This window comes from Janthinobacterium sp. PSPC1-1, from assembly GCF_049897625.1.
Classification (GTDB): Bacteria; Pseudomonadota; Gammaproteobacteria; order Burkholderiales; family Burkholderiaceae_D; genus Janthinobacterium; species Janthinobacterium tructae.
Genome location: NZ_JAFCWP010000004.1, coordinates 224,947 through 340,289 on the forward strand (window position 1 = coordinate 224,947; position 115,343 = coordinate 340,289).

Annotated in this window: 74 protein-coding genes and 1 pseudogene (1 of these 75 running past the window's edge); 42 read left to right on the forward strand and 33 right to left on the reverse strand. The window is 65.5% G+C overall.

Annotated elements, in window-relative coordinates; genetic code table 11:
- The 5 genes from ACP7EG_RS14975 to paoC all read left to right on the forward strand — a co-directional run.
- Nucleotides 1–4,038 carry the final stretch of a filamentous haemagglutinin family protein gene (locus tag ACP7EG_RS14975; protein WP_426088221.1) on the forward strand. 8,595 nt of this gene lie to the left of the window's left edge, so the window shows 4,038 of its 12,633 coding nt (coding positions 8,596–12,633); its start codon lies beyond the left edge, outside the window; its stop codon occupies nt 4,036–4,038.
- A complete protein-coding gene (locus ACP7EG_RS14980) occupies nt 4,035–4,754 on the forward strand; it encodes a sigma-70 family RNA polymerase sigma factor (RefSeq protein ID WP_426088222.1) in 720 nt (239 codons plus the stop codon). The genes ACP7EG_RS14975 and ACP7EG_RS14980 overlap by 4 nt, the downstream gene beginning before the upstream one ends.
- A 76-nt stretch (nt 4,755–4,830) precedes the next feature.
- Nucleotides 4,831–5,490, forward strand: coding sequence for an aldehyde dehydrogenase iron-sulfur subunit PaoA (gene paoA / locus ACP7EG_RS14985; RefSeq protein ID WP_426088223.1), 660 nt, complete (start codon nt 4,831–4,833; stop codon nt 5,488–5,490).
- The gene (locus ACP7EG_RS14990; RefSeq protein ID WP_426088224.1) at nt 5,487–6,446 is read left to right on the forward strand and encodes an FAD binding domain-containing protein; all 960 of its coding nucleotides are present in this window, start codon (nt 5,487–5,489) and stop codon (nt 6,444–6,446) included. Before paoA ends, ACP7EG_RS14990 begins: the two co-directional genes overlap by 4 nt.
- 4 nt (nt 6,447–6,450) lie before the next feature.
- On the forward strand, nt 6,451–8,670 hold the full coding sequence (gene paoC / locus ACP7EG_RS14995; RefSeq protein ID WP_426088225.1) for an aldehyde oxidoreductase molybdenum-binding subunit PaoC: 2,220 nt from the start codon (nt 6,451–6,453) through the stop codon (nt 8,668–8,670).
- A gap of 149 nt (nt 8,671–8,819) precedes the next feature.
- On the opposite strand, the gene ACP7EG_RS15000 is transcribed toward paoC, so the two are convergent.
- Both ACP7EG_RS15000 and ACP7EG_RS15005 read right to left on the reverse strand, forming a co-directional pair.
- Nucleotides 8,820–9,545: a Fic/DOC family protein gene (locus ACP7EG_RS15000; RefSeq protein WP_426088226.1), complete on the reverse strand. Its 726-nt coding sequence runs from the start codon at nt 9,543–9,545 to the stop codon at nt 8,820–8,822.
- Nucleotides 9,529–10,200, reverse strand: coding sequence for a hypothetical protein (locus tag ACP7EG_RS15005; protein ID WP_426088227.1), 672 nt, complete (start codon nt 10,198–10,200; stop codon nt 9,529–9,531). Before ACP7EG_RS15005 ends, ACP7EG_RS15000 begins: the two co-directional genes overlap by 17 nt.
- Nucleotides 10,201–10,933: 733 nt before the next feature.
- On the opposite strand from ACP7EG_RS15005, the gene ACP7EG_RS15010 reads away from it, so the two are divergent.
- The 4 genes from ACP7EG_RS15010 (at nt 10,934) to ACP7EG_RS15025 (ending at nt 17,256) form a co-directional block, all read left to right on the forward strand.
- A complete protein-coding gene (locus ACP7EG_RS15010; RefSeq protein WP_426088228.1) occupies nt 10,934–12,571 on the forward strand; it encodes a response regulator in 1,638 nt (545 codons plus the stop codon).
- Complete coding sequence (locus ACP7EG_RS15015; RefSeq protein WP_426088229.1) at nt 12,568–13,596, forward strand: ABC transporter substrate-binding protein; 1,029 nt, start codon at nt 12,568–12,570, stop codon at nt 13,594–13,596. Before ACP7EG_RS15010 ends, ACP7EG_RS15015 begins: the two co-directional genes overlap by 4 nt.
- A 10-nt stretch (nt 13,597–13,606) precedes the next feature.
- Nucleotides 13,607–16,120, forward strand: a complete 2,514-nt coding sequence (locus ACP7EG_RS15020) for an ATP-binding protein (RefSeq protein ID WP_426088230.1) — start codon at nt 13,607–13,609, stop codon at nt 16,118–16,120.
- A gap of 149 nt (nt 16,121–16,269) precedes the next feature.
- A complete protein-coding gene (locus ACP7EG_RS15025) occupies nt 16,270–17,256 on the forward strand; it encodes a magnesium and cobalt transport protein CorA (RefSeq protein ID WP_426088231.1) in 987 nt (328 codons plus the stop codon).
- A 9-nt stretch (nt 17,257–17,265) separates the two neighbouring features.
- Here the strand turns inward: ACP7EG_RS15025 and ACP7EG_RS15030 are convergent.
- Nucleotides 17,266–17,703, reverse strand: a pseudogene (locus ACP7EG_RS15030) (alpha/beta fold hydrolase).
- 320 nt (nt 17,704–18,023) lie between these two features.
- On the opposite strand from ACP7EG_RS15030, the gene ACP7EG_RS15035 reads away from it, so the two are divergent.
- From ACP7EG_RS15035 to ACP7EG_RS15060, 6 genes are all read left to right on the forward strand, one after another.
- Nucleotides 18,024–18,335, forward strand: a complete 312-nt coding sequence (locus ACP7EG_RS15035; RefSeq protein WP_426088232.1) for a hypothetical protein — start codon at nt 18,024–18,026, stop codon at nt 18,333–18,335.
- Nucleotides 18,336–18,605: 270 nt separating this feature from the next.
- Entirely contained in the window at nt 18,606–19,340 is a 735-nt protein-coding gene (locus ACP7EG_RS15040) for an STN domain-containing protein (RefSeq protein WP_426088233.1), read from the forward strand.
- Nucleotides 19,330–19,872 carry an RNA polymerase sigma factor gene (locus ACP7EG_RS15045; protein WP_071077582.1) on the forward strand — a complete coding sequence of 181 codons (543 nt, stop codon included), beginning with the start codon at nt 19,330–19,332 and terminating at the stop codon, nt 19,870–19,872. The genes ACP7EG_RS15040 and ACP7EG_RS15045 overlap by 11 nt, the downstream gene beginning before the upstream one ends.
- 14 nt (nt 19,873–19,886) lie before the next feature.
- Nucleotides 19,887–20,834, forward strand: a complete 948-nt coding sequence (locus tag ACP7EG_RS15050) for a FecR family protein (protein ID WP_426088234.1) — start codon at nt 19,887–19,889, stop codon at nt 20,832–20,834.
- Nucleotides 20,835–21,044: 210 nt separating this feature from the next.
- Nucleotides 21,045–33,842, forward strand: coding sequence for a filamentous haemagglutinin family protein (locus ACP7EG_RS15055; protein WP_426088235.1), 12,798 nt, complete (start codon nt 21,045–21,047; stop codon nt 33,840–33,842).
- On the forward strand, nt 33,842–34,444 hold the full coding sequence (locus ACP7EG_RS15060) for an RNA polymerase sigma factor (protein ID WP_426088498.1): 603 nt from the start codon (nt 33,842–33,844) through the stop codon (nt 34,442–34,444). Before ACP7EG_RS15055 ends, ACP7EG_RS15060 begins: the two co-directional genes overlap by 1 nt.
- A gap of 21 nt (nt 34,445–34,465) precedes the next feature.
- On the opposite strand, the gene ACP7EG_RS15065 is transcribed toward ACP7EG_RS15060, so the two are convergent.
- The gene (locus ACP7EG_RS15065; RefSeq protein ID WP_426088236.1) at nt 34,466–35,008 is read right to left on the reverse strand and encodes a cytochrome b; all 543 of its coding nucleotides are present in this window, start codon (nt 35,006–35,008) and stop codon (nt 34,466–34,468) included.
- A gap of 195 nt (nt 35,009–35,203) precedes the next feature.
- On the opposite strand from ACP7EG_RS15065, the gene ACP7EG_RS15070 reads away from it, so the two are divergent.
- The 3 genes from ACP7EG_RS15070 to ACP7EG_RS15080 are packed head-to-tail and all read left to right on the forward strand — an operon-like array spanning nt 35,204 to nt 38,002.
- Nucleotides 35,204–35,899: a response regulator gene (locus tag ACP7EG_RS15070; protein WP_426088499.1), complete on the forward strand. Its 696-nt coding sequence runs from the start codon at nt 35,204–35,206 to the stop codon at nt 35,897–35,899.
- Nucleotides 35,899–37,293, forward strand: coding sequence for an ATP-binding protein (locus tag ACP7EG_RS15075; protein WP_426088500.1), 1,395 nt, complete (start codon nt 35,899–35,901; stop codon nt 37,291–37,293). Before ACP7EG_RS15070 ends, ACP7EG_RS15075 begins: the two co-directional genes overlap by 1 nt.
- Before the next feature lie 10 nt (nt 37,294–37,303).
- On the forward strand, nt 37,304–38,002 hold the full coding sequence (locus ACP7EG_RS15080) for a VIT1/CCC1 transporter family protein (protein WP_071077573.1): 699 nt from the start codon (nt 37,304–37,306) through the stop codon (nt 38,000–38,002).
- Nucleotides 38,003–38,007: 5 nt separating this feature from the next.
- Here the strand turns inward: ACP7EG_RS15080 and ACP7EG_RS15085 are convergent, their stop codons facing one another.
- From ACP7EG_RS15085 to ACP7EG_RS15115, 7 genes are all read right to left on the reverse strand, one after another.
- The gene (locus tag ACP7EG_RS15085) at nt 38,008–38,853 is read right to left on the reverse strand and encodes a universal stress protein (protein ID WP_426088237.1); all 846 of its coding nucleotides are present in this window, start codon (nt 38,851–38,853) and stop codon (nt 38,008–38,010) included.
- A gap of 31 nt (nt 38,854–38,884) precedes the next feature.
- A complete protein-coding gene (locus ACP7EG_RS15090; RefSeq protein WP_426088238.1) occupies nt 38,885–40,702 on the reverse strand; it encodes a PHA/PHB synthase family protein in 1,818 nt (605 codons plus the stop codon).
- Nucleotides 40,703–40,764: 62 nt separating this feature from the next.
- Entirely contained in the window at nt 40,765–44,313 is a 3,549-nt protein-coding gene (locus tag ACP7EG_RS15095; protein WP_426088239.1) for a response regulator, read from the reverse strand.
- A complete protein-coding gene (locus ACP7EG_RS15100; protein WP_426088240.1) occupies nt 44,310–45,455 on the reverse strand; it encodes an FIST signal transduction protein in 1,146 nt (381 codons plus the stop codon). Before ACP7EG_RS15100 ends, ACP7EG_RS15095 begins: the two co-directional genes overlap by 4 nt.
- A 14-nt stretch (nt 45,456–45,469) precedes the next feature.
- Entirely contained in the window at nt 45,470–46,528 is a 1,059-nt protein-coding gene (locus tag ACP7EG_RS15105) for an HD domain-containing phosphohydrolase (protein WP_426088241.1), read from the reverse strand.
- A 51-nt stretch (nt 46,529–46,579) separates the two neighbouring features.
- A complete protein-coding gene (locus tag ACP7EG_RS15110; RefSeq protein WP_426088242.1) occupies nt 46,580–47,083 on the reverse strand; it encodes a chemotaxis protein CheW in 504 nt (167 codons plus the stop codon).
- 60 nt (nt 47,084–47,143) lie between these two features.
- On the reverse strand, nt 47,144–48,043 hold the full coding sequence (locus ACP7EG_RS15115) for a diguanylate cyclase (RefSeq protein ID WP_426088243.1): 900 nt from the start codon (nt 48,041–48,043) through the stop codon (nt 47,144–47,146).
- Between the two features lie 392 nt (nt 48,044–48,435).
- Here ACP7EG_RS15115 and ACP7EG_RS15120 point away from each other — a divergent pair, with 392 nt between their 5' ends.
- Nucleotides 48,436–48,699 carry a hypothetical protein gene (locus ACP7EG_RS15120; RefSeq protein WP_426088244.1) on the forward strand — a complete coding sequence of 88 codons (264 nt, stop codon included), beginning with the start codon at nt 48,436–48,438 and terminating at the stop codon, nt 48,697–48,699.
- Here ACP7EG_RS15120 and ACP7EG_RS15125 read toward each other — a convergent pair.
- Nucleotides 48,696–49,607, reverse strand: a complete 912-nt coding sequence (locus ACP7EG_RS15125; RefSeq protein ID WP_426088245.1) for a LysR substrate-binding domain-containing protein — start codon at nt 49,605–49,607, stop codon at nt 48,696–48,698. The two genes, ACP7EG_RS15120 and ACP7EG_RS15125, sit on opposite strands and share 4 nt — an antisense overlap.
- 123 nt (nt 49,608–49,730) lie before the next feature.
- On the opposite strand from ACP7EG_RS15125, the gene ACP7EG_RS15130 reads away from it, so the two are divergent.
- Together ACP7EG_RS15130 and ACP7EG_RS15135 are read left to right on the forward strand one after the other, a co-directional pair.
- Nucleotides 49,731–51,134, forward strand: coding sequence for an MFS transporter (locus ACP7EG_RS15130; protein ID WP_426088246.1), 1,404 nt, complete (start codon nt 49,731–49,733; stop codon nt 51,132–51,134).
- A complete protein-coding gene (locus tag ACP7EG_RS15135; protein WP_426088247.1) occupies nt 51,131–51,754 on the forward strand; it encodes a glutathione S-transferase family protein in 624 nt (207 codons plus the stop codon). The genes ACP7EG_RS15130 and ACP7EG_RS15135 overlap by 4 nt, the downstream gene beginning before the upstream one ends.
- Here ACP7EG_RS15135 and ACP7EG_RS15140 read toward each other — a convergent pair.
- The 8 genes from ACP7EG_RS15140 to ACP7EG_RS15175 all read right to left on the reverse strand — a co-directional run bounded on the left by ACP7EG_RS15140 (nt 51,751) and on the right by ACP7EG_RS15175 (nt 61,889).
- A complete protein-coding gene (locus ACP7EG_RS15140; RefSeq protein ID WP_426088248.1) occupies nt 51,751–53,037 on the reverse strand; it encodes a DUF445 domain-containing protein in 1,287 nt (428 codons plus the stop codon). The genes ACP7EG_RS15135 and ACP7EG_RS15140 overlap by 4 nt on opposite strands.
- Before the next feature lie 76 nt (nt 53,038–53,113).
- Entirely contained in the window at nt 53,114–54,511 is a 1,398-nt protein-coding gene (locus tag ACP7EG_RS15145) for an amino acid permease (protein ID WP_426088249.1), read from the reverse strand.
- A gap of 211 nt (nt 54,512–54,722) precedes the next feature.
- The gene (locus ACP7EG_RS15150; protein ID WP_426088250.1) at nt 54,723–56,510 is read right to left on the reverse strand and encodes an MFS transporter; all 1,788 of its coding nucleotides are present in this window, start codon (nt 56,508–56,510) and stop codon (nt 54,723–54,725) included.
- A gap of 50 nt (nt 56,511–56,560) precedes the next feature.
- The gene (locus ACP7EG_RS15155) at nt 56,561–57,655 is read right to left on the reverse strand and encodes an N-acetylglucosamine-6-phosphate deacetylase (RefSeq protein WP_426088251.1); all 1,095 of its coding nucleotides are present in this window, start codon (nt 57,653–57,655) and stop codon (nt 56,561–56,563) included.
- Nucleotides 57,656–57,658: 3 nt separating this feature from the next.
- Nucleotides 57,659–58,426: a DeoR family transcriptional regulator gene (locus ACP7EG_RS15160; protein ID WP_101481082.1), complete on the reverse strand. Its 768-nt coding sequence runs from the start codon at nt 58,424–58,426 to the stop codon at nt 57,659–57,661.
- Nucleotides 58,427–58,460: 34 nt separating this feature from the next.
- On the reverse strand, nt 58,461–59,804 hold the full coding sequence (locus tag ACP7EG_RS15165; RefSeq protein WP_426088501.1) for a D-tagatose-bisphosphate aldolase, class II, non-catalytic subunit: 1,344 nt from the start codon (nt 59,802–59,804) through the stop codon (nt 58,461–58,463).
- Nucleotides 59,804–60,766, reverse strand: a complete 963-nt coding sequence (locus ACP7EG_RS15170; RefSeq protein ID WP_426088252.1) for an ROK family protein — start codon at nt 60,764–60,766, stop codon at nt 59,804–59,806. The genes ACP7EG_RS15165 and ACP7EG_RS15170 overlap by 1 nt, the downstream gene beginning before the upstream one ends.
- A complete protein-coding gene (locus ACP7EG_RS15175) occupies nt 60,753–61,889 on the reverse strand; it encodes an SIS domain-containing protein (RefSeq protein WP_426088253.1) in 1,137 nt (378 codons plus the stop codon). Before ACP7EG_RS15175 ends, ACP7EG_RS15170 begins: the two co-directional genes overlap by 14 nt.
- A gap of 347 nt (nt 61,890–62,236) precedes the next feature.
- On the opposite strand from ACP7EG_RS15175, the gene ACP7EG_RS15180 reads away from it, so the two are divergent.
- The 5 genes from ACP7EG_RS15180 (at nt 62,237) to ACP7EG_RS15200 (ending at nt 74,979) form a co-directional block, all read left to right on the forward strand.
- On the forward strand, nt 62,237–65,587 hold the full coding sequence (locus ACP7EG_RS15180) for a TIM-barrel domain-containing protein (protein WP_426088254.1): 3,351 nt from the start codon (nt 62,237–62,239) through the stop codon (nt 65,585–65,587).
- A gap of 96 nt (nt 65,588–65,683) precedes the next feature.
- Nucleotides 65,684–68,644 carry a TonB-dependent receptor plug domain-containing protein gene (locus ACP7EG_RS15185; protein ID WP_426088255.1) on the forward strand — a complete coding sequence of 987 codons (2,961 nt, stop codon included), beginning with the start codon at nt 65,684–65,686 and terminating at the stop codon, nt 68,642–68,644.
- Between the two features lie 494 nt (nt 68,645–69,138).
- Complete coding sequence (locus tag ACP7EG_RS15190) at nt 69,139–72,183, forward strand: TonB-dependent receptor (protein WP_426088256.1); 3,045 nt, start codon at nt 69,139–69,141, stop codon at nt 72,181–72,183.
- 66 nt (nt 72,184–72,249) lie between these two features.
- Complete coding sequence (locus ACP7EG_RS15195) at nt 72,250–73,641, forward strand: Gfo/Idh/MocA family protein (protein WP_426088257.1); 1,392 nt, start codon at nt 72,250–72,252, stop codon at nt 73,639–73,641.
- Nucleotides 73,642–73,704: 63 nt separating this feature from the next.
- Nucleotides 73,705–74,979: a DUF3472 domain-containing protein gene (locus ACP7EG_RS15200; RefSeq protein ID WP_426088258.1), complete on the forward strand. Its 1,275-nt coding sequence runs from the start codon at nt 73,705–73,707 to the stop codon at nt 74,977–74,979.
- A gap of 10 nt (nt 74,980–74,989) precedes the next feature.
- On the opposite strand, the gene ACP7EG_RS15205 is transcribed toward ACP7EG_RS15200, so the two are convergent.
- Nucleotides 74,990–75,502, reverse strand: coding sequence for a hypothetical protein (locus ACP7EG_RS15205; RefSeq protein WP_426088259.1), 513 nt, complete (start codon nt 75,500–75,502; stop codon nt 74,990–74,992).
- A gap of 146 nt (nt 75,503–75,648) precedes the next feature.
- Here ACP7EG_RS15205 and ACP7EG_RS15210 point away from each other — a divergent pair, with 146 nt between their 5' ends.
- The 3 genes from ACP7EG_RS15210 to ACP7EG_RS15220 all read left to right on the forward strand — a co-directional run bounded on the left by ACP7EG_RS15210 (nt 75,649) and on the right by ACP7EG_RS15220 (nt 79,683).
- Nucleotides 75,649–76,161, forward strand: a complete 513-nt coding sequence (locus tag ACP7EG_RS15210) for a sigma-70 family RNA polymerase sigma factor (RefSeq protein ID WP_426088260.1) — start codon at nt 75,649–75,651, stop codon at nt 76,159–76,161.
- Entirely contained in the window at nt 76,134–77,135 is a 1,002-nt protein-coding gene (locus ACP7EG_RS15215) for a FecR domain-containing protein (protein ID WP_426088261.1), read from the forward strand. The genes ACP7EG_RS15210 and ACP7EG_RS15215 overlap by 28 nt, the downstream gene beginning before the upstream one ends.
- A gap of 85 nt (nt 77,136–77,220) precedes the next feature.
- Nucleotides 77,221–79,683: a TonB-dependent siderophore receptor gene (locus ACP7EG_RS15220; RefSeq protein ID WP_426088262.1), complete on the forward strand. Its 2,463-nt coding sequence runs from the start codon at nt 77,221–77,223 to the stop codon at nt 79,681–79,683.
- 4 nt (nt 79,684–79,687) lie between these two features.
- On the opposite strand, the gene ACP7EG_RS15225 is transcribed toward ACP7EG_RS15220, so the two are convergent.
- Nucleotides 79,688–80,065, reverse strand: coding sequence for a SirB2 family protein (locus tag ACP7EG_RS15225; protein WP_426088263.1), 378 nt, complete (start codon nt 80,063–80,065; stop codon nt 79,688–79,690).
- 387 nt (nt 80,066–80,452) lie between these two features.
- Between ACP7EG_RS15225 and ACP7EG_RS15230 the strand changes: the two genes are divergently transcribed.
- Genes ACP7EG_RS15230 through ACP7EG_RS15240 form a run of 3 tightly spaced genes read left to right on the forward strand, consistent with a single transcriptional unit; the run spans nt 80,453 to nt 83,840 of the window.
- Entirely contained in the window at nt 80,453–81,697 is a 1,245-nt protein-coding gene (locus ACP7EG_RS15230) for an MFS transporter (protein ID WP_426088502.1), read from the forward strand.
- 8 nt (nt 81,698–81,705) lie between these two features.
- Nucleotides 81,706–83,091, forward strand: a complete 1,386-nt coding sequence (locus ACP7EG_RS15235; RefSeq protein ID WP_426088264.1) for a NarK family nitrate/nitrite MFS transporter — start codon at nt 81,706–81,708, stop codon at nt 83,089–83,091.
- 56 nt (nt 83,092–83,147) lie between these two features.
- On the forward strand, nt 83,148–83,840 hold the full coding sequence (locus ACP7EG_RS15240) for a carbonic anhydrase (RefSeq protein ID WP_071077551.1): 693 nt from the start codon (nt 83,148–83,150) through the stop codon (nt 83,838–83,840).
- 115 nt (nt 83,841–83,955) lie between these two features.
- Here ACP7EG_RS15240 and ACP7EG_RS15245 read toward each other — a convergent pair whose 3' ends face one another.
- A complete protein-coding gene (locus ACP7EG_RS15245; protein WP_071077550.1) occupies nt 83,956–84,327 on the reverse strand; it encodes a ribonucleotide reductase subunit alpha in 372 nt (123 codons plus the stop codon).
- A 243-nt stretch (nt 84,328–84,570) separates the two neighbouring features.
- Here ACP7EG_RS15245 and ACP7EG_RS15250 point away from each other — a divergent pair, with 243 nt between their 5' ends.
- The 9 genes from ACP7EG_RS15250 to ACP7EG_RS15290 all read left to right on the forward strand — a co-directional run bounded on the left by ACP7EG_RS15250 (nt 84,571) and on the right by ACP7EG_RS15290 (nt 97,028).
- The gene (locus ACP7EG_RS15250) at nt 84,571–88,269 is read left to right on the forward strand and encodes a nitrate reductase subunit alpha (RefSeq protein WP_426088265.1); all 3,699 of its coding nucleotides are present in this window, start codon (nt 84,571–84,573) and stop codon (nt 88,267–88,269) included.
- A gap of 1 nt (nt 88,270) precedes the next feature.
- A complete protein-coding gene (gene narH, locus ACP7EG_RS15255) occupies nt 88,271–89,821 on the forward strand; it encodes a nitrate reductase subunit beta (protein ID WP_034781611.1) in 1,551 nt (516 codons plus the stop codon).
- 21 nt (nt 89,822–89,842) lie between these two features.
- A complete protein-coding gene (gene narJ, locus ACP7EG_RS15260) occupies nt 89,843–90,487 on the forward strand; it encodes a nitrate reductase molybdenum cofactor assembly chaperone (protein WP_426088503.1) in 645 nt (214 codons plus the stop codon).
- Nucleotides 90,488–90,521: 34 nt separating this feature from the next.
- Entirely contained in the window at nt 90,522–91,208 is a 687-nt protein-coding gene (gene narI / locus ACP7EG_RS15265; RefSeq protein ID WP_071077546.1) for a respiratory nitrate reductase subunit gamma, read from the forward strand.
- A gap of 25 nt (nt 91,209–91,233) precedes the next feature.
- A complete protein-coding gene (locus tag ACP7EG_RS15270; RefSeq protein ID WP_426088266.1) occupies nt 91,234–91,980 on the forward strand; it encodes a peptidylprolyl isomerase in 747 nt (248 codons plus the stop codon).
- Between the two features lie 102 nt (nt 91,981–92,082).
- Nucleotides 92,083–93,069, forward strand: a complete 987-nt coding sequence (moaA, locus tag ACP7EG_RS15275) for a GTP 3',8-cyclase MoaA (RefSeq protein ID WP_096235240.1) — start codon at nt 92,083–92,085, stop codon at nt 93,067–93,069.
- 44 nt (nt 93,070–93,113) lie between these two features.
- Nucleotides 93,114–95,000, forward strand: coding sequence for a type IV pili methyl-accepting chemotaxis transducer N-terminal domain-containing protein (locus ACP7EG_RS15280; protein WP_426088267.1), 1,887 nt, complete (start codon nt 93,114–93,116; stop codon nt 94,998–95,000).
- 24 nt (nt 95,001–95,024) lie between these two features.
- Entirely contained in the window at nt 95,025–95,687 is a 663-nt protein-coding gene (locus ACP7EG_RS15285) for a response regulator (protein WP_099763987.1), read from the forward strand.
- A gap of 129 nt (nt 95,688–95,816) precedes the next feature.
- Nucleotides 95,817–97,028 (forward strand): NnrS family protein, encoded by a 1,212-nt coding sequence (locus ACP7EG_RS15290; RefSeq protein WP_426088268.1) that lies wholly within the window; start codon nt 95,817–95,819, stop codon nt 97,026–97,028.
- Between the two features lie 7 nt (nt 97,029–97,035).
- On the opposite strand, the gene ACP7EG_RS15295 is transcribed toward ACP7EG_RS15290, so the two are convergent.
- The 9 genes from ACP7EG_RS15295 to ACP7EG_RS15335 all read right to left on the reverse strand — a co-directional run bounded on the left by ACP7EG_RS15295 (nt 97,036) and on the right by ACP7EG_RS15335 (nt 108,824).
- Entirely contained in the window at nt 97,036–97,161 is a 126-nt protein-coding gene (locus ACP7EG_RS15295; protein WP_277922144.1) for a hypothetical protein, read from the reverse strand.
- A 49-nt stretch (nt 97,162–97,210) separates the two neighbouring features.
- On the reverse strand, nt 97,211–100,243 hold the full coding sequence (locus ACP7EG_RS15300; protein ID WP_426088269.1) for an ATP-binding protein: 3,033 nt from the start codon (nt 100,241–100,243) through the stop codon (nt 97,211–97,213).
- A gap of 48 nt (nt 100,244–100,291) precedes the next feature.
- Complete coding sequence (locus ACP7EG_RS15305) at nt 100,292–102,001, reverse strand: sensor histidine kinase (protein WP_426088270.1); 1,710 nt, start codon at nt 101,999–102,001, stop codon at nt 100,292–100,294.
- A gap of 168 nt (nt 102,002–102,169) precedes the next feature.
- On the reverse strand, nt 102,170–104,389 hold the full coding sequence (locus tag ACP7EG_RS15310) for an ATP-binding protein (RefSeq protein ID WP_426088271.1): 2,220 nt from the start codon (nt 104,387–104,389) through the stop codon (nt 102,170–102,172).
- The gene (locus ACP7EG_RS15315; protein ID WP_426088272.1) at nt 104,386–104,748 is read right to left on the reverse strand and encodes an Hpt domain-containing protein; all 363 of its coding nucleotides are present in this window, start codon (nt 104,746–104,748) and stop codon (nt 104,386–104,388) included. The genes ACP7EG_RS15310 and ACP7EG_RS15315 overlap by 4 nt, the downstream gene beginning before the upstream one ends.
- Before the next feature lie 34 nt (nt 104,749–104,782).
- On the reverse strand, nt 104,783–105,409 hold the full coding sequence (locus tag ACP7EG_RS15320) for a response regulator (RefSeq protein WP_071077537.1): 627 nt from the start codon (nt 105,407–105,409) through the stop codon (nt 104,783–104,785).
- Nucleotides 105,410–105,483: 74 nt separating this feature from the next.
- A complete protein-coding gene (locus ACP7EG_RS15325) occupies nt 105,484–106,398 on the reverse strand; it encodes an HDOD domain-containing protein (protein WP_426088273.1) in 915 nt (304 codons plus the stop codon).
- Complete coding sequence (locus ACP7EG_RS15330; protein ID WP_426088274.1) at nt 106,395–107,036, reverse strand: hypothetical protein; 642 nt, start codon at nt 107,034–107,036, stop codon at nt 106,395–106,397. The genes ACP7EG_RS15325 and ACP7EG_RS15330 overlap by 4 nt, the downstream gene beginning before the upstream one ends.
- 93 nt (nt 107,037–107,129) lie before the next feature.
- Nucleotides 107,130–108,824, reverse strand: coding sequence for a methyl-accepting chemotaxis protein (locus ACP7EG_RS15335; RefSeq protein ID WP_426088275.1), 1,695 nt, complete (start codon nt 108,822–108,824; stop codon nt 107,130–107,132).
- A gap of 314 nt (nt 108,825–109,138) precedes the next feature.
- Here ACP7EG_RS15335 and ACP7EG_RS15340 point away from each other — a divergent pair, with 314 nt between their 5' ends.
- Entirely contained in the window at nt 109,139–111,580 is a 2,442-nt protein-coding gene (locus ACP7EG_RS15340) for a membrane-bound PQQ-dependent dehydrogenase, glucose/quinate/shikimate family (protein ID WP_426088276.1), read from the forward strand.
- Between the two features lie 101 nt (nt 111,581–111,681).
- Here the strand turns inward: ACP7EG_RS15340 and ACP7EG_RS15345 are convergent, their stop codons facing one another.
- Nucleotides 111,682–115,161: a DUF748 domain-containing protein gene (locus ACP7EG_RS15345; protein ID WP_426088277.1), complete on the reverse strand. Its 3,480-nt coding sequence runs from the start codon at nt 115,159–115,161 to the stop codon at nt 111,682–111,684.
- Nucleotides 115,162–115,343: the final 182 nt, after the last annotated feature.

Consider the following 115,343-nt stretch of genomic DNA (forward strand, 5'->3'; position numbering starts at 1 on the left):
CATGCGGCCGGCAGCCTGCTGGCCACGGCGCAAACCTTGGACGCCGGCATGCGCCTTGACGCAGGCAGCGTGCTCAAGCAACCGGTGAAAGTGGGCGCCATGACCTGGCCCAAGGGCATGCCGCTGCCTGGCGTGGCGGGCGAACGTTCCAGCTTCATGCTCAACGGCAACCTGGCTCTGGCTGTGGGCTCATTGATCCCGTCCGGCACCGATGTCAAGCTGATGGCCAATGTGGCGTCCATCCAGCTGCGTCCGGAAGTGGCGGGCAGCCAGGGCAAGCTGTGGGCCATCGCGCCCATGCTGGCCGAAGGCTCGCAAGCGTGGGGCATGCGCCTGGTGGCCGGCGCCGACCTCGATGCGGCCGACACGCGCAGCGTGCGGGCGCATCCCGAGCATGGCACCCTGCGCCTGGCCGACAGCCATTACGGTATGTACGGGATCCTGATTCCGCCGAAGGGCGTGCAGTACTGGACCAAGGAAGCGCAGGAACTGGGCGAGCGGGAGAACATCCCCGGCATCGTGGCGGGCGAGCCCATCACCGAGGAATTCACCAGCCAGTTCGGCCAGACTGTCGAGGTGTTTTGCGCCAACGACGCGAGCCTGTGCGTGCTGAAGGTGGCCTACGTGTGGACCAAGGTCGGCGCGGAAGAGTTTGCCGACGAAAGCGTGAAGGCGGGCGACCTGCTCGACCCCGTGGCATTAGGCTGGCCAACTTTATGCGAGGAGAATCCCACCTGGTGCGGCACCTCCAGCCCCACGTTTGACTACAAGGCGAGCAGCCTGCGCTACAGCGTGCTGCGCACGGGCACGGGCGACCTGGACCTGGTCAGCGGCGGCGACTTGCGCATGGACAGCCTGTATGGCGTGTACACGGCCGGCATGTCGTCCACGGCGACATTGCCAGGCGACCCGTTCAACCAGGCACGGGCGCGCAATGCCGACGGCAAGGTATTGAACAATCCGGACGGCGAGCATGAACACCTGGTCGATGGCGGCACCGGCAGCATCTACCGCGCCTGGTACCCCGACCAGGGCGGCAACCTGCTGCTGAAGGTCGACGGTGACCTGAGCGGTTCGCTATTGGGCCGCAGTGCCGCGACCAATTTGCGCCCCGTCACTGCGGACGCGGGCTACGACAGCACGGCCGTGGGCAACTGGCTGTGGCGCCAGGGCAGCGTTGGTCTCGCCGTCGGCGGCCTGGCACAGCCGGTGGCCTGGTGGGTCAATTTCGGCACCTATGTGGGCCGCAGCACCCTGGCCGACGACGTCCTGGGCTTTACGGGTTTCGGTACCCTGGGTGGCGGCAATCTGCGCGCCGACGTGGCGGGCGACGCCGGCGCGCTGGCGTTGGCGCAGGGCAGCAGCTATGACGGCAATATCAATACCCGTTCGCAGGGCTTGCTGCTGGCCGTGGGCAGCACGGGCCGCGTGAATGCCGATGGCAGCATGCTGTTGACGGGTGGTGGCGACCTGGACCTGCGCGTGGGCGGCGCCATCAACCCGGCAGGCATGCCGTATGCTGGTCACATGAATGGCGCCCTGGTCGACTTGCGCGGCCACGCGGAAACGTCGGCCGCACAGCTGGGCAGTTTGGTGTTGCAATACGGTACACAAAGTATCGATCACGCGCCGAAAGAAACACGCGCCTACGATGCCTTTACGGCCACGCGCGCCACGCCGCAGGGCGGCATGACCCTGGTGCCGGGCGACGCCACGTTCAGCGTGGCGACCCTGGGCGACCAGGTGCTGCAAGATGTGGCCGATCCCGGCCGCGTACTGATGGTCAACCCGACATCGGCGCTTGCGCCATCTGGCGAACTGGGTATCGGCAACAGCTGGTTCAGCCTGTGGACGCCGCACACGGCGCTCGACCTGTTCTCCGCCGGCGGTAATCTGACGCCATTGACGGCGCCGATCGGCACGGAAACCGACTTCGCCACTATCTACCCATCCATCGTGCGCGTTGCCGCAGCGCATGGCAGCCTGTACTACGGCAAGACGATTGTGGACAGCAATGCTGCCAACAGCTATGCCGCACCATTGCTGCTGGCGCCTTCGCCGAATGCACAACTGCAGTGGCTGGCCGGTGATTCCATCTATGCTGGCGGTTTTACCATCGGCCAGTCCGGCGCGGCAGCGGACAGCATGGCGACGCCGTTCAAGCCCGCCTACCTCGCCCTGACCCCGAATTCGTGGTCGACCGGTCCGCTGGCCAGCAATCTGTCCAGCACGGGGGTGCCGGCGAGGGCAGATGTATACCAGCTGTTCGCCTTCGGTCCCGATTCGGCCGCCGGCCCTGACAACAGCGGCACGCAGGCGGCCCGCATCTATGCCGTCAAGGGCGATTTGCTCGGCGTCAACGTCGGTCGCATCGTCGAGTTCTACGACGCCAAGCATGCAGGCATCACCTGGTATGAGGGTGCGCAACCGGTCTGGATGAAGGCGGGGCGCGACATCGTCAGCAGCGGCACGGCGCTGCTGGAGGGCGTGGGCGGCAGCGAGAGCGGCATGATGTTCAACAACAGCAGCAATCTGTTCGTGCATAACAATGCGCATGACGTATCGGTAGTCTCGGCCGGGCGCGATATTCTGGGCAGTTCCTTCAACGTGGCCGGCCCCGGCACGCTCGATATCAGCGCCGGACGCAACATATTGATGCAGGACAAGGGCAGCGTCGTCAGCCTCGGCCCCATTGTGCAGGGCGACAAGCGTCCGGGTGCCGGCATTGCCATGCAGGCGGGCGTTGGCGCGGCCGGCCTCGACTACCTGCGCTTCGTCACGCCCTATCTTGACCCGGCGAACGTGGCAAAGACGGGTGTGCCGCTGGCCGACCAGTCCGGCAAGGTGGTGAAATCGTACGAGGGCGAACTGGCCACCTGGCTAGTCGAACGCTACGGCTTCAAGGGCACGCCTGCCGAAGCGCTGGCCTTCTACCTGGCCTTGCCCGAGCCGCAGCAGCGCGTGTTTGCCCGCGATGTGTATTTCGCGGAACTGAAGGCGGGCGGGCGCGAGTACAACGACTGGGATAGCTCGCGTTATGGCAGCTTTTTGCGCAGCCGCAACGCCATCGCGGGCCTGGCGCCGGCCACCGACGCCAGCGGCAAGGCGATTTCCTATGCAGGCGACATCGTCATGTACCGCGGCACGTTTGGTCTCTACAACTCGGACTCGGGAAGAAACGACCGCATCGTTCCCCGCAGCGGCTACGTGCACACCAACTTCGGCGGCGACATCCAGCTGCTGACGCCGGGCGGCAAGCAGGTGTTCGGCATCGAGGGCGAGGCGCCGCCGTCGACTTCGGGCGTCATCACCAAGGGCGGCGGGAATATCAATCTGTTCTCGCATGGCAGCATCCTGCTGGGCCAGAGCCGCGTCATGACCACGTTTGGCGGCGATATCCTGGGCTGGTCGTCGCAGGGCGACATCAATGCAGGGCGTGGTTCGAAGTCGACCATCGTCTACACGCCGCCCAAGCGCGTGTATGACAACTGGGGCAATGTGACCTTGTCGTCCGACGTGCCGAGCACAGGCGCCGGCATCGCCACCCTGGCGCCGATCGCCGAAGTGCCGGCCGGCGACGTGGACTTGCTGGCCCCGCTGGGCACCATCGACGCGGGCGAGGCGGGCATCCGCGTCTCGGGTAACGTCAACCTGGCCGCACTGACGGTGATGAACGCGGCGAATATCCAGGTCAAGGGCGAAGCGAAGGGCATGCCGACGGTGGCGTCCGTCAACGTGGCTGCCATGACCAACGCCAGCGCGGCTGCCACGCAGGCCACGACAGCGGCGCAGGAGGTGGTGCAGCGCGAACGCGCCGCCACCCGTTCGGCGCAGCCATCGGTGTTTACGGTGCGCGTGCTGGGTTTTGGCAGCGACGCACCGCCCGACAGCGCGCAAGCCGCCCCGGCCGACGGCACGCGCCCCGAGGCGGCCGACTATAACCCGCGCAGCGCCGTGCGCGTGCTGGGCCTGGGCCCGCTGCCGGAATCGGCCACGCGCCAGTTGACGGCGCAAGAGCGCAGCAGGTTGTCGCCATGATGGCCCGCTTGGCCGAACCCTTGCCCTTGCGCATGGCCGGCGCCATGGGGCCTGCAGGCATGGCCCGGTACCGGCCCGCCATCCGGTCGCGTTTGCAGGCGGCCAACGACATGGCGGCGGTGCCAGGGCAGGGCGCCCAGCTGCAGGCGGTGTTGGAAAGCAATTACGCGGGCTTGCACCGGCGCCTGACGCGCCACCTGGGTTGCGCCGAACTGGCCAGCGACAGCCTGCACGACGCCTGGCTGCGCCTGCGCACACTGACGGCGGGGGATGGGGCGGCGCTGGCGCACAGCCCCGTGGCCTATGTGTTCCGCGTGGCCTGCAATGCGGCCACGGACAGCCTGCGCCGCAACCGCGGCTGGCTGTATGCGGGCGAAGGTGCTGGCGAGGACGACGCCGGCCTGGTCGATTTCCTGGCCGATACGGCGGCGGGGCCGGAACGCCTGGCCGAACTGCATGCCGATGTGCGCCGGCTGGCGCAGGCCGTCGCGCTGCTGCCGCGGCGCCACCAGCAAGTGCTCGAAGCGCTGCGCGTGGATGAGCTGACCCGCCAGGAGGTGGCCGAGCGGCATGACATGTCGCTGCGCAATGTCGATACGGCCTTGCGCCAGGCGCTCGACCATTGCGCGCGCCACACGGGCCATGCGGCGCTGGGCGGCGCCGGCACGGCCCGGCGCAGTCTGAGGCTGAACGTTCGTTCGCGTACAGACTCTTAGGAATCCGGCCTTCAGACTGCTGCTTCGGGCCTGCATGCGCCCACCCAGCCAGTCCACAGCCAGGAGGAAGCGCGAGATGACAGAGTGTAATCACATCAATGCCGGCCGCCGCGGCTTGCTGATCGCCGGCGCGCTGTCGGCCACGGTTGTGGCCGTGCCCGGTGTTGCGGGTGCGGCGGAAGCGGTGAATACGGCCACCCAGGCCAGTGTTTCTCCGCCGCCCGTCCTCATGAAAGTCAGCCTGGACGTCAATGGCCGGCGCCACAGCCTGGAACTCGATACGCGCACCACCTTGCTCGACGCCTTGCGCGAACACCTGCAACTGACGGGCACCAAAAAGGGCTGCGACCACGGCCAGTGCGGCGCCTGCACCGTCATGCTCGACGGCCAGCGCATCAATGCCTGCCTGACCCTGGCCGTGATGCATGACGGCGCCAAGGTCACCACCATCGAGGGACTGGGTACGCCCGAGAAACTGCACCCGATGCAGGCCGCCTTCATCGCGCATGACGGCTTTCAATGCGGCTACTGCACGCCGGGGCAAATTTGCTCGGCCGTCGCTGCGCTGGCAGAAATCCGCCAGGGCATCCCCAGCCACGTCAGCGCGGACTTGAACGCCCCCCCGCAGGCGACGCCGGAAGAACTGCGCGAACGCATGAGCGGCAATCTGTGCCGCTGCGGCGCGTATTCCAACATCATCGAGGCGATTTCCGAGGTGGCGGGGAGGCCGACATGAGAGTGTTCAGCTACCAGAAGGCGGCCACGCCGGCCGAAGCGGCGGCCGCAGCCTTGCACACGCCGGGTGCGCGCTTCATCGCCGGCGGCACGAATCTGCTCGATCTGATGAAACTGGAAATCGAAACGCCCGCGCATTTGATCGACGTGAATGGCCTCGCGCTGGATAAAGTGGAGACAACGGCAGACGGCGGCTTGCGCATCGGCGCCCTCGTGCGCAACACGGCGCTGGCCGCGCACGCCCTGGTGCGCCGCGATTACGGCGTATTGTCGCGCGCCTTGCTGGCGGGGGCTTCCGCGCAATTGCGCAACAAGGCGACGACGGCAGGCAATTTGCTGCAGCGCACGCGCTGTCCGTATTTTTATGATACGAACCAGGCGTGCAACAAGCGCGTGCCGGGCAGCGGCTGCCCGGCCATCGCCGGTTTCAGCCGGCCGCTGGCGATTTTGGGCGGCAGCGAGGCCTGCATCGCCACGCACCCCAGCGACATGGCCGTGGCCATGCGCGTGCTCGACGCCGCCATCGACACGGTGCGGGCCGACGGCAGCACGCGCAGCATCCCGATTGCCGCCTTTTACCGCTTGCCCGGCAACACGCCGCAGCTGGAAACGGTGCTGCAGCCGGGCGAACTGATCACCAGCGTGACCTTGCCCCCGCCCGTTGGCGGCACGCACGTCTACCGCAAGGTGCGCGACCGCGCTTCGTATGCGTTTGCGCTGGTGTCTGTAGCGGCCATCATCTTGCCCAATGGCACGGGCCGGCTGGCCCTGGGCGGCGTCGCGCCGCAGCCGTGGAGAATTGCTGCCGCCGAGCAGGCGATGCCGAATGGCGCGGCTGCCGTGAGCGAGCGCCTGCTGGCCGGTGCCCATTCCACCGCCGACAACGCATTCAAGCTGATCCTGGCGCAGCGCACGATAGCCGCCGTGCTGGCGCAAGCACCCGACCAGAAAGGCTAGCGCCATGAAATTTACGACACCTGCGACCACCAACCCCATCGACCAGCTGAAAGTCGTGGGCCGTCCCACGGACCGCATCGACGGCCCCCTGAAAACCACGGGCATGGCGCCGTACGCGTATGAACAGAACAAGGCCGCGCCGCATGCCGCCTACGGTTACGTCGTCGGCGCGGCGATTGCCAAAGGCCGAATCGCCTCGCTTGATACAAGCGCGGCGCGCCGGGCGCCGGGGGTGCTGGCCGTGGTGACGGCGCAATCGGCGGGCAAGCTGGGCAAGGGAAAAATGAATACGGCGCATCTGCTGGGGGGGCCGGACATTCAACATTATCACCAGGCCATCGCGCTGGTGGTGGCGGAAACCTTCGAGCAGGCGCGCTCGGCCGCGCAGTTGCTTGACGTCAAGTATGCCGAGCAGCAGGGCGTTTTCGACCTGGCCAAGGCAAAAAACTCGGCCACCAAGCCGAAGGATGGCAAGCCCGACAGCAAGACGGGCAATTTCGCCAGCGCCTATGCGAATGCTCCCGTGCGCCTGGACGCCAGCTACACGACGCCTGACCAGTCGCACGCCATGATGGAGCCGCACGCCTCGATTGCCGCCTGGGAGGGCGATACATTGACGCTGTGGACGGCGAACCAGATGGTGGACTGGGGCCGGGGCGACCTGGCCCGCACCCTTGGTATTGCGAAAGAGCAGGTGCGCATCGTCTCGCCGTATATTGGCGGCGGCTTCGGCGGCAAGCTGTTCGTGCGCGCGGAAGCGCTGCTGGCGGCCCTGGGCGCGCGTGCGGCGCAGCGACCCGTCAAGGTCGCGCTGACGCGGCCCCTGATGTTCAACAACACGACGCACCGGCCCGCCACCATCCAGCGCCTGCGCATCGGCGCCACGCGCGATGGCAAAATCACGGCCATCGGCCATGAGTCGTGGTCGGGCGACCTCAAAGGCGGGCAGCCGGAAACGGCCGTGATGCAGACGCGCCTGCTGTACGCGGGAGCAAACCGCATGACGGCCATGCGCCTGGCCGTGCTCGATTTGCCGGAAGGTAACTCCATGCGCGCGCCGGGCGAGGCACCGGGCTTGATGGCGCTGGAAATCGCCATGGACGAGCTGGCGGAAAAGCTGAACCTGGACCCCATCGTCTTGCGCATCCTGAACGACACGAAAGTGGACCCGGAAAAGCCCGGCCGGCCGTTTTCCCAGCGCCGCCTGATCGATTGCCTGCGCACGGGCGCCGTGGAATTTGGCTGGAAAGAGCGCCAAGCACAGCCAGGTACGCGGCGCGACGGCCGCTGGCTGGTAGGCATGGGCGTGGCGGCTGCCTTCCGCAACAACCTCGTCATGCAGTCCGCCGCCCGCGTGCGCCTCGATGGCAACGGCATCGTCACGGTGGAAACGGACATGACGGACATCGGCACGGGCAGCTACACGATCATTGCGCAGACGGCGGCGGAAATGCTGGGCGTGACCTTGAACCGTGTCGTCGTGCGCCTGGGCGACTCGGATTTTCCCGTCTCGGCCGGCTCGGGCGGGCAGTGGGGCGGCAATAGCTCGACGGCCGGCGTGTACGCAGCCTGCGTACGCCTGCGCCAGGCCGTGGCCGGCAAGCTGGGTTTCGATCAGAAGGAAGCGCGTTTTTCCGATGGGCAAGTGAGCCAGGGCGAACGCAGCGTGCCATTGGCGCAGGCGGCGGCGAACGGCGACATCGTCGCCGAAGATCATATGGAATATGGCGACCTGGACAAAAAATTCCAGCAATCGACGTTTGGCGCGCATTTCGTGGAGGTGGGCGTGGACGGCGACACGGGCGAAGTGCGCGTGCGCCGCATGCTGGCCGTGTGTGCGGCCGGCCGCATCCTGAACCCGAAGGCGGCGCGCAGCCAGGTGATCGGCGCCATGACCATGGGCGTGGGCGCGGCCCTGATGGAAGAACTGGTGGTCGACAAGCGCGCCGGTTTCTTCGTCAACCACGACCTGGCCGGCTACGAAGTGCCCGTGCACGCCGACATTCCGCACCAGGACGTCATTTTTCTCGACGAAACGGACCCCATGTCCTCGCCCATGAAAGCCAAAGGTGTGGGCGAACTGGGCATCTGCGGCGTGGCGGCGGCGATCGCCAATGCCGTCTACAACGCCACGGGCGTACGCGTGCGCGACTATCCGCTCACGCTCGACAAACTGCTGGCCACATTGCCGTTCATGGTCCCAGTCAAGCATTTGGCGCACTGAGTCCCGGCTTGATCCTTCCAACGCATGCACAGGCAAGAGTGCGTGTCGCTCTCATCGCTGCAACCGCAGAGTGCATCAAATGTCGCCACGATCTTTTCCTATGAGGCGAGCTTGCGTTGGTTCGGCTGACTTATGTATAACGACTTGGGCTAAGCCTTGATATCGTAGCCGCGCTTCCGCTCAAACTGCTGGTACTCGGCAACTACGTCGGGATCGTTAAAGGTGCCACCAATTTCGTCCTGACTTGTTCCGTCCAAGCCCTGGAGCGTCGCTGCGGTAGTAATCCACGCCTCACTGATTTGCGGTGGCCCTATAAACTGAAGCAGGTAGCGATCCAGAATGCCCTTGCCTGGAGAAGAAATCTCGTTTGTTAGAGCAAGCAAGTAGTCGTTTTTACGGGTACTTTCCCATGAGATAGAAAAACCAGCTCGCCGGCACAGTTCCGTATGCACAAGTAGCATAGTACGTCCATTGCCATCAAGAAATGGGTGGCCATATGCAAACGATCCCATCACCTCGCCTGGCCGCGCACTCATGGTCTTCTTGTCCTGGCCTAGTCGCAGGCCCTGGTCGACCGCCAGCACCGCGTCAACTGGATGAGAAAATATGGTCTCCCCCTTGTTGATGGCGCTTTCAGGTGCCGTTGTTTTCCGATCTTGGCCAGCCCAGGGGTAGAAGCCCTGGAACAAGATATGGTGAACCTTAAGAAAATTGCGGTACGTAAGGTTCTCTTGTCGTGCGAGGTAGGCTACCGCGTCCGGCAGATTGGCACGGAACAGATCGTGCTCGATCACCTTGACTATGCCGAGGTCCTTCTCGCCTTCGAAATTGCGCAGGTAACCTGCCGCATCGAAATCCTTAAACGGATCGAACACGGCGTATTTCGCGCTGATGACTGATGAGCAGCGTGGTCATTTCGCGGTCGCTTAACTTGTGAGCGCGCTTGAGTGCAACGAGCAGATCCCCCGTCCCGTCGGAGCGAACGTCGTCGCCCGCGAGGCGCGTCACCGTCTCAGCCCATTCGTCGCCAACGGTACGCGTATAGGAAATGTGGTGTTTGCGAGCCAGATGCTTCACAAACTGGCTGATTCCTTCTTTGGGGATGTGCAGTGGCGCAGTCAGGGAATGCGCAGACTTGTATGAGTGCGGTTGCACGTAAGTGACTAATGTACGACCGATCGACAGGCGCCGCTTGGTTCGGTGTGAACCGGTGTCAAGCTTCAAGACATGGGTGGCGGCAGCATCAGAAATGCTATTGTGCACGATACGTACGGTCACTCCCAGCTTGCTGAAAACCTCAAGCGCGAGGTTTTCAGCCGATGCTGCCAACGTTATTGCTCCGGTCTCAGCATCTTTGAACGACTTCGCGTAGATCCCGGCGCCAACGCGGACGATGACACCTTGCATCAGCAGCGCATTGAGCGACCTCGATACCTGAGACGCACTGCCAAGACCAGCCACGTCGCGCCGCAAGACGATGGAGCCCGGGTGGTGTCTGATGGACGAGATGATGCGACTTTGAATTTTCACGATATGTACCTGTTGAGTGGTATATGCACATTATAGCAAAGTCTGATTTTTTCATTTATAATCAATCGATTACAAAAATTTGGAGCCGTTCGTAGAGTACTGTACAGTTGAAGTACACCTCATGCGAGGCACTGCCATTGAGATGCTTTTCGCGTTTCACATGGGTTGATTCGGTACAGCTGAGACATCGTCGCCAGATTGTCCAGACCCCAACAAAACGATATCAGGGCCTCGGGCATTTGCCGTTAGCATAAGCTGGCGGCCGTGGAACGCGAGCCCGACCGTTTGCAAACGCGGGTCATTGCGATAGTAGCCTGTTTATCCGCTACCGTCTTCTCAGTACTTCTACGTTGATTTTTTCGTCTGCCGCCTCTTGCTCAGTCAGGATTGCGTGAGTAGCGGAGTAGGTCATGCTCACAAGTATCAATGCTGCGATTGACATAACGAAAATGCGCTTGTCAGGAATAGGGGATACGCAGGAGTGTACCCGGCCGGAAGGTCGAGGGAGTTGAGCCCGATCGCAACCACTGAGATTACAATCAAAAAGATGTGAAGTCCGAAGGCGATCCACATAGCCAGCGCTGGGCGGCCACTCATGCGGTGATACCGGCGGCCCTGGCGGGTGCGCGTGACAATTCGTGTATTTTCGGTAATTTGCAAGTGTTATGCTCGAAACGCATCTTGCAGGCCTGCCTCCGCTCCGCGAGGCGCAGGTGGGGCGCCGGGAGAATGCATGAACAGCTCATCAATGCCGCCGCGTATCCTCATCGTCGATGACGAGCTGGCGCACATGCGCGCGCTGTGCGACACCTTGCGGGGCCAGGCCTACGACACGACGGGGCTCGCTTCGGGTGAGGCGGCGCTGGCCCTGCTGGCCGTCGAATCGTTCGACCTGCTGCTGGTCGACCTGATGATGCCTGGCATGAACGGCATTGCCGTGGTGGAAGCGGCGCGGCAGATCGATCCGGACCTGGCCTGCATCATCATGACGGGCGAAGGCACGATCGCCTCGGCCGTGCAGGCCATGCAGGCGGGTGCGCTCGACTATGTGGTCAAGCCGTTCAAGGTGTCGGGCATCCTGCTGATACTGGCGCGCGCGCTGGAAACGCGCCAGCTGCGCATCGCCAATGCGCGCCTGGAACTGCTGCTGCGCCAGCATACGGACGAACTCGACGCCATGAACAAGGATTTGCAGCTGGCCCGCGAAGTGGCCGAGCGGGCGAATCAGGAAAAGACCACTTTCCTGTCCAGCATGAGTCACGAGCTGCGCACGCCGCTCAATGCCATCCTGGGCTTTTCGCAGATGCTGATGTCCGATTCCATCCCCTCGACGGCGCAGGAAAAGAAAATCTTTGCCTCGCACATCTTCGGCGCGGGCCGGCACCTGCTGACTTTGATCAACGATATCCTCGATATCGCCAAAATCGAGTCGGGCAATATGTCGCTGTCGATGGAGCCCGTGGACCTGGCCGGCATCTACCACGAATGCTGGCAAATGATGGAACCGCTGGCGCGCAAGCGCGGCATCACCCTGACGTTCGTGGAAGCGGTCGGCCTGCATGTGCTGGCCGACCGTACGCGCCTCAAGCAGGTACTGCTCAACTTGCTGTCGAATGCCGTCAAGTACAACCGGGAACAGGGCGAAATCCACGTCGATTGCCAGCCCGTCGATACGCGGCAGCTGCGCCTGTCCGTGCGCGACACGGGCGGCGGGCTGAGCGCCGCGCAGCTCGAAGCGCTGTTCCAGCCCTTCAACCGCCTGGGACGCGACGCGCGCGACGAAGAGGGCACGGGCCTGGGGCTGGTGGTCAGCAAGCGCCTGGCGGAAGCCATGCAGGCCAGGCTGGGCGTGGCCAGCACGCCCGGACGCGGCAGCACCTTCTGGCTCGATATCGCCAGTTGCCCGGCGCGCCAGCCGCAGCAGGAAAGTGTGCGCCTGTCCACCATTGCCCGGCCCGCAGAAACGATACGGCTGCCGGACCGCAAGACGCTGCTGTATGTGGAAGACAATCCCCTGAATCTGGCCCTGGTGGCGGGCCTGATCCATTTTCGCCCCGACCTCGACCTGCTGTCGGCCGGCGACGGGCAAACGGGCCTGGACCTGGCGCGCCGCCACCTGCCGCAGCTGATACTGATGGACAGCGACCTGCCCGACATCAGCGGCACGCAAGTCATGCAGCTGCTGCGCGCCGATGCCCGCACCGCGCATATACCCGTCATCGCCCTGACGGCCGTGGCCGGGCCGGGTGATATCCGCCAGGGGCTGGCGGCGGGCTTTTACCGCTACCTCACCAAGCCGCTCGACGTGCTGGCGTTTTCCGAGGCCATCAACAGCGCGCTGGAGTCTGCCACGGCGCAGCGCAGCGCATGAACGGCGCGGCGCCGGTGCGGCGGGCGATCTGGCTGGCGGCCATCGCGCTGTTGCTGGCGCTGGCCGCCGCTGCCATTTGGCGGCTCAATGCCCGTCCTGCAGCGCCGCCCGGCCCGGTGGAAGTGCTGCGCCTGGCCGTGAATGCGGAATACGTGGGCAGCTGCCCCGTGCTGGCCGCACGCGCACGCGGTTATTTCGCGCGCGAGGGTGTCGACGCGCGGCTGCAACCGTATTCGTCGGGCAAGGCGTCGCTGGAAGCCGTGCTGCAGGGCAGGGCCGACCTGGGTACCGTGTCCGATATTCCCGTGGTGCTGGCCAGCCTCAAAAACCAGTCCGTCGTCATCATCGCCAGCATCTTCGAAGCCGAGCGCGACCACGGCATCGTGGGGCGCCTGGACCGCGGCGTGTCCACGCCCGCCAGCCTGAAAGGCAAGCGCATCGGCGTGACCCTGGGCACCTCCGGCCATTTCACACTGGACGCTTTCCTGAACCGCCAGAAGCTGCTGCCTGCGGAGGTCACCTTGCGCAACTACGCGCCGGACCAGCTGGCCGCTGCGCTGGCGCGGGGCGAGGTCGACGCGGCGGCCGGCTGGGAACCCTTCCTGACAGGCATGACGCATGCCATCGCGGGCAAGGCGGCCATCTTCTATGGCGAGGACGTGTATGCGGGCCTGTTCAACGTGGCCGGCACGGGCGACTTTGTGCGCAGCCACCCGGCGACGATGCGCAAGGTGCTGCGCGCGCTGCTGGCCGGCGCGCGCTTTTGCCGCGACGAGCCCGATGCCGCGCGCGCCCTGTTTTCCACGGCGTCGGCCAGCGAGGCGGCGCGCCTGCAGGCAGCCTGGCACGGTTATCAGTTTGGCATCGTGCTCGACCAGGGCTTGCTGCTGGCGCTGGAAGACGAGGCGCGCTGGGCCATCAAGAACCGCCTGGCCGGGAACGGCGAGATGCCGAACTTCCTCGACGCCGTGTATCTGGACGGCCTGGAAGCCGTGGCGCCATCGGCCGTGACGGTCATTCATTGAGAAAGCCACCGTGAAAATCGTAACGCGCTTCAAGCTGGCCGAACTGTTTTGCGTGCTGCTGGTGGCCATCATCGTCGCCGTGCTGTTCTCCACCACCATGGCGATGCAGCGCGAACTGGCGAAGAACAAGGCCGCAGGCGATATCCTGCAAGCGGTCACGTCACTGCGCTACCTGTCGATCGAATATGCGCTGCACCATGGCGCGCGCACGCGGGCCCAGTGGCAGTTGCGCAGCGAATCGCTGGGCACGGGCCTGCTGGCCACGCCCGCCTTCAGCAGCGGCGAGGAGCGCGCGCTGCTGCGCAAATTGCAGGGCGACCTGGCCGGCGTGGGCGCCCTGTTCGAGCTGTTTGTGGCAAATCACCGCGAGCTGGGACAAGACCCGCAGCGGCGCGAGGTGCTGGGCGAACTGGAGTCGCGCCTGTCCGGCCAGATCATGGGCAGGGTGCAGGGCATGATCTCGGACGCGATGCGGCTGTCCGAATTGAGCCGGCAAGGCGTGCTCGAGGCGCAGCAGCGGGCCAACGTCGCCGTGATGCTGTTTGGCGGCATGATTATCGCCCTGGTGGCTGGCTTGATCTACTTCACCATGACCAGCGTCACGGGGCCGCTGGAAAAGCTGCGCCAGGGAACCCTGATCGTCGGCGCCGGCAAGCTCGATTTTGCGCTCGGCCTGCACACCAAGAATGAAATCGGCGACCTGGCGCGCGCCTTCGACGGCATGACGGAAAAGCTGCGCCGTACCACCGTCTCGCGCGACGAGTTGGCGCACACGAATGCCGCCCTGGAAACGCAGATCGCCGAACGCCAGTTGGCCGAGCGCAAGGTGCATGAGCAGCTCGAGCGCCTGAACCTGCTGCAGCAGATCACGCGCTCGATCGGCGAGCGGCAGGACTTGCGCAGCATCTTTCAGGTGGTGGTGCGCAGCCTGGAAGACCAGCTGCCCATCGATTTCAGCTGCATCTGCCTGTACGAGCCGTCGCAGCACGCGCTGCAGGTGACGTGCGTGGGCGTGCGCAGCGAGGCGCTGGCACTGTCGTTCATGATGGGCGAGCAGGCGCACATCCCCATCGACGAGAATGGCCTGTCGAGCTGCGTGCGCGGCAAGCTCGTGTATGAAGCCGACATCGCCGAGGTGGCGTTTCCGTTTCCACAGCGGCTGGCGCAAGGGGGGCTGCGCGCTCTCGTCATGGCGCCGCTGCTGGCTGAAAACACGGTTTTCGGCATCCTGATCGTGGCGCGCCGCGCCGCGCACAGCTTTACCAGCGGCGAATGCGAATTCCTCAGCCAGCTGAGCGAGCATGTGGCGCTGGCCGCCAACCAGGCGCAGCTCTACGGCGCGCTGCAGTGCGCGTATGACGATTTGCGCCAGACGCAGCAGTCGGTGATGCAGCAGGAACGCCTGCGCGCGCTGGGGCAGATGGCCAGCGGCATCGCGCACGACATCAATAACGCCATTTCCCCCGTGGCCCTGTACACAGAGTCCTTGCTGGAGACGGAAACCAATCTCAGTCCGCAGGGCCGGCATTATCTGGAAGTCATCGAGCGCGCCATCGACGACGTGGCCGCCACCGTGGCGCGCATGCGCGAATTCTACCGCCAGCGCGAACCGCAGCTGGCGCTGTCGCCCATCGACGCCAACCTGGTGGTGCAGCAGGTGCTGGACCTGACGCGCGCGCGCTGGAGCGACATGCCGCAGCAGCGCGGCATCGTCATCGTCCTGCGCACTCAGCTGGCGGACGCTCTGCCCATGCTGCCCGGCAGCGTGGGAGAAATCCGCGAAGCGCTGACCAACCTGGTCTTCAACGCCGTCGACGCCATGCCGGAAGGCGGCACCCTGAGCGTGCGCACCAGCTGCACCGGCGCAGCGGGAGAGGCGCGGCAGGTGCGTATCGAGGTGGGCGACACGGGCATCGGCATGGACGAGAACACGCGCCGCCGTTGCCTGGAACCATTTTTCACCACCAAGGGCGAGCGGGGCACGGGCCTGGGCCTGGCCATGGTGTACGGCATGATGGAGCGCCACGGCGCCAGCATCGATATCGTCACGGCGCCGGGGCAGGGCACGGCGGTGCGCCTGGATTTCCCCGCCTGCGCGGCGGGCGAGGGGGAGAGCGCGCCCGACGCGGCCCACGCCGTGCCGCCGCGCTTGCGCATCCTGGTGGTGGATGACGACCCGATGGTGCTAAAGTCCCTGCGCGACATCCTGGAAATCGATGGCCACGACGTGGTGTCCGCCGATGGCGGGCAGGCCGGCATCGACTGCTTCCAGGCCGCGCACGACCGGCACGAACACTTTGCGGTGGTCATCACGGACCTGGGCATGCCCCACGTGGACGGGCGCAAGGTGGCCAGCGCGGTGCGCCAGTGCTCGCCGGCCACGCCCATCATCATGCTCACGGGCTGGGGCCAGCGCCTGGCCGCCGACAGCGACTATCCCGAACACGTCGACTGCGTGCTGGGCAAGCCGCCCCGGCTGAAGGAGTTGCGGCGCGCCTTGAATGCGGTCATGTCGACGGGCTAGGCCGCCGAGGTCGTTCAATCCCGATTATCCTTGTTTCAAATTTTTGTCTTGGCGTACCCGCATGTCAATCCGTTCGCTCAGTTGGCATGTTTATCATGGTCTCCGCTATACTGGCCCCCCAATATTGCCGCCATTAGCCGAAAATCACCATGGATCTGAGTACCCACGCCGCCGTCGTCAACTGCGAAGCGTATCGCGATGGCAGGAAGATCGCCCATTTCGACATCGACAAGGTGGGCGACTTCCTCGGCGACCCCGATTGTTTCGTGTGGATAGGCCTGGCCGGTCCCGACAGCATCGCCATGCAGGCGCTGCAATCGGCGTTTGGCTTGCACGAGCTGGCCGTCGAGGATGCGCAGGGGGCGCACGAGCGTCCCAAGCTGGAAGAGTATGGCGACACCCTGTTCATGGTGATGCACACGGCTACCCTGGACGGCGGCGCCATCGTCTACGGCGAAACCCACGTCTTTCTCGGCCCCCGCTTCATCATCACGGTGCGCCATGGCGCCTCGGCCGGTTATGCAAAGTTGCGTGAGCGCAAGGAAAGCGTGCCCGAGAAACTGGCCAGTGGCCCTGGCTACGTGCTGTATTCCATCATCGACTTCATCGTCGACCAGTACCAGCCCTGCATCGACCATTTGCAGTCCCGCTTCCAGCACTACGAGCTGCAACTGTTCCAGCCCAGTCTCTCCGAAGACAAGCTGCAGGATTTCTACCAGCTCAAGACAGAACTGCTCAAGCTCGACGCGGCCGTCAACCCGCTGCACGACATCTGCACCCAGCTGATCCGTTTCCATGGCGACATCGTGCCCAAGGAAAACCGCATCTATTACCGCGACATTCTCGACCACGTCAAACGCGTCACGCACACGGCGGGGCAGATGCGCGAACTGGTCAATTCGGCCATGCAGGTGGCGCTGGGGCAAATCTCGATCCGCCAGAACGAGGTGGTCAAGCGCCTGGCCGCCTGGGCCGCCATCCTGGCCGTGCCCACCATGGTCTTCAGCCTGTACGGCATGAACTTCGAATTCATGCCGGAACTGAAGTGGCGCGGCAGCTATCCGGCCGTGATCGTCGTCATCATCGCCGGCTGCTACTGGCTGCACCGGCGCCTGAAGCGCGAGGGCTGGCTGTAGCCAGCCGGCTTACGCGCCAGCCTCTTCCAGGATCAGCGCCGCCACTTCAACGGGACGCGAGGCCAGCGAGGCGTGGCTGGCGTTGAGCGTGATGACTTTCTTCGCTTGCAGGCGCGCTGCCATGCGCTCCTGCGTGATGCTCCCCGCGCTTTCGCCCGCGTCGGGCGCGAAGGCGGCGATGTACACGAAGCCCGCCATATTTGGCGCATTGCCGGCCACGCTGATGACGGCGCCGCCGTAGGAGTGCCCCACCAGCAATACCGGGCCATGGACTTGCGCCACCATCTTGCGCGTGCGCTCGGCGTCGTCGGCCGGCGACGTCAATGGCAGTTCGAGGGCAGGGATGGCCGTGTGGTCCTGGCGCCGCAGTTCCAGGATGACGCGGCTTCAGTGGGCGGCGCCGCCCCAGAAATCGTGGACGAGGACGATGGTGGTCTGATTGTACATGCCGATACTCCTTGTGGCGGGGGCTGACCTTGCATGCCATGCCGCCTGTCAGCAGGCTGCGGCGCGGCGGCCGGCGGCATGCCGGTCCAGCCCTATTGTAGGCGCCTGCGGGCGTCGCCAGCGCCAGGCGCGGCTGCAATCATTCGAGAGATTTGGCGCGCAATTAGCTGCTACCATGGATTCGTCATACCGTTTGCGAGTTAGCTTATGCGGAAATGCCCGCAGCGGCGGCTCGTCCCTTGCCGAGTCGCGGCGCGGTCTCGCACAAGCGCTGATGCAAGCCGTGGGCCGGTTCATGGTTTACCTGTCGAGGAGCAGCAATGAAACGTCATTTCCTGAGCGCCCTGTTGGTATCGATGTCCTTCCTTGTGCTGGTGCAGGCGCCGGCCCTGGCCCAGGACAAGCCGGCGAAACCGGCCAGCGGCGAGACGGCCAAGCCCGAGGCCCCGGTCGCCGCGCCCAACGCGGCATGCGATGTCAACGCCACGGTTCAGCAGTGCTGCTCGGCGGCCAAGTGTGGCGGCGATGTGCTGAGCAATCGCGATGCGCATAACTGCAAGGTGAAAAGCTCGGGCAAGAGCTGGCATCCGGCTGCGCGAAACGGCCAGCCGGCCGCCTGCCAGCGCATGTAGTCAGGCGTTCAGGCACGGGACAGGGCGGCGATGGCGTTGACCACCGCCGCCTCGTACCCGACGCGTACTCGATGAAGAAGTCGCCGTGCTTGCCATTGTCGATGGCCGGGCGGCGCCTGCCCGGCAGCGCGGCCGAGCATGGGGTGAAAAATGGCGGAAGGCGGCGCCCGGTCCCGGCGTGTCACGATGGTGTCACTTTTGCCGTGTAGCCTGCTGCTGTCGATGGAGCATCCGTCGGCAACAGCCCCATTTCGAGAACAGGACGATAGCGTGATGACAGCAAGCCCGGCGTCGCTCAGTGTGCTGGCGCTGGCCGGATGCCTGCTGCTGGCCGGCTTCGCCGCGACAGGAACGGCGCACGCCGCGCCGTCGCTGTATGCGTTCCAGATTCCTGCCCAGCCGCTCGCCGATGCGCTCAGGGCGTATGGCCTGATCACGGGAATTTCCGTGCTGGCGCCCAGCGGCGCCTTGCGCCAGCGCTACAGCAGTGCCGTGCAAGGCAGCCTGCCGGCGCCGGAGGCGCTGCAGCGCCTGCTGTCGGGCACCGGCCTGCAGGCCCATTTTCCAGCGGCGAATGCCGCCATCATCCAGCTGCCTGCCGGCGATACCCCGGCCACGCCGCCACTCCCACCAGAAAGCGGTCGCATCGCCCTGGACGCCATCGATGCCGTGCATGCGGACGGTGCTGATTATGGCGCTTATGTCAGCGGCGTGCAGGCGCAATTGCTGCGCGTCCTGTGCCGCTCGGCCCTGACGCGCCCCGGCAGCTACCGTCTGGCGCTACGCTTGCGCATCGCCGCGTCGGGCAGCGTGGCGACGCTGAAACAGGCGGGCAGCACGGGACGCCCGCTGCGCGATGCCTTGATCTCGCGCAGCTTGCGTGCGCAGGTATTCGAGCCGCCGCCGCCGGCCATGCCGCAGCCGATCACCATTCTGCTGCGCCCGGATGACTCGGGCGGCGCCTGCCAGCCGGCGCCCGCGGAGGACCAGGCTGATGCCCGATAGCTTGCGCGCGCGCCTGCGCGGCGTGCTGGTGACGCGCTACGGCCAGCTGCGCCGCAAGCTTGAATACATCGTCGGCACCGGGGAGCGCGCGAGCGATGCCCTGCAGGAGACCTGGCTGCGCCTGGAGTCGATGCCCGGCAATACCGCCGTGCGCAATCCCGACGCCTACCTGCTGCAGATGGCGGTCAACGTCGCCACCGACCAGTATCGCCGCGAACACCGGAAATTGAACGATGCCGATATCGACGCCCTGTTCGACGTGGAAGATGAACTGGCCGATCCCGAGCGCATCGTCGCGGCGCGCAGCGAGATCATCGCCCTGGAAGCGGCGCTGCGCCAGCTTACGCCGCGCCAGCGCGAGATCCTGCTGGCGGCGCATATCGATGGCCAGCTCAATCGCGAGATCGCCGCGCGCCTGGATATTTCGCTGAGCCTGGTGGAAAAAGAGTTGCGGCACGCCCTGCGACATTGCCAGCAATACGTGGGCGCGCCGGCAGACATGGCCGCCCGTGGCGGCCCGCGCCGCTTCTGATACGATTCTTCATCATGACCCAACACAGCAACGACAGCGACGGCGATATCGAGGAACAGGCGAGGCAATGGCTGGTGCGCCTGCGCTCGGGCCGGGCGAGCGAGGCCGATGCGCAGGCATTCGGCCGCTGGCGCGCGCAAAGTTCCCGCCACGCCCGGGCGGCGCGGGAACTGGGGCAGCTGTGGCGCGGCCTGCGCATGGCGGCGCCCGCGGTGGCGCGCGAGCAGGCCATGCGCGCACCGTCGCGCGGCCGGCGCGCCTTCCTGGGCGGCGCGCTGGCCGCGGGCGTGGCGCTGCTGGCCTTGCGTCCGCCGCTGGCCCTGTGGCCGTCGGTGGGCGAACTGGCCGCCGACTATCGCACGGGCACGGGCGAGCAGCGCCAACTGGCGCTGGCCGGCGGCGCACAAGTGCGCATGAATACGCAGACACGCTTGAACCTGCGCGGCACGGATGACGCCGCGTTCATCGAATTGCTGGCCGGTGAAGCGCAGATCGTCACGGGTGGCCGTGAGGCGTGTGCCGTGCTGGCCGGCGGCGCGCGGCTGCAGGCGCGCGCCGCCAGTTTCAACGTGCGCTGCCTTGCGGATGGTGACGTGGAATTGAGCTGCCTGGAAGGCCGGGTCGAGGTCGACCACCCGCAGCGGCGCATCACCTTGTCCGCGTCGCAGCAGTTGCGCTACGGCCCGGCCGTGCTGCGCCTGGCCGCGCCGGCCGATTCCAATGCCGTGCTGGCCTGGCGCCGCGGCCTGCTGCTGTTCAATGACACGCCGCTGGCGCAGGTGGTCGAGGAGCTCAACCGATACCGGCCCGGCAGGATCTTCCTGCAAAGCGAAGAGCTGGGCATGCGCCGCGTCCAGGCGCAGTTTTCCATCGATAAGCTCGATGTCGCCCTGGCGCTGATCCGCGACCTGTACGGCGCCCGGCTCACCTACTTGCCTGGCAATCTGGTCTTGCTCAGCTAGGCCCTGTCACACGCGCGCATCAAGCCGGGCGTGGACCCACGGTATCTCGCCTTCCACTATGGGAACGCTGCCGGCGTTGCCTTCAATAGTGTTTCTGGAAAAAATAAATGCGGGTTAGGCGGGCAGCACGCGTCCCAGTCATGAGCAGCGCATTTTCAGCGCGCCTTCCCTGACCAACCAGCACGTTCATTTTTCCAGGAAATCATTGCCATGACCATGTTTCACACTGCCCGGCGCAAGACCATGACACAGACGCTGCGCGTGCCCGCGCCGCAAGCGGCCATGCGGCTTACGCCACTCGCGTATGCCGTGGCCGTGCTGCTGGCGGCGGGCGGTACGGTGCAGCAGGCGCAGGCGCAGCAGGCGTTCAGCGGCGCCTGGTTTGCCGGCAAGGGCGCGACGCAGGCGACAGCGGTGCAGACGGGGCGGCAGCCTGGCGGCGTGCCGCTGGCGGGACGGCCGGTGGCGCCCGGCGCGCAGACTGGCGAGCAGTTGCAGCGTTCGCTCAACAACCTGAATCTGGCCGCGCGCGCCATCGCTGCGCAGCAGGCGGCGCAGGCACAGGCGCGCCAGGCAGCGGCCGCTGCGCCCGGCGTGCCCGACGGCCTGGTGACTGGCGGCCTGAAGATCGATGCCAACAGCCTGACGGCTGGCTGGCTCAACGCCCAGGCGCCCGTGCAGACGGTGCAGGGAGGCAAGACGACGGTGCTGGTGCGGCAGACGGCCGACAAGGCCATCCTGAACTGGGAAACGTTGAATGTCGGCAAGGATACGACCTTGTCCTTCCAGCAGCAGAAGGACTGGGCGGTGCTGAACCGGGTCAATGATCCGCTAGCGCGTCCCAGCCAGATCCAGGGCCGCATCGAGGGTGACGGCACGGTGCTGCTGGTCAACCGCAACGGCATCGTCTTCCATGGCGCCAGCCAGGTCGATACGCGCAACCTGGTGGCTGCCGCCGCCGGCATCGGCGACGCGCAGTTCCGCGAGCGCGGCATTTACAGCAATGGCTGCGTGCCATCGATCAGCGATGCACTGGGCAAGGTCGAGGTGCTGCGCGGCGCGCGCCTCGCTACGCGCGCGCCCGCCAATTCCACCGAGGGGGGCGGTTATGTGCTGCTGGCGGGCGCCGAGGTGCATAACGGCGGCGAGATCCTGGCGCCGAAGGGACAGGCGCTGCTGGCCGCTGGTGACAGCTTCGTCATCCGCAAGGGCGTGGGCACGGATGGCAATGCGCTGTCCACCACGCGTGGCAACGAGGTCGTGCCCCGGTCCGGCGTGGCGGGGGCGACAGGCAAGGTCGCCAATTCGGGGCTGATCCAGGTGCGCGAAGGCGATGCGACCCTGGCTGGGCGCGAGGTGCGCCAGGATGGCGTGCTGCTGGCCAGCACCAGCGTCAATGCGCGCGGCACGCTGCACCTGCAGGCGCTGGGCGAGCAGGCCGCCGTGGTGTTGGGACAGGGCGCCACGACAGCCGTCCTGATCGAGGAAGAGGCGAGCAATACGGCGCTCGACAGCCAGCGCGACGGTTTGCGTGCCCCGGCCGTGGCCGGCGCCGCGTCCATGCTGCCGCTGGCGGACCGGCGTGACCAGTCGCGCATCGCCATCGACAGCGCCGGCACGGTGGATTTCCAGGGCGCGTCGCTGACGCTGGCCACGGGTGGGCAGATCAGCGTCAATGCGGCCGGCCGCAGCCTGGTGCGCGATGGCGCACAGATCGATGTGTCGGGCGCGGCGGGCGTGCGGCTGGCCATGGAAAGCAACAACGTCAAGGTCAATGTACAGGGCAACGAACAGCGCGACGCACCAGGCAACCGCGATGGCAAGGGGCTCAATAGCAGCGATATCTGGCTGGACAGGCGCAGCCTGGTGTTTGTTCCCAAGGGAACGAATGGCTATGACAGCGACCGCTGGTACACGGCGGGCGGCTTGCTGGAGGTGGGCGGCTACCTGGGCATGCAGGGACACACGGTGGGAGAATGGATGGCGCAGGGCGGCACGCTCAGTTTTGACGGCAAGGACGTCGTCACGCAGGCCGGCTCCAGCATCAACCTGTCGGGCGGCACCTTGCGGGTGGAAGGCGGCTCGATCCGCCAGACCTGGGTGAATGGGGCCGATGGCCGTCAGTACGAAGCCTCGCGCGCGCCCGGCGACCTGCTGTACACGGGCCTGTACCGGGGCTTTGAAGAGCTGCACGCGCGCTGGGGCGAGTCTGCCACGGCTTCCTACCGCAGTCCGCTGATCGCGCCGCTGCAGCGGCTGGAAAACGGCTATACGGTGGGGCGCGATGCGGGCCGGCTGGTGATCGGCACGCAGGCGGCCGTGCTGGAAGGGCTGATCGACGCCAGCGCCGTCCAGGGCCCGGGCCAGCAGCAGGCGGCGCAGGCCGGTGTCGATGGCTACCATCAGTCGCACAAGGCCGCCGCCACGCGCGGCCAGCTGATCGTCGGCCGCTCCGTGCCCATGTTCGAAAAGAGCACGGGCCTGACGCATGACAGCCTGGGCGCCGTCATGCGCGACGTGCAACTGGCCGGCGGCGCGGACGATATCGCCGCAGGCCTGGACCTGGGCACGCTGCTGCCAACCTCGCGCCAGGGGCGCCTGGTGCTCGATACGGCACGCCTGAACGGCTTCGAACTGGGCGCCCTGCGCATTGCCGCCACGGATACGATCGCCGTCAATGGCGCCGTGCGGGTGGCCGACGGCGGCAACGTGACCCTGTACGGCAGCGCTGTGGCGGTGAATGCCGACGTGACGGCGCACGCGGGCGGCATCCAGATCGGCAATATCCTGCGGCAGGCTGTCAACGGCCGCATCGAGGACAGCGTGCTGAAGGCGCCGCCCGGCGGCAAGGCCGGCGTGCAGGTGGCCGGCGGTGTGACGCTGGACGCGAGCGGCTTGTGGAGCCAGTCCCTGCAGGAGGAGGAATCATTGTCTGGCGCCAAGCTGGCCTACCGGCATGGCGGCAGTGTTTCCCTGCGCAGCAGCGGCGACGTGCTGCTGCGCCAGGACAGCCGCATCGACGTGCGCTCGGGTGTGGCGCAACTGGCTGGCGGTGTGGTACGCGGCGGCAAGGGCGGCAACGTGACGCTGGAAACGCGCATGCAGGGTAGCGAGCGCGCGGCCAGCCTGGGTTTCGACGGCGCGCTGCTGGGCCAGGGCATGGAGGGCGGTGGCACGCTGCAGGTGCGCGCGGCGAAGGTGATGATCGGCGCAGCGGCGCAGGCAGCGGCCGACACGCTGCAGCTCGACAGCGGTTTTTTTGACAAGGGTTTTTCCCGCTACGATATCGGCGGCAACGCCGGCTTGACGGTGGCCGACGGCGCGCAGGTCGCGGTGACGATGCCGCTGCTGCGCGTGGCCGGGCAGGAGGTGGAGGCGTGGCTGTCGCCGGTATACCGCGAAGACGCGAGGAAGGGCGTGCTGACGCAGCGCCTCGGCGCCAGCTTGCGGCTGCAGGCCGGTGTGGCGGAGGTCTCCGGCGGCGCGGACATGGCCAGCGTCCAGGCGCGTATCGGCATTGGCGCCACGCTGGAAGTCGATCCCGGCCAGTCGATCACGGTAGCTGGCATCGGCCAGCTGACGCTCGATGGCCGCCTGAACGCCTGGGGTGGCAAGATCGCACTGGAAGGCATGGCGGGCGATGTGCAGGCGGCCGAGGCGGCCAACGGCGCCGGGCACGGCCGCTCGATCTGGATCGGTGACGGGGCCGTGCTGGACGTGGCGGCGCGCGCCGCCACCGCCATCGATGCACGCGGCCAGCGCTATGGCCTGGTGCGCGACGGCGGCAGCATCGTGGTGGGTGGCACGCTCGACCAGGCCACGGGCAAGGCCGATGCGGCGCACCTGTTCGTGGCCGTGCGCGAAGGCGCGCTGCTTGACGCTTCCGGCACACAGGCGCAGCTCGACGTGGCGGGCCTGGGCGCCACGCAAGTGGCCAGCCGTGGCGGCAGCATCACGCTGGCGTCGAACAACGGCCTGTACCTTGACGGCCAGATGAAAGCCGGCGCGGGCGGCGCCGGCGCGGCCGGCGGCACGCTTGCTCTCGCACTGGAAACGCCGCAGTACCGCGATACTGCGGGCGCGCGCGTGCGCCAGGCGCGCGAGTTCATGCTGCGCCAGCAGCCGGCCGGCGACACGCTGGCCGGCACGCAGCCGGAACAGGCGGGCGCGCAGTTCGTGTATGGCCACGCGGCGCTGGCCGCCTCGCAGGTGGCCGCTGGCGGCTTCGGCAATCTGTGCATCCTCAGCAACGGCATGCTCGGCTTCGATGGCGACCTGTCCCTGTCGCTGGGCCAGAGCTTGCATCTGTACGCGCCCACCCTGGTACTGGCCGACGGCGCGGCGGCGGCCACGCGCGTGCTGCTGGCGGCGCCGTACATGCGCCTGGCCGGCATCGGCGCCATCGGCACGGGCGATGGCCAGATACGTCCCACTGTGACGGGTGGCGTGTCGACGCAGCCGGCCGCAGGCACCTTGCGCCTGGCAGCAGGGCAGTTGCTCGATGTGCGCGACGTGCTGACGACGGGTGCGCATGGCGGCAAGGAGCGCGCGCAAGGACTGCCGATGGTGCTCGACCGGCGTGCCTTCGACAGCGTGGAACTGGCCAGCCAGGGCGACTTGCGCTTCCTGGGCGCCACCGTCAGCGGCCAGAATACCGTCCTGAACACGCCGGCCGACCTGGCGCTGACGGCGGCGCGCATTTATCCGGCAACGGGCGCCAACGCCATCGTGCGGGCCGGCTACCTGGGCGGGGGCAGCGATTATGCGCAGCAGCGCCTGCTGCGCATAGGCCGCGCCGCCACGGATGGCGCAGCGCCGCCGCTGCCGCCATCTTCCGCCTTTGGCACGCTGACACTGGGCGCGGCCGCGATCGAGCAGGGCGGCGTGTTGCTGGCCCCGCTGGGCAGCCTCGTGCTGGGCGCCAGTACGGGCGCCAGCATGTCGGACACGCGTTCCTTGCGCTTCCTGCCGGGCAGCGTGACGTCGGTCAGCGGCGCCGGCCTGATGCTGCCGTATGGCGGCACGGCCGACGGCGTCAGCTGGCGCTACGATGGCCAGGATGTCAGCTTGCTGGGCGCGGGCGGCACCTATGGCACGACGGCCAATCTGAAGGTGGGACTGGCGATGAAGAGCCGCGCGGTTGACGTGCAGCCGGGCGCCGTGCTCGATCTGTCGGGCGGCGGCCAGTTGCTGGGCGCCGCCTTCGTGGCCGGCCGTGGCGGCTCCACCGATGCGCGCTACCATCCGCTGGTGCAGACGCGGGCCAACGGCGGCTTCATCCTGCCTGAATTGGCCAGCAATCCCGTGTACGCGATCGTGCCGGGCGCGCAGGCGCCGGTGGCCCCCGCCGATGGCGAGCGCGGTGCCAGTGTGCCCGTGCCGGGCCAGCAGGTGACGATAGGTGCCGGCGTGCCCGGTTTGCCGGCCGGCAGCTACACCTTGCTGCCATCGACCTACGCCTTGCTGCCGGGCGCCTTCCGGGTCGAGATCAATGGCCAGGCCGGCATCGCGCCGGCCGCGCCGAATGCCATGCGCAACGGTTCCTGGGCCGCCAGCGGCCGCCTGTCCGTGGCAGGCACGGGCATCGGCGACGCCCTGTCGCGACAGCTGATCGTGACGCCGGCCAGCGTGTTGCGCAGTTATTCGCAGTACCGGGAAACCAGCTATGCCGATTTCGTGCGCGCCGACGCGGCCAGGCTGGACGTGCCGCGCGCCATGCTGGAAGCGGATGCGCGGACCATGCTGGTCCAGTTGATGCCAGGCAATGGCGACGCCATCGATTTCCGTTTCCAGGGCCAGGCCCGCTTTCAGCCCGCCGACAAGGGACATGGCGGCACGCTGGCCTTCCCGATGGACGGCGGGCATCTGGAAGTGCTGGCGGCCACTGGCCAGGCCAGCGCCGACATGGGCACCGTATCGCTGCGCGCCGCTGACGTCAATGCCGTGGGCGCGGCGCGCCTGTCGCTGGGCAACTTGCCCGTGGTGCGCTACGGCCAGGGCGGCAACCTGCTCGACTTCTCCACTGGCGGGGCCGCCGGCGCCATCACCGTGCGTGACGGGGCGTCGCTGTCGGCAGCCGAAGTATTGCTCATCGCCAACTCAACAATGGCAAACCAGGGCGCCGGCATCAAGGTCGAGCAGGGGGCGGCCATCAGCACGCTGGGGCGCGGCAAGTCCGCCTTCGATGCCGACGACGGCTTCGTCTACCAGCCCGGCTACCGCGGCGTGCTGGCCGTTTCCAACGGGCGCCTGCAGATGCTGGCGCCGCAATACAATAGCGTGGGCACGCCGGCCAGCATCCGCATCGGCACTTGCGCGCAAGCCGCCTGCGCTGGCGCCACCTCGCTGTATTCGGAAGGCTCGATCGCTTTTGCCACCAGCAGTGCCTTCGAGCTCGGCGACGCCGTGCGCTACGGCACGCGCCACCTGACCCTGGCGGTCGGCGGCATCAACGTGGGCAGTGCGCAGGCGCTCGATGCGGCCGCCGCGCGCGGTGCCTTGCCGCCGGGGCTGACCTTGAACCAGGAGGTCCTGGACCGCCTCCTGCGCGGCGATGCCGGCATGGGCGCGCCGGCCTTGCAGACCTTGTCACTGACGGCCGCACAGTCGCTCAATTTCTACGGCGACACGACCCTGAGCACCATGGATGCCAGCGGCAAGTCGCTGCTGGACAAGCTATCGCTGACGACGCCGGCCATGTATGGCGGCGGCAAGGCGGGCGAGGCGGCGCGCATCGTCACCGATACCCTCGTCTGGAATGGCGGCACGGCCGGCCCGGCAGCGCTGCCCGGCGCCGTGCTGGCAGGCGGCGCCGGCACGGGCAGCGGCACGCTGGACGTGCGTGCGCGCCGCATCGAGTTCGGCTATGGCCCCGACACGCGCCCGGACCCGCTGGCCGATGCGCAGCGCCTGGTCCTGGGCTTCGCCGACGTCAGGCTCAATGCCAGCGAGCGCATCACGGCCAACCACAAGGGCAGCCTGGCCGTGCACCATTCGCAGGGCGCCTATGCGACGGGCAAGGGCTACGCCTACGCAGGCGGCGACCTGTACCTGAACACGCCGCTGCTGACGGGACAAGCCGGTTCCGTCAACCGCATCACGGCAGGCGGGGCGCTCAATATCGCGGGAGCGGGCGGCGCCAGGCCACCGGCGCTTGCAGGCAGCGACGCGCTGGGCGCGGAACTGCTGTTGGCGGGCAATAGCGTGACGCTCGATACGGCCGTGGTGTTGCCTAGCGGCAAACTGACCCTGGCCGCCACAGGCGACGTGCGCCTGCTCGACGGCGCGCAGCTGGACCTGGCAGGACGCAAGGTCAGCATCCACGATGCGGACAAATACAGCTGGGGCGGCGAGGTGATACTGACCAGCCGCAGCGGCAATATCGCGCAGGCCGCCGCCGCCGGCATCGATGTGTCGGCCCGCAACAACCAGGGCGGCAAGGTGCAAGCCATCGCCCTCGATGCGGCCGCAGGCAAGATCGACCTGCAGGGCCGGCTGCTGGGCGGCGCCAGCGGCCGCTATGACGCGGGTGGCACCGTCTTGCCCTACAAGGGCGGCGCCGTGGATATCCGGGCGCAGGATGTGGGCGATTTCGCGGCCCTGAACCGGCGCCTGAACGACGGCAAGGTCGACGGCGAACGCAGTTTCCAGATCAAGCGGGGCGATCTGACCATCGGCGACGAGATCAGGGCGGGCAGCGTCAATGTTTCGCTCGATAATGGCCGCCTGACGGTGGAGGGCACCATCGACGCCAGCGGCGAGCGCGTGGGCGCCATCCGCCTGGCGGGCAAGCATGGCGTGACGCTGGCCGGCACGGCCGTGCTCGACGCGCATGGCAGCACGCTGCGCGTCGACAGCTATGGCAAGATCATCGATGCGCCGAACCGGGCGTTGATCGAAATCAATGCGGGCGATGGCGTGCTGGCCCTGGACAGCGGCGCGCGGCTCGATTTGCGCCACGGCACGGCCGCCGCCAGCGGCGCGGGCAAGGGCCGGCATGACGGCAAGGCGCGCGGCACCTTGGACTTGCACGCGGCGCGCTTGGGCAGCGCCGGAGGCGCCAACGACGCCGATGCGGCCACGCACGGCGACATCGCCATCGCGGCCGGCGCAGGCTTGCGCATCGAAGGTGCGCGCGAGATCGCCGTGCACGGCACGGCGCGCTACAGCGATGCGCCACAAGGCGTGTTCAAGGATGCCAGTGGCCAGGTCGTGCCGGGCCCGGACGGCTTGCCGCAGGCGGACCTGGCGGCGGGTGGACGGCCGTACCAGTTCATCGACCAGGCTTACCTCGATAACAAGCATGGCGACAGCACGGACTTCATGGCGGCGGCGCTGGCCAACGCCAATTTGCTGGGAAATAAGCTGGCCGGCTTGCGCACGGCCGCATATGCCGAGGCGCTGCATGTGCGGCCCGGCGTGGAAATCGTCACGCAGGGCGACCTGGTGGTCAGCGGCGACATCGACCTGTCTGCGCACCGCTATGTGGGCCTGAATGTGAAGACGCCAAAAACCGCCGTGGCCGGCTCGGGCGAACCGGGCAGCCTGGTGTTGCGCGCAGGCGGCAATCTCGACATCTTTGGCAGCATCAACGACGGTTTCGCGCCGCCGCCCGCCACGCCGGACGACAAGGGCTGGGTGCTGACGCCGGGCCGCCAGGCCTACGGCGGCGACGTGGTGGTGCCGGGCCATGGCGTGGTGCTTTCCGAGGGAACATTGTTTCCTGCCGGCAAGGTCTTGAATTATGCCCTGCCCATCCAGCCGGCGACGCTGGCCGTGGGCACCGTGCTGCCGGTGGCGGCCAGCCTGGCGGCGGCGCTGGAAGTGCCGCTCGATACGGTGCTGCGCGCGGACGTGCGCGACAGCGCCGGCCGCCTGCTGCATGCGGCTGGCACGCTGGTTGCGGGCCAGCCGCTGCTACTGCCGAAAGGCACGCAGCTGGGCGCCGGTTCGCAATTGCCCGGGACGGCCGCGCTGGAAGGCCTGACCTGGCCGGCCGGCGTGCCCCTGCCCAGCCTGGCGCAGTTCGATAACTACCTCAAGCCGAACGGGGTCATGCTGGCCGCTGCGCTGGCCTTGCGCGTCGGCGCGCTGATCCCCGCCGATACCCGCGTCAAGCTGCCGGGCGGCGCCCTCAGCGTGCCGCTGCGCGCCATCACGGGCGGTGTGCAGGGCCGTAACTGGGCGGTGGCGCCCATGTTGCCCGAAGGCTCGCTGTCGTGGTCGATGCGGCTCGTGTCCGGCGCCGATACCAGCGCGGCTGACACGCGCAGCATCCGGCCCGTGCTGGCGGGCGACTTGCGGCTGGCCGACAGCCATTACGCGCTGTATGAAACATATGACCGGAAAATCATCCCGGGCACGCCGGCGCGGCCGGGCGGTGCCTGGTTCTGGAATGCGTTCGGGGGCGAGTTGGGGTACGAGCCAGGCACGCCCGTAGCGCCAGATCTTGAAGGCTGGTGCGACGAGGGCGCCTGCGACCGCTACAACTATGCCTGGAGCGACAGCGCCAGCCTGTTTGATCCCGCCTGGCTGCCCGGCAAGCCGGTGCCGCTGGATGTGGAAGGACAGTGCGATGCGGAGCTCTGCATCCCGCTGGGCAAGGCGATTCCCGGCACGCCGGACCGGGTGGAAATAGGCGCGCTGAAAAGCGTGACGCCCGCGACCCAGCATTTCAGCGTCCTGCGCACGGGGACGGGCGACCTGGACCTGATTGCGGCCGGCAACGTCAGTACCCTGTCGCCATATGGCATCTATACGGCGGGCACCTCTACCGCCAGCCTGGGCAATGCCGCCTATAATCAGGCGCGCGGACGCGCCGGCGATGGTGCGACGGTGCTGGGCAGCGGCGGCGCCGCGTATGAATCCCTGGTCGATGGCGGCGCGGCCAGCACCTATGCGGCCTGGTACCCTGACCATGGCGGCAATGTGCTGCTGCGCGCGGGCGGCAACCTGACGGGCGACATCGTCAGTGCGTTCGGCGTTGCGCGCCAGGAAGACTTGCGCAGGCAGGCAGCCAGCGCCAACGTGGGCAACTGGCTGTGGCGCCAGGGCACGGGCGGCACGGCCGGCGTCGACCCCATACCTGCCAGCTGGTGGATCAATTTTGGCACGTATATCAAGGAAGCCGGTGGCGCGAGCGTCTTGCAGCCCGACCAGCCGATCATCGACAAGCTGCCCATGCTGGTGGGCTTCACGGGCATGGGCACGCTGGGTGGCGGCAATCTGAGCGTCGATGTGGGCGGCCATGCGGGCATGCAGGCGCGGCGCGGCTCGGCCGATGGCGACCAGTCGCCGCGCAGCGAAGGACTGGTGCTGGCCGTGGCCGGCACGGGCCGGGTCGGCGCCGACGGCGGCATGCTGCTGACGGGCGGCGGCGACATGGACGTGCGCATCGGCGGCGACCTCAATCCCGGCCTGCAGGCCAGGGCGGCCGTCAACAACGGTTTTGGCATGCAACCGGGCGCGGCGACGGATTACCAGAACCAGAACCTGAACCTGAACGGCGTGCTGAGCAATCTGCGCGGCGCCCTGGCCCTGCAGACGGGCAGCCTGGGCGGCGTCGCCTTCAGTTATGGCGGCATGCCGCAGCAGCACGACAGCAAGGAGCAGCGCGCCTACGATCCCTACGGCGCCACGCTGGGCACGGCCACGGGTGGCGCGACGCTGATGCTGGGCGATGCGGCGGCGCGCGTGTCCACGCGGGGCGACCTGGTGCTGGCCGGCACGGGCGACCCGGGCCGCGTGAAGACGCCCCATTCGTCCGCGTTCAAGGCCAATGGCAAGGCTTATGCGCAGGGCGGTTATGGCTGGTTTTCGCTGTGGACGGAGGGCACGGCGATCGACCTGTTCTCCGCTGGCGGCAGCCTGGCGCCGAGCGTGCAGCTGGGCGACGTCAATTCGGGCAGGACACCGGCCGGCCAGGGCAACCATGCCGATTCGGACGGGCGTTTCCTGTTTCCTTCGCAGCTGGGGGCGGTGGCCGCCAACGGCAGCATTTTCCTGGGCAAGTCGGCGCTGGGCGGACAAGACTATTACGCGCCAGATTACTCCATGCTGCTGGCGCCATCGGCCAACGGCCGGCTCGACTTGCTGGCGGGCGATTCGCTGTATGCCAGCGGCTATGCCGTGAGCCGCTCGGGCGCCGCCGCATCGAGCCTGCCCACGCCCGTTCATCCCGCCTTCGCCGGCTATGCGCAGCCGGCCACCTACGTGGCGGGCAATGGCGGCGTTGACGGCATCGTGTCGTCACTGGCGCGCTTTCCCCTGTTCGCGTTTGGCAGCCCCAGCGCCGCGCCGCTCGGCGACGCCGCCGGCACGCCGTCGCGCCTGTACGCGGGCAAGGGCGATATCGTCGGCTTGCGCAGCGGCGAAATTCTGGCGTTTGCCAACGGCCAGCGGGCCGGACAGACGTGGTACGAGGGTGCCGCGCCCGTATGGATGAGGGCAGGGCGCGACATTGTCAACTCCGGCACGCAGCCGGGCCAGCCGACGGCGCTGCCGAACGCCATCACCAATACCCGCGAGAACGCGTATGGCAATGGCGTCAGCACGGGCAACCTGTTCGTGCATGCGCGCGCCACGGACGTGTCCATCGTCGCTGCCGGCCGCGACATCCTGCATAGCAGCTTCAACGTGGCCGGTCCCGGTACGCTGGAATTGACGGCGGGGCGCCATATCCGCATGGAAGAGCAGGGGGCGCTGGTCAGCCTGGGCGCCGTGGTGGCTGGCGACAAACGTCCCGGCGCCGGCATCGTGCTGCAGGCGGGGCTGGGCGAGGCCGGCGTGAATGGCGTCGATTTCGCCGCCTTCGCGCAGCGCTACCTGGACCCGGCCAATCTGGCCCAGGCTGGCGTGCCATTGGCACAACAGGCGGGCAAGGTCGCCAGGACCTATGCGCCGGAGCTGGCCGCCTGGCTGGCGGAGCGCGAGGGTTTCGCCGGCACGCCGCAACAGGCGCGCACGCGCTTTGACGCCTTGCCGCCCGAGCAGCAGCGTATCTTCGCGCGCCAGGTCTTCTTCGATGAATTGAAGGCGGGCGGGCGCGAATACAACGATGCGCAAGGTCCGCGTTTCGGCAGCTACCTGCGCGGCCGCAACGCCATCGCGGCGCTGTTCCCCGCGCAGGATGCGCACGGCGCGCGCATCGGCTACCAGGGCGATATCAGCCTGTATGGCCCGTCTGGCGTGAATACCCTGTTTGGCGGCGATATCAGCATGCTCGCGCCGGGCGGCAAGCAGGTCTTCGGCACGGAGGGCCAGGCGCCGCTCGCGGTGCCTGGCCTGGTGCCCGGCGTGCTCACGCAGGGTGCGGGCGATATCGCGCTGTACGCCCAGGACAGCATGCTGCTGGGCCAAAGCCGCATCATGACCACCTTCGGCGGCGCCATCCTGGGCTGGTCGGCGCTGGGCGACATCAATGCGGGGCGCGGTTCGAAGTCGACCATCGTCTATACGCCGCCCAAGCGCGTGTATGACCAATGGGGCAATGTGACGCTGGCGTCCGACGTGCCGAGCACGGGCGCCGGCATCGCCACGCTGGCGCCGATACCGGAAGTGCCGGCCGGCGATATCGACCTGATCGCCCCGCTGGGCACCATCGACGCGGGCGAGGCGGGCATCCGCGTGTCGGGCAATATCAACCTGGCGGCGCTGCAGGTGGTGAACGCGGCGAACATCCAGGTGCAGGGGAAATCGAGCGGCATGCCGGTGCTGGCCGCCGTGAATGTGGCCGCCCTGAGCAACGCCAGTGCGGCGGCGTCGCAGGCGACGGGCGCGGCGCAGGAAGTGTTGCAGCGCGAACGGGCGGCGGCGCGCGGCAACTTGCCATCGATCTTTTCCGTGCGCGTGCTGGGCTTTGGCGACGAGCCGGTCGAGGACGGCGACAAGCGCGGCAAGGCGGCCAGCTACCGGCCGGACAGCCCTGTCGCCATCCTGGGCCTCGGCGGCACGGGCGCCACTCAGCGCGCCCACCTGACGCGCCAGGAGCAGCAGGAGCTGGACCTGTGATGGCCAGCGTGGAAGCGTTGTCGCCGTGTCTGCAGGCGCACCTGGCTACGCACTACGCGCGCCTGCACCGGCGCCTGACGCGCTACCTGGGCTGCGCGGAGCTGGCCAGCGACAGCCTGCACGACGCCTGGCTGCGCCTGGCGGGCAAGCCGGCACCGCCCGCCAGCAGCATGGATGCCTACGTCTGCCGCGTGGCGTGCAACCTGGCCGTGGACCGGCTGCGCCAGGCGCGGCCCTGGCACTACGCGGACGGCGCCGAAGCGGTGCTGGAACAGTTGGCAGATGGCGCGGCGGGACCGGCCACGCTGGCCGAAGTGCGCTCCGAGCTGGCCGCCGTCGACCGGGCGGTGGCGTGCCTGCCGCGGCGCCACCGCCAGGTGCTGTTCGGCTTGCGCCTGGAGGACGCCACGCGCGACGAGGTGGCCGCGCGCCACGGCATCTCGCTGCGCAGCGTCGACACCCTGCTGCGGCAGGCGCTCGACCACTGCGCCGCGCAGACGGGGCAGACCGTCATCGGCGGCATCGGTACGGCGCGCCGGGCTTTGCGCACGGCGCGGGCTGGTTTCCAGCCGGGACCGCCATCGTTTGCTGTTGCCACATAAGCATCATGGCACGCCAGCCGCCTACAGCATGCGCTGGAAGACGCCGTCCTTGTCCAGCAGCAGATGCTTGAGGCCGGCAAGGGCGTGCAGGGCGATCAGGGCGGCCAGGGTCCAGGCGCCCAGTTCGTGCAGTTCGAAGCATTGTTCGGCCAGGGCGTGGTCGGGCGCGAACCAGCGCGGCAGGGCCAGGCCGAAGAAGGCCACGCCGCTCTTGCTCAGCAGCGCACCGGCCAGGCCCGCGGCCGGCACCAGCAGCATGCCCGCGTACAGCAAGCCATGCCCCAGGCGCGACAGGCGCGCTTGCCACGGCGCCACGGACGGCGGCAGGCTAGCCGGCCTGTGGCCCAGGCGCCAGGCGGCGCGCGCGGCGAGCAGCAGCAATAGCAGCAAGCCCAGCGATTTATGCAGATTGAAATACACCTCGCTGCCGGGATCGTCCTCGACCTCCATCATAGTCCAGCCCAGGGCCAGCATGACGGGGATCAGCACGGCCATCAGCCAGTGCAGCAGGCGCGCCGGTGCTGCATGGCGCCAGCCTTGCGTTTTCAAAGTGTGGGTGTGCATGGTGTTTCCTTGTCGTTGTGTTGCGTGGATGATGCGTCTGGCCGCCAGCGGTTAAGATAGGAAGCGGGCATGGGAGGCAGCCGGAAGTGGACGATGGATCGATGGTCGCCAGCAGATGTTAAGAAGTTCTTAATGTCCGGCGCCTACGCTGCCGGCATGAAATTCGGACAGGATAGCCAGACAGGACAGGCCACGATGCGTATATTGCTGACAGAAGACGATCCCCAGCTGGGGCGCGCCACGCAGATGGGGCTGGAGCAGGCCGGCTATGCGGTCGACTGGGTGCAGTCGGCTGAAAGCGCGCATATGGCCGTGCGCCTGCACCGCTATGGCTGTCTGTTGCTCGACCTGGCCCTGCCGGGCGAGGATGGCATGCAGGCGCTGGCGACCTTGCGCCGCGGCGGCTACGACGGGGCGATCCTGATCGTCACGGCGCGCGATCAGATCGTCGACCGGGTGACGGGCCTGGATGCGGGCGCGGACGACTTCATCGTCAAGCCCTTCGACCTCGATGAGCTGGCGGCGCGCATGCGCAGCGCCTGCCGCCGTGCGGCCGGGCGCACGCACGAAGAACTCGTGCACGGCGATATCGTCATCGATGTCGCCGCGCGCCAGGTGCGGCAGGCCGGCGTGGAGGTGCCCGTGACGGGCAAGGAGTTCAGCATCCTGCTGATGCTCGTCGAGCAGCGCGGGCGCATCCTGAGCCGCGTGCAGCTGGAAGAGGGCGTCTACAGCTGGGGCGAGGAAGTCGACAGCAACGCGCTGCAGGTGCATATCCACCATTTGCGGCGCAAACTGGGCAAGGCGCTGATCCGCACCGTGCATGCCATCGGCTACAGCATCGACAAGCCCGCTACGCCTGATACGCCCGATATGCAGGCGTGTCCGTGATGCCCGCCATCCCGGGTATCGCGGGCGCATGGTCGCTGCGGCGCACGCTGCTGGCCGTGCTGCTGGGACTGACGTTCATCTTGTGGGGCTTCAGCGCCGCCATCGTGTACCTGGAAGCGGGCCGCGAAAGCCAGGAACTGTTCGACCAGTCGCTGGCCGAGACGGGCCATTTGCTGCTCTCCCTGGCCGAGCACGAGGTGCAGGAGCATGGCGCGAGCACATCGCTGGTGATGCCGGTGGCGCAGAACCGCAACCACCGCCAGTATCTGCTGTTCCAGGTGTGGGATGCGCAGCAGCGCCTGCGATACAAGAACGCCGGCGCGCCGGACCAGGCGTTCGCCGCGCCGGCCGATGTCGGTTACAGCTGGCACGACAACGATGGCCGCCTGTGGCGCATCTACACGAGCTGGAATCACAACGCGCAGCTGCAGATCCAGGTGGCGGAGCCGGCCAGCCACCGCCAGGAAATCAGCAGCCGCTTCGCCCTGAAGCTGCTGGCCATCGGTTTGCCTATGGCGGCCCTGGCGGCGCTGGCCATCTGGTGGAGCATCAACCGCGTGTTTCGCGCCTTGCGCCGTAGCGCCGATGAAGTGGCGCAGCGCACGCCCGACGATCTCGCCAGTGTCAGCGTGACGGGCGCGCCGCTGGAAGTGCAGCCGCTGCTGCAGGCCATCAACCGCCTGTTCGTGCGCGTGCGCCAGACGCGCGAGCAGGAGCAGCGCTTCACGGCCGATGCCGCGCATGAATTGCGCACGCCGCTGGCGGCCATCAAGACCAACCTGCAGGTGCTGCAGCGCGCGCGCAGCGACGCCGAGCGCAAGGAATCCGTGATGGGCCTGGGGCTGAGCGTGGACCGCGCCACGCGCCTGGTGGGGCAGTTGCTGACCTTGTCCCGGCTCGACCCGCAGTCGCAGCCGCCACCCGACCTGCCCGTACTGGACCTGGCCGCCGTGCTGGCCGAACAGCTGCCCGCCTGGATGGCGCAGGCGCAGCGCCAGGATTTGCTGCTGCGGGCCGACCTGGCCACGGCGCCGTGCCGTTTGCAGCTGGACCATGTCCTGATCCTGGCGCGCAATCTGATGGACAATGCCATGCGCTACACCCCGGCCGGCGGCACGCTGGTGCTGGCCTGCCGTAGCGAGGCCGACGGCGTGCTGCTGCGCGTGAGCGATACGGGGCCCGGCATCGCCGAGCAGTTGCGCGAGCGCGTGTTCGAACGCTTTTTCCGCGCCGCCGGCGCGCACCAGCCAGGCAGTGGCCTGGGCTTGTCGATCGTGCGGCGCATCGCCGAAACGCATGGCGCCAGCGTGCAGCTGGCCGCCGGCCCCGATGGCGCTGGCCTGGTGGTGACGGTGCGCTTTCCCTTGCCCACCGACGCGCCCATGCATACATAAAGGAGCGAATATGCCATTGCGACACCGCGAGTTTCACCGGATGGACAACGTGGGCTGGCTGCGCGCCGCCGTGCTGGGCGCCAATGACGGCATCGTCTCGACGGCCAGCCTGGTGCTGGGCGTGGTGGCGGCCCATGCCACGCACGACAGCATCCTGGTGGCCGGCGTGGCGGGCCTGGTGGCGGGCGCCATGTCGATGGCCACGGGCGAATATGTCTCGGTGCAGTCGCAGGCCGATACGGAACAGGCGGCGCTGGAGCGCGAGGGCGGCGAGCTGCTCGACGATCCCAAGGGGGAGCTGCACGAGCTGACGCACATTTATGTGGCGCGCGGCCTGGAACCGGCGCTGGCTGCGCAAGTGGCCAGGGCGTTGACGGCGCACGATGCGATCGGCGCGCATGCGCGCGATGAACTGGGTATCACCGAGAGCATGCGCGCGCGCCCGCTGCAGGCGGCGCTGGCTTCGGCGCTCAGTTTTGCCGTCGGCGCGGCGTTGCCGCTGCTGGTGGTGTTGCTGGCGCCGCTGTCGATGCTGGCGCCGGCCATCGTCGTGGCGTCGCTGCTATCGCTGGCCTTGCTGGGTGGCCTGGCCGCCAGGGCCGGCGGCGCGCGCGTGGGCCGTGGCGTGCTGCGCGTGGTGTTCTGGAGCGCGCTGTCGATGGCGGCGGCATCGGGCATCGGGGCGCTGTTCGGCGCCCCGGCAGCCTGACGCTGTCAGTGCGACACCAGCACCGGCAAGGTCATGTCCTGCAACACCGTGCGCGTGACGCCGCCCAGCAGCGCTTCGCGCAGGCGCATGTGGCCGTAACAGCCCATCACGATCAGGTCGCACTGGCGCTGCGTCGCCATGGCCAGCAGGGCCGCGCCCACGTCCTGGCCGTGCGGCGTGTCGTGCTGCAGCACTTCGACGTTGACGCCGTGGCGCGCCAGGTACAGGGCCAGGTCGGCACCCGGCTGCTCGCCGTGCGCAGCCGGCTGGGCGTGCGAATTGACGACGGCCAGGGTCACCTGCCGCGCGCGTTGCAGCAGCGGCAGCGCATCGGTGATGGCGCGCAGCGCTTCGGCGCTGCCGTTCCAGGCCAGCAGCGGATGCTGCGCGGTATCCGATAGCGCGGCGGACGGCGCGTGCGGCACCATCAGCACGGGCCGGCCGCAATGCAGCATCAGGTATTCGGGCGTGCCGGCGATGACGCGCGAGGGCGTGTCCTGCGCGTCCGTCTGGCCGAGGATCAGCAAGTCGCAATAGCGCGCCTGCAGCAGCAGCGCGCCTTGCGCATCGTCGTCGACGAAGCGCGTTTCGTAGGTACCCAGGCCTTCTTCGCGGGCGATACGCTCGAATTCATGCAAGGCCTCGCTGGCCTGGCTGCGCAGCGCCTGCATCTGCGCCGGCGCAAATTGCAGCGCGTTGACGCCGCCGCCATAGGCATAGCGCGAGATGCCGCTCATGGCCGAACCGATCAGGTGCGCGCCTTCGGCGACGGCCAGGCGCACGGCCAAGCGGATGCGCTGGGCGCAGTGGCGGGAATTGTCTACGTGGACCAGCAGGGTAGTGTAGGGCATGGCGTTTTCCTCGGTTGTCGGAAGTCGGTTATCAAGTCTGCAGTACGTAGTTGCCCGGCGCGTCGCCCAGGTCCGGCCCCATGGCCGGCGGCGCCACCTGCGCGCCCGAGCGCTCTGCCAGCCAGGCTTGCCAGGCGGGCCACCAGGAACCGTCGTGGTGCGGCACGTCGCGCTGCCAGCTGTCCGCGTCGATGTAGGGCGCGTCGTGGAGGTGCGTGGCCAGCTGGTAGCTGCGGCGCGCCTGGCCCGGCGGCGAGACCACGCCCGCATTGTGGCCGCCCGAGGTGAGCAGAAAGGTGACGTCCGTGTCGGTCAGCAGCTGCAGTTTATACACGGAGCGCCATGGCGCCACGTGGTCCGTCAGGGTGCCGACGGCAAAGATGGGGGCATCGATGTCGGGCAGGGCGATGTGCCGCCCTGCCGTGCGGTAGCGGCCTTCGGCCAGGTCGTTGTGCAGGAACAGGCGGCGCAGGTATTCCGAATGCATGCGGCAGGGCATGCGCGTGGCGTCCGCATTCCAGGCCATCAGGTCGCTGTCCTGCTCATCGAGGCCGAGCAGGTAATGGCGCAGCCGGCGCGACCAGATCAGGTCGTTCGAACGCAGCAGCTGGAAGGCGCCCGCCATCTGCTTCGTGTCGAGATAACCCTGCTTCCACATGGCCGCTTCCAGGAAGCTCACCTGGCTGTCGTCGATGAAGAGCGACAGTTCGCCCGGTTCCTTGAAGTCCACCTGCGACGCCAGCATGGTGAGACTGGCCAGGCGCGCATCGCCGTCGCGCGCCATGCTGGCGGCGGCAATCGCCAGCAGGGTGCCGCCCAGGCAGTAGCCGGCTGCGTGCACCTGCGGCGCGCCCGTGATGCGGGCAACGGCGTCGAGCGCGTCCATCACGCCCAGCTGGCGGTAGTCTTCCAGCGACAGCTCGCGGTCTTCTTCGAGGGGATTTTTCCATGAAATCATGAACACCGTGTGGCCCTGCTGCACCAGGTAGCGCACCAGCGAATTGTGCGGCGACAGGTCGAGTATGTAGTATTTCATGATCCACGCCGGCACGAACAGCAGCGGCGTGGCATGCACGCTCGCTGTCGCCGGCGCATACTGCAGCAGCTCGATCAGGTCATTGCGGTAGACCACCTTGCCGGGCGTGACGGCCACGTTCTCGCCGGCCTTGTAGCTGCGCTGGTCGGGCGCATGCGCGCCCATGGCGGCGCGGCGCCAGTCGTCGGTCAGGTGCTGTGCGCCGTTCGCCAGGTTGGCGCCGCCGCTTGCCAGGGTTGCCTGCTGCACCACGGGATTGGTCAGCATGAAGTTCGACGGCGCCAGCATGTCGAGCCACTGGCGCACGGTGAACGTGACGACATCTTCGTGGTGCGGCGAGACGCCGCGCACGCCCGTGGTGGCGCGGTGCCACCACTGCTGCTGCAGCAAGAAGCCCTGGTAGGCCAGGTTGTACGGCCAGCGCTGCCACGCGGGGTCTTCGAAGCGCCGGTCCTGCGGCAGCGGCGCGATGCACGGCGGCGCACCGGCGCTGCCGCTCTGCGCCGACTGCAGCGCAGATTGCAGCGCGTACTGCTGCCAGCGAGCGATCTTCTTCCACGCTTCCTGCAGCAGGGTCAGCTGCTTCGATGGCGCCAGCGCCAGGTGGCTGAGCCAGTCGGCATAGGCGTTGCCCAGCGCGGCCGGCGAAATGCCGCCCGTGAACTTGCCCAGCCAGGCGTTCAGCAGCAGGTCCAGGGTGGCGCCTTCTGGCGCGCTCTCCGGATAGTCGGGCACCGGCACGCCTTGCCAGGCGCTGCCCTGGCGCTCATGTTCAACGTTTTGCTGCGCATTGCTCGCCTGCGTCTTGCTCATTCAGGACTCCTGTCATTTTTTTACAGGATAGCAAGAGCTTGTTCAAAAAATTATGATCTACATCAAGTTTGCCCGGATGCGTGCAGCGTCTGGCTTGTCGCCTGGATGGCCGCGCCCGTTTCCTGCAGGAACAGCCGCGACTGTTCCTCCAGCGCAGCGAGGCGCGCCAGCAAGGCCTCCTGCGGGGCCTGTGCCGCTTCGCGCTCGATGGCTGCGGCAATGGCGACGGCGGGGATGGCATGGAAGTTGGCCAGCAAGCCGGCCAGAGTATGTGCCTGCCGGCTCGCGGTGGGCCGGTCGCCCGCCTGCAGGGTTGCGCGCAAGGCGCTCAGCTGCTCCGGCAAGCCGGCCAGGAAGGAGGCGCCGATGATGGCGATCACGTCGGCGTCGGCGTTCGCCAGCGCAGCGCCGTAGTCGAAGCGTGGCGCGCTGCCGGTGGCCAGCACTGCCACTTGCGACGCCATGGCGGGCGGCAGCGGCAGCTTGCTGATTTGCAATACATGCTGCTCGATCAGGCTCTGGAAGGCGGCGGTGCGGAAAGGCTTGGACAGGTAATCGTCCATGCCGCCGGCGATGCAGCGTTCGCGGTCGCCTTCGAATGCGCTGGCCGTCATGGCGATGATGACGCTTTTCGGCATGCCTTGCGCTTCGCGCTGGCGTATCTGCGCGGTGGCGTCGAAGCCGCCCATTTCCGGCATCTGCAGGTCCATCAGGATCAGGTCGAAGTGGCTGGTGGCATGACGGTCGAGCGCCTCGTGGCCATTTGCCGCATGCGTGACCCGATGGCCCGCATTCGACAGCAGCACGGTGGCCAGTTCGCGGTTCATGGCGTTGTCCTCGACCAGCAGGATGTCCAGGCTGGGCGAGCCTTCGCGCACGCAATGGCGCGTCACCACGGGTGTTGCGCAGGGCATGCCGCGGCAGGTGCCCAGCACGCTCATGGTGATGGCCAGCAATTCCTCGGGGCTGGCCGGCTTGAGCAGGTAGCCGTCGATGCCCAGTTCGCGGCAGCGCGCCGCGTCGCCCAGGCTGCCGCTGGACGATAGCATGACGATGGGTACCTGGCTCCAGTGGGGCAGGGCGGCCAGCGCCGATGCCGTGTCGAAGCCATTCATGCCGGGCATGGCAAAGTCCATGATGATGCAGTCGGCCGGCAGGGCGCTGCGGCAGTGCTCCAGCGCCGCCTCGCCCGACTCGCAGGCGGTGACGCTGGCACCGCTGTGCTCGAAGATCTTGCGCAGGATGGTCAGGCTGCTGGAATTGTCGTCGACCAGCAGGATCGCCCGCGCCGCCAGCGAGGCGCCCGGCGGCGGCAGGCAAGGCTGATGCTCGCCGATGGGCAGGGCCAGCTCGACGCTGAAGCTGCTGCCCTTGCCCAGTTCGCTCGACAGGCTGATGCCGCCACCCATCATCGTTACCAGGCGGCGCGTGATCGACAGGCCCAGTCCCGTGCCGCCGAAGCGCCGCGTGGTCGAACCGTCTTCCTGCTGGAAGGCGTCGAAGACGGCCTCCTGCATGTCGGCGGCGATGCCGATACCGGTGTCGCGCACGCACAGCTGCAGCTGGGCCATGCCATCGCCGCTGGCGAGCAGCCGGGCACTGACAGTGACTTCGCCGCGCGGCGTGAACTTGATGGCGTTGCCCGCCAGGTTGGTGAGGATCTGGCGCAGCCGGCCAGGGTCGCCGAGCAAGGTGTGCGGCAGCGCGGGATCGATGTCGAGCACCAGTTCCAGGCCGCTGGCCTGGGCCCGCATGGCTAGTGCGCGCATGGTTTCCTGCATCAGCTGGCGCAGCTTGAAAGGGATGCTTTCCAGGGTCAGCATGCCCGCCTCGATCTTCGAGAAATCGAGGATATCGTTGATAATGCACAGCAGGGCGTCGGCCGAAGCCTTGACAATTTCCAGGTATTTGCGCTGGTGGACGTCAAGTTCGGAATCGAGCACCAGGTCCGTCATGCCCAGAATGCCGTTCATCGGCGTGCGGATCTCGTGGCTCATGTTGGCCAGGAATTCGCTCTTCGAGCGGCTGGCCGACTCGGCCACTTCCTTGGCCAGCAGCAGCGCCCGTTCAGCCGCCTTTTGGCTGGAAATGTCGACCAGGGTGCCGACCAGGCCGTGCAGGCTGCCGTCGGACTTCAGCAGGGCCGCCTTGCTGAACAGCACATCGACTTGCCGCGCGCCGACGCTCAGCCGCTCTTCATACGTCTGGTTGCCCCGGTCCTGCAGCAGCTCCAGGTCGCGCTGCAGCACTTGCTGCGCCTCCTGCTGCGGCAGGATGTCTGCCACCGTCTTGCCCAGGATGTCCGCTTGCGCGCGTTGGAAGAAGGCGCAATAGGCCCGGTTGGCGCGCAGGTAACGGCCCTGCACATCCTTCAGGTACAAAGGGATAGGAATGGTCTCGATCAGCGCGTCGACAAAGTTGAGGTTGTGCCGCAGCTCGTGCGCCGCCAGGCGCCGCTCGGTGATGTCGGTCAGGCTGCCGGTGATGCCGGCCAGCCGATCCTGCCCATCGCGCTCGGCGCGCGCGCACACATCGATCCAGCGTACGTTGCCGTCGTGGGTGACGTAGCGCGCTTCATGGCGCATGCTGTCCACCTGGCCACACAGCAGCTGGGACAGGCCGGCGGCGGCGCGCTCCCGGTCGCGTGCATCGATAAATTGCAGCACATTCTTGCCCAGGCTGTCGGCGGCGCCGAAGCCGGTGATGGTATGCCAGGCGGGGTTCAGGAAGGTCCAGGCGCCGTTCAAATCGGTGCGGAAGACCACTTCATTGAGGCTGTTGACGACGTTGCGGTATTCGCGCTCGCTTTTCGCGATGGTCTCGGCCATGCGTTTGCTGTCGCTGATTTCCGTGCGGATGGCGATGTACTGATAGGGCTCGCCGGCGGCATCGAGGAAGGGCACGATGGTGGCGTCGACCCAGTATTGCCCGCCATCCTTGGCGTGATTGCAGATTTCGCCATGCCAGACCTGGCCCGTGGTGATGGTTTGCCACATCTGCGCAAAGAAGGCGTCAGGATGCGTGTGCGAATTGATCAGGCGGTGCGTCTTGCCGATCAGCTCTTCGCGCGCGAACCCGCTGATGGCGCAGAACTTGTCGTTGACGTAAATGATGATGCCGGCCGTGTCGGTGATGCTGACAATGGCATGCTGGTCCATCGCAAAGCGCTGGTTCTGCAGTTCGATGCGGCGCAGTTCCTGCAGCGACACCAGCTCGGCGAGCAGCACGGAGAGGCCCTCGATATCGCCTTCCTGCGGCAAATGCAGCCCGGAATCGTCGTTGTCGAGCAGGCGCACGGCCGCTACGCGCAGCGATTGCAGGACGCGGTTGCGGCTGGCCAGTTCCGTGCGCAGCAGGTCATTGGTCATGCTCAGTTCTGTCGAACTCAGCTCCAGGCTGCGCGAGCGCAAGTCCAGGTCGCGTTCGGCCTGTTCGTAGGTGCTGTCGATGCGCAGCAGCAGGGCCGGCAGGCCGGCCAGGAAAACGGCCAGTTCGGGCGGGGTGCCCGCTTGCGCCCCCAATGCCTGGGCCTGTTCCAGCAAGGCGATGCAGGCGCTTTCCGAGTCGATATTGCAGACGCGGCTCAATTGGCGTGCCAGGGTGCGGTTCATGTTTCGCTCAGCACAGTCACGGTCATCGTCTGGTTATGCAGCTGGCATGCGCCATGCGGCTGCGTGATGCCGATTTCGCCGTTCGAGTAAAAACCGGCGATACAGGTGGCGCCGCTGCCCAGCACCTCGGCCACCGCCTCGACCTCTTCCTCGACCCGGTCGCCCATGACCAGCTTGCGCCCCACGCAGCTGACCAGCAGGGCCAGCTGGTCGCCCAGCGTATCGGCGTGGAGCTGGACACCGCGCGCGGCCATTTCGGCCCCGTCGACCAGCCGGTTGGTACTGGAATGCATCAGTTTCAGGTAGCCGTCGGCGAGGATGTCACCGGCCAGTGTCAGCGAACCCTGTTCTTCATCGACGGCGAGGATGGTGCGAAACACATTGCTTTTTTCATGCGCCGCCGTGAGCATTTCAAACGGGAACAGCAAGCCTGAGCCGGGCAGGTCGCGCGCATAGTCGCCCAGGTACAGTTTGTAGATGTCCAGCGCCCGCGCGCCATCGAGGCCATACAGCACGTTGTCGACGCAGCGCGTCACCTTGCGCGCGGGGCCGAACGCTTCCCAGCCCGCATGGCTGCCGTAGCCGAGGCGGATATGCTCGCCGTACAGGCCGACGGCGACGATGGTATTGTCGGCCGCGCCGCGCGGACCCAGGGTCCAGGTCTGGCGGAAGGCGCCGCCGTCGGCGGCCAGCCCGCCCGATATGGTGACGCCCGGCGACAAATTCGCCTGCAGGCCGGCAATCAGGGCGCTGCCATTGACGGCCACGCCCGTGCCCAGCATGAAGACCGCCGTCAGGCCGTCCTGCGGTAGCGCCTGCGCCATGCGCTCGCCCGTCTCGTGCGAGTCCGCCATGTCGCAGATGATGGCGTCGGCAATCGCCACCGTGGTGTGGGCAAAGCGGATGGCGGTGATGACGCAGCTGTCGTCGTAGACGCGCTTGCCGGCGATCTCGCCGGCCGTGGAGCAGCCGGCGGTCACGGCGCCGGGCAGTTGGCGGCGCAGCGCCGCCGTCAGTTCGGGGGTGGAAAAATAAGCGCAGGCGCCAAACACCAGCACCAGCTGCGGCTGCATGGCGGCCAGGGGCGCCAGTGCGGCATCGATGTCGGCACGGTTTTTCAGGATCAGTTGTTGCACGCGCATGGCAGGCTCCTCGCTTACAGTGGGTGGGCGTGGTGCCGGACGGGGTCGGGCAGGCTGTTACGGATATCGAGCACCTCGTCCCAGGCGCCCAGGAAGGCGTCGATACAGTCCGGGCAGAAATGGCTGCCTTTGTTCTGTTGCAGGAACAGGCGCGCCTGTTCCACGGGCCAGGCCGGCTTGTACGGGCGTTCCGACGTGAGCGCGTCGAAGACATCGGCCACGGCGACGATGCGCGCCGACAGCGGTATCTGTTCGCCCGCCAGGCCGCGCGGATAGCCGCTGCCGTCGTATTTTTCGTGGTGGCCGCAGGCGATTTCCTCGGCCAGGCGGATCAGCGGCGAATCGCTGCCGGCGAGGATCTTGCCGCCGATTTCCGCATGCTGACGCATGATGGCCATTTCCGCGGGGTCCAGCCGGCCCGGCTTGAGCAGGATATGGTCGGGCATGGCCAGCTTGCCCACGTCGTGCATGGGGGCAGCCTTGAGCAGCAGTTCCTGCCATTGCGCATCCATGCCCAGGTTCCTGGCGATCAGCGCCGAATAGCGCGCCATGCGCATGATGTGAGCGCCCGTTTCGGGGTCGCGGAATTCGGCCGCCCGCGCCAGGCGCGTGACCAGTTCCATCTCGCGCGCCGTGACGTTGGCGATGGCCTGACTCACTTCATGCTCGAGCAGCTTGGCGCGGTCGGCCAGCAAGGTTTGCGCCGTGCGCAGGGACAGCAGATTGCGCACGCGCAGGCTGAACTCGATGGTGTCGACGGGCTTGGTGAGAAACTCCGTGACACCGAGCGAAAAGGCCTGCTTGCGCACGGCGCGGTCGTTCTCGGTGGTGACCATGATGATGGGGATGTCGGCCATGCCCTGCATCTTGCGGAAGATGCTGAGAAATTCATTGCCTGACAGGCTGGGCATCCGGTAGTCGAGCAGGACCAGGTCCGGCACATGCGACTCGCACCAGGTCAACGCATCGATGGGGTCGTTCATGCAGACGGGCTCGATGCTGCTGGCCTTGCGCGCCAGGGTCGATAGCAGGCTCAGGTTGGTGTCGTTGTCATCGACGATCAGGATGCTCATGGTGTCTCCGGCGGATGGCGGTCAGGTAGCGGACGCGATGGCGATGCTGCCTCAGGCCGCCAGTTTGCCCGTGGCGAGCATGCCCAGGCCTGACAGCAGGCTGTCCATGTCGAGCACGATCAGCAGCCGTTCATCCAGGCTGCCGATGGCCGTGACATGGCCGGCCATCGCCGAGCCATGCAGCTGCGGCGGGGGCTTGATCTGTGCCGGTGCCAGCGGCACCACATCGGCCACGCGGTCGACCACGATGCCGGTGGCGCCATGCGCGAAGATGAGGATGATCACCACGGTCGAGGCGTCATACGCGGGCTCGGCCTGGCCCAGCGCGATGCGCAGGTCGATCAGCGGCACGATGCTGCCGCGCAGGTGGATGAAACCCTTGAGGAAGGCGGGCGCATTGGCCATACGGGTCACGGCGCCGTAGCCGCGGATTTCCTGCACCAGGCCGATGTCGATGGCGTATTCCTCATTGCCCAGGCCAAAGACCAGCAATTCCCGGGTGCCCGCTTGTGCCAGCTGGCTCGCTGCTGCGGCATGTGTCGTGGTGGTTTCCATGTGCTTGCTCCTGTCAGGTGATGCGTGATGCATGAAACTGCGAGGGTTACCGGCTGGTGCTCAAACCTGCTCGGTGCGGTTGCGGCCATTGCTCTTGGCCTGGTACAGCGCGGCGTCGGCTTGCATGAAACAGGCTTTCCAGTCGCCGTTGTTGGGCAGCGGCGCCAGGCCGATGCTGATCGTCGCCGTGATGGACGCGTGCTCGAAGTCGACGCACGTTGCGGCCACGGCAAGGCGGATGCGTTCGGCCACCTTGTACGCCATGGTCATGTCCGTATGCGGGAACAGCAAGCCGAATTCCTCGCCGCCCACGCGGGCGACGACATCGGATGCCCGTGCCTGGGACTGCAGCGCGGCCGCGATGGCTTGCAGCACGGCGTCGCCGGCGGCGTGGCCATGCTGGTCATTGACCTTCTTGAAGAAATCGATGTCGGCGATGCCGATGGTCATCGGACTGCCCGCGCGACTGGCCCGCGCGGCCGAACGTACGGCTTCGATCTCGAAGGCGCGGCGGTTCGGCAGGTGGGTCAGGGGGTCGCTCAGGGCGATGCGCTGCAACTGCTGCCAGCGGGCCGCATTCTGCTGTTCGATGGCGCGTTCGTGGCGCTGGTCGATGAAAAAGGCGCCCAGGTAGTTCTCATCGCCCAGCTTGCCCAGGTCCATGGCCTTGAGCACGATGGGCAGCATCGTGCCATCGCGGTGGCGTATGGCGAAATGGCGCTTGTGCCCGAGTACCGTGGACTTCTTTTCGCCGGCCAGATAGGCGCCGATCCGTGCGCCATGCTGCTTGCGCACCGAGTCGGGCAGCAGCGCCTCGATCTGCTGGCCCGACAGGCTGCCCGGGGCATAACCGCTCAGCGCATACATGGCGTCGTTCGCATAGTGGATGCGTGAACCCGCATCGATGATGACGGCGGCGTCGGCGGCGTCGAGCAGACGCAAGGCCAGGATTATGTTCATGTGCTTGTCCCCTACAAAGAAGGCAGAGATGTCGGGCGATCGACGCAAAGAGAGTTGCTGCATCGCCTTGATATTTCCTTGAAAATCATCATACATCAAATAAAAATGATTTCAACAAATATTATGATTTTCATGATTTTATTTGGCTTTTCAACACAAAAAAATTCAAGTCTTGACGGAAGGAGCAGCGTGTTGTAGGTCTTTTTACTTTCTTATAGGGCAAGTTTTCCGTCATGTCGCTTGTCTATTGATGGAAAAATTATTTTCTTTGTGGATTTATTTATTGTATTTGGTAAATTTATGCGGCAAAATAGAATGCATGCAGATCAGCACGCGTGTGGCGCGCCCGGCCTGACATGCAAGGCTGGTCACTGTGGATGGAGGAGACGGACATGCTTACGAAAATACCGGCAAGAGGCAGCGAAGCGGAGTACAAGGACCAGCCGCCGTCCGGCAGCGGGCGCCATCCGCAAGGGCCGGGCGCGGGCGTGTTCCGCTCACCCGCGCGGCGCCTGAAGGCGATTGCCTGCCTGGCCCTGTTATTGGCTGTGATACCGGCCGTGACCTGTATCGCCACGGGGCGCGCCGGCGTGCCGATGTTGTTCAGCACCGTGTGCGGCGTGGTGTCGTGCGCGGCCGGAGACGGGGCGCTTTAGCCGCCTGCGCCGGTGGCCTGCGCCTCCTCGCTGATCCATGCCATGAATGCCTGTACTGCAGGGCGCGTGGCCGCGTCGGGGCGCACCACCAGGTAATAGGCAAAGCGCGCGGGCCAGGGCAAGTCCAGCACTTGCACCAGCCGCCCGGCGGCGATTTCCTCCTGCGCGTACAGCTGCGGCACCAGGGCCAGGCCCTGGCCCGCCTCGGCTGCGCGGATCAACAGAAAATCATCTTCGAAGGCGGAGCCGCGCAGCGCCCGCGCCGCATCCGCGCTGCCGTCCGGCGCGCCATGCGCAGCCAGCCACAAGGGCCAGTCGGCGCGGTCCGTATCGTGCAGCAGCGGGTAGCGCAGGCAATCGGCCGGTGTGGCGATGGGCGGCTGGCCCGCCATCAGGGCGGGGCTGGCGACGGGCACCAGCACGGGCGCCATCAGGCGCGTCACCTGCAGGCCCGGATAGTCGCCCAGACCGTGGCGCAGCGCCACGTCGACCCGGTCGCGGCGCAGGTCCACCAGTGCGGATGTCGCTTCCACGCGCACCTCGATATGCGGATGGCGCTGATTGAAGCGGCCCAGCCGTGGCACCAGCCAGGCGGCGGCAAAAGTGGCCACCGTGCTGACGGTGAGCGTCTGGCGCCCACCCATGTCTTCCAGTGCCTGGCTGGCGCTGGCGATCTGCGCGAATGCGCCCAGCAGGGCGGGGTGGACCATGGCACCCGCTTCGGTCAGGCGCAAGCCCTGGCGTTCGCGCGTAAACAGGGGCATGCCGACCCGCTCTTCCAACAGGCGGATTTGCTGGCTGACGGCGCCCGACGTCACGTGCAGCGCGTCGGCGGCCGCCTTGATGCTGCCGCGCTGGCCCACTTCGACAAAGGCGCGCAGCGCCTGGAGCGGTAAAGGATGCTTCATCGATATAGTTTTTCTATAGTTGCGAGCGAAAAATCATCGTTTCAGTTTCGCTCTTAAAAAACGCATTATAGGGGCATGCGGCGTTGTTTTGACGTCGAGTAAAACTATATCGATAGGATCTCCATGTTACTTTCACATAGGCAACTTTGCCTGGTTTTGCTATGCACCACGCAATTCGTTGCCTTGCTCGATTTTTCCATCACCATGATTCCCTTGCCGCAAATCCAGCACAGCCTGGGCTTTACCCCCGGCGGCCTGCAATGGGTGATCAATGCGTATGGCGTGGCGATCGCCGGCTTCCTGCTGCTGGGCGGGCGTGCGGCCGACCTGTTTGGCCGCCGCCGCGTCTTTCTCATGGGCGTGGTCCTGTTTACGGCGGCTTCGCTGCTGGGTGGCTTTTCGCATAGCCCGGCCATGCTGGTGGCCACGCGCGCGCTGCAGGGCTTTGGCGCTGCCATGTTTTCGCCGGCCGCGTTTTCCCTGCTGCTGGCCGTGTTTCCCGAACCGGCCCAGCGCAACCGGGCGCTGGGCGCCTGGACGGCCGTGGCGGCCAGCGGCTTTGTCGCGGGCCTGATCCTGGGCGGCTTCATCACGGACCTGCTGGGCTGGCGCTGGGTGCTGTGGATCAATGTGCCCGTCGGCTTGCTGGTGCTGGCCCTGTCGCCAGCCTTGCCCCTGGGCCGGCCCGATGCCGATACCGCTGCGGCTGGCGGCACGCTCGACGTGTGGGGCGCGCTGCTGGTGGCGTCGGGCGTGGCGACGCTGGTGTTTGCCTTTGCCAATAGCGAGCATGTGGGACTGGCGCATCCGCTCACCTTTGCCCTGACCGGGCTGGCGCTGGCCTTGCTGGCGCTGTTCGTGTGGGTGGAGGGACGCGTTGCCGCGCCGCTGATGCCGCTGGTCGTGTTCCGGCGCCGCTCGACGGGCGGCGCGAATATCGTCTCCCTGCTGGCCAACACGGCCCTGGGCCCCACCTTTGTCGTGGTGGCGCTGGCCATGCAGGAAGTGCTGGCGTTCTCCGCCACGCGCACGGGACTGGGCTTGCTGCCGATGGCCGTCGCCTTTACCCTGGCCAGCGCTTGGGCCGGGCCGGCGCTGATCGCCCGCTGCGGCACCAAGCCCGTCATCGTCGGCGGCATGCTGTTGTTTATCGGCGGCCTGGCCCTGCTGGGCGCGTCGCTGGCCACGCTCGCCTCGTGGGGCGTAGCCATCCTGCCTGGCACCGTGCTGGCCGGCATCGGCTATGGCCTGGCGTTTCCCGCCTGGACCGTGGCCGGCATCGATGGCGTGCCGGAAGCGGACCATGGCCTGGCGGGCGGCATGCTGACCACCACCCAGGAAGTCGGATCGGCCGTTGGCCTGGCCGTGGGCGTGGCCGTCAGCATCGCCGTGCTGGCCGGTGGCGGAACGGCCGCACAAGGCTACAGCAGCGCCATCCTCGTTTCCGCCTGCCTGGTGGCGGCGGGCCTGGCCTGCGCCATTGCCATCCTGCCCGGCAAGGCCGCGCGCCAGGAGGCGGCGCCATGATGGAACTCTACACCGACAGCTCGCCCAACGGTTTCAAAGCCACGATTGCGCTGGCCGAACTGGGCTTGCCATACCGGCTGCGCCATGTGCACATCGAACGGGGAGAGCACCGGCAGCCCGCTTTCCTGGCCCTCAATCCGCACGGGCGCATTCCCGTGCTGGTCGACCACGACGCGGGCATCACCGTGTTCGAATCGGCCGCCATCCTGCTGTACCTGGCCGAGAAAACGGGACGACTGCTGCCGGCGCAGCCGCAGCAGCGCTGGGCTGCCATCACCTGGCTGCAATTTCACGCGGCCAGCATGGGGCCGATGCTGGGCCAGCGCGTGCATTTCGAGATTGCCGACGCCGGCGCAAACGTATCGGCCACGGCGCACTTCCGCCAGCTGTGCGACGCGGCCTTCGCCACAATGGAGGGCCGCCTGGCCGCGAACGCCTACCTGGCTGGCGACGATTATTCGATCGCCGACATCGCCAGCTTTGGCTGGCTGCATATTGCGCAGCTGGTCGGCTTTGATTTTTCCGCCTGGCCGCACGTGGGAGCCTGGTATGCCCGCGTGGCGGCCCGCCCGGCCGTGCAGCTCGGCATCACGCTTCCCGCGCCCGCCACAGGCGCTTAAAACGCCTGGCTGACGGCGTAAATCAGCAAGCCGGCCAGGCCGCCGACGATGGTGCCGTTGATGCGGATGAATTGCAGGTCGCGCCCGATGGCCAGTTCGATGCGCTCGCTCATTTCGTCCTTGCTCCACAGGTCCAGGCGGGCGGCGATGAAGGCGCCCACTTCGCCCCGGTAGCGGCGCACCAGCGACCCGCTGCCGGCGACGATGGCGTCGTTCAGCCATTCCAGCGCGCTCGTGTCTTCGGCCAGCACCTGGCCCGTGTTGCGCGCCAGGCTGGCGATGGCTTGCGCCAGCACGGGCGCGTCCGCATGCAGGTCGGCCAGCAGGCGCGTGCGGATGTTGTTCCAGACGTCGCCCAGCATGGCTTGCAGCGTGTCGCTGGCGACCAGTTGCAGCTGGTAGCGGCGCACCGTGTCCTGCCAGTGCGGATCGGCCTTCAGGTGCAAGGCGCTGTCGGCGATCCAGCCGGCGATGCGCTGGCGTAGCGGGTGTGCCGGCTCGACGCGCACGGCAAGGGCAAACTTTTGCAGCGAGGCGATCATGCGCGGCTCATACGCTTTCACGGCTTTTTTCACCAGCGCGTTCTCGATCTGGAAGGCGCCCAGCACGAAGTCGCCGATGGCGGCGTGGTGTGCTTCGTCGTCCAGGTAGGCGGCGCTGCGGTCGAGCAGAAAGTCCAGCAGTTCCTGCGGCTTGCCGTCGGCGATCAGCGCGTCGATGCAGTCGGCTGCCACCTCCGACAAATTCAGTTGGCCCAGGTAGCTGCTGGCCTGTTCGCGCAACAGGCGGCCCAGCTTGTCGTGATCGGCCATCGCCAGCAGCTGTTTCACCACGCCGGCGCTGGCCATGCCCAGCTGCTGCGCATGGGCAGGCTGGACCAGCCAGGTGCTCAGGCGCGCGGCAGGATCGGCTTGCACGATGCGTTCGGCGATGCCTTGCTCGGTAATGAAATGGTTTTCCACGAAGGCGCCCAGGCTGCGGCCGATGTCCGCCTTGCTGTTCGGGATGATGGCCGTATGCCACAGGGGAATACCCAGCGGGTGGCGGAACAGGGCGACGACGGCGAACCAGTCGGCAATCGCGCCCACCATGGCCGCTTCGGCGAACGCTTCCACATAGCCCCAGGCGGGATGGCCGCCCCGTTGCGAGCGGGCCACGGCGAATACCAGCGCGGCGAGCAGCAGCAGGCCGACGGCCAGCCACTGCATGTTGCGCAGGCGTGTGCGCTTGAGCTGGTCCGTGCTCTGGTCCAGCTGTGCGATGAGGTCGGGGGAAGGTTGCATGGATGGCGGCCTGCGTTGGTTGCGAGACCGCCATCTTAACTGCGGCAGCGACAGGATATGTCGCTGCGGGGACTTTTTACTGCGGTGGGTGCAGCAGCGAACGGCGGCGCGCGTAGCCGAAGTAGATGACCAGGCCGATCACCAGCCAGATGGTAAAGGCCATCCAGGTGACCCAGCTGAGGAAAGTCATCAGGCCCACGCACAGGATCACGGCCAGCGCCGGCACGTAGGGCACGCCGGGGCAGCGGAAGGCGCGCGGCAGGTCAGGGCGCTTCTTGCGCAGCACCACCACGGCAATCGACACCATGGTGAAGGCGGCCAGGGTACCGATGTTGATCAGCTCGGCGAGGATGTTGAGCGGGATCACGGCGGCGATCAGGCCGAAGACGATGCCCACCAGCCAGGTGGCGAAGAATGGCGTGTGGAAGCGCGGATGCACGGTCGACAGGCGCTTGGGCAGCAAGCCGTCGCGCGACATGGCGAAGATGATGCGCGTCTGGCCGAAGGCCATCACCAGGATCACGGTGGTCATGCCCAGGATGGCGCCCAGGTCGACGAAGCCGGCGATCCAGTTTTCACCCGCATATTGCAGGGCCAGCGAGACGGGATGGTCGACGCCGAGGAATTTTTGATACGGCACGATGCCCGTCATGATGGCCGAGACCACCACGTACAGCACGGCGCACACGGCCAGCGAGCCGATGATCCCGATCGGCAAGTCGCGCGACGGTTTCTTGACTTCCTCGGCGGCCGAGGTGACGGCGTCAAAGCCGATGAAGGCGAAGAAGACGAGCGCGGCGGCGCTCAGCATGCCGTGGTAGCCGAACGGCATGTAGGGCTGCCAGTTGGCCGGCTGCACGTGGCGCGCGCCGAAGATGATGAACAGCAGCACCACGCCCACCTTGATGGCTACCATGATGTTGTTCAGGCGCGCCGATTCGCGCACGCCCCAGCCCAGCATGGCCGTCAGCAGCAGCATGATGACCAGGGCCGGCAGGTTGATGAAGGTCGTCACGCCGGGCAGGGCACCCGGCGCGGCCGTCAGGGCCGTAGGCAGGGCGATGCCAAAGCCCGCCAGCAGCGACTGAAAGTAGCCGGACCAGCCGACAGAGACGGCGGCTGCGGCCAGGCCGTACTCGAGCAGCAAGTCCCAGCCTATCATCCAGGCGGCCAGCTCGCCCAAAGTGGCATAGCTGTAGGTGTAGATGGAGCCGGCCACCGGCACGGTGGAGGCGAATTCCGCATAGCACAGGGCGGCGAAGCAGCAGGCAACGGCGGCCACGACGAACGACAGCGACAGGGCGGGGCCGGCCGTCAGCGCGCCCGTGCCGGTGAGCACGAAAATGCCCGTGCCGACGATGGCGCCTATGCCCATGAGGACAAGGTCGAAGGGCCCCAGCACCTTGGCCAGTCCTCCCGGTTTCTTGCTGTGGGCGATCATGTCATCCAAATTCTTGGTTCTAAATAAGCTCACTGTGTCTCCTGGTGGTTTTTGTCATGGCGCCATTGCCGCCTCGTGAGTAGCACGACGCAGCCAGATTCTAGCCCACGCGCCCGTGATTCCAGAAGGAAAACTGTGCCGTGCCGTGCGCGCCAGCCCCGTAAACTTGTTCGGCAGGCAAAAAAACAGCCCCGGATGGTGGTCCGGAGCTGAAAAGGAGATTGCTACAAATGGTTACTTGGGTTTACTTTGAAAAGTGCGCTTCGATTTCTTCCAGAGTCTTGCCCTTCGTTTCCGGCAGCAGGAAGGCGGCGGCCAGGAAATACAGCACAGTGCAGCCGGCGCCGAAGAAGAACAAGGTCGAATAGCCGTGCAAGCCCACGGTCGGCAGGAAGATGGCGGCGATCACCGTCGAGACGAACTGGTTGACCAGCAGCGCGATGCTCATGCCGTTCGAGCGGATACGCGTCGGCATCAGTTCGGACAGGGCCAGCCACACGCACACGCCCGGTCCCACGGCAAAGCTGGAAACGAACACGCAGATGGCGATCGCCACCAGCCAGCCGTGCGAGGACGCGGGCACGGGGCCCAGGCTGGCCTTCTCGATGCGCAGTGGCGCCTCGCGCCCGGCGGCCGGGTCGGCGAACGGATTGAGGTGCAGCTTGCGGAAGAACACGCCGATCACGCTGTCGGCCTGCACGGCGTCGTCGCGCGCGATGGACACCTGGCGCAGCACGGGGTCATCGCTGCGCAGGCTTTTCACGTTGGTGAACGGGCCGTAGGCGTAGGCGATGGTCAGCTGCTGCGGCGTGCCGTCGGCGGCCGCGCCCAGCGCCGTCAAGGTGGGCGCATCGAGCTGCAGGGTCAGGCCATCGGCTTGTACCTGGGCAGCGATGGCGGGGCGCACGTCGGCCAGGTGCGCTTCGGCGCTGCGGAACAGCAGCCCGGCCGCCAGCAGCGAGACGACGATGCCGCCCGTGCCCAGCATCAGCAGGAATTTGCGGCCCTTGCGATCGACCAGCAGCACGGCCACCACCGTCATCACGGCATTCAGTACTTTCAATAACACGTCCGCCATGTTGGCCGAGGCGCCCGACAGGCCCGCCTGGTTCAAAATATTGACGACATACGCGAGGATGGAATTGATGCCCGTCGCCTGCGTGCAGGCGAGGATCAGGCAAGCGAGCAGGAAGGGCAGCACGTAGCGGCGGCTCAGCAGCGGATCCCTGGCCTTGCCGCTGATCTTGGCCGCGTTTTCCGGGGTGTCTTGCATCTCGCGCAGTTCGATGTCGGCGGCAGCGGGCAGGCGCGTGCGCAGCAGCGACTGGCGCGCCTGTTCGATGCGGCCCCGTTGCGCCAGCCAGCGCGGCGACTCGGCCAGCAGCAGGGCGCCGATGGTAAACACCAGGCCCGGCGTCAAACAGACCCAGAAGATGCTGCGCCAGGCGTGGTCCTTGGCCGTGAAGATGGCGGCGATGCGGCCCGCTTCCGGCAACGCTTGCGCCGCCTGCGTGGCCGTTTCCACCGTCTGCGCTTGCTGCAGGCCGATCAGGGCGGCGGCCACCAGGCCGATGGTCAGCAGCAGCTGGAACAGGGCGGCGCCCCGTCCGCGCTGCTGCGCGGGCAGGCATTCGGCCAGGTACAGGGGCACGACGACGCCGATCAAGCCGCCGCTGATGCCTTGCAGCAGGCGGCCCAGCAGCAGCGGCGTGTAGCCGTCGGCCAGGGCGATCAGCGGGATGCTGGCGCTGAACAGGGCGCCGGCCAGGAACATCACCCAGCGCCGGCCGAGGATATCGGCGAGGGCGCCGGCGAACAGCGAAGACAGGACGGAACCCAATAGCACGGCGGCGACGATAAAGCTCAGCTGCTGGGCCGTCAGTTTCCAGGCCACGGAGGCCGTCGATTCCAGGTAGGGCAGGGCGCCGGCGATGATGCCGATGTCTATGCCGTACAGCAATCCCCCCATGCCGGCAATAAATAGCAGGTAGCGCATGGCCCACACGGGGGCCTTGTGTGACGTGTCGTGCATGGTAACTCCGGGACGGGGTTGAGGTTGGGGGCTGGGTCTAGAGACTGAATCTAGCGGGTGGAAAGATCGATGGCCGTGCCTTCGACGAAGACGGACACTGGCTGTAATGTGGAATCGAGGACGACGATGTCGGCCCAGGCGCCAGGCGCCAGGCGGCCCCGTGCGGATTCGCCCAGGTAGTCGGCCGGGTACAGCGACAAGCGGTTCGAGGCGTCGGCCAGGTCCAGGCCCAGTTCGACGAAATTGCGCAGCGCCTGGTCCATGGTCAGCACGCTGCCGGCCAAGGAGCCCGTGGCCAGGCGCACGCAGCCCAGGCATTTGTAGACGCGCTGCGTGCCCAGGCCGTATTCGCCATCGGGCATGCCGGTGGCCGAGGTGGCGTCCGTCACGCCATACAGGCGCGGGATGGCGCGCAGGGCCGCGCGCAGGGCGCCCTTGGCCACGTGCTGCAGGTCGGGGATGATTTCCGCGTATTCGGCATGCGCCAGCGCCGCGCCCACCATGCCGGGGTCGTAATGGGTCATGCCCGTCATGCCGTTGTACAGGTGGGTAAAACCGGAGACGCCGGCCTTCAGGGCCGCCACGCCTTCGTCATACGTGCCGGCGCTGTGGCCGATCTGCACGCGGATGCCCATCGCCGCCAGTTGCGGGATCAGTTCCAGGTGGCCGGGGATTTCCGGCGCCATGGTGAGTACCTTGATGGGCGCGATGGCGTGGAAGCGCTGCACCAGCGCCAGGCTCGCTTGCACCACGTCGGGCGGCTGCGCGCCCAGGCGGTGCAGGTTCAAGAACGGGCCTTCCAGGTGCACGCCCAGCATGCGCGCGCCGTTGGCCGGACGCTCGGCGATGACGCCGGCCAGGCCTTGCAGGGCGCGCAGGATCGACGGTTCCTTCGCCGTCAGGGTGGTGCCCAGCAGGGCCGTGGTGCCGTGGCGCGCGTGCACCTGCGCCACGCTGGCGCCCGCGTTGCCGCCTTCCATGATGTCGACGCCGGCCGCGCCGTGCACGTGCAGGTCGATAAAGCCGGGCAAAATGGTCAGCGCGCTGTCGGCGGCAGGGTCTTCTTGTATCTGGACGATGCGCTGGTCAAAAGTGATGGTGCCCGTGATCCAGCCAGATGGGGTAAGGATTCTGCCGCTCAGCATGTGTTATTCCGCTATAAAAAGTTCGATGCCCAGCTTTTGCAGCCCTTCGCGGTACTCCTGGCTGATGCTGGCATCGGTGATGACGGTATCGACCCGGTCCAGCTGCACGATGCGGTGCAGGCTGACGCGGCCGAACTTCGAGGCGTCCGTGAGGACGATGATTTTCTTCGCCCGTTCCACCATCTTGTGGTTCAGGCTTGCTTCCGCTTCGTGGTGGGTGGTGACGCCAAACTGCAGGTCGAAGCCGTCCACGCCCAGAAACAGCTTGTCGAAGCTGTACGCTTGCAGACAGGTCTCGGCCTGGCTGCCCTGGATCGACAGCGATTGCTTGCGCAGCAGGCCGCCCGTCAGGATCAGGTCCACGCCGGGCGCATCGGCCAGTTCCCAGGCGATGTTGAGGCCATTCGTGGCCACCGTCACGCCGGTCGCGTCGCGCAAATGGCGCGCCAGCGAGATGGTGGTGGTGCCCGAGTCGATGATGATGTTATCGCCCGGCTCCACCAGCCGCGCCGCATAGGCGCCGATGCGCTCCTTTTGCTCGTGGTTGATGGCATCCTTCTGGCGTATCGTGTGCTCGGGTGGCGGCGTGCGCGTCAGGGTCGCGCCGCCGTGGCTGCGCGTGGCCATGCCTTGCGCTTCCAGCGCATTCAAGTCGCTGCGGATGGTGACCGCGGACACGCCGAGCTTTTCCACCAGATCGGTCACTTGCACCGAGCCCTGCTGGGTAAGCATTTGGAGGATGGATTCACGGCGTTGGCTGGTATTTCGCATGGTGGCGGGCTCAGTAAAAATGAAAATATCGAGCTTAACAGATTGCCGCTTCGGCAACGACGGGGACGGCCGTATTGCGGTTGCAGGCGCGCGCATATTGCGCCAGCAAGCTGCCGATCTTGTGCTCGATCAAGGCCGGCGCCTTGGCTGCCAGGCTGCCCTGCACCACGGCCAGGTACTGTTCCGGCAAATGCTGGCTCAGCAGCGGTAGCGGAATCGTCAGGGCGTCGAGGTTGGCCAGCAGCTTGTCGACGGTGGCAGCGACTTCCGGCTCGCCCCAGTAATAGCGGCAACGGTCGCTCAAGCCGTAGCGGCGCATCAAACGCTGTTCTTGCGGCGTGCCCAGGTAATGCTTGATCCAGTGCTTTGGCTTGGCCAGCATCACATCGTCGAGCACCTGCATCAGTTGCGAAGTGGCGTGCGCCGGCAGCAGTTCCTGCTCGATCTGGCACAGCGCGTACAGCGCCTCGCGCAGGGCAAAGGTGGCGGCCGGCCCCACTTTCAGGATGGCGAAATGGTCGCGCACCATGGCGTGCAGGGCCGATTCGCGCTGGTAGTCGGTGGAATGGGCTTCGAACACGAGGCCAGGCTGCTCGGCGACGAAGGCCGACAGTTCGGCGGCCGCTGGCGCATCGTAATGCTGGATGCTGCTCTGGTCGAAATCGACGCCAGGCTGCACCACCATGGCGATGACCCGGCGCCAGGCGCCATGCAGCTCGTTGTCCAGGAAGGCGCGGCGGTGTACGTCCAGCGTGCGGCGCGCGGCCTGCGGGCTGGTGACGGCGCCAGCTTGCGCCAACGATGCTTCACCGCCGGGTATCGGCACTTCCGTGCCAATCACGTAGACGGGCGGCGCGAAGCCGGCTGCGGCAGCCGCCGCTTCGGCGACGAGGCACAGGCGCGCCGAGCGGGCCGCCACGGTTTCATCGTCGAGCTGCAAAGGGTCATCAACGCAGCGCATGCTGCAATCGAGGTGGATTTTATGAAAGCCGGCCGCCGCATACGCGGCGATCAGGGTCTCGGCGTGGGCCATCGCGGTGGCCGCATCGAGGTGCTGCCAGGCGTTCGGGCCAAGATGGTCGCCGCCCAGCACCAGGCGCTCGGTCGGGAAACCCTGTTCCCGCGCCAGTGCCAGCATGGTGTCGCGGAAAACGTTTGGTGTCATGCCCGTGTAGCCGCCGAACTGGTCGACCTGGTTCGAGGTCGCTTCGACCAACAGCACGGTGTCGTACTCGCTGGCCACGCGCATGGCGGCGCGCAGCACGCTCGGGTGGCTGCAGCACACGGCGTACAGTCCCACGCGTTCGCCGCGGCGGTGCGCCTTGATCACTTGCTGGATCGGGGACAGGGTAAAGGTCGGGTTTTCCACTTGCTTCATCATGTTGACGCCTTGGTATGTTGTCGTATCAAAAGGGCCGCGCCGCGCGCGCCGCCGGCGTCGCCAAAGCGGGGCGGCAAAATGGGCGGCACGTGGACGCCGGGAAACAAATGGCGCTTGACGGCGGCCGGCAGCTTGTCGTACAGGTGCGGCAGCTTGGACAGGCCGCCGCCGAGCACGATGACGTGCGGGTCGTAGGCCAGCACCAGGCCGGCCAGCGCGTGGCCCAGCACGTCGAGGTGCACGGCGACCGTGCGCTGGGCCACGGCGTCGCCGATGTTGGCGCGGGCGATAATGGCCAGCGTAGCCAACGGTTCTGTGCCTTCGCCGCCAAAATGCGCATATAACTTGCTCATGGCGGGGCCGGAGACATAGCGTTCCAGGCAGCCCGTCTTGCCGCACGGGCAGGGGTATTCGGCCAGGCCGTGCTGCGCCAGCAGGGTGGCGGGCAGGCTCCAGTGGCCCCATTCGCCGGCCACGCCATTAAAGCCGCGCAGCAGCTGGCCGCCCACGCAATAGCCGCCGCCGGCGCCCGTGCCGAGAATGGCGCCGAACATGCTGGCGGCATTGTCGGCCGCGCCGCCTTGCGCTTCCGACAGGGCGAAGCACTGGCAATCGTTGCCGATGGCGACGGGGCGCTGCAAGGCTTGCTGCAGCGTTTGCGCCACCAGGCGGCCGTTCAGGGCCGGCACGTTGGAGCTCAGTTGCCGGCCGCTGGCGCTGTCGATCACGCCGGGCAAGCCGATGCCGACGGGCGCCGTCGTGCCCAGGGCCGTGTCGCCGCGCGCCACCAGGCCGACGATCGCCTGCACGAAGGCGGCAAAATCGTCACCGGGCGTGGCCACCCGTTCGCGGAATACTTCCTTCAGCGCGCCGTCGCGGTCGGCAAAGGCCACCAGCTCCATCTTGCTGCCGCCGATGTCGATGCCGTGGTAGCCGGCGGTATGATTAGAATTGGTCATGGCCATAGATGGTGACGCCCTGCACGACACGGTTGACGATGCCGCCGGCGAATGGATTGTCGGGGCGCAGTTGCAGCAGCGCGGACTGGTGCAGCGCATATTGCTGCGCCATCAGCAGCCACAGCGGGGCCAGCCAGGCGTCGGGCCAGGCCGGCGCGTCGGCTGACAGGTCGCCGCCGATGCCCACAGTCAGGCACGTCTGCGCCACGCTGTCGCGCTGCAGTTCTTTCAATAGATCGTCTTCATACTGGCGCGCCAAGGGCTTGCTGCTGCGCAGCAGGATCACCAGCGACTCCGTGGTGACGGCCGATTTCGGGCCGTGGCGGAAACCCAGCGCGGTATTTGCCATCGCCATCACGCGGCCACCCGTCAATTCCAGGATTTTCAGGGCTGCTTCCTTGGCCAGCGCTTCCAGCGGACCGCTGCCCAGGTAGACCACGCGCTGTACGGGTGTCGAGCCCAGCTCCGCCACGGGCGCCGACCAGTCGCGCAAGGCGTGTTCGCCCAGCTGCGCCAGGGTCTCCAGGCGGGACAAATCCGTGTCCTTGCCCAGTACCGACACGGCCGCCAGCAGCATGCTGGAAAAGCTGCTGGTCATGGCGAAGCCGCGGTCGCAGCTGCCTTCCGGCATCAGCAAGTTATACGTATTGCTGTCATTGGCGCCCTGGCGCGCCAGCTTGCCATCGGCGTTGCAGGTGATGTTCAAAAAGCGCGCGCCGGGCACGACCTGGCGCAGCAGTTCCACGGCCGCCAGGCTTTCCGGGCTGTCGCCGCTGCGGGCAAACGAGACGAGCAGGGTAGGCGCATGCGCTTCCAGGTACAGCTCGTGGTGCGTCAGCAACGTCGTGGTGGCGATGGCGCGGATTTGCGCTGGCCAGGCCGCATTCAGGGTGTCGACGACGATTTCGCCCACATAGGCGGAGCTGCCGGCGCCCGTCAGGATGACGCGTTGCGCAGGATTGGACAGCGCGTCGCCCAGGAAGGCGGCCAGGCCGGCTTGTTCCTTGCGCAAAATGCCAGCCAGCGCGCGCCAGATGGCCGGCTGGTGGGCGATTTCCTCGGCCGTGTGCAGGCCGCCGATGTCGCGCCAGGTTTGAATGTCACGCTGAAGAAGGGTAGTCATGGAGTGTCAGTAAAGTGTTTGTTGGAGAAAGCATAAATACTAAATTTCGAAAAGTCAAATACGAAAGTAAAACGAAAGTAAATAGTTGCATGGCTTGCGAAATAATGTCGTTTTATCTGCTTCCAATCGTGTTGCAGTGCCGCATGAAACCCTGTGGCGCTGCCGCCTGTCGCTGAAATGCGACGATAACGAAAGTATGTTTTGTGGCTTTTTGGTGAAACGTAAGAAAAATGCGCCAATACTGGGCATTTTATTAATAAATTGCAGCTTTAACTTTCTTTTGATTGACGATATTTATTTTTCTTCTTAAAGTATTTCCATCACTTCGATTTTCTGAAAGCCGCCAGATGAAACCTCTCCCGCTTCCCCGCCGCGCCCTTGCCGCCTGTGTCCTCGCCGCCCTCGCCACATTGGCCGCGCCGGGCCTGCAGGCCGCGCCTATCGGCAACCTGACACGCTTGAGTGCCGTGCATGCGGCCGATGTGGCCAAGGGCGAGGCACTGGGCTGGGATGTGCGCAGCGACACGGGCATGCAGCTGCGTATCAGCCTGCCGCAGGCGGACGTGCTGCGCATTCAGGCGGGCGGCAAGGGGGGCTTGACGGGGCCGGGCGACAAGGCCGCGCCCATCGTCGTGGGCCAGCCTGCCGCGCAGGTGGCGTACCAGATCAATGAACAGCCCGACCATATCCTGATCAGCACCGAAGCCCTGAGCCTGCGCATCGACCGCAAGCCCTTGCGCTTTACCTTGTACCGCAAGGGCGGCCTGGTGCCGCTGTGGCGCGAAGTGCAGCCGCTGTCGCTCGACGACAAGCAGGGCGTGCAGGTGCTTACCAGCTTGCCGGGCGAGCGTTACTTCGGCGGCGGCCAGCAGAACGGCCGCTTCGAATTCAAGGGCAAGCAGGTGCCCGTGTCGTATTCGGGCGGCTGGGAAGAGGGCGACCGCCCGAATCCCGCGCCATTTTTGATGAGTTCACGCGGATGGGGCATGCTGCGCAATACCTGGTCCGACGGCAATTACGATTTGCGCGACAAGGAGCAGATCTCGCTGCAGCACGCGGAAGGCCGCTTCGACGCCTATTTCTTTGTCGGCAAGGACCTGCGCGACGTCGTCGCCCGCTACACGGACTTGACGGGCCGCGCGCGCATGCTGCCCCGCTGGGCGCTGGAATACGGCGACGCCGATTGCTACAACGATGGCGACAATGTAAAAAAGCCCGGTTCCGTGCCGAAGGGCTGGACCGATGGCCCCACGGGCAAGACGCCGGACGTGGTGGAAACCGTGGCGCGCCAGTACCGCGAACACGACATGCCGGGCGGCTGGATTTTACCCAACGACGGCTATGGCTGCGGCTACACGAATTTGCCGGAAACCGTGAAGGGCCTGGCCGGCTATGGCTTCCGCACGGGCCTGTGGACGGAAAACGGCGTCGACAAGATCGCCTGGGAAGTGGGCCAGGCGGGTAGCCGCGTGCAAAAGCTGGACGTGGCGTGGACGGGCAAGGGCTATCAGTTCGCCATGGACGCGAACAAGTCCGCCTATGACGGCATCCTGAACAACTCCGACGGACGGCCATTTTTGTGGACGGTAATGGGCTGGGCCGGCATCCAGCGCTACGCCGTGGCGTGGACGGGTGACCAGAGCGCCAGCTGGGATTACATCCGCTGGCATATCCCGACCCTGATCGGCTCGGGCCTGTCCGGCCAGGCGTATGCGTCCGGCGACGTGGATGCGATCTTCGGCGGCAGCCCGGAAACCTATCTGCGTGACTTGCAGTGGAAAAGCTTTACGCCAGTTTTGATGGGCATGTCCGGCTGGGCCGCGGCCGAGCGCAAGCATCCGTGGTGGTTCGAGCAACCGTACCGCGACATCAACCGCCGCTATCTGAAGCTCAAGATGCGTTTGACGCCGTACATGTACACCCTCGTGCGCGAAGCGGAGCAATCGGGCGCGCCGCTGGTGCGGGGGCTGATGTGGGATTACCCGCAAGACCCGGCCGCCTACACGGAAGCCTATAAATACCAATTCCTGCTGGGGCGCGACGTGCTGGTGGCGCCCGTCTACCGCAGCCAGGCTGTCAGCGGCGGCTGGCGCAAGGGCATCCACCTGCCGCAAGGGACCTGGTACGACTACTGGGATGGCCGCCAAGCCACGGCGGATGCCAAGGGGCGCGACCTGGACATGCAAGTGACGCTGGATAAATTGCCCGTGTTCGTGCGCGCCGGCGCCATCCTGCCCATGTATCCGGAAATGCTGTACGACGGCCAGAAGCCGAAGGATCAGCTGACCCTCGACATCTACCCGCACGGCGAGTCCGACTACACCCTGTATGAAGACGACGGCAACACGCGCCAGTACCAGGGCGGCGCCTTCAGCCAGCAAGTCATCCGCATGCGCCAGACGGGCGCCGATGTGCAGGTCGACATCGGCGCCGTCGATGGCAAATATCAGGGCCAGGAAGCGCGCCGCGGCTATGCGCTGCGCATGCTGGCGGGCCAGGCACCGGCCGCCGTGCGGGCCGGCCAACGCCTGATCGCGGCAGCGGGCGAGCGCGCCGCCTATGACAAGGCGGTCGAAGGCTGGTATTTCGACGCGGCCGACCGGCAAGGCACTCTGCACGTGAAAGTGGCGGCGCAGGATATCCGCCAGGCCTTGATGCTGCAGGTCGCCGGTGCGCTGGCCGTGGCGAGAATCGACGCCGACTTCCCCGCCGCCCCCGTGCCGGGCCGCGCCTTGCCGGCAGACGCCATGCAGGTGGTGGCGCGCCCTGCGGAGGAAAGCGGCTATCCGCTGGAAAACGCCTTCGATGGCAAGCCGGAGACCTGGTTCCGCACCGTGCGCAGCCCGTCCGTGAAAAGCGGCCCGCACGAATGGGTGATCGGCTTTACGGAACGCCGGCTGGTGGATGGCATCGAACTGGCGCCGCGCAACGACCAGCACTGGAAGCATGGCCAGGTGCGCGACTATGAAATCTACATCGGCGACAACAACGGCGAATGGGGCGCGGCGCTTGCGCGTGGCACGCTCAAACTGGAACAGGGTGCCCAGACGATCAATTTCCCCGCCACGGCCGGACGCTTGCTGCGCTTCCGCGTCATGAGCACGCAAAATCCGGAAGGCGATGGCGCGGCGTCCACCGACCCGATGGTGACGGCGGCGCAGGCCGGCCCGGTGGCGCGCGCGTTTGATGCGGCGCTGGCCACTGACGTGGCGCCTGTCGCCTTGTCCGAATTTCGCGTGCTCGAGCACCGCGTGGCCGAAGGCGAGGAGGTGCAGCGCTATCTGTCGGACCTGGTGCTGCCGAAGAACGTCGCGAAAGATCGGCCAGCCGGCAAGGCGGCCGAGATGCGCATGAACGGGCTGTGGTTCCGCAAGGGCCTCGGCGTGGGACCGGCCAGCCGCATCGACTTGCAGCTGGCCGGCAACTGGAATCTGCTGCGCGCCGACCTGGGCGTGGACGATAGCTGCCGCAGCGCGGGCGGCTTGCAATTCCAGGTCTGGAGCGGTGAGCGGCTGCTGTATGACAGCGGCCTGGTCACGGCTCCCGGGGTGGTCAAACCCGAAATCGACGTGCGCGGCCTGAGCCAGCTCAGTTTGCGCACCCTGGGTGCACGCGGCGCCCACCCGGCCCAGGTCTGCGGTAACTGGGCCAACGCCGTGTTGACCGGCACGGAAGGCGCGACAGTCAAGCCGCGCTAAGCAATCAATCATTTCACTAAAAAAGAGCCCCTCTTCGGACCGGGGAGGGACTCTTGCAGCCTGCAACATCAATTACTTATAAAAAGGGAGACGAACATGCATATGAAAAAAATGGTGGCCGCCATGGTGGCGGTCGGACTAGGCTCAACCGCGTTGGCGTCGACAGCGCTGGCAGCGGAGGAGGAAAAACTGCAGCGTGTCGAAGTGACGGGTTCCAGCCTGAAGCGGATCAACGCAGAAACGGCGTCACCGGTACAGGTGATCAATGCCAAGCAGATCGAAAACATGGGCGCGCTCACCTTGCTGCAAGTGCTCGACAACCTGCCTGCCGCCCGCCCGGCGCAGCAGGACTTCCGCTCGATGTTCACGGGTTCCGATGGCGGTTCGCAAGCGAACTTGCGCGGCCTGGGTGCGCAGGGCACCCTGGTGCTGCTGAATGGCCGCCGCCTGTCGTTCTACGGTGCGCCGGCCGGTTTCCAGACCATGTTCGTCAATATCGACGCCATTCCCGCCGCCGCCATCGAGCGCATGGAAATTTTGACGGACGGCGCGTCGGCCGTGTATGGCTCCGATGCCGTGGCCGGCGTCATCAACGTGATCACCAAAAAGTCGTATCAAGGCCTGGAAGCGCGTGCCAATGGCGAGTTTTCGCCCAGCGTGAAAGCCTATGGCGAGCGCCAGGCCAGCGTGCTGTATGGCCTGGGTGACCTGGCCAACGACGGCTACAACATCTATGGTTCCGTGAACGTCTACCAGCGCGACCGCATCGCCCTGGCCGATACCTGGCAAAAGCGTCCCGCGTATTTTTATGCGAACAATCCCAATTTCATCCCGAACATGCGTGTGGGCGTCGGCAGCGAGCCGGGCGTGATGAACCCGGGGACCTTCTTTGTCTTCGACAAGGCGAAGAACAATGCGCGCACCCAGCGCGCCGCGCCCGGATGCAACACCAGCATCACCGAGGCGTCGGGCACGCGCTGCGTATGGAATGCGCTGCCCAACCAGCTCGACACGGGGCCTACCTCGGAGCGCGCCACGGCTTACCTGAGCGGCCGGCTGAAACTCGGTGGCGACATGGAAGCGTTCGCGGAAGGCGCCTTCACCCACATCAAGATGCGCGGCGAGAATGGCCCGTCCAGCTTCAACAGCGGCAGCACGAACAACTGGTTTGCGCGCAATACGGGCAATACGCTCAACACCTTCGCCACGCCTTTCCTCAGCCCGAACAACGTCTACCTGAAGGGCAAGCTCGATGCCGATATGCTGGCCAAGATGGGCGGCGCGGCCGGCTTGAATTACCTGCTGCAGGATGCGACGGGCCACTTCGGCCAGAAGAATGTCGATGAAAACTACCGCGCGCTCGTCGGCCTGCGCGGCAGCATCGGCGGTGGCTGGGATTTTGAAACGGCGCTCAGCGTGGCGGGCAGCCATTCCACCCTGTTCCAGACGGCGAACATCAACATCAAGGGCTTCGAGCAGGCGTTTGGCCCGTTCACGAAAGACCCCGTCAGCGGCCGCACGTACATCTCGGACAATCCCGCCTACAAGTTCGGCGAAATCAGTGACGCCAACGCGGCGCTCCTGCGTGCCGCCTACCCGACCTTCGCCATCGAATCCTGGACCAAACTGATGACCTGGGACGCGAAGGTCGAAGGCACCCTGTTCAAGCTCGGCGAGCGCGAAGTGCGCGCCGCCGTGGGTACCAACATCATGCGCGAGAGCTTTCTCACGCCCGGCAACGCGGATGCGGCCAATGGCCTGATCACGCAGCAAGGCGGTTCCTGGTTCGACGGCAAGCGCACCATCGCCGCCGTGTTTGGCGAAGTGGTGGTGCCGCTCAGCGATACCCTGGAAGTCAATGCGGCCGCGCGCCTGGACAAATATCCGCATTTCGCCGCCAACCTGGCGCCCAAGCTGGGCGTGATCTGGCGCGCGCGGCCCGACCTGATGCTGCGCGGGACGTATTCGGAAGGCTTCCGCGCGCCCAACTTGGCCGAATCGGGCACGGGCGGCGTCTTTGCGCAGGTGGGCGGCATCCGCGATACGGTGCGCTGCGACGAAACGAATGCCATGGCGCGCGCGCTGATGAAGTCCAGGGTGGCAACGGATGCGGACCTGGGCAAGAGCCTGCTGAACTCGAACTGCTCCACGACGGTGGGCGGCCTGACGCCGCCGAACCAGAACCTGCGTCCGGAAAAGGCCAAGATATCGACCGTGGGCCTGGTGCTGCAGCCGGCCAAGGACGTGAGCATTTCCATCGATTACTGGTTCATCAACCGCCGCGACGAAATCGTGCGCCAGGACTTCAACGAACTGTTTACGGAACTGGTGGGCAAGTACGGTCCGACCCTGGCCGGCACGTCTAGCGCCATCCGCAACGACTTGACCGATACGGACCGGGGCAACGTGGCTGCAGTGGCGGCCATGTGCGCCAATCCCGCCAATGCTGGCGTGTGCGCGGGCGGCGTACCGGGCTACTCGGTGGGCAACCTGGGCGGCTTGATCAACTCGTATTCGAACCGCGGTCGCACCCTGATGGACGGCGTGGACATCGACGCGCGCACGCGCTTTGCGCTCGGTGACTGGGGCAAGCTGAGTACCGGCATCGCCGCCACCATCCGCAAGCGCGATACCCATGACAGCGAAGACGGCAGCGACATCAAGGGCAATACCGTCGGTTACTACGATTCGCCGCGCTACCGCGCCACCGTGAATGCCGACTGGAGCTACCGCAACTTCGTCAGCAGCGTGTTCGTCAACTATTCGGGCAAGACGCGCTGGGCGTATGGCCCCTGGGACAAGGACAATACGCCGGAGAACTGCACCGCCGCCTCGGTATCGCTGCCGGCCGGCCAGTGCAAGGGTGCGCCGTCGTACACCACGGTGAACCTGGCCTTCAGCTGGAAGCCGGTCAAGAACCTGGACGTGGGCCTGAACGTGAAAAACGCGTTCAACAAGCAGCCGTACTACGACCCGAATGGCTGGGAAGGCTACAACCATAGCCAGGACCTGTTCGGCCGCCAGTTTGCGCTCTCGGCCAGCTACAAGTTCTTTTAAGGCGTGACCTTGCCCCGGCCCGCCTGTGCGGGCCGGGGTATTGCCATGAAAAAGAAAAGACAATACTCTGAAATATGTAATACGAAAGATAAACGTAAGTGAAAGCAGATCATCAGGGCTGCTTTCGCGTTTTTCTCTCCGGATTTTTGGGCCGTTTCACCATTCTTGCTCACCTACCTGCCTACGTGTGTATCTGTCACACCACGATAACGAAAGTTATTTGCCGCACCAGCCATCGATTCAAAAGATAAATCGCATTTATTTACCTGGTTGAGTGATAAATTTGCGTTATAACTTTCTTTTTGTTGACGGTACTTATTTTTCTTTTTAAAGTAATCCCAAGAAAACGAAAATCAGCCGATACGGACTGATTTCTCGAAAGGTGCGGCTGTCTGGCGCTACCTTCCGACGAACACCATAAAAATTGCATCCCCCCGACTCCGCCCTGGAGCGGGGAGGACGCTTATAACCCTCGATATAGACGGAGAGACAGCATGCATACCACCCGACTCAAATTGCGCGACATCAGCCGCGCCGCCGCGATCGTGATCGCACTGGCGGCCGGCGTGCCAGGCCAGGCCTGGGCACAGTCGAATGCCACCAGTACCATTTTCGGCGAAGTGAGCGCACCGGCCGGCGCCACCGTGGTGCTGGAAAACCTGGCGACGGGCGTGCGGCGCAGCCTGACGCCGGATACGTCGGGCCGCTATGTGGCCAATTCCATGCCGCCAGGCCGCTATGCGGTGCGTGTGCTGCGTGCCGGTTCGGTGGAAGCGTCGCAGGAAGTCGAAGCCCTGATCGGCGCCGGTGCGGAAGCGAACTTCGGTCCGGCCAGCGTGGCCGGTTCCGTGGGCCAGGAGCAAACCGTCGTGGTGAAAGCGTCGCGCAACACGATCGACGTGTCGAACACGAACAATGGCGTGATCTTCACCGCCAAGGAACTGAAAGCGCTGCCGGTCGGGAATGATGTGGCTTCCATCGTGCAGCTGACGCCGGGCGTGGCGCGCGGCACCAACAGCGTGTATGGCAATGCGCCGTCGATCGGCGGCTCGGGCCAGTCGGAAAACGCCTTCTACGTCAATGGCTTCCCCATCACCAACCTCCTGACACAGGTGGGCGCGTCGGAGCTGCCGTTTGGCGCGATTTCCAACCTGCAGGTGCTGTCGGGCGGCTACGGCTCGGAGTTTGGCCGCTCCACGGGCGGCGTGATCAACATCACTACCAAGAGCGGCGGCAACAAGGTCGAATTCGGCGGCAAGGTCTCCATCATCCCGCGTTCGCTGAAGGGCACAACGGAAAACCGGTACTACCCGAACACGGGCGCCAATCCGGGCACGGATGGCACCTTGAAGTACTGGAATCGCGATAACGGCAGCACCAGCAAGGTCGTCGGCTTGTACGGCAGCGGGCCGCTGATCCAGAACAAGCTGTTCGCCTTCGTGGCGCTGGAACAGACGCGCACGGACGGCGGCGCCGTCGCCGGTGCGCGCGACGACTCGGACAAGGTGCTGCCGAACGGCTGGCGCGAAAGCAAGAGCAAGGTTGACCGCATGATGGCCAAGCTGGACTACAACCTGACGGACGACCATCACTTTGAATATACCAAGCTGTATGACCGCACGACAACGGATAGCCAGAGCTATGGCTTCGACTATGCCACCTTGAAACGCAACAACGTGCCTGGTGGCGGCAGCGAGACCACCATCAACTGCTGCGGTTCGTCGGCCGCGCCAGGCGCGAATGTCGACATCTTCAAGTACACGGGCTACCTGACGGACAAGCTGACGGTGACGGCCATGATGGGCGAATCGCGCACATCGCACCGCCGCACGCCGAATGGCTACGATCCGAGCCTGGCGCAGACGGTCTCGAATAGCGATACCCGTGTACCTGGACTGACGTACGCCAATCCGCAGGCGGTGACGGGGACCCTGGTCGACCCATCCTCGGAAGACCGCCAGAAAGCCAAGCGCCTGGACCTGGAATACAAGCTGGGCAAGCACTCGCTGCGCGGCGGCATCGACCGCATCGACGTGGAATCGAAGGTGGGCCTGAGCCTGGCCGGCGGCTACCGCTGGAACTACCAGCGGGCCGCGGATAAGAATCTGCCGATCAACGGCGCCTTTGAAACGCCATACCAGGGCGACGGCTACGGCAAGGATGGCTATTATGTCAGCAAGGACCTGAACGCCAACCTGGCGCGTCCGACCAGCGTGCAATCGGCGCAGTACATCCAGGATCACTATCAGGTGACGGAGCGGGTACTGCTGGACCTGGGCCTGCGCCGCGAACAGTTCACCAACTACAGCAGCGATGGAGTGGCCTTCATTTCGCAGCGCAACATGATCGCCCCGCGCCTGGGCGCCACCTGGGACTACCTGGGCGACGGCACCCTGAAATTCTTCGCCAACGGTGGCCGCTACCACCTGCCGGTGCCATCGAATTTGTCGAGCAACATGGCCAGCCCCTTCCTGGCCACCAGCGAGATGTTCACCTACACGGGCGTCGATCCCGTCACGGGCGCGCCGACGGGCCTGCATGCGATCAGCAAGCCGTATTCGGCCAACAACGCGTATGGCCAGAGCCGCGATGCGCGCGAAGTGACGGCCGTTGGCCTGAAACCGCTGTCGCAGGATGAATTCTCGCTGGGCTTCGAACGCGCCCTGAGCAAGAAGCTGGTGGTAGGCGCCAGCGTCCTGTACCGCAAGCTGAACGACACCAACGACGACAGCTGCGACGCGCGTCCGCTGCAAGCCTGGGCCACGCGCAACAGCGTCGATACGGCTAACTGGAGCGGCTTCCAGTGCGCCATCATCAATCCGGGCCGCGACAACAGCCTGATGGTGGACTTTGACGATGGCAAGGGCCTGCGCCGCGTGGATATTTCGGCGGCAGAGTGGGGCAACCCGCTGCCATCGCGCACTTACCGCGCCCTGAACATGTTCGTCGAGCACCCGTACACGAACGGCTGGTATGGCAAGCTGACCTACACCTTGTCCGGCCTGAAGGGCAATATGGAAGGCCAGACGGACAGCATCGGCGGCGGCGACGTGGGCCTGACGGTCAGCGACGATCACAAGGAACTGATGTACAACGCGTATGGCTACCTGCCGGGCGACCACCGCCACGCCTTCAAGGCCTACGGCTTCATGCAGGTCATCCCGGACGTGATGGTGGGCGCCAACCTGTCGCTGATCTCGGGTGCGCCGCGCAACTGCATCGGCGCGCTGCCCGATAACCTGAAGTTCGAGGGCAATTACGGCGATTCCTACTTCTATTGCAACGGCAAGCCGGCGCCGCGCGGCAGCCAGGGCCGCCTGCCATGGCAAGCCCAGCTGGACATGAATGTGGCCTATACTCCCAGCGCCGTCAAAGGCCTGAGCCTGAAAGTGGACGTGTTCAACGTCTTCAACAGCCAGACCGTCACCCGCTATACCGAAACGCGCGAAGACCATGGCGCCATCTCCCGCAATTACCTGCAGGTCGATGGACGCACGGCACCGCGTTCCGTGCGCTTCACGGCGGAATACACCTATTAACCTGCAACCGGCCTGCCGTGCGGCGGGCCGGTGACGATCATTACCAACGGAAGCGAGAAGAGACCAATGACGACACAAATCAATCGACGCAATTTCCTGTCCGCCAGCGCAGCGCTGGCCGGTGGCGCCATGGCCGGCAGCGCCTTGCTGCCTGGCGCGGCCAACGCCGCAACCGCCACCGGTCGCGACAAGGTTCGCCTGGGCCTGATCGGCACGGGCATGCGCGGCCAGGTGCTGCTGGCCGAACTGGTGCGCCGCGATGACGTGGAAGTGGTTGCCCTGTGCGATATCGAACCGATCATGCTGAAACACGCGCTGGGCCAGGTGGCCAAAGCCGGCAAGCCGCGTCCGCGCACATATGGCGAAGACCGCGACCAGAAAGCCTACCAGCGCATGCTGGACGCGGGCGGCCTCGATGGCGTGATCATCGCCACGCCGTGGGAATTCCACGCACCCATGGCGATCGCCGCGATGCAGGCGAAGATCGCCGTCGGTTGCGAGGTGGTGGCCGGTATTACCCTGCAAGACCACTGGGATGTGCTCAATACCCAGCTGAAGACGGGCACGCCGTACATGTTGCTGGAAAACGTGTGCTACCGCCGCGACGTGATGGCTGCGCTGCAGATGGTGCGCGCAGGCCTGTTCGGCGAACTGCTGCACCTGCAGGGCGGCTACCAGCATGACCTGCGCGCCGTCAAATTCAATAGCGGCAATCCGGCCAAGCCGTATGGCGGCGGCGTGGAATTCGGAGAGAAGGGCTGGTCGGAAGCCCATTGGCGCACGCAGCACTCGGTCGAGCGCAATGGCGAACTGTATCCAAGCCACGGCATCGGCCCGTGCGCCATGTACACGAACATCAATCGCGGCAACCGTTTTACGCGCATCAACGCCTTCGCCACCAAGGCGCGCGGCTTGCACGACTACATCGTCAAGCAGCCGGGCGGCGCGCAGCATGCGAACGCCAAGGTGAAATTCAAGCTGGGCGACGTGGTCACCACCACGCTGGCGTGCGAGAACGGTGAAACCATCATCCTGCAGCACGATACGAGCCTGCCGCGCCCGTATTCGCTGGGCTTCCGCGTGCAAGGCACGGACGGCCTGTGGATGGACTTGAATAATTCGATTCATATCGAAGGCGTCAGCAAGCCGCACCAGTGGGACGATTTCAAGGCTTACCAGGACAAGTATGAGCACCCGGTCTGGCGCAAATATGCGGCGCAAGCGGAAGGCGCGGGTCACGGCGGCATGGACTTCTTCGTCATCCACGCCTTTGTCGAAGCCCTGAAGGCCAATGCGCCGATGCCGATCGATATCTATGACGCCGTGACGTGGAGCGCCATCACGCCGTTGTCCGAGCAATCGATTGCCGCCAACTTCCAGACCCTGGACTTCCCCGACTTCACGGGCGGCCAGTGGAAAGCGCGCAAGCCGATCTTCGCCCTCGACGGCAAGTACTAAGGCTTTACAACCCGCTACCGCGCCTGCCGCCGTAGCGGGTTTTTTCCATTTCAGGAGACGTTGATGAAACACACAAGTTCATTGCTCTATGCAGTCCTTCCCGCCATGCCTTTACTTGCCGCCTGCGTGGCCGCCTGCGTGGCCGCGCCCATGGCGTCCGCGACGCCCGCCAGCGTGGAGCTGGCCGGCAATGCCTTCATCACCAGCGGGCAGGAGGGCGCCGTCATCGGCGAGCATGGCCTGACCGGCTGGAGCAATCCTTCTGCCGTCGCCAGCACGTATTTCCGCGTGGCTGAAGCAGGTCCCGTCCAGGTGGCGCTGGACGCCAGCCTGGCCGATGGCGGCGATAGTACCGTCCGCGTGAAGATCAACGGCACGCCGTTCGACGTCAGGCTGGCCGGCAAGGCGCGCAAGACCTACGCCGTCGGTACGGTCAATGTGCCGGCGGCCGGCTATGTGAAGGTGGACTTGCAGGGATTGACGCGCGCCAAGGCCACGTTCGGCGAAGTCGCCGCATTGAAGGTGACGGCAAGTGCCACGCTGAACTATGCCAGCGACCCGGCCAATTACTACTGGTCGAGGCGCGGGCCATCCGTGCACATGGGCTACACGGTGCCGGCCAATACCGAGTATTTTTATAACGAGATGACGATACCCGTGGGCCAGGACGCCATCGGGTCCTACTTCATGGCCAACGGCTTCGGCCAGGGCTACATGGGCATCCAGGTGAAGTCGCCCACCGAGCGCTGGATCTTGTTTTCCGTGTGGGACGCCGAGAATGGCGCCAAGACCACCCTGGTCAGCAAGGGCGAGGGCGTCATCGACAATGCATTTGGCGGCGAGGGCACGGGCGGGCAAACCTACCTTTCATATAATTGGGCGGCCGGCACCACGTACCGCTTCATCACGCGCGCGCGTCCCGACGGCAAGGGCGGCAGCGATTATTCGGCCTGGTTCTTTGCGCCGGAAACGGGAAAATGGCGCTACATCGCCACCTGGAAGCGGCCGGCGATTTCCACGTATCTGACGCGCGTGCATTCCTTCCTCGAAAACTTCATCGATACCCTGGGCTACACGGAGCGCCGCGTCCAGTTCGGCAACCAGTGGGCGAGGAACGTTTCCGGCGCCTGGTCGGAAGTGACGGCAGGGCGCTACACGGGCGATGCCACGGCCACCAACGCGCAGCGCATGGATTACGCGGGCGGCCTGGAAAACGGCAAGTTCTACCTGCGTAATGGCGGCTTCTTCGCCGAGTACGTGAAAACCGGCCAGAACTTCACGCGCCCGGCCACGGGCCAGGCGCCGGCCGTCGATGTGAGCGCCTTGCCGATGCAATAGGCGCGGGGTCTCAGAACGGCCGCTTGCCCACCATCGCTTCGATGCCGCGATAGTAGGTGAGCGGCCGGCGTATCGTCACGCCCATCAATGCCGCCGCCTGGATGATGTCGTCCGTGTCGCGCCGGTACACCACCAGCGCATCCATTTCGTCGGAGCCGTTGCCGTCGATCTGGATCAGCTCATAGCCGCCGTCTTCCACGGCGCGCTGCGCCAGTTCCGTGTCCAGCCACTCGAAATAGGGCAGCGCGCTACCGCCGCTGTCCTCGAGCATTTCGTAGGGGAAGTCGGGGAATTCGTCGAACATGTCCTGTATCTGTTCGTGCAGTTCATCGAGCTTGTCGCTCGAGGCCATATGGCAGGCCAGGTGCAAGAGGATCGCCACCGTGCAGGCCTGCGCATCGCTGTCGATCCACTCGTCGCGCGGAGCGGACGGCGCAGCGGTGATGGCAGTGACGGCTTCGTCGAGTTCCTCTCCTTCCAGGTCACCGCAGGTCAGCTTGGTCAGCAGTTCAGATAGCAGCATGTTTGCCTTTCAGGGTAGGGCACGGCCAGGGGGCATGTGCAAGATGTTGTAAATACTATCATTTCTACGTGCCACGCGGCGGTTGCGCCAGCCTTGTTATGCCAGTTAGAATGCGAATCATTATTGTTTGCGTGTGAGGATTTTCCGTGCCGCCTGCCCAATCCGGCGTCCACCAGCAGGTGGGCAGCCTGTATCACGATCACCACCGGTGGCTGCAAGGCTGGCTCAGGCACAAGCTGGGCAACGCCTTTGATGCGGCCGACGTGGCGCACGACACTTTCATGCGTCTGCTCAATCGCGAAGAAAGCATCGCCGTGCGCGAGCCGCGGGCCTTCCTGACGACGGTGGCCAAGGGCGTGCTGGGCAATCTGTACCGTCGCCGCGACCTGGAAGCGGCGTACCTGGACACCCTGGCCAGCCTGCCGGCGCAGCATGCGCCCGATCCCGAAGCGCAGGCAATTTTGCTCGAAGCCCTGTTCGACATCGACCGCCGCCTCGATGGCCTGGCGCCGGCCGTGCGCCGCGCGTTTCTGCTGTCGCAGCTCGATGGCATGCCGCAGGCGGCCATCGCGCTGGAACTGAATGTCTCGCTGGCCACCGTGCAGCGCTACCTGGTGAAAGCCATGCACCAATGTTTCTTTTCTCCTCCGGCGCCGTGATGGGCGCCTCCACGTCGGAAGCGGCCAGCCTGCAGGCTGTCGAATGGCTGGTGCGCCTGCAGGCCAGCGACGCCACGCTGGAAGTGGAGCAGGCCTGGCGCGCCTGGCGCGACAGTGACCCGGAAAACGAGCAAGCCTGGCTGCACGTGGAAGGCTGCATGGCGCGCATTCGTGCCTTGCCCGCGCCGCTGGCGCATGGCACCCTGGCGCGCAAACCGATCCATGCGCAGGCCAATGCCGCGCGCCGCCAGTCGTTGAAATTCCTGGCGCTGCTGGCCGTGGGCGGCGGCGCCTGGATGGCGGGCGGCGATGAGCAGGCGCGCTTCTGGCTGGCCGATTACCGTACCGGTACGGGCGAGCTGCGCCACGTCGTGCTGGACGACGGCACGCGCATCGCCCTCAATACGGCCACCTCCATCGACGTGCGCTATGACGCGGGCCAGCGCCTGGTGACGTTATTAAGGGGCGAGATCATGGTCAGCACGGCGCGCGATCCGGCCGGCCGGCCGTTTTTCGTGCAAACGGCGCAAGGCCGGTTGCAACCGGTGGGGACGCGCTTTGCCGTGCGCGCCGGTGGCGAAGTCACGCGCCTGGGCGTGTTCGCGGGTGCGGTCGACATCATGCCAATGCTGGCGCCTGGCGTCGTGCAAAGGCTGCACCCCGGTCAGCAAACGATGTTTACGGCAAACCGCATCGGGGCAATCGAGGCCTTGCCTGCCGGTGCGGATGCCTGGACGACGGGCATGCTGGTGGCGCACGATATGCCGCTGGCCGAGTTTATCGGCGAGCTGGCGCGCTACCGCCACGGGCGCCTGGCTTGCGATCCGGCCATCGCCCAGCTGCGCGTGTCGGGCATCTACCCGCTGGCCGACACCACGCAAGTGCTGGACATGCTGACGCGCACCTTGCCCGTCGACGTGCGCCAGAGCACGCGTTTCTGGGTGAGCGTGGTGCCGCATCGGCAGCATGCATAATTATTTTCTGAAAAACTGAGGGGTTTTCGATTTTCGCGTGACATAGCAAGTGAACCCTTCATTCACTTTCAGGAAAACAGTCCGCATGCCCAGCACAACTCCTATTTACGCTTCTTCCGCTTCCACTGTATGCCGCCGCCGCGTGGCGGCGCTGGCCGTCAGCCAGGCCCTGTGGTTGTTCGCCGCCAGCGGCGCCTCGGCTGCCGCCCCCCTTGCCCAGGCAGCCAATGCGGCGCGCATCGAGCTGGCAATACCTGCCGGCACCCTGGAGCAGGTACTGGTGCGCTTCGGTCAGCAGACGGGCACCATGCTTTCCTACCAGGCCGCCGCCTTGGCGGGCAAGCGCAGCGCTGGCCTGACGGGCAGCTACAGCGTACCTGCAGCGCTGGGCGCCATCGTCGCCGGCTCCGGCTTGCGTGCCGTGCCGCAGGCAAATGGCGGCTATGTGCTCGACGCGGTAGCGGCCGATGGCGGCCAGACCATGCCCGAGATGAAGGTCAGTGCCAGCTTTGATGCGAACGGCGCGACGGAAGGCAGCGGCGCCTATACGACGCAGGCCATGCGCTCGGCCACGCGCCTGGGCTTGTCCGTGCGCGAGACGCCGCAAGCCGTCAGCGTGGTCACGCGCCAGCAGATGGATGACCAGAATCTGCAAACGGTGGAAGAGGTGCTGCAAAACGCGGCCGGCATCGCCATCAACCGCTACGACAGCGATCGTACCTCGTTTTTTGCGCGCGGCTTTTCCATCGCCAGCTACCAGTACGACGGTATCCCCACCACGGTCGACAATGCCTACAACGTGGGCGACAGCACGCTGGACATGACGGCCTACGACAGGGTCGAGATCGTGCGCGGCGCCACCGGCCTGCTGACGGGCGCGGGCGAACCGTCGGCCACCATCAACCTGGTGCGCAAGCGCGCGTCATCGGGGCAACTGGCCGGGAATGCGGCCCTGAGCCTGGGTTCCTGGAACAATGCGCGCGCCAGCGCCGACCTCTCCACGCCGTTGACTGCGGATGGCAAGGTGCGTGGCCGTGTCGTGGCCAGCTATCAGGACAGCGAATCGTATGTGGATCTGTACCACGGCAAGAAGGCCATGGCCTACGCCACCGTGGAAGCGGACCTGGCGCCTGGCAGCGTGCTGATCGCCGGCTATGAATACCAGGATAACCGCCCGCGCGGCGGCATGTATGGCGGCTTGCCGCTGTGGTATGCGGATGGCGAGCGCGCCACGTTTTCCCGCTCGGCCACCACGGCCACCACCTGGAGCCGCTGGTTCAGCACCAGCCAGACGGCTTTCTTGCGCCTGGAGCAAAGCCTGGGCAGTGGCTGGAACCTGACCGCCATGCTGAATCACGGCTGGGGCAATTATTCGGCGGCCGAGCTCTTCGCCAATACCTGGCCGGACAAGGCCACGGGGCAGGGCGTGACGGGCTACTCCGGCTTTTACTCGGGCACGCGGCGCCAGGACAGCGTCGACGCCTATGTACAGGGGCCGCTGCAACTGCTGGGGCGCACGCATGACCTGGCGTTCGGCGTCTCGGGCAGCAACCAGTTCTCCAGCAATCCGGGCCTGGCCGGCGGCAGCGTCGACTACGGCAATTTCCATCAATGGCAGGGCGTGACGCCGGAGCCGGACTGGAATAACCCGAATTTCTCGCGCTGGCAACTGCTCGACACGGTGCAGCAGCGCGGCATCTATGGCACGGCGCGTTTTTCGCTGGCCGACCCCTTGAAACTGATCGTCGGCGCGCGCTACAGCCGCTACAAGGCGGACCACGTCGATGACTGGGGCGGCAGCTACGCCTATGCCAAGCATGCCGTCACGCCGTATGCGGGGCTGGTATGGGATATCGATGCGCAGCATGCGCTGTACACCAGCTACAGCAAGATCTTCAAGCCGCAGGGCTACCAGGACCGGTTTGGCCGCTATCTCGACCCCGTGCAGGGCAAGAATGTGGAAGCGGGCGTGAAGGGCGAGTATTTTGACGGCAAACTCAATGCGTCACTGGCCGTGTTCCGCATCGCGCAGGATGGCCTGGCGCAGGAAGACACGGGCCATTTTGTCGGCAATTCGCTGACGCAGGCGTATTTCGCGGCCTCGGGCACCACCAGCAAGGGTGTGGAACTGGACGTATCGGGTGAACTGGCCAAGGGCTGGAACGTATCGGCCAGCGTGTCGCACGCGGCGGCTGAGGACAACGCGGGCGCGCGCTTGAACAGCTATGTGCCGCAGACCCTGGCGCGCGTGTTTTCCACGTATCAGCTGCGTGGCGACTTGCGGGCGTTATCGGTGGGCGGCGGCGTGAACTGGCTGAGCGGTGCCTACCGCGATGCCACGGGGCCGAAGGGCACGGAACGCGTGGAGCAGGGCGGCTATGCCGTGGCCAGCCTGATGGCGAAATATGCGCTGTCGCGCCAGCTGTCGCTGCAGGCAAACGTCAACAACCTGTTCGACAAGCATTACTACAGCCAGCTTGGCATGTACAACCAGGGTTACTGGGGTGCGCCGCGTAATGCCAGCGTCACCCTGCGCTACATCTTCTGATGCATCACAGTGGCCAGGCCTGTTTGGTGACGGCCACGGCGACGATGTAGGCGAAGACCAGCACGGCGAGCGCGAAGGCGGCGCCGCGCACGGCCGGCGTCTTGCCCCGTTTTAGCGCGATGGTGCCCAGCACGATGTAGGCCACCAGCGCGCACAGCTTGGCGGCCAGCCAGGGCTGGCTGCCGGGCGACTGGCCGCTCCACACGGCCAAGGCGATGGCGCTGGCCAGCAAGGCCGTGTCGATCAGGTGCGGCAGCACTTTCACCCAGCGCTGTTGCAGCAGCGGCGAGGCGCGCAGCATCCAGGCGCCGCGCAAGAGGAAAAGACAGCCGCTGGCGGCGGCGCAACCCATGTGGAAATGCTTGAGGCTCAGGTAATCCATGCGTGATGTGGTGGGCGTTGATTGACAATGGCGCCAGCATAGCCGCCTTTGGCGCGCCGCGCCATAGGTCACCGGGATGAGGTGCTGGCAAGGCAGGAATCCGGCCAGCTCCTTCGTGTGCCGGTGCCGAGTGTGCCAAAAATACCTGCGTTTGTAAAACGCCCGCCATCCAGCCTAGGTCCGGGTGCCTGTATCTAGTCACTTTTGCCGATACGGCTATCCAGATTGCCTTTCCAGAATCACCCTGTGGCCGATAGTGCCTTTCGCCTCTGCCACGTAAGCTGGTCGGGACGGCTGGCCAGACGGCCAGTGCATTCATGGAGAAACATCGTGGCTACCCTAGATGGCACTAAGAACAACAGTAGTAACAAGGCAGTCGAACCCGGCATGCGGCGCAAGCAGTTTTCCGTGCTGGTCAGCAGTACCTTCGCGTTTACCATCTGCTTTGCAGTCTGGATGATGTTTGCCGTACTGGGCATCCCCATCAAGACCAGCCTGGGCTTGACTGAAACACAATTCGGCCTGCTGGCCGCCATGCCCGTGCTGACGGGCTCCCTCGTGCGCGTGCCCTTGGGCATCTGGACCGACAAATACGGCGGACGCCGCGTCTTCTTTTGGCTGATGCTGGCCAGCGTGGTGCCGATCTACCTGATTTCCTACGCCACCGCCTACTGGCACTTCCTCGTGCTGGGCATGTTCGTGGGCCTGGCAGGCGGCTCGTTTTCCGTCGGCACGCCGTATGTGGCGCGCTGGTATGAAAAGGAGCGCCGCGGCCTGGCGATGGGTATCTTCGGCGCCGGTAACTCCGGTTCCGCGCTGACCAAGTTCGTCGCACCGGGCATCGTCGCCGCCTTCGGCTGGCAAATGCTGCCCAAGGTGTATGCGGTAGCCATGCTGGCCACGGCCATCATCTTCTGGTTGTTTTCGTACACGGATAAATCGCACCTGGCGCCATCGGGCGAAAGTTTTTCGGCGCAGATGAAGGTGCTGAAGGACCCGCGTGTATGGCGCTACTGCCAGTACTACTCGGTGGTGTTCGGCGGCTATGTGGCGCTGGCGCTGTGGATGACGAAGTACTACGTGGCCGAATACGGTTTTGATTTGAAGCACGCGGCGCTGCTGGCTGCCTGCTTCTCGCTGCCGGGCGGCGTGCTGCGCGCGTTTGGCGGCTGGATCTCGGACAAATACGGTGCCGCCAAGGTGACGTGGGCCGTGATGTGGGTGTGCTGGGTGTGCTTCTTCCTGCTGTCGTATCCGCAAACGCAGATGGTGATCGAGACCGTCACGGGGCCGCTGGCCATCCATATCGGCCTGTCGCCGCTGTGGTTCACCGCGCTGCTGTTCATCGTCGGCATTGCCATGGCCGTGGGCAAGGCGTCCGTCTTCAAGTTCATCGGCGATGACTTTTCCGACAACATCGGCGCCGTCTCGGGCGTGGTGGGCCTGGCCGGCGGTCTCGGTGGCTTCATCCTGCCCGTGATGTTTGGCGCCCTGGTGGACTTCACCGGCGTGCGTTCGAGCGCCTTCATGCTGCTGTACGGCACCGTCTGCGTTTCCCTCGTCTGGATGTATTTCTCGTTCAAACCGCTGCGTGCGGCACCAACCAATCAACCTGCAGGAGTAACGCTGTGAGCAAACCAATGAGCCGCTATATGATCAATACCTGGGAGCCGGAAAGCCCCAGCTTCTGGCAAAATACGGGCAAGTCCACGGCCGCGCGCAATCTGTGGATCTCGATTCCCGCGCTGCTGCTGGCGTTCGCCGTGTGGATGGTGTGGAGCGTGGTGGTGGTCAACCTGCCCAACATCGGTTTCACCTACAGTAACAACCAGCTGTTCTGGCTGACTGCCTTGCCGGGCCTGTCCGGCGCCACCTTGCGCATCTTTTATTCGTTCATGGTGCCGATTTTCGGCGGCCGCCGCTGGACGGCCATTTCCACGGGCTCGCTGCTGATACCCGCCATCGGCATCGGCCTGGCCGTGCAGGATGTGAATACGGGCTATCCGACCATGCTGATCCTGGCGCTGCTGTGCGGCTTCGGCGGCGGCAATTTCGCCTCGTCGATGGCCAACATCAGCTTTTTCTATCCGAAGGCGAGCAAGGGCTTCGCGCTGGGCATGAATGCGGGCCTGGGCAACTTGGGCGTGTCGGTGGTGCAGTTCGTCGTGCCGCTGGTGATCACCTTCGCCGTCTTCGGCGCCTGGGGCGGCGATTCGCTGACCTGGGTCAAGAATGGCGTGAGCAAGGACATGTGGCTGCAAAACGCGGGCTTCATCTGGGTGCCGTTCATCGCGCTGTCGACCTTGCTGGCCTGGTTCGGCATGAATGACCTGGCCTCGGCCAAGGCTTCGTTTTCCGAGCAGGCCGTGATCTTCAAGCGCAAGCACAACTGGCTCATGTGCTGGCTGTACACGGGCACCTTCGGTTCCTTCATCGGTTATTCGGCCGCGTTCCCACTGCTGATCAAGATCCAGTTCCCCGACGTCAACCCGCTCGATTACGCCTTCCTCGGCCCTCTGGTCGGCGCGCTGGCGCGCGTGGCTGGCGGCGTGATTTCCGATAAACTGGGCGGCGCCCGCGTCACCCTGTGGTCCTTCCTGCTGATGATAGGCGCCGTGCTGGGCGTGCTGTACTTCATGCCGCAAGCCGGCGTGGGTGGAAGCTTCAGCGGCTTCTTCTGGATGTTCATGCTGCTGTTCGCCGGTACGGGCATCGGCAATGCGTCGACCTTCCGCATGATCCCCGTGATCTTCTTGACGGAGCACCAGCGCGCGGCCGCCGGCAAGGGCAAGGCGGCGCAGGAGCAAGCCATCGTTGACGCCAACAAGGAAGGCGCGGCAGTCCTGGGCTTCACGTCGGCCGTGGCGGCCTACGGCGCCTTCTTCATTCCGAAAAGCTATGGCACCTCGATTTCGCTGACGGGCAGCCCCGACGCGGCCCTGTGGTGCTTCATCGGCTTTTATGTCAGCTGCATCGCGATCACCTGGTGGTGCTATGCGCGCAAGAATGCACCGATGCCTTGCTAAAGTTGGAATGTCTGGCAAGTCGTTCTTGCCAGACGTTGAGGAAATGAGAGTATGTCATGGAAGAACTGGAAAAATTCGTCAACGGCTTCAGCCTGTTTCAGCAGCAGTACTTCAGCGAGCCGCAGACCTTGTACGACAGCCTGCGCGACGGGCAGCGTCCCACGACCTTGCTGATCGGCTGCTGCGATTCGCGCGTCGACCCCATGCTGCTGACGGGCAGCGACCCGGGTGACATGTTCGTGGTGCGCAATATCGCCAACCTGGTGCCGCCGTGCACGCCCGACGCGCCGCCCGGCGTCAGCTCGGCCATCGAGTTTGCCGTCTGCAAGCTCGAAGTGGCCAGGGTCATCGTGCTGGGCCATGCGCGCTGCGGCGGCATTCGCGCGCTGCTGGAACCGCAGCCGCGCGCGGAAGGGCAGGAAACGGACTTCGTGGGACAGTGGATGCGCATCGCCGAACCGGTGGCGCAGCGCGTGCGGCGCGAGCTGGCGCACCGCTCGTCGGAAGAGCAGCACCATGCGTGCGAGCTGGCCAGCATATTGCAGTCGCTGGATAACCTGCTGACCTACCCTTGGCTGAAGCGCCGGGTGGAGCAGGGGGTGTTAAAACTGCATGGCTGGTATTTCGACATCGACAGCGGCGCCCTGATGGCGTATTCGGCGCGCCAGCAGCAGTTTTTGCCGCTCGTATGTCCAATCGAACGGGCGCGCCATTTGCATGAGCGCCCGTGGCCGGATGCGGCCAGGTAATCCGAAACGTGCCGCCAACAATGTGTCGGATTACGCTACGCTAATCCGACCTACGTCGCTGTTGCCTCATCAGGTAGGTCGGATTAGCCCGCAGGGCGTAATCCGACAAGTTCCCTCAGCTAAAACGTAATAAATCCCCGCTGCGGTCAAACGCCAGCAGGCCGTCGATGCGGCCTTGCTCGATGGCCGTCACCATGGCGCGCAGCGGCGCCTCGCATTCCTGGGCGGCGGGCGGCTGGCCGTCCTGGCCCGCCAGTCCCGCCACGAAGACCACGTCCCAGTGCGTCTGCATCTGTTTCGACTCCTCCATCAATGTCTCGAAGCTGCCCAGTTCATCGGGCAGCTTGTCGGCGCACATCACGGGCGTGAGGGACTTGCCCTGGCCGCCTGGCTGGGCCTGCGCCTGGGTAAAGGTGAACAGCAGGCGTTGCGGCTGTTCCTGGTCGCGCGCGCTGCGCAGCAGGCTGGCGTAATCGGTAATCGACATGGTGCTCTTTCTCTGTATTGAACGATGACGACAGGTATACCGCAGCACGGTCGCGGCGCCCATAGGCAATAGTGACTATCCGGGTGACTACGCGCCTATGCATTCCTGGTGCCGGAAACCGACTTCTTGCCAATACCGCCGGGCGGGGCGCATCGATAGACTGTTTGTATCGACGCTTGAGCCATCCTGCTTGCAGCGTTTTTATGACCTGGCGCCGCTCTTGCGGCGCAATGTGGAGGTAGCATGAGTCACTTTCTGGACCGTCTTAAATTTTTTAGCAAGCCTGCCGAGCCGTTCTCGAACGGCCATGGCACCGTGGTCGATGAAGACCGCACCTGGGAAAACGCCTATCGCCAGCGCTGGCAGCACGACAAGATCGTGCGTTCCACGCATGGCGTGAACTGCACCGGCTCTTGCAGCTGGAAGGTGTATGTCAAGAATGGCCTGATCACCTGGGAAACCCAGCAAACCGATTACCCGCGCACGCGGCCCGACCTGCCCAACCACGAGCCGCGCGGCTGCCCGCGCGGCGCCAGCTATTCGTGGTACGTGTATTCGGCCCAGCGCGTGAAATACCCGATGGTGCGCGGCCGCCTGATGGAAATGTGGCGCGAAGCGCGCAAGACCATGGACCCCGTCACCGCCTGGGACTGGATCAGCCAGGACCCCGTGCGCTCGCAGCAGTACAAATCCATCCGTGGCCTGGGCGGCTTCGTGCGCGCCACGTGGGAAGAATCGAATGAAATCATCGCCGCCGCGAATGCGCTGACGATCAAGAAATACGGCCCGGACCGCATCGTCGGCTTCTCGCCGATTCCCGCCATGTCCATGGTCAGCTATGCCTCCGGCACGCGCTACCTGTCGCTGATCGGCGGCGTGGCCCTGAGCTTCTATGACTGGTACTGCGACTTGCCGCCGGCCAGCCCGCAAGTGTGGGGCGAACAGACGGACGTGCCGGAATCGGCCGACTGGTACAACTCGACCTATCTGATGGTGTGGGGCTCGAACGTGCCGATGACGCGCACGCCGGACGCCCACTTCTACACGGAAGTGCGCTACAAGGGCACAAAAACCGTGGCCATCTCGCCCGATTACGGCGAAATGGTGAAGTTCGGCGACATCTGGCTGGCGCCCAAGCAGGGCACGGATGCCGCGCTGGCGCTGGCCATGGGCCACGTCATCCTGAAGGAATTCCACTCGGAAGGCCAGTCCGACTACTTCCGCGAATATGCGCGCCAGTACACGGACTTCCCCATGCTGGTGCTGCTCAAGGAGCATAACGGCACCCTGGTGCCCGATTACTTCCTGCGCGCTTCGCACCTGGACAACAACCTCGACGAAACGAATAACCCGGAATGGAAAACCCTGGTCATCGACGAAACCACGGGTGCGATTACCGCGCCGGCTGGCTCGATCGGCTTCCGCTGGGGTGAGTCGGGCAAGTGGAACCTGGAACAGAAGGCCGGCGGCAGCGGCGTGCCCATCGTGCCGATGCTGTCCATGATCAACGACAGCGACGCCGTCACGGAAGTGGGTTTCGCCTACTTCGGCGGCAAGGATGCGTCCGACATGCTGCTGCGCAAGGTACCGGTGAAAACCATCCGCCTGGCCGACGGCAGCACCGCGTTGGTCACCACCGTGTTCGACCTGACCCTGGCCAACTACGGCATCGACCGTGGCCTCGGCGGTGAAAACGTGGCGGAAAGTTATGACGACGACGTGCCGTACACCCCCGCGTGGCAGGAAAAGCACACGGGTGTGAAGCGCGCCGACGTCATCACCGTGGCGCGCCAGTTCGCGCAAAACGCGGACCAGACGCGCGGCAAGAGCATGGTCATCGTGGGCGCCGGCCTGAATCACTGGTACCACATGGACATGACCTATCGCGGTATCATCAACATGCTGATGATGTGCGGCTGTATCGGCCAGTCGGGCGGCGGCTGGGCGCATTACGTGGGCCAGGAAAAGCTGCGTCCGCAAACGGGCTGGACGCCTTTGGCCTTCGCCCAGGACTGGGTACGCCCGATGCGCCAGATGAACGGCACCTCGTTCTTCTACGCGCACACCAGCCAATGGCGCCACGAAAAGCTGGAAACGGGCGACATCGCCTCGCCATCGGCGGCCGGCGGCACGGGCGACCTGACCCTGCTCGACTACAACGCCAAGGCTGAACGCATGGGCTGGCTGCCATCGGCGCCGCAGTTGCAAACCAATCCGCTGGAAGTGGCCAAGGCCGCCAAGGCGGCGGGGCAGGCACCGGCCGCGTATGCGCTCGACCAGATCAAGGCGGGCCAGCTGCAGTTTTCGTGCGATGACCCGGACAATCCGGCCAACTTCCCGCGCAATATGTTTGTCTGGCGCTCGAACATCCTGGGCAGCTCGGGCAAGGGTCACGAATACTTCCTGAAATACCTGCTGGGCACGCAGAATGGCTTGCTCAGCGACGAAGACGACTGCATCACGCCGAAACAGGTGAAAGTGCGCCCCGCCGCCGAAGGCAAGCTCGATCTGCTGGTGGTGCTGGACTTCCGCATGTCGACCACGTGTCTGTATGGCGACGTGGTGCTGCCGACGGCCACCTGGTATGAAAAAGACGATCTGAACACTTCGGACATGCACCCGTTCATCCACCCGCTGTCGGAAGCCGTGCAACCGCTGTGGCAATCGAAATCGGACTGGGAAATCTACAAGGGGCTGGCCGAGAAGTTCTCGGAAATCGGCGGCGAGCTCCTGGGCACCCAGCAAGACATCATCCTCACGCCGCTGATGCACGACACCCCCGGTGAACTGGGCCAGCCTTTCGATCCGAAGGATTGGCGCGCCGGCGAATGCGACGCCATCCCGGGCAAGACCATGCCGAACATGACGGTGGTCGAGCGTAATTACCGCGACGTCTACAAGAAGTTCACCTCGATCGGGCCGCTGCTGGAAAGCATCGGCAACGGCGGCAAGGGCATTTCCTGGAAAACGGGCCATGAAGTCGAAGTACTGCGCGGCATCAACCGCACGGTGCTCGATGAAGGCGTGTCGAAGGGCCAGCCGCGCCTCGATACAGCTATCGATGCGGCGGAAATGATCCTGACGCTGGCGCCGGAAACGAATGGTCACGTGGCCGTCAAAGCCTGGGCCGCGCTGTCGGCCATCACGGGACGCGAGCACACGCATCTGGCCAAGCCGCGCGAGCATGACAGCATCCGCTTCCGCGACGTGCAGGCGCAGCCGCGCAAGATCATTTCCTCGCCCACCTGGTCGGGTCTGGAAAGCGAAGAAGTCAGTTACACGGCCGGCTATACGAATGTGCATGAAATGATCCCTTGGCGCACCTTGACGGGCCGCCAGCAGTTTTACCAGGATCACCTGTGGATGCGCGATTTCGGCGAAGGCCTGTGCGTGTACAAGCCGGCCATCAACACCAAGACGACGGAAGCGCTGCTGGGCACCAGGCCGAACGGCAACAAGGAACTGGCGCTGAACTTCCTGACACCGCACCAGAAGTGGGGCATCCACTCCACGTATTCGGACAACCTGCGCATGCTGACCCTGTCGCGTGGCGGACCGCACGTCTGGCTGTCGGAGACCGACGCGAAGACGGCCGGCATCGTCGACAACGACTGGATCGAGGTCTTCAACGTGAACGGCAGCCTGACGGCGCGCGCCGTCGTCAGCCAGCGCATCCCGGCCGGCATGACGATGATGTACCACGCACAGGAAAAGATCATCAACGTGCCTGGCGCGGAGATGACGGGCAAGCGGGGCGGCATCCATAACTCGGTGACGCGCGCCGTGCCCAAGCCGACGCACATGATCGGCGGCTACGCCCAGCTGGCGTACGGCTTCAATTACTACGGCACGGTGGGCTCCAACCGCGATGAATTCGTATTGGTGCGCAAGATGAACAAGGTTGACTGGCTCGAAGGCCCGTTGCAGGAAGAAGGAGCATAGTATGAAAATCAGAGCGCAAATCGGCATGGTGCTGAACCTGGACAAGTGCATCGGCTGCCACACCTGTTCCGTCACCTGCAAGAACGTATGGACCAGCCGCGACGGCGTCGAGTACGCATGGTTCAACAACGTTGAAACCAAACCGGGCATCGGCTATCCGAAGCAGTGGGAAAACCAGGACAAGTGGAATGGCGGCTGGCGCCGCACGGACGCTGGCAAGATCGAGCCGCGCCAGGGCAGCCGTTTGAAAATCCTGGCCAATATCTTCGCCAACCCGAACCTGCCCGCCATCGACGAGTACTACGAGCCGTTCACCTACGACTACGAGCACCTGCAAAGCGCGCCGCTGTCGCAGACGCCGCCGACGGCCCGTCCGATCTCCGTGCTGACGGGGAAAAAGATGGAAAAAATCGAGTGGGGTCCGAACTGGGAAGATGACCTGGGCGGTGAATTTGCCCAGCGCAGCAAGGATAAACTGTTCGACAACATGCAGAAGGAGATGTACGGCACGTTCGAAAACACCTTCATGATGTATCTGCCGCGCCTGTGCGAGCATTGCCTCAATCCGACGTGCGTGGCGTCTTGCCCGTCCGGCTCCGTGTACAAGCGTGAAGACGACGGCATCGTGCTGATCGACCAGGACAAGTGCCGCGGCTGGCGCATGTGCATCTCCGGTTGCCCGTACAAGAAGATTTACTACAATTGGTCGTCCGGCAAGGCGGAGAAGTGCACCTTCTGCTTCCCCCGCATCGAGGCTGGCCAGCCTACCGTGTGCTCGGAAACGTGCGTGGGCCGCATCCGCTACCTGGGCGTGCTGCTGTACGACGCCGACAAGATCGAGGCTGCGGCCTCCGTGCCGCAAGAGCAGGACCTGTACCAGGCGCAGCTCGACCTGTTCCTCGATCCGCACGACCCGGCCATCATCGCCGAGGCGCGCCGCCAGGGCATTCCTGATCTTTGGCTGGAAGCGGCCGTCAAGTCGCCCGTCTACAAGATGGCCGTCGAGTGGAAAGTGGCGTTCCCGCTGCATCCCGAATACCGCACCTTGCCGATGGTGTGGTACGTGCCACCGCTGTCGCCGATCCAGGCGGCCGCCGAGTCGGGCAAGCTGGGCGTCAACGGCATGCTGCCGGACACGCAAAGCCTGCGCATTCCGGTGCAATACCTGGCCAATTTGCTGACGGCCGGCGACCAGCCGCCCATCGTCACGGCGCTGGACCGCATGCTGGCCATGCGTGCCTATATGCGCAGCAAAACGGTCGAGAAGGTGGAGAACCTCACGGTCCTCAAACAAGTGGGCTTGACCAAGGCGCAGGTGGAGGACATGTACCACATCATGGCCATCGCCAATTACGAAGACCGCTTCGTCATCCCCAGCAGCCACAAGGAAATGGCCGAGGACAGCTTCAACGAGAAGGGTTCGTGCGGCTTCAGCTTCGGCAATGGCTGTTCGGACGGCACCAGCGAACCGACCTTGTTCGGCAAGAAAAAACACGGTTCGGCTATCTTCATGCAGATGCCGAAATCGCGCAAAACGGCGCCAGGCGCTTAAGGAGCTGAGATGACACACGCTATGAATCAGTATCAAATCCTCTCGCGCCTGTTGCTGTATCCCGAGCCCGAGCTGATCGCCCATCTGCCGCAGCTCGATGCTGCGCTGGCGGCGGTGCCGGAACAGCACGCGCTGTTGCAGCCCTTGCTGGCGCACCTGGAAAGCAGCAGTCTGATCGACCTGCAGCAGCAGTACGTGGCCACGTTCGACCGCAATCCGTCGCACTCGCTGCACCTGTTCGAGCATATCCACGGCGAATCGCGCGACCGGGGCCAGGCCATGGTCGACCTGATGGAGGAATACAAGCGCCATGGCTTGCAGATGACGGGCGACGATTTGCCCGACTTCGTGCCCTTGTTCCTGGAATTCCTGGCGCAGCTCGACGAGGCCGCATCGGCCCCGCTGCTGGGCGACGCCGTCCATGTGCTGGCGCATATCGGCCGCAAGCTGACGGCCAATGGCAGTCCGTATGCGCCCGTCTTCACGGTGCTCGAACGCCTGAGCCCCGTGGCGGCCGAAATGCTGGCCGAACCGCCGATCCGCGACATGGATGAAGCGCTGGAAACCTTCGGTCCCGGTGCGGATGGCGTCGAGCCCTTGCTGCGCCAAGCCCCGGGCGGCGTCCATCCCGTGCATTTTCACCCGCAGCCGCGGCGCGCCGCTTAATTGGCCGCTTGCGCCCGCATGAGGAGAGTACATCATGAGTAATTACTTGCATCAATTTGTGTATGGCATTTATCCATACATCGCGCTGGCGATCTTTTTCCTCGGCAGCCTGATCCGTTTCGACCGCGAGCAATACACGTGGAAGTCCGATTCCAGCCAGCTGCTGCACCGTGGCAGCCTGCGCTTGGGCAATATCCTGTTCCACATCGGCATCATCGGCTTGCTGTTCGGTCATGCGGCCGGCTTGCTCACGCCAGTCTGGGTGTGGGATACGCTGGGCGTGACGCACAGCCTGAAACAGGGCGTGGCCATGGCCGCTGGCGGCATCATGGGCGGCCTGTGCCTTGCGGGCCTGCTGATCCTGCTGGTGCGCCGCTTTTCCAATGACCGGCTGCGCGCCGTCACCACGGCCGGCGACAAGCTGGTGATGCTGTGGATTTTGCTGACCTTGCTGCTGGGCCTGTCGTCGATCTTTGTCTCGGCTTCGCACATGGATGGCCACATGATGGTCTTGCTGATGAACTGGGCGCAGCACATCGTCACCTTCCGCGGCGACGCGGCCAGCTTCATCGTCGATGCGCCGCTGGTGTTCAAGCTGCATCTGTTCATGGGCATGTCGCTGTTTGTCATCTTCCCATTCACCCGCCTGGTGCACGTGTGGAGCGGCTTTGGCGCCATTGGCTATCTGGGCCGCGCCTATCAACTGGTGCGTCGCCGCTAAGGCGGTCATTGAAAGGAGAATCATCATGGGAATTTCCGTCAATGGCATCGATATCGACGATGCCGACATCGCGCAGGAACTGCCGCACCACCAGCAGGCGGGCAATCCGCTGAAGCAGGCCGTGCATGAACTGGTGCTGCGCCGCCTGCTGCTGGACGAGGCTCAGCGCCTGGGCTTGCAAGCAGAGAGCGACGATGCCGTCGTCGAAGCGCTGTTCGAGCAGGAAGTGCGCGTACCGCCGGCCGACGATGCGGCTTGCCGCACCTTTTATGCGCAGCGCCCGCAGCTGTTTCGCAGCGGCGCGCTGGTCGAGGCGCGCCACATCCTGTTCCAGGTGACGCCAGAGGCGCCCCTGGAGCTGCTGCGCACGACGGCGCAAGCCGTGCTCGACGCCCTCAAACTGGCGCCCGAGCGCTTCGCCGAACTGGCGGCGCAGTATTCGAACTGCCCGTCGGGCGCGCTGGGCGGCAACCTGGGCCAGCTGTCGCCGGGCCAGAGCGTGCCGGAATTCGACGCGCTGCTGTTCCGCCTGGAGGCGGGCGCGCTGGCCGGCCACTTGCTGGAAACGCGCTTCGGCTACCACATCGTGCAAGTGCTGCGCCGGGTCGAGGGCCAGGCTATCGCCTACGAGGCGGTGCAGGCGCAGATCGCCGACCGGCTGGCGCGCGCCGCGTGGCAGCGCGCCGTGCACCAGTATCTGCACTTGCTGGTGGGGCGCGCCGACATCGCCGGCATCGAGCTGGAAGGCACAGCCAGTCCGCTGGTTCAGTAAGTAGAAATGCGTAGGCAAAAAGGCGTAGGCCGCTAGGCCTTCTGGGGCACAGCCAGATCGTGCCCCAGCCTTTACAATCACGGAAGAATCAGGAGTAGCGTCATGGGTAGCGTCAAGTTGCAGGACCGTTTTGGCCGTTCGATCGATTATGTGCGGCTGTCCGTCACCGATCGCTGCGATTTGCGCTGCAGTTATTGCATGCCCAAGGGCTTTCGCGGCTTCGAGGAGCCGAAGGACTGGCTGACGTTCGACGAGATCGAACGCCTGATGGGCATCTTCGTTCGCCTCGGCACGCGCCGCGTGCGCCTGACGGGCGGCGAGCCGCTGTTGCGGCGCAACCTGCCCGAGCTGGCGCAGCGGCTGACCGCATTGCCTGGCCTGCAGGACCTGTCGCTGTCGACCAACGCCACCCAATTGGGCAAGCATGCCGTGGCCTTGCGCGCGGCGGGCGTGGACCGCATCAATGTCAGCCTCGATTCGCTGGACCGCGCCTGCATGCAGCAGATCACGGGACGCGACAGCCTGCAGCCTATTTTGGACGGCCTGATGGCGGGCAAGGCGGCCGGTTTCGACCCGATCAAGATCAATATGGTGGCCATGCGCGGCGTCAATGACGGCCAGATCGAGGCCATGGCGGCTTTCTGTATCGAGCAGCAGTTCATCCTGCGCCTGATCGAAGCCATGCCGATGGGCAGTACGGGCCGCAATGCCAGCTACATGCCGCTGGGCCCCGTGCGCGAGCGCCTGGCGGCCCGCTTTGGCCTGGTGCCGCAGGCGCAAGAATTGGGTGGCGGGCCGGCACGCTATATGGCGACAGCCGATGGCCGCTCGAGCATCGGCTTCATCACGCCGATGTCGCAGCATTTTTGCGCCACCTGCAACCGCGTGCGCCTGTCCGTCGATGGTACCCTGTACCTGTGCCTGGGCCAGGAAGAGAAATTCGCCCTTGGCCCCATGCTGCGCGGCGGGGCCACGGATGCGGAGATCGAAGCGGCGATCCGCGCCGCCATCGAACTCAAGCCGCAGCAGCATGATTTCAATACGCAGCCCGATAAAATCATCAGGTTCATGGCGCAGACGGGCGGCTGAGGCAGTTTGCATTTACATTCAAGGGCGGTATGAAATTCAAGGCGATGTTTTCCTCCTGGCAGAAGCTGTCGACCAAGATCGTCGGCGCGCTGCTGCTCATGCTGGTACTGGCCCTGAGCGCCATCGGCTGCACCCTGTTCCTGTCGTGGCAGCTCGAAGGCAGTTCGGCCGCCATCAACGAAACGGGGCGATTGCGCATGCAGACCTACCGCCTGACCCTGCTGCTGGCCAGCGACGCCGGCGAGCAGGCGCGCCAGCAAGTACTGCTGATCGACGAGACCCTGGCCAAGATCGGCCACGGCGATCCGCAGCGCCCCTTGTTCCTGCCCCCCAGCACTGCCATCAAATCCGAATTCGAGCGCATCGGCGCCGCCTGGCGCGGCGCCTTGCGTCCGGCCGCGCTGGCCGCCGATTCTGCCCAGCGCGCGCGCCAGTTCGAGCATGACGCCGATACCTTCGTCGGCCAGGTCGACCAGCTGGTGCGCCTGATCGAGCACGATAGCGAGCAGCGTACCTTCTGGCTGCGTGCTTCGCAACTGATCCTGGTCGGCATGGCCGTCATCGGCACGGTCAGCATGATTTACCTGATGTTCATGCTCATCATCGAGCCCGTCACGCGGCTGCGCCTGGGCATGCAGCGCATGAAGGAGCGTGATTTCAGCGTGCGCCTGGCCGTCGAAAGCAATGACGAATTCGGCCAGCTGGCCAGTGGCTTCAACCAGATGGCCGACCGCCTGCAGGCCCTGTACGGCAACCTGGAAGAGGGCGTGCGCAGCAAGACGGCCACCCTCGAGTACCGCAACCGCGAACTGGCGCTGCTGTACGAAAGCGCCGCTTTCCTGCAGCGCCCGCAGCCCCTGGAAGACATCTGCGGCGGCTTCATGCAGCGCATCGTCGACTATTTCGAGGCGGACGGCTCCACCGTGCGCGTGCTCGATGCCGAACGGGGCAACCTGCACATGGTGGTACATACGGGTCTGTCCGAGGAACTGGTGGCGTCGGAACACTGCCTGAAAGTGGGCGACTGCCTGTGCGGCACGGCCGTCGAAATGAAGGTGGCGAAGGTGCACGACATGCGCCGCATCGACAAGGCGCACGAGCTGCGCTGCCACCGCGAGGGCTTTGCCACCGTCTCCGTCTTCCACATCCATGCGCACGAACAGCACCTGGGCTTTTTCAACTTGCACTTCCGCCATGCGCGCGTGTTTTCCGCGCGCGAGCTGGCGCTGCTGGAAACCCTGGGCCAGCTGCTGGGCATCGCGCTGGAAAACCTGCGCCTGGCCGCGCGCGAGCGCGAGATGGCCATTTCCGAAGAGCGCAACCTGGTGGCGCAGGGCCTGCACGACAGCATCGCGCAAAGCCTCAATTTCCTCAACCTGCAAGTGCAGATGCTGGACGACTCCGTGCGCAATGCGCGTTTCGACGAAGTGGCGGGCATCGTGCCGGCCCTGCATGCGGGTGTGAAGGAAAGCTACGAGGACGTGCGCGAACTGCTGGCCAACTTCCGCAGCCGCCTGATGGAGGACGACCTGATCGGCTCCCTGCGCGCGGCAATCGAGAAATTCCGCCGCCAGACGGGCATCGAGGCCGAGCTGCTGGCCGATGTCGATGGCGCGCCATTCCCCCGGGAACAGCAATTGCAGTTACTATTCATCGTGCAGGAAGCGCTGTCGAACATCCGCAAGCACGCCCAGGCCAGCCATGTCGAGGTGCGTCTCGCCGATCATCAGGACTTTACGCTGACGATCAGCGACAATGGCGTCGGCTTCGACGCTGCCGCCGTGCTGGAAAAGGGCGACAGCCATGTCGGCATCCATATCATGCGCGAGCGCGCGCAGCGCATCGAAGCGACGTTCGACGTGCACGCCTGTCCCGGTGGCGGCACGACCGTCGAACTGCACCTGTCGCGCGAGCAGCGCCGCGCCGCCTAAGTAACTATCTGAAAGTACAAAAAAATGGAGACTCCCGATAAACCGATCACCGTCATGCTGGTGGACGACCACGCGCTGTTCCGCAGCGGCATACGCTCGCTGCTGCAGCGGCATGCGGACTTTTCCGTGGTGGGCGAGGCGGCCGATGGCGTCGAAGGCATCAAGCGCGCCATCCAGCTGCAGCCCGACGTGGTGCTGCTGGACCTGAACATGGCCGGTATGTCGGGCGTGGAAGCGCTGCAGCTGATGCAGCACGACTGTCCCGACACGGCCATCGTCATGCTCACCGTGTCGGAAGACGCTGAGGATCTGGCGACAGCCCTGCGCGCGGGCGCTTGCGGCTATCTGATCAAGAATATCGACGCCGACTATCTGGTGCGCGCCATCCGCCGCGCGGCCGCCGGCGAAGTCGTCATCGCCGAAGCCATGACGGGCAAGCTGGTGGCGCAGCTGCAGGCGGGCACGCGGCGCGAGGAACCCGTGTCGGAACTCGACAAGCTCACGCCGCGCGAAAAGGAAATCATCGACTGCCTGTCGCGCGGCGAGAGCAACAAGGGCATCGCGCGCACCCTCGACCTGGCCGAAAGCACGGTCAAGATCCACGTGCAGAACGTGCTGAAAAAACTCAACCTCACCAGCCGCGTGCAAGCGGCCGTGTATGCGGTCGAGCACCGCCAGGGCAAGTAGCCCGGTAGTTGGGGTCTGACCGCCGGGTCAGACCCCATGGCGAATATCTCTCTCTAGTCCTTTTTGCCGATGGCTGTGCTTGCGCTTTTAAAGTAGTATATTGAATATATCTTTAAAAGCGAGCCCATCATGGCCATTACCCCGATCAGCGAACCTTCCCCACCTTCCACGACAGCCGGCGCCGCTCCCTGGCATGCTCGCCATGCCGTCTGGCAGCTGGGTTTTCGCCCGTTTTATCTGCTGGCGGCCGTGTTTGCGGCCATCAGCATTCCCCTGTGGCTGGCCAGTTATGCCGGCTTGCTGACGGGCGGCCTGCAGGTGGGGCTGGGATGGCATATGCATGAAATGGTGTTCGGCTTCGCGCTGGCCGTCGTCGTGGGATTTTTGTATACGGCGGGGCGCAACTGGACGGGCTTGCCCACGCCGCACGGTACCCCGCTGATGGCGCTGGTGGCGTTGTGGCTGGCGGGACGCATCGCCATGCTGTGCGGCCCCGGGCTGTTGCCGGCGCTGGTCGAGTGGCTGTTCCTGCCGCTGGCCGCCTGGCCCCTGTACCAGGTGCTGCGCCGTTCGGGCAATACGCGCAACCTGTTCCTGGTCGCTCTGCTGGCCTTGCTGGCGCTGGCCAATGGCCTGTTCCACGCGGCCGTGCTGGGCTGGCTGACGTTATCCCTGTTCGTGCCCGTGCAGGCAGCCATCTTCATCATCGTGCTGATCGAATCGGTGATCGGCGCGCGCGTCATTCCCATGTTTACCCGCAATGGGGCGCCAGGTAGTGCGCCGGTGGCCAGCCCGCAGCGCGCACTGGTCGCCGTGGCCTGCATGGCGGCCGCCGCCATCGCGTGGCTGGCCGGCGCACCGGCCTGGCTGACGGCGCCGCTGGCCCTCTTGGCAAGCGGCGTGTCGCTGGCCAATCTGCTGGCCTGGCAGCCGCAGCGTACCTTGCGCGTGCCCTTGCTGTGGATCTTGCACCTGTCGTATGCGTGGATAGGCGTCGGCTTTGCGCTGCTGGCGGCTGCCAGCCTGGGCCTGCTGCCGGCCAGCGCCGCATTTCACGCGCTGACGGTGGGCTCGATGGCGGGATTGATCATCGGCATGATGACCCGCACCACCCTGGGCCATACGGGCCGTCCGCTGAAGGGAGGCCGTGCGGAAGCGGCGATGTACTGGCTGATCCAGCTGGGCGCGCTGGCGCGCCTGCTGGCCGCCGTCGGTCCCGCCTCGCTGTCCATGCCGCTGCTGCTGGCTGCCGGCGCCTGCTGGTCGCTGGCCTTTGGCTTGTATGCCTGCGTGTATGCGCCCTATCTGTGGCGCGCCAGGGTGGATGGGCGCGAAGGGTAGGTGCTTGTCAGAAAGGGCGCCAGGCCAGCAGTTTTTTGAGTTCCGGCGTCCAGTAGGACAGCGATTCGCCCACGACGAATAGCAGCATGGCCAGCATCAAGGCCCTCAGCAGCAAATCCCTGCAGCAGATCATGGCATCCCCCGAGTTTTCATATTGATCATTTTGTCATTGGCATGGCCGGCTAGCCGTGCGGCGTCTGTGCCGTGAATGCGGCGGCGGCCTCGATGGCGCGCGCCAGCGCCTGTTCCAGTGTGTCGAGCGCGGCCGACGCATCGTCGCCGGCATGCAGTAACTGTTCGGCTTGCTGCGCGGCTTGCAGGGTGGCGGGCAGGGCCAGGCTGCCAGCCTCGCCCGCCAGCTTGTGCACCAGCGCGGCGGCATCGTCGCGCGCATCGGCTGCCAGCAGTTCGCGCATGGCGCCCACCGTATTGCGATAATTGCTGCCAAAGCGCGACAGATGCTGGCGGTAGGGCGCCTCATCGAGCCACTGCGCCATGCCTTGCGCCAGGTCGATCACGGCTGCCGCGCCGCATGGCGGCACGGCCATCGTCGCTTCGGTCACAACCGGCGACAGGGCTGGCAGACCTTGCGCATGGCGCCGATGCGCGCGCGCGATCAGGGCGATGGTCTGCGGCACATCGAACGGTTTGCTGATGAAATGGTTCACGCCCGCTTCCAGTGCCGCCGTGCGCTGTGTCTGGAACGCCCCGGCCGTCAGCGCCACTACGGGCAAGTCCTGAAACTGCGGCAGCTGGCGCAAGGCGCGCGTCGCCTGCAAGCCATCCATGACAGGCATCTGCACATCCATCAGCACGATATCGACGTCGGCGGGGTGGGCCAGCAGCCAGTCCAGCGCCTGCCTGCCATCGCAGGCGAACGACGGCACTGCCCCCTGGTCGCACAGGATATGGTTGACCACATCGCGGTTGATTTCGCTGTCATCGACCACCAGCACGCGCACGCCGGCAAGCACGTGTTCTTCCGGCGTACCCGGGTCCTGCGCCACGGCGGCAACGGCCTCGCGCGCGTCGGCGTTGGCATCGGCCAGCAAGGCTTGCATGTCGGGCGAGGGCAGGGTGCTGGCGGGCAGCAGTTGCAGCGGCACCGTGAAGCTGAATTCGCTGCCCAGGCCCAGGCGGCTTTGCAGGCGCAGTGAGCCGCCCATCAGTCTGGCCAACTGGCGGCAGATGGTCAGGCCCAGGCCCGTGCCGCCGAAGCGGCGCGTGGTGGACGTGTCGGCCTGGGAGAAGGCGGAAAAGATCGTTTCCTGCACCTCGGGCGCGATGCCGATGCCCGTGTCGCGCACGCTGAAACGCAGCATCGCGGCGTCGCCGTCGCGGCTTTCCAGTGCGCTCAACAGCTCGACCGTACCCTGCGCCGTGAATTTGATGGCATTGCTGGTCAGATTGACCAACACCTGTTCCAGCCGCAGCGCGTCGCCCAGCACCTGGTCCACGCCATCGGGCAGCGGCCCGATCCGCACCGCAATCGGCTTGTCATGCGCGGCCACGCCCATGCTGGCGGCGATCTTCTCGATCACCTCGGCCAGGCGGAACGGCGCCTGTTCGATGCTCATGTGGCCCGCCTCGATTTTCGATACGTCGAGCACGTCGTTGATGATGCCCAGCAAGGACTGGCCGGCGGCGCGGATCTTGCGCGTCATCTCGAGTCCTTCCCCGTCCAGCTTGCCGCGTTCCAGCAGCCATGCCATGCCGAGGATGGCGTTCAGCGGCGAGCGGATTTCATGGCTCATGTTGGCGAGGAATTCCGCCTTGCTGCGGTTGGCCCCCTCGGCCGCATCGCGCGCCAGCAGCATGGCCTCTTCGGCCTGCTTTTGCGCGGAAATATCCTGCGCAAAGATCAAGGTGGCCGGTCCATCCTTGAGCATCACGCGCGTGGTGGTCTTGAAGACGGGCACGGGAAGGCCCTGCTTGTTCAGACCGATGGCTTCGAACACCTGTTCGCTGGGCGAGTCCGCCTCGATCAGCGCTTCGTTGGTGGCCAGTGCCGCCTGCGATTGCGCGGAAATCATGGCGGACCAGGGGATCCCGTTCAGATCGTCTTCGAACGAGTAGCCATGCAGCCTGCGGTAGCGCGGATTCGAGTAGATGAAGCGGCCGTGGCGCAGGATGGCGATGGCCACGGGCGCATCTTCGATCAAGGTGCGAAAGCGCGTTTCGCTGTCGGACATTGCTTGCATGGCCTGGCGCTCCGTTTCCTGTTGCGCATGCCACGCGGCCTGCTGCCGGCGCCGCCGCTGGCTCCAGAACAGCAGGCTGACCCCGGCCAGTGCCAGCATGCCAAAGCAGACGACGTAGGCCAGCGCCTGCCGCCGCAACGGGGCGGCGATGGCCGCTTCTTCGCGGCTCAGGCCGATGATCAGGGCACGGTCCATGTGCAGCGCGGGCGGCGCGATGGTCGCCATGGCCATGATGCGGGGTGCGGCGGCGCCGGCAATTTCGACGCCGCTCAGGACGCCAGCCTGATAGCCGCTGTCGCGAAAGCGCCGCAGGAAGCTGCCGGGCACGTCCACATTGCCGCCATTCGCAACCCTGGCGGGATAGTTCAGGAATTGCCGGCCGTCGCCATGCAGCACCACGGCCCAGACGTCGGGGGCATACATGGCGGTGCGGAACTTGGCCGTGAAATATTCGGGATCGAGGGTGGCGACCACCACGCCGGCAAAGCGGCCCTGCTGGTCCTGCACCATGCGCGACGCCGTGATGACCAGGTCGCCCTTGAAGGAATGGAAGGGCGCCGAGATGTACAGCATGCGCGCATCAGGGGCGTCGCGCGCCGTCAGGAAGTAGCCGCGATGCGAAAAATCCTGGTCGGCCAGTTCCGCGATATTGGTGGCGATCGGCTTGCCCTTCGCGTCGATGACCAGCATGGTGCGCACGCCCGGCATGGCGTCGACCAGCGCGGCCAGGCGCCGGGGCAGGGCTCGCCCGGAGTCCGCCGCAGCACCGGCGCCTAGATAGTCGCGGATCACGCCGTCGAGCACCAGGTTGGTCGCTGCCAGGTCGACTTCGATATTTTTTGCCAGCAGTGCCGTCAGCACGCCGAGCCGTTCACGCTCGGCCGCATCGTGTCGCGCGGCTTCGGCCAGATGCGCGTAGGCCAGGGCTGCCGCCACGAGGAGCAAGCCGAGGAGTAAAAACAGCCATTCGATCCATTGTCTGCGTACCGCCGCCGCATCTGTGTGATAGCTCATGGGGCGATGCTATACCCGATACGGATGGATAACAACTTTAGCGTACGACTATGCATGTGAAAGTGTGGTCAATTTGCCGTCTGCCGCCGTCGCGCGGGCCGTGCCGCCCAGCGGCAGCCGCAGGCGGAAGGCGGCGCCGTGGCCCGGTGCGGATGCCACGCCGATGCTGCCGCCCATCAAGGTGACGAGCTGGCGCGCGATGGCCAGGCCCATGCCGGCGCCACCATGGGCGCGGCTCGGCGAGTCGTCAGCCTGCGAGAATTTGTCGAAGATGTCGGCTTGCTGCGCCTGCGCGATGCCGATGCCCGTATCGTGCACCTCGATCTGCAGGTCCGCGCCATTCAGCATGACGTGGACATCGACCTGCCCAGCGGACGTGTAGCGGATGGCATTGTCGAGCAGGATGTCGAGCACGCGCACCAGACGCACGCGGTCGCAATCGATGCTGAGCGGCGTTGCGGGCGCGACGTGCGCGGCCAGCAGCAGGCCCTTGTGCGCCGCGCGCTGCCGGTGCGGCGCCAGCGCCAGCGCCAGCAGCTGGTCCAGCGGCACGGCGGCAGACTCCAGCCGCACCTGGTCGTTTTCGAGCGCGCTCAGTTCCATCGCCGCCTCGACCATGGCCAGCAACTGGCGGCCGCTGTCCTGTATCGTTTGCGCGTAGGCGGCCTGTTCCGGCTCGCGCAGCTGCTCCAGCAGCAGCTCGGAGAAACCCAGGATGCCATTCAGGGGCGTGCGCAATTCATGCGACATGTTCGACAGGAAGCGCGACTTGGCCTCGCTGGCGGCGATGGCCCTGGCGCGGCTGTCGACCAGGCGGCCGATCAGCAGTACCAGCGCAGCCCAGGACAGCACGATCAGCGCGCTCGTGACGGCGGCCATCAGCAAGGCCTGGTTGCGGCGCGAGACGTAGTCGGCCAATACCGTGTCGCGGTCCAGTCCGACCAGCATGTAGAGCGGGTAGTTGGCCAGTTTTTCGAAGGCGTACATGCGCAGGGTGCCGTCGACGGGACTGCGCTCGGTGAAGCTGCCCCGCGTTTTACCTTGCATCAAGGAAAATACCTTGCTGCCGCCGACATCCTGGCCGATGGTGTTGACGGCGCCGACCCGGCGCGCGCGTACCACGCCGTCACTGCCGACGAGCGTGATGGAGCTGTTGTCGCCCAAGTCGACTTCGTCGTACAGGCGGGTAAAGTAATACGGGTCCATCGAGACCACCACCACGCCCTTGAAGCGGCCATCGGCATGGTTGATGCGGCGCGTCATCTGGATCGACCATTTTTTCGACACGCGCCCCAGCACCGGCTTGCTGATAAACAGTTCGCCGCTGTCGCGCTGCATGTGTACCCGGATGTGTTCGCGGTCGGCCAGGTTGGTCGGTTTGAAGGGGTGGCTCGACAGTACTGTGTCGCCCCGTTCGTCGACGATGGTAAACAGATTGTACAGGGGGCCGGGTTTGAGGCCTTGCTGCAGGTCCGCCACGATGTCGAGGTGCTGGCCCAGCGCCTGATAGCGGCCGCGCAGGTAAGTGACCGCCTGGTCCGCCGCCTCGATCGTGCGGATCGCGTGTTCGTCGAAGACGCGCGCCATGCTGCGCGCATCGCGCCCGGCATCGGTGATGGCGGCGTCGTGCGCGCGCTGCAATTGCAGCATGGTGATGCTCCACAGCCCCGCCAGCAGGACCGCCATGAAGAGCGACAGCAGGGTGCGCGTATCGCAGCGCTCCCAGGCCATGGCCTTCCAGTATCTGTACTGCCGCATGCTGCCTCCGCAAGGTCTGCCAGGTCTGCCAGGTTTCCCAGGTTTTCCGTTATGCGCGGAAGTCCGGCGTCACTGGCACGTCGATTTGTCAATTATAGCGAATACAATTGAATTTATCGAATAAAATGATTTTTATGCGGAAGTGTTGTATTCAGCGCCGACAGGGAACTAGCGCGTCAGCCAGCGCTCTACCATTGCGCGCAGCTGGGCGGCCGTAAAGGGCTTGGACAGATAGTCGTCCATGCCGGCCGCCATGCAGCGCTGCCGGTCGTCCTCGGTCACGCCGGCCGTCAGGGCGATGACGGGCAGACGCGGCGCGCCGCTGGCCGTTTCGCGGGCACGCAGGGCCTGGCAAGCCTGGTAGCCATCCATGACGGGCATCATGCAGTCCATCAGAACCAGGTCGTACTGCTGCCCGGCCAGGGCTTGCAGGCCCAGTGCGCCGTTCTCCGCCGTGTCGATGAGGTAGCCGCGGGCGGCCAGCTGCAGGCACACCAGTTGGCGATTCAGCGCCGTATCCTCGACCAGCAGGATGCGCGCGCCCGGCTCTGATGCGGGCGCGGCCAGGGGAACTGGAGCGGGCGCCGGTTCCGCTTCCGGTCCCGGTTCTGGCGTGGCGGCGCTTGGCGTCTGGGCCACCTGGCAGGGAATGCGCACGGTGAAGCGGGAGCCGGTGCCCGGCTCGCTGCTGCAGAAAATCTCGCCGCCCAGCAGCGCCAGCAGGTGCTTGCAGATGCTCAGACCCAGTCCCGTGCCGCCATACGCGCCGCTGATGCTGTCGTCGGCCTGGCAAAACGGCTCGAAGATGCGGCTCAGCTGCTGCTGGCTCATGCCGATGCCCTGGTCGTTGACGCTGGCGACGAGGCAGGCGCTGGCGCCGTCCGGCGTGGCCGCTTCCAGGTGCAGGCGCACGGTCACGCTGCCGGAAGGCGTAAACTTGATGGCATTGCTGAGCAGGTTGCCGAGAATTTGCGCGATGCGCGTGCGGTCCGAGCACACCCGCTGCGGCACGCTGTTGCCGATCTCGCTGGCAAGGTGCAGCTTCTTCCGGTCGGCGTGCGGGCGGTGCAGTGCCAGCACGTCGTCGAGCAGCAGGCGCGGGTCGAAGTCGCGCAGTTCGATGTTCATCTGGCCTGCCTCGACCTTGGACAGGTCGAGGATGTCGTTCAGGATGCGCATCAGGTGCTGCACGCCATCGCCGATGCGGTGCGCATATTGCTGTTGTGACGCATCGAGTTCGGTTTCCTGCAGCAGTTCGGCCATGCCGGCGATACCGGCCATGGGCGTGCGGATCTCGTGGCTCATGATGGCCAGGAAGCGCGACTTGGCGGCATTCGCCGCTTCCGCGCGCGCTTGCAGCGCCAGCGCCATGGCCGCGCCGCGCTCCTGGCGCCGCAGCAGGGCCATGATCAGCGCGATGGCCAGGGCCAGCACGAGCAGGCTGATGACCGCCGAGCCGCCCATGGTGCGCAGCATGCGCCGCCAGGCCGCCAGGTAGACCTCGTCGGTAATGGTCACGTTGATGGCCAGCGGATAGTCGCGCACCAGCCGTACGCCGGCCAGGCGGTCGACCCTGCGCCCCTGCTCGGCCGCGCGCGGCGAGTCCACCTGCAGCACGCCATGCGTCTTGCCCTGTTCCAGCAGGCGGTAGGTGCTGCCCGTCAGGTTGCGCTGGCCCATCATGGCGGGCACGGCTGGCCAGCGGGCCAGCAGCGTGTAGTCGTTGCGGTACAGGGAAAAGGCAGTATGCTCGCCGATGCTGGCGTTCTGGAAGAATTTACTGAAGAAGTCGCACGACAGGCCTACCAGCACCACGCCCAGGAAGTGGCCGTCCGGGCTGTTGATGCGCCGGCTGATATAGAAAGTCCAGGCGCCATTGCCCTTGTTTTGCACGGGCGCGCTGACATGCATGCCGCCGTCCGGGTGGCGCCGGTGATACTCGAAGTAATCTCGCTCGTCGAGGCGGATGGGCGGCGCGGGGTAGGCGCGGCTGAAGACCAGTACGCTGGCATCGCTGCCGACGATGGACACCACGTCCACTTGCGGCACGCCGCCGATCTTGTGCTGCAGCATCTGGTGCATGGCCGGGGTGCCGACTGTGGCGGCCAGCGCGCGCGCGTCTGCGGAGGCGGCGACCTGGATGTCGTTGCTGACACTGTCGAGCACCAGGCGGGCCGCCGTCATGCTTTGCGCCGTGTTTTCCGCCAGCAGCAGCGACAGGTTGGACAGGTCCTGTTGCCAGTCATCGACGGCTTCGCGGTACAGCAGCACGCCGGAAACGACGATGCGCAGCGCCAGCAGGCACACCAGCACCAGGCCCACCACGGCTGCCGTGGTGCGCGGGCGATAGTGGTGCGCCAGGCGCAAGACGGCCTGGCGCAGGTTCATGCCTGCGCGCCCGTGTACTCGCGCATGCTGCGGTGTACTTCCTGCTCGACTGCGCCGAGCAGCACTGCCGTTTCCGCCAGCCAGTCCGGTGCCGCCACGCCCTGGTGGCGCACCAGCTGCTCCAGCTCTGCCAGGCGCGCTACCAGCGCACCGGCGCCCAGCAGGGCCACGGTGCCGCGCAAGGTATGGCAGCTATGCACGATGGCCTGCGCCGCACCGCCCCGTACGGCCTGATCCACGCGCGCAAACATGGCCGGCGCCGTGTCGAGATAGGTCTGCGACAGGGCGCGGAACATCTCCAGGTCGTGGCCGGTGGCCTGGAACAGCACGGCTGGATCAATGTGGCGATAGACTTGCACGGGGGCTCCGGGACGGGGGAAAAGCGGTGGCTGGCTAGGCGGCCAGGCTGTTGCGCCGCGCATGGCCGGCGCAGCAGGCGCGCAGATAGCCACGCAGCTCGTCGTAATTGACGGGCTTGGCAAAGAACACCACGCCGGGCGGCACGCCACCGCGTTCTTCCAGTTCTTCCGGCGTCAGGCTCGACAGCATGGCGATATGCATGTCCGCCAGCAGCGGGTCGGCCAGGATGGTGCGGATCACTTCGTAGCCGTCGATGCCTTCCATGATGATGTCGGCCAGCAGGATGTCGGGCTGGTCGCGGGCGATTTCCATCAGGGCCTGGTAGCCGTTCTCGCAAAAGCGCAAGCTTGCCTGCAAGCCCCATGAGCCGATCTGCTTTTCATACAGCGCCCGTTCGATCGGATTGTCTTCGATCACCAGGATGGACGGCGGGCGGCCCGATGCTGCGGGGCGGCTGGCGCGTGCCGCGCGCTGATCCTGGCCTGGCTGGCCGGGATTGCCCTTGTAGGCCTCGACGGCCGCGAGGGGAATGCGCCGGTGGCCGCCCTTGGTCTTCCAGGCTTCGATAACGCCGGCCTCGACCAATTGCTGCACCGATGTGACCGAGATGCCGAGGATTTCGGCAGCCTTTTGGGTAGTGCATACGTCTGCAGTGTGCATGATGGACTCTAGGCTCGAGGATGAAGTTAAATGGAATGATACGCAATCATGCTCAAAAAATCAATTTCAACAAATTAGATGAATTCACTAAAAACCTGCCGTGCGGCGGGCCGGATTCTGCTGCGCGTGCGGCCAAGGGCAATATGGGCGTGCGGTTCCAGGATCTCGCGCCATTCGTTCCACTCCGCGTTGCTGTGGCGCAGCAGGGTTTCCATGTGGTCCGCGTCCAGACCCAGTACTCGCGCGGCGGCCGTGGCCGGCCCGCGCGGCCCCACGCCATTGCGCAGTATCAGGTCGGCGAAACTGCTGGCCAGTTGCAGCAGCCAGGCCAGGTCTGTCATGCGTCCGGCCTGCCCGAAGCCGGGCGGCGCGGCATGGCAGCGCACGGCGTCGCACAGGATATCCGGCATGCCCCAGCCCCGCATGAGGCTGGCTGACAGCGCCAGTTGATGGTGGCCGAAGCGCCGCGATTCCTCGCACAGCAGCAGCGCCCTGGCAGCGCTGCCGTGCTGGCCCAGCAGTTCTGCATACGTTTGCGGATGCAGCATGGCGATGGCCAGTTGGCCGATGTTGGCCAGCAAGCCGCAAGTGTACAGCTCTTTGGCCGGTGCCAGTTGCAGCGCTTCGCCCGCCACGCGGGCGGCGCAAGCCATGGCCTGCGAGTGCGACCAGAATCGCTGTTCGTCGAAGTGCGCACACGTGGCCGTTGGCCGGGCCGGGATGGCGAACGCCTGGCGCAGGGCAGGCAGGTCGATGGCGGCCAGCATCGCGGCGTCGATTGCTGCATGCTTGCGCTCGCCCGGTGGCACGGCCGCATTCGCCAGACCGATGACCTTGCCGGTCAGGGCCGGGTCGCAGCCCAGTTGTTCGGCCAGCTCGTCGAACGGCACCTGCTGCTGGAACAAGGTCGCCAGCCAGTGGCGCCGCCAGGCGGGCGAGGGCAGGATGGCGCCGCTGAGCAGGCTCGCCAGATCGAGGTGCGCATTCATGGCCGGCTCCCCATGCCGCTGCAGTCATCCACCTGCGCGGCGCCCGTTTGCAGGGCCGTGACCGCTTGCGACAGGGCATCAAGCGCCATCAGCAGGTCCGCATGCAGGCGGCGCAGCGCGCCGATATCGTTGGAAAAGCCCGCATGCACGGCCTGGCGCGCCAGTGCGTGCAAGGGAAGCAGGCCCATGGCGTAGCTGCTGTCGACAATTTCCTGTGCCAGCACTCTTGCCGGGGCCGGACGTTCGCAGCGCAGCGCATGGGCGATGCCGGCCAGCCGGTCGCGCGTCTCGGCCACGAAGAGGGCCAGAATCTCGCCCTGCAAGCGCCGGTCGTAGCCGAACATGGCGTCCAGGCGGGCCAGCTCGAACGGCGGCGTGTCCAGCGCCTCGGGCTGTGGCGGCGGTGCCGTGTCTGCCGTATCTGCTGTATTGGTCGTCTGGGTAGCCTTGCGCATTTGCAGCTGCTGATGCAGATCGGCAGCTGTCGCGCTGGCGGCCACCCTGCTCTGGCGCCAGTGGGTCCGGCGCCAGAGCAGGGCGGCCAGCAGCAGCAACAGGCCCGCCAGCGCCAGCGCCGGCCGCATCAGCGAGACGTCGTCGCACTGAAGGTAAGGATGGACCGCGAGGAAGGAGTTCATGGCTATGCCTGCATTCAGTGAGAGTGGTTGACAACGGATGTCATGGCGATGCTCCAGGATGACCGATGCAGGTGAGCCTGCATGACGACGGGTTCAGAATTCTTCCCAGTCGCCGCTGGCACCGGCACTGGCCGTGCTGCGGGCCGGGCCGGGGTCGCGCCGGGTGACCAGCTTGAGCGGCGCCGGCTTGCGTGCTGCAGGCTTGGCGGCTGGGGCTTGTCGCACCGGCGTGCTGTGTTGCGCCGCGTTAGCCTGGCCATGCGCCAGCTTGAAGGTGCCGACCACGCTGGCCAGATTGCTCGCCTGCTCCTGCAGCGATTGCGATGCCGCCGCCGCTTCTTCGACCAGGGCCGCATTCTGTTGCGTGACTTCATCCATTTGCGTGATGGCGCGGTTGATTTCGTCGATGCCCGTGCTTTGCTCGGCGCTGGCGGCCGAGATTTCGCTGACGATGTCGGTGACGCTGCGTACCGTATCGACCACTTCCGTCATGGCCGCGCCGGCTTGCTGGACCAGCTTGCCACCTTGTTCCACCTGCTCCACGGAGTCGCTGATGAGTGCCTTGATTTCCTTGGCGGCCGCCGCCGAACGGTGCGCCAGGTTGCGCACTTCGGTGGCCACGACGGCAAAACCGCGTCCTTGTTCGCCCGCCCGCGCCGCTTCCACGGCCGCATTCAGGGCCAGGATGTTGGTCTGGAAGGCGATGCCATCGATAACGCTGATGATGTCGGCGATCTTGTTGGACGAGTTGTCGATCGCTTCCATGGTGCGGATCACGTCGCCCATCACCTCGCCGCCGCGCACCGCCTTGTCCGAGGCGCTGACGGCCATTTGCTTGGCCTGGCGGGCATTGTCCGAGTTTTGCCGTACGGTGGCCGTCAGTTCTTCCATGGCCGAGGCGGTTTCTTCCAGCGAACCGGCTTGCTGCTCCGTGCGTGCCGACAGGTCCAGGTTGCCTGCCGCGATCTCGCTCGAAGCCGTGTTGATGGTCTCCGTGCCGGAACGCACTTCGGAGACGATGCGTACCAGGTTCTCGCTCATCTCGCCCATGGCTGTCATCAACTGACCCACCTCGTCGTTCGATGCGGCCTTGACCTGTACGCTGAGGTCGCCGCTTGCGATGGTGCGGGCCACGCCGATGGCGCTGGTCAGCGAGGCGACGATGCGGCGTGCCAGCAGCAGGCCCATGCCGGCTACGGCAGCATTGATGAACAGGGCCAGGACGATGGAGATCCAGCGTGCGCTGGCGACGGCGGTGGCGGCATCGGCCGCGCCTTTGTTGCCCACGTCCTCATTGTATTTATGGTGGGCGGCGAGGGCGTCGGTCAGTTCCTTGATAATGGGCTGGTTGGCCATCAGCAAGTCACGTGCCGCGTCGAGCTCGCCTTTGCCCGACAATGCCAGCACTTTCTCGCGCACGCTATCGTAGCGGGCCAGCACGGCGCGGTCGGCCGCCAGCAGCGCGCGGTCCTGCTCGTCCGTGAGGTTTTCCTTTTCATACTTGTCCAGCGCCTGGCCGACGGCGACGCGGGCGGCGCGCACCGAGGTTTCCAGCTGGCCGCGCACGGCGGGGTCTTTCGCTGCCAGATGTTGCCACACCTGCGTGCGCATTTGCGCGAAGGATACAAATGCGGTGTTCAGTGTCAGCAGGCTGGGAACGGTGTTGACCGTGGCATAGCCGGCCGCCGTGTACACGCGGTCCATTTGATAGATGCTGAAGCCCGTCAGGGCGGCCAGTCCGAGGACGACGGAGAGTATCAATGCATACAGGCGTTGGGCGATGGTCATGATGTGTGCCGCTCCACGTGAAGGTTGAAAATCGGGAAATTCGGTTGCCAGAGTTCACGTTTTTCATTTTACGGCAAAAATTTGATTTATTCGAGAAATTTGTTATTTATTTGATTTATTTTGTGCTTTTTTTGAAATCACAAGAGGACAGGCGGGCTGGCGGGGATGGCCTGTGATGAAAAGCAACACCACGCGGATATCGCGTTCTGGCGTGTGGCACGCTTTGCCAATTAGTGAAAAAATGGGATTCCTTGATCGCCCTCAAATACGGTGCGCTGGCGCGTGCCGCCGATTGACTCTTGTAAAGGAGCATCATGACTGCCTCTGCCCGGCCTGGACCCTTGCTTGTCATCACCGCAGTCATCTTCATCTTGCTGGGCCTGGCGCTTGCCGGCGGCGGCGCCTGGCTCGTCAGCCTTGGCGGCTCCTGGTATTACGTCGTGGCCGGCATCGGCATGCTGGTCGCCGGTGCGCTGGTGTGGAAGGGGCGGCGCAGCGCCCAGCTGTTCCTTGCGCTGCTGCTGTTCGCCACCCTGATCTGGTCTGTCATCGAAGTGAAGTTCGACTGGTGGCAATTGCTGCCCCGTCTCGATATCTGGTTCGCCGCCGCCGTCTGGCTGCTGCTGCCGTTCGTCGATCGCCGCCTCGCTCCGCCACTGACGGCCGGGGCGAAACCGCGCGACGCCGGCAAGAGCGCGCTGGCCGCCGCCGTGGTGCTGACGGCCGCCGTGGGCGTGTTTTCGCTGTTCCAGGACTATTACACCTTGCACGGCGAAGTGCCGGCCGAGAACATGGCGGCCGCGCCCGCAGGCGATGTTGCACCGGGCGTGGCGCCCAACGACTGGGCCGCATATGGCCGCTCCGGCTATGGAGACCGCTACGCGCCGGCCGCGCAGATCACGCCGGCCAACGCTGCGCAGCTGAAACAGGCGTGGGTCTACCACACGGGCGACTTCAAGGGGCCGAACGACCCGGGCGAGATCGCCAACGAAGTCACGCCCCTGAAAGTGAACGGCATGCTGTACCTGTGCACGCCGCATAACATCGTCATCGCGCTGGACCCGGACACGGGCAAGGAAATCTGGCGCCACGATCCGAAGATCAACCGCGATGCGTCCAGCTACCAGCACATGATTTGCCGCGGCGTGGCCTACTGGGATGTCAACGCGGGCCGCGCCAAGGGCGACCCGGCGCCCGAAGCTGCCAGCATGGAATGCCCGCGCCGCATCTTCGCGCCCACCATGGATGCGACCCTGATCGCCGTGAATGCAGATACGGGTGCAGCGTGCAAAAGCTTCGGCGAAAATGGCGTGATTGGCCTGTACCATGGCATGGGCATGAAGAAGCGGGGCTTTTTGATGCCCACGTCGCCGCCGGCCGTGGCGCAGAACGTGGTGGTGATGGCCGCCAGCGTGACCGATAATTTTTCCACGGAAGAACCCTCTGGCGTGATCCGCGGTTACGATCCCGTTACCGGCAAACTGATGTGGAACTGGGATGCCTCGAACCCGGACGACACGGCGCCCATTGCCGAGGGAAAAACCTACACCAACAATTCGCCCAATTCCTGGGGCGTCTCCAGCGTGGATGAAAAGCTGGGCATGGTGTACATCCCGATGGGCAATGAAACGCCGGACACGTGGGGTGGCAAGCGCAATCCGAACGGCGAGAAATACAATAGCGCCATCGTCGCGCTGGATCTTGTCACCGGGAAAGTACGCTGGGTGTACCAGACCGTGCACCACGATATCTGGGACATGGATATCGGCGGCCAGCCCACCCTGGTCGATATCGACACGCCAAAAGGTAAAGTTCCATCGGTCGTGGCCACCACCAAGCGGGGCGACATCTATGTGATCGACCGGCGCGATGGCAGCCTGGTCGTGCCGGCGCCGGAAAAACCCGTGCCGACGGCCAACGCGGCCCCTGGCGACAAGCTGTCGCCCACGCAGCCGTTTTCGGCCCTCACTTTCCTGCCCGAGAAACACATCAGCGAAACGGATATGTGGGGCACGACGCCGTTCGACCAGCTTGCCTGCCGCATCATCTTCCGCCAGCACCGTTATGAGGGGCCGTTCACGCCGCAAACGGTGGCCGAAGGCAAGATCAAGGGCGCCATCATCTCACCGGGTCCCCTGGGCATCTTCGAGTGGGGCGGGGCGGCCGTCGATCCCGTGCGTCAGTTGCTGCTGGTGAACCCCGACTACATGGGCTTCCTGGAACGCCTGGTGCCGCGCGCGCAAGCCAACGCGAAGGGTGGCACGGGTTCGGAAATGGGCTTGCAGCCGCAGACGGGCGTGCCGTTTGCTGTGGAAATCAAGCCCTTCCTGTCGCCGCTGGGCTTCCCATGCCAGGCGCCGCCCTGGGGCTACATCGCCGCCGTCGACTTGCGTACCATGAAAAAAGTGTGGATGCACAAGAACGGCACCACGCGCGACAGCGCCCCCGTACCCATCGCCTTGCCGCTGGGCGTACCCAGCCTGGGCGGCATGAGCACGACAGGCGGCGGCGTGGCTTTCCTCAGCAGCACGCTCGACTACTACATCCGCGGTTACGACGTGCGCAACGGAAAAACCGTCTGGAAAGCCCGCCTGCCAGCCGGCGGCCAGGCCACGCCGATGAGTTATATCTCCGACAAGACGGGCAAGCAGTATGTGGTGGTGATGGCCGGCGGCCACGGTTCGCTGGGAACAAAGATGGGCGATAGTTTGGTGGCGTTTGCCTTGCCGGATGAGGCTGTGGAGAAGAAAAAATAGAAAGCGGAGGGCAAGCACCTGGGAAGAGCTGGGGTCAGTCGCTTCGCGATCGGAATGCGCCCCATTGGTACGCATTCCCCCGACGGGTCTGACCCCAGATTTTATTGCGCCGCCAATCCCAGCTTCAAGCCCACCAGCTTGCCCGGAGCGGCCTCGGTTTTTTCCGGCGCACCCGCGCTGACCCTGGTCGCCGGCGTGCCGTCCTGCTGCAGGGCCGCCAGAATCGCTGCGCTGCGCTGGGCGCCCAGTTTATTCAAGGCATCGGTAGGCAGGGGCTGTTTGGCTTCCAGCTGCTCGCGCAAGCCATTATAGAAGGCGCCCGTGTCGGCCACTTGCGGTTCGCCTTCGATCAGCTTGCCCAGGCGCTGCAGGACGGGGATTTTTGCCGGAGCCGCAGTGGACGCCGCTGCCGCTGCCGCTGCCGCTGCCGTGGCTGGTACGGCCGACTCCGCCGCCTTTTTCTGCTTGTCCAGCTCGGCCTTGCCGAAGCGCTCGCTGTACAGCTCGCGCAGGGCGCCCCGTATCTTGCGTTCGCCCAGGTTCAGCGGACCCGGTTCTTCGCCCGCTTCGAGCTTGATGCCGGCCTTGGCGGCGACGGCGCGGCGCACGGCCTGGGCGCGCAGGGCGGCCCCGTCCGTGTCGCTGTACTGGCCCGGCACGGCCAGTTTCAGCTGTTCGCGCTTGGCGAGGATTTGCGCCACCTGCTTGAGCTTTTCCCGTTCGGGTGGCAGCAGCACGGCGCTGCCCGCATCGAAGTCGATGGATTCGAGCTTGTCGGCGCTGATGCCCAGCAAGTTGCCCAGCGCGCGGAACGGCGCCGTGACGATTTTCGTCAGCACATTGCCCACGGCTTTCCAGATCAGGGCGCCATAGCTGAATTGCGGGTCGTTCATGTCGCCCGAAACGGGCAAACCGAGGTCGATGCGCCCATCGCTATCCTTGAGGATGGCCAGCGCCAGTTCCAACGGCAGTTTCAAGGCGTCCGGACTGTCGATGCGTTCACCCAGTGTCAGCTTGTCGAGCACGATCTGGTTGGTGCCGTCGAGCTGGCGGTTGCGCACCTTGTATTGCAAGTCCAGCGAAATCTTGCCTTCCGCCACTTTGTAGCCGGCGAACTTCATCGTGTACGGCGAGGCGGAGACCATGTCGACGTTCTTGAAGACCACGTTCAAGTCCGTGTTGTCGGTGGGCGCGAACGGGTTCAGCTGGCCACGCACGCGGGCCAGGCCGAATTCGTCGATGCGGCCGTCCAGTTCGATCTGGCTGCGCGCATCGCGCTTGGTCGACAGGCCCGTGACGACGCCATTGAGTTCATAAATCTTGGCGGCGAACTGGGGCCGCAAGCTCAGGTCGGCAAAGTCCAGCTTGGCGTTTTGCAGGCGCACGCGGCGCACGCGCACGGGGAAGGCGGCGTCGGCTGCCGGCGTGGCGGCGGCAACGGGAGCCACAGCGGGCGCGGTGACTGGCTCGGGCGCCTTCACCAGCAAGCGCTGTGCATTCAGGCTGCGGTCGTTTTCGATGATCAGCTGGGCGTTCGGTTCGACCACGCGCAGTTCGGGGATGTCGACAAAGTCGGGACCCACGCTGGCCGTCAGCTTGTCGGCGCGCACGCTTTTCCACGAGGCAAAACGCTTGCCATCCGTTTCATTGAGCACCAGGCCGGCAATATCCACGCCGCCCTCATAACGGACCTTGGGCGCTTTCGGCGCGCCGCCGCCCGTCGTCAGGCGGCCGCTGCCGGAGAGGGTGCCGCCCGCCAGCTTCAGTTTTACATGCTGAGCCAGCAAGGGTTGCACAGGGGCCAGGGTCAGTTGTTTCAAATTTAATTGCGCATCGACGGCGCCCGTGCCCGGCACGAACTTGCCCTTGGCCGTCAGCAAGCCGCCTTCGCGCAAGCCCACGCCCAGCTCGAACGGCAGCGCCTGTTTCATGTCGTTGCTGACGTTTTGCAAGGAGAGGCGTGCATCCTGCAAGTTGCCCTTGATGCCAGTGCCCGCATCGTCGAAACGGGCGCCGAACTTGCTCAGCTCTACCTTCTCCACCTTGGTGGACCACGGTGCGGATGGTTCATCCTTGCCCGCGTCGGCTTTGCTGGCGGCAAATACGGGCAGCTTTTGCGCAATCGCAAACTCTCCCTGGCGGTTGCGCGCCAGGTCGATCTGCGCGCCGCTGGCCGTCACGGCGCCCAGGTGCACGGTATGCGCGGCCAGGTCGATCTTGCCATCCGTAAAACCCAATTGGGCCAGCTTGAACGGCGTTTGCGCACCCCGTTGCATGGCCAGATCGGCCAGGGCAAAGCTGGCGCCGTCGATGACGATGGCCGTGCCGGCCTGGGCTTGCTGCAAGCCCAGTTGCAGCTGCAGTTGCAACTGTTTCGCGCTCAATTGCAGGGCCGGTGAGACGGTTTCATCGATGGCGGACACGTCCACGTTGGCCAGGGCCACTTGCTTCAAGTCCACTTTCCACTTGCCCGGCTTGGCTGGCGCGGCGGAGGCTGCCGGTGCCGGGTTGCCGGGCAGCATCAGGTTCGCCACGTCGATCTCGCCCTTGCTGTCGCGCCGCACGGCCACCTTGCCGCCGTACAGATTGATCTTGTCGACCGTAACGTTCTGGCGCGCCAGGTCGGCGTTCACGCCGGCGATGCCCAAGGAATCCAGCGAGGTGAATGGCTCTCCTTTGCCCTTTACATCGCCTTGCACCAGCGCCAGATCGCGCAAGGCCAGGCCCGCGCCTTTGACTGTGGCTTGCAGCGTGCCGTCGGCATAAGAAAAGGCGTAGGGCAGGCGCGCGGACAGCTTGCCGCTGGTCACTTGCGCGCGCGTATAGGCTTTCAAATACGCAGCCAGGCCGGGCAGGGAAGCGTCGTTCAGGATCAGTTCGCCTTCGCCACGAATCGGGCTGAGCGAGGCCGTGCCGCGCCAGTGCAGCTTGCCGCCGCGCGCCGCGTCGGCGCTGAGGCTGTAGCTGCCGTTGGCGTCGGGCAGGGTGGAGATATTGTCGAGCGTAAAGTTGATCGGCGTGAAGTTGTCCGCATATCCCGCCTTCTGGTCTTGCCAGTCCACTTTGCCTTGTTCCAGCGCAAAGTGGGCGATGACGAGGCGCGGCATGCCGCCGTCGCTTTTTTCAGGATGGTTGCGTTGCCAGGTGGCCAGCACTTCCGCCAGATTGAACTTGCCGTCCGGCGTGATGGTCAAATGCGTCTGCGGCGCCGTGATGCGGATTTCCGCCAGGCTCCAGGCGCGGCGCACGATGGATTTCCATTCCAGCTGCACGGCCAGGGCGCCGATGGACAGCAGCGGCGCGCCGTTCTTGCCATTCGCGCTGGCCGCTTCGGTAAAGGCGATCTGGTCCGCTTCCAGGCGCAGGGTAAACGGGTTGAAGCGCACGGAGGCTATGCTGGCCTGGCGCGCGAGTTCTTTTTCTGCAAATTTGGGTAGCTGATTTTTGACGACGTAGGGCACCAGCCAGAAGCCGGCCGCGCTGTAGGCGGCCAGGGCGCAGCCTGTGCCAAGGGCCCAGCGCTGCCAGCGTTTCCAGCGAAATGTTTTCGTCTGCACGCTTTTGTTGTCGATTGTGTTCACGAACTTACCTTTTGATCTTGTTGAACGGCACACCTGAGCGCCGTGACTGCCAGTATGCCTCTTTGCGGCCTCGTCTGCAAAATCCAAACGTGTTCATGTGATAACAGAAGCCATGGACACCGTGTTTCTTCTGTAAAACTCACACAAACTCACTCTTTCTTGATAATGATTCTCATTACCGG

Excerpts from the sequence above, each read along its gene's own strand:
- ACP7EG_RS14980 (WP_426088222.1), top strand. The coding sequence starts at position 4,035 with ATGATGGCCCGCTTGGCCGAACCCTTGCCCTTGCGCATGGCCGGCGCC.
- paoA (WP_426088223.1), top strand. The coding sequence starts at position 4,831 with ATGACAGAGTGTAATCACATCAATGCCGGCCGCCGCGGCTTGCTGATC.
- ACP7EG_RS14990 (WP_426088224.1), top strand. The coding sequence starts at position 5,487 with ATGAGAGTGTTCAGCTACCAGAAGGCGGCCACGCCGGCCGAAGCGGCG.
- paoC (WP_426088225.1), top strand. The coding sequence starts at position 6,451 with ATGAAATTTACGACACCTGCGACCACCAACCCCATCGACCAGCTGAAA.
- ACP7EG_RS15010 (WP_426088228.1), top strand. The coding sequence starts at position 10,934 with ATGAACAGCTCATCAATGCCGCCGCGTATCCTCATCGTCGATGACGAG.
- ACP7EG_RS15015 (WP_426088229.1), top strand. The coding sequence starts at position 12,568 with ATGAACGGCGCGGCGCCGGTGCGGCGGGCGATCTGGCTGGCGGCCATC.
- ACP7EG_RS15025 (WP_426088231.1), top strand. The coding sequence starts at position 16,270 with ATGGATCTGAGTACCCACGCCGCCGTCGTCAACTGCGAAGCGTATCGC.
- ACP7EG_RS15035 (WP_426088232.1), top strand. The coding sequence starts at position 18,024 with ATGAAACGTCATTTCCTGAGCGCCCTGTTGGTATCGATGTCCTTCCTT.
- ACP7EG_RS15045 (WP_071077582.1), top strand. The coding sequence starts at position 19,330 with ATGCCCGATAGCTTGCGCGCGCGCCTGCGCGGCGTGCTGGTGACGCGC.
- ACP7EG_RS15050 (WP_426088234.1), top strand. The coding sequence starts at position 19,887 with ATGACCCAACACAGCAACGACAGCGACGGCGATATCGAGGAACAGGCG.
- ACP7EG_RS15055 (WP_426088235.1), top strand. The coding sequence starts at position 21,045 with ATGACCATGTTTCACACTGCCCGGCGCAAGACCATGACACAGACGCTG.
- ACP7EG_RS15060 (WP_426088498.1), top strand. The coding sequence starts at position 33,842 with ATGGCCAGCGTGGAAGCGTTGTCGCCGTGTCTGCAGGCGCACCTGGCT.
- ACP7EG_RS15065 (WP_426088236.1), bottom strand. The coding sequence starts at position 35,008 with ATGCACACCCACACTTTGAAAACGCAAGGCTGGCGCCATGCAGCACCG.
- ACP7EG_RS15070 (WP_426088499.1), top strand. The coding sequence starts at position 35,204 with ATGCGTATATTGCTGACAGAAGACGATCCCCAGCTGGGGCGCGCCACG.
- ACP7EG_RS15075 (WP_426088500.1), top strand. The coding sequence starts at position 35,899 with ATGCCCGCCATCCCGGGTATCGCGGGCGCATGGTCGCTGCGGCGCACG.
- ACP7EG_RS15080 (WP_071077573.1), top strand. The coding sequence starts at position 37,304 with ATGCCATTGCGACACCGCGAGTTTCACCGGATGGACAACGTGGGCTGG.
- ACP7EG_RS15085 (WP_426088237.1), bottom strand. The coding sequence starts at position 38,853 with ATGCCCTACACTACCCTGCTGGTCCACGTAGACAATTCCCGCCACTGC.
- ACP7EG_RS15090 (WP_426088238.1), bottom strand. The coding sequence starts at position 40,702 with ATGAGCAAGACGCAGGCGAGCAATGCGCAGCAAAACGTTGAACATGAG.
- ACP7EG_RS15095 (WP_426088239.1), bottom strand. The coding sequence starts at position 44,313 with ATGAACCGCACCCTGGCACGCCAATTGAGCCGCGTCTGCAATATCGAC.
- ACP7EG_RS15100 (WP_426088240.1), bottom strand. The coding sequence starts at position 45,455 with ATGCGCGTGCAACAACTGATCCTGAAAAACCGTGCCGACATCGATGCC.
- ACP7EG_RS15105 (WP_426088241.1), bottom strand. The coding sequence starts at position 46,528 with ATGAGCATCCTGATCGTCGATGACAACGACACCAACCTGAGCCTGCTA.
- ACP7EG_RS15110 (WP_426088242.1), bottom strand. The coding sequence starts at position 47,083 with ATGGAAACCACCACGACACATGCCGCAGCAGCGAGCCAGCTGGCACAA.
- ACP7EG_RS15115 (WP_426088243.1), bottom strand. The coding sequence starts at position 48,043 with ATGAACATAATCCTGGCCTTGCGTCTGCTCGACGCCGCCGACGCCGCC.
- ACP7EG_RS15120 (WP_426088244.1), top strand. The coding sequence starts at position 48,436 with ATGCTTACGAAAATACCGGCAAGAGGCAGCGAAGCGGAGTACAAGGAC.
- ACP7EG_RS15125 (WP_426088245.1), bottom strand. The coding sequence starts at position 49,607 with ATGAAGCATCCTTTACCGCTCCAGGCGCTGCGCGCCTTTGTCGAAGTG.
- ACP7EG_RS15130 (WP_426088246.1), top strand. The coding sequence starts at position 49,731 with ATGTTACTTTCACATAGGCAACTTTGCCTGGTTTTGCTATGCACCACG.
- ACP7EG_RS15135 (WP_426088247.1), top strand. The coding sequence starts at position 51,131 with ATGATGGAACTCTACACCGACAGCTCGCCCAACGGTTTCAAAGCCACG.
- ACP7EG_RS15140 (WP_426088248.1), bottom strand. The coding sequence starts at position 53,037 with ATGCAACCTTCCCCCGACCTCATCGCACAGCTGGACCAGAGCACGGAC.
- ACP7EG_RS15150 (WP_426088250.1), bottom strand. The coding sequence starts at position 56,510 with ATGCACGACACGTCACACAAGGCCCCCGTGTGGGCCATGCGCTACCTG.
- ACP7EG_RS15155 (WP_426088251.1), bottom strand. The coding sequence starts at position 57,655 with ATGCTGAGCGGCAGAATCCTTACCCCATCTGGCTGGATCACGGGCACC.
- ACP7EG_RS15160 (WP_101481082.1), bottom strand. The coding sequence starts at position 58,426 with ATGCGAAATACCAGCCAACGCCGTGAATCCATCCTCCAAATGCTTACC.
- ACP7EG_RS15165 (WP_426088501.1), bottom strand. The coding sequence starts at position 59,804 with ATGAAGCAAGTGGAAAACCCGACCTTTACCCTGTCCCCGATCCAGCAA.
- ACP7EG_RS15170 (WP_426088252.1), bottom strand. The coding sequence starts at position 60,766 with ATGACCAATTCTAATCATACCGCCGGCTACCACGGCATCGACATCGGC.
- ACP7EG_RS15175 (WP_426088253.1), bottom strand. The coding sequence starts at position 61,889 with ATGACTACCCTTCTTCAGCGTGACATTCAAACCTGGCGCGACATCGGC.
- ACP7EG_RS15180 (WP_426088254.1), top strand. The coding sequence starts at position 62,237 with ATGAAACCTCTCCCGCTTCCCCGCCGCGCCCTTGCCGCCTGTGTCCTC.
- ACP7EG_RS15185 (WP_426088255.1), top strand. The coding sequence starts at position 65,684 with ATGCATATGAAAAAAATGGTGGCCGCCATGGTGGCGGTCGGACTAGGC.
- ACP7EG_RS15190 (WP_426088256.1), top strand. The coding sequence starts at position 69,139 with ATGCATACCACCCGACTCAAATTGCGCGACATCAGCCGCGCCGCCGCG.
- ACP7EG_RS15195 (WP_426088257.1), top strand. The coding sequence starts at position 72,250 with ATGACGACACAAATCAATCGACGCAATTTCCTGTCCGCCAGCGCAGCG.
- ACP7EG_RS15200 (WP_426088258.1), top strand. The coding sequence starts at position 73,705 with ATGAAACACACAAGTTCATTGCTCTATGCAGTCCTTCCCGCCATGCCT.
- ACP7EG_RS15205 (WP_426088259.1), bottom strand. The coding sequence starts at position 75,502 with ATGCTGCTATCTGAACTGCTGACCAAGCTGACCTGCGGTGACCTGGAA.
- ACP7EG_RS15215 (WP_426088261.1), top strand. The coding sequence starts at position 76,134 with ATGTTTCTTTTCTCCTCCGGCGCCGTGATGGGCGCCTCCACGTCGGAA.
- ACP7EG_RS15220 (WP_426088262.1), top strand. The coding sequence starts at position 77,221 with ATGCCCAGCACAACTCCTATTTACGCTTCTTCCGCTTCCACTGTATGC.
- ACP7EG_RS15225 (WP_426088263.1), bottom strand. The coding sequence starts at position 80,065 with ATGGATTACCTGAGCCTCAAGCATTTCCACATGGGTTGCGCCGCCGCC.
- ACP7EG_RS15230 (WP_426088502.1), top strand. The coding sequence starts at position 80,453 with ATGCGGCGCAAGCAGTTTTCCGTGCTGGTCAGCAGTACCTTCGCGTTT.
- ACP7EG_RS15235 (WP_426088264.1), top strand. The coding sequence starts at position 81,706 with ATGAGCCGCTATATGATCAATACCTGGGAGCCGGAAAGCCCCAGCTTC.
- ACP7EG_RS15240 (WP_071077551.1), top strand. The coding sequence starts at position 83,148 with ATGGAAGAACTGGAAAAATTCGTCAACGGCTTCAGCCTGTTTCAGCAG.
- ACP7EG_RS15245 (WP_071077550.1), bottom strand. The coding sequence starts at position 84,327 with ATGTCGATTACCGATTACGCCAGCCTGCTGCGCAGCGCGCGCGACCAG.
- ACP7EG_RS15250 (WP_426088265.1), top strand. The coding sequence starts at position 84,571 with ATGAGTCACTTTCTGGACCGTCTTAAATTTTTTAGCAAGCCTGCCGAG.
- narH (WP_034781611.1), top strand. The coding sequence starts at position 88,271 with ATGAAAATCAGAGCGCAAATCGGCATGGTGCTGAACCTGGACAAGTGC.
- narJ (WP_426088503.1), top strand. The coding sequence starts at position 89,843 with ATGAATCAGTATCAAATCCTCTCGCGCCTGTTGCTGTATCCCGAGCCC.
- narI (WP_071077546.1), top strand. The coding sequence starts at position 90,522 with ATGAGTAATTACTTGCATCAATTTGTGTATGGCATTTATCCATACATC.
- ACP7EG_RS15270 (WP_426088266.1), top strand. The coding sequence starts at position 91,234 with ATGGGAATTTCCGTCAATGGCATCGATATCGACGATGCCGACATCGCG.
- moaA (WP_096235240.1), top strand. The coding sequence starts at position 92,083 with ATGGGTAGCGTCAAGTTGCAGGACCGTTTTGGCCGTTCGATCGATTAT.
- ACP7EG_RS15280 (WP_426088267.1), top strand. The coding sequence starts at position 93,114 with ATGTTTTCCTCCTGGCAGAAGCTGTCGACCAAGATCGTCGGCGCGCTG.
- ACP7EG_RS15285 (WP_099763987.1), top strand. The coding sequence starts at position 95,025 with ATGGAGACTCCCGATAAACCGATCACCGTCATGCTGGTGGACGACCAC.
- ACP7EG_RS15290 (WP_426088268.1), top strand. The coding sequence starts at position 95,817 with ATGGCCATTACCCCGATCAGCGAACCTTCCCCACCTTCCACGACAGCC.
- ACP7EG_RS15295 (WP_277922144.1), bottom strand. The coding sequence starts at position 97,161 with ATGATCTGCTGCAGGGATTTGCTGCTGAGGGCCTTGATGCTGGCCATG.
- ACP7EG_RS15300 (WP_426088269.1), bottom strand. The coding sequence starts at position 100,243 with ATGAGCTATCACACAGATGCGGCGGCGGTACGCAGACAATGGATCGAA.
- ACP7EG_RS15305 (WP_426088270.1), bottom strand. The coding sequence starts at position 102,001 with ATGCGGCAGTACAGATACTGGAAGGCCATGGCCTGGGAGCGCTGCGAT.
- ACP7EG_RS15310 (WP_426088271.1), bottom strand. The coding sequence starts at position 104,389 with ATGAACCTGCGCCAGGCCGTCTTGCGCCTGGCGCACCACTATCGCCCG.
- ACP7EG_RS15320 (WP_071077537.1), bottom strand. The coding sequence starts at position 105,409 with ATGCACACTGCAGACGTATGCACTACCCAAAAGGCTGCCGAAATCCTC.
- ACP7EG_RS15325 (WP_426088273.1), bottom strand. The coding sequence starts at position 106,398 with ATGAATGCGCACCTCGATCTGGCGAGCCTGCTCAGCGGCGCCATCCTG.
- ACP7EG_RS15330 (WP_426088274.1), bottom strand. The coding sequence starts at position 107,036 with ATGAACTCCTTCCTCGCGGTCCATCCTTACCTTCAGTGCGACGACGTC.
- ACP7EG_RS15335 (WP_426088275.1), bottom strand. The coding sequence starts at position 108,824 with ATGACCATCGCCCAACGCCTGTATGCATTGATACTCTCCGTCGTCCTC.
- ACP7EG_RS15340 (WP_426088276.1), top strand. The coding sequence starts at position 109,139 with ATGACTGCCTCTGCCCGGCCTGGACCCTTGCTTGTCATCACCGCAGTC.